This is a genomic window from Streptomyces sp. NPDC101234 (assembly GCF_044767525.1).
GTDB classification, from domain to species: domain Bacteria; phylum Actinomycetota; class Actinomycetes; order Streptomycetales; family Streptomycetaceae; genus Streptomyces; species Streptomyces sasae.
Genome location: NZ_JBIWOA010000005.1, coordinates 55,138 through 170,480, shown reverse-complemented (window position 1 = coordinate 170,480; position 115,343 = coordinate 55,138). Strand labels below are relative to the sequence as shown.

General features: G+C 68.1%; 93 protein-coding genes and 4 pseudogenes (1 of these 97 running past the window's edge). 40 read left to right on the top strand and 57 right to left on the bottom strand.

The window, feature by feature from the left end; all coding sequences use genetic code 11:
* The 4 genes in view from ACIRR9_RS11415 to ACIRR9_RS11400 are tightly spaced (at most 54 nt apart) and all read right to left on the bottom strand, a layout consistent with a single transcriptional unit that may run on beyond the window.
* Window positions 1-2,370, bottom strand: the 5' portion of a protein-coding gene (locus ACIRR9_RS11415; RefSeq protein WP_403750025.1) for an FtsK/SpoIIIE domain-containing protein. It extends 1,974 nt beyond the left edge of the window; 2,370 of the gene's 4,344 nt are visible here — the first part of the coding sequence; the start codon lies at window positions 2,368-2,370; its stop codon lies beyond the left edge, outside the window.
* Between the two features lie 24 nt (window positions 2,371-2,394).
* The gene (locus tag ACIRR9_RS11410) at window positions 2,395-4,398 is read right to left on the bottom strand and encodes a metallophosphoesterase family protein (RefSeq protein WP_403750023.1); all 2,004 of its coding nucleotides are present in this window, start codon (window positions 4,396-4,398) and stop codon (window positions 2,395-2,397) included.
* Window positions 4,395-9,704, bottom strand: a complete 5,310-nt coding sequence (locus ACIRR9_RS11405; RefSeq protein ID WP_403750020.1) for an FtsK/SpoIIIE domain-containing protein — start codon at window positions 9,702-9,704, stop codon at window positions 4,395-4,397. Before ACIRR9_RS11405 ends, ACIRR9_RS11410 begins: the two co-directional genes overlap by 4 nt.
* Window positions 9,705-9,758: 54 nt before the next feature.
* On the bottom strand, window positions 9,759-10,436 hold the full coding sequence (locus ACIRR9_RS11400) for an SLATT domain-containing protein (protein ID WP_403750018.1): 678 nt from the start codon (window positions 10,434-10,436) through the stop codon (window positions 9,759-9,761).
* Window positions 10,437-10,832: 396 nt separating this feature from the next.
* Between ACIRR9_RS11400 and ACIRR9_RS11395 the strand changes: the two genes are divergently transcribed.
* A complete protein-coding gene (locus ACIRR9_RS11395) occupies window positions 10,833-12,743 on the top strand; it encodes a DNA/RNA helicase domain-containing protein (RefSeq protein ID WP_403750015.1) in 1,911 nt (636 codons plus the stop codon).
* Window positions 12,744-12,919: 176 nt separating this feature from the next.
* Window positions 12,920-15,037 (top strand): DUF2075 domain-containing protein, encoded by a 2,118-nt coding sequence (locus ACIRR9_RS11390; protein ID WP_403750529.1) that lies wholly within the window; start codon window positions 12,920-12,922, stop codon window positions 15,035-15,037.
* A 53-nt stretch (window positions 15,038-15,090) separates the two neighbouring features.
* On the opposite strand, the gene ACIRR9_RS11385 is transcribed toward ACIRR9_RS11390, so the two are convergent.
* Entirely contained in the window at window positions 15,091-15,219 is a 129-nt protein-coding gene (locus ACIRR9_RS11385) for a DUF6408 family protein (protein ID WP_403750012.1), read from the bottom strand.
* Window positions 15,220-15,736: 517 nt separating this feature from the next.
* Here ACIRR9_RS11385 and ACIRR9_RS11380 point away from each other — a divergent pair.
* The 6 genes and pseudogenes from ACIRR9_RS11380 to ACIRR9_RS11355 form a co-directional block, all read left to right on the top strand.
* Window positions 15,737-16,573: pseudogene (locus ACIRR9_RS11380) on the top strand (NERD domain-containing protein); the annotation flags it as partial.
* Window positions 16,574-17,817: 1,244 nt separating this feature from the next.
* Window positions 17,818-18,465, top strand: coding sequence for a (2Fe-2S)-binding protein (locus tag ACIRR9_RS11375; RefSeq protein ID WP_403750009.1), 648 nt, complete (start codon window positions 17,818-17,820; stop codon window positions 18,463-18,465).
* Window positions 18,466-18,477: 12 nt separating this feature from the next.
* Window positions 18,478-19,458: an FAD binding domain-containing protein gene (locus ACIRR9_RS11370; RefSeq protein ID WP_403750007.1), complete on the top strand. Its 981-nt coding sequence runs from the start codon at window positions 18,478-18,480 to the stop codon at window positions 19,456-19,458.
* Window positions 19,455-21,659 (top strand): xanthine dehydrogenase family protein molybdopterin-binding subunit, encoded by a 2,205-nt coding sequence (locus ACIRR9_RS11365; RefSeq protein WP_403750005.1) that lies wholly within the window; start codon window positions 19,455-19,457, stop codon window positions 21,657-21,659. Before ACIRR9_RS11370 ends, ACIRR9_RS11365 begins: the two co-directional genes overlap by 4 nt.
* A 152-nt stretch (window positions 21,660-21,811) precedes the next feature.
* Window positions 21,812-22,960, top strand: a complete 1,149-nt coding sequence (locus ACIRR9_RS11360) for an XdhC family protein (RefSeq protein WP_403750004.1) — start codon at window positions 21,812-21,814, stop codon at window positions 22,958-22,960.
* 28 nt (window positions 22,961-22,988) lie between these two features.
* A pseudogene (locus tag ACIRR9_RS11355) lies at window positions 22,989-23,223 on the top strand (ISAzo13 family transposase); the annotation flags it as partial.
* A 382-nt stretch (window positions 23,224-23,605) separates the two neighbouring features.
* Here ACIRR9_RS11355 and ACIRR9_RS11350 read toward each other — a convergent pair.
* Window positions 23,606-24,292, bottom strand: a complete 687-nt coding sequence (locus tag ACIRR9_RS11350) for an NADPH-dependent F420 reductase (RefSeq protein WP_403750002.1) — start codon at window positions 24,290-24,292, stop codon at window positions 23,606-23,608.
* 469 nt (window positions 24,293-24,761) lie between these two features.
* On the opposite strand from ACIRR9_RS11350, the gene ACIRR9_RS11345 reads away from it, so the two are divergent.
* From ACIRR9_RS11345 to ACIRR9_RS11330, 4 genes and pseudogenes are all read left to right on the top strand, one after another.
* Window positions 24,762-25,148, top strand: a complete 387-nt coding sequence (locus tag ACIRR9_RS11345; protein ID WP_403750000.1) for a nuclear transport factor 2 family protein — start codon at window positions 24,762-24,764, stop codon at window positions 25,146-25,148.
* Between the two features lie 102 nt (window positions 25,149-25,250).
* Complete coding sequence (locus ACIRR9_RS11340) at window positions 25,251-25,535, top strand: hypothetical protein (protein WP_403749998.1); 285 nt, start codon at window positions 25,251-25,253, stop codon at window positions 25,533-25,535.
* Window positions 25,536-25,693: 158 nt separating this feature from the next.
* Window positions 25,694-25,912 (top strand): annotated as a pseudogene (locus ACIRR9_RS11335) (Rieske 2Fe-2S domain-containing protein); the annotation flags it as partial.
* A gap of 132 nt (window positions 25,913-26,044) precedes the next feature.
* A complete protein-coding gene (locus tag ACIRR9_RS11330; RefSeq protein WP_403750527.1) occupies window positions 26,045-26,659 on the top strand; it encodes a TetR/AcrR family transcriptional regulator in 615 nt (204 codons plus the stop codon).
* On the opposite strand, the gene ACIRR9_RS11325 is transcribed toward ACIRR9_RS11330, so the two are convergent.
* The 8 genes from ACIRR9_RS11325 to ACIRR9_RS11290 all read right to left on the bottom strand — a co-directional run bounded on the left by ACIRR9_RS11325 (window position 26,654) and on the right by ACIRR9_RS11290 (window position 34,599).
* On the bottom strand, window positions 26,654-27,223 hold the full coding sequence (locus ACIRR9_RS11325) for a hypothetical protein (RefSeq protein ID WP_403749996.1): 570 nt from the start codon (window positions 27,221-27,223) through the stop codon (window positions 26,654-26,656). The genes ACIRR9_RS11330 and ACIRR9_RS11325 overlap by 6 nt on opposite strands.
* Before the next feature lie 164 nt (window positions 27,224-27,387).
* Window positions 27,388-27,864: a hypothetical protein gene (locus tag ACIRR9_RS11320; protein WP_403749994.1), complete on the bottom strand. Its 477-nt coding sequence runs from the start codon at window positions 27,862-27,864 to the stop codon at window positions 27,388-27,390.
* Between the two features lie 187 nt (window positions 27,865-28,051).
* Entirely contained in the window at window positions 28,052-28,792 is a 741-nt protein-coding gene (locus tag ACIRR9_RS11315) for an SDR family NAD(P)-dependent oxidoreductase (RefSeq protein ID WP_403749993.1), read from the bottom strand.
* Window positions 28,789-29,826, bottom strand: coding sequence for an NADP-dependent oxidoreductase (locus tag ACIRR9_RS11310; protein ID WP_403749991.1), 1,038 nt, complete (start codon window positions 29,824-29,826; stop codon window positions 28,789-28,791). Before ACIRR9_RS11310 ends, ACIRR9_RS11315 begins: the two co-directional genes overlap by 4 nt.
* A gap of 14 nt (window positions 29,827-29,840) precedes the next feature.
* Entirely contained in the window at window positions 29,841-30,746 is a 906-nt protein-coding gene (locus tag ACIRR9_RS11305) for a TetR/AcrR family transcriptional regulator (protein ID WP_403749988.1), read from the bottom strand.
* Window positions 30,743-32,299 carry a class I adenylate-forming enzyme family protein gene (locus ACIRR9_RS11300; protein ID WP_403749986.1) on the bottom strand — a complete coding sequence of 519 codons (1,557 nt, stop codon included), beginning with the start codon at window positions 32,297-32,299 and terminating at the stop codon, window positions 30,743-30,745. Before ACIRR9_RS11300 ends, ACIRR9_RS11305 begins: the two co-directional genes overlap by 4 nt.
* Window positions 32,300-32,304: 5 nt before the next feature.
* Window positions 32,305-33,276, bottom strand: coding sequence for a phosphotriesterase (locus tag ACIRR9_RS11295; protein ID WP_403749983.1), 972 nt, complete (start codon window positions 33,274-33,276; stop codon window positions 32,305-32,307).
* Between the two features lie 549 nt (window positions 33,277-33,825).
* A complete protein-coding gene (locus ACIRR9_RS11290; protein ID WP_403749981.1) occupies window positions 33,826-34,599 on the bottom strand; it encodes an oxidoreductase in 774 nt (257 codons plus the stop codon).
* A 44-nt stretch (window positions 34,600-34,643) separates the two neighbouring features.
* Between ACIRR9_RS11290 and ACIRR9_RS11285 the strand changes: the two genes are divergently transcribed.
* A complete protein-coding gene (locus ACIRR9_RS11285) occupies window positions 34,644-35,315 on the top strand; it encodes a TetR/AcrR family transcriptional regulator (RefSeq protein ID WP_403749978.1) in 672 nt (223 codons plus the stop codon).
* A gap of 157 nt (window positions 35,316-35,472) precedes the next feature.
* Here ACIRR9_RS11285 and ACIRR9_RS11280 read toward each other — a convergent pair whose 3' ends face one another.
* Entirely contained in the window at window positions 35,473-36,132 is a 660-nt protein-coding gene (locus tag ACIRR9_RS11280) for a TetR/AcrR family transcriptional regulator (RefSeq protein ID WP_403749975.1), read from the bottom strand.
* Between the two features lie 104 nt (window positions 36,133-36,236).
* On the opposite strand from ACIRR9_RS11280, the gene ACIRR9_RS11275 reads away from it, so the two are divergent.
* Window positions 36,237-36,797 (top strand): VOC family protein, encoded by a 561-nt coding sequence (locus ACIRR9_RS11275; RefSeq protein ID WP_403749972.1) that lies wholly within the window; start codon window positions 36,237-36,239, stop codon window positions 36,795-36,797.
* Window positions 36,798-36,980: 183 nt separating this feature from the next.
* Here the strand turns inward: ACIRR9_RS11275 and ACIRR9_RS11270 are convergent, their stop codons facing one another.
* The 7 genes from ACIRR9_RS11270 to ACIRR9_RS11240 form a co-directional block, all read right to left on the bottom strand.
* A complete protein-coding gene (locus ACIRR9_RS11270; protein ID WP_403749970.1) occupies window positions 36,981-37,619 on the bottom strand; it encodes a TetR/AcrR family transcriptional regulator in 639 nt (212 codons plus the stop codon).
* A 47-nt stretch (window positions 37,620-37,666) separates the two neighbouring features.
* Window positions 37,667-38,008: an aldehyde dehydrogenase family protein gene (locus ACIRR9_RS11265; protein WP_403750525.1), complete on the bottom strand. Its 342-nt coding sequence runs from the start codon at window positions 38,006-38,008 to the stop codon at window positions 37,667-37,669.
* A 33-nt stretch (window positions 38,009-38,041) separates the two neighbouring features.
* On the bottom strand, window positions 38,042-38,962 hold the full coding sequence (locus ACIRR9_RS11260) for an NmrA family NAD(P)-binding protein (protein WP_403750523.1): 921 nt from the start codon (window positions 38,960-38,962) through the stop codon (window positions 38,042-38,044).
* 66 nt (window positions 38,963-39,028) lie between these two features.
* Window positions 39,029-39,826 carry an SDR family NAD(P)-dependent oxidoreductase gene (locus tag ACIRR9_RS11255; protein ID WP_403749968.1) on the bottom strand — a complete coding sequence of 266 codons (798 nt, stop codon included), beginning with the start codon at window positions 39,824-39,826 and terminating at the stop codon, window positions 39,029-39,031.
* A 217-nt stretch (window positions 39,827-40,043) separates the two neighbouring features.
* Entirely contained in the window at window positions 40,044-40,697 is a 654-nt protein-coding gene (locus tag ACIRR9_RS11250; protein ID WP_403749965.1) for a TetR/AcrR family transcriptional regulator, read from the bottom strand.
* Window positions 40,698-41,194: 497 nt separating this feature from the next.
* Window positions 41,195-41,737, bottom strand: a complete 543-nt coding sequence (locus ACIRR9_RS11245) for a VOC family protein (RefSeq protein WP_403749962.1) — start codon at window positions 41,735-41,737, stop codon at window positions 41,195-41,197.
* Window positions 41,712-43,178, bottom strand: a complete 1,467-nt coding sequence (locus ACIRR9_RS11240) for an amidohydrolase family protein (RefSeq protein ID WP_403749959.1) — start codon at window positions 43,176-43,178, stop codon at window positions 41,712-41,714. Before ACIRR9_RS11240 ends, ACIRR9_RS11245 begins: the two co-directional genes overlap by 26 nt.
* A 36-nt stretch (window positions 43,179-43,214) precedes the next feature.
* Here ACIRR9_RS11240 and ACIRR9_RS11235 point away from each other — a divergent pair, with 36 nt between their 5' ends.
* Complete coding sequence (locus tag ACIRR9_RS11235; RefSeq protein WP_403749956.1) at window positions 43,215-43,364, top strand: hypothetical protein; 150 nt, start codon at window positions 43,215-43,217, stop codon at window positions 43,362-43,364.
* Window positions 43,365-43,573: 209 nt separating this feature from the next.
* On the opposite strand, the gene ACIRR9_RS11230 is transcribed toward ACIRR9_RS11235, so the two are convergent.
* Window positions 43,574-44,506, bottom strand: coding sequence for a helix-turn-helix domain-containing protein (locus tag ACIRR9_RS11230; protein WP_403749953.1), 933 nt, complete (start codon window positions 44,504-44,506; stop codon window positions 43,574-43,576).
* Window positions 44,507-44,548: 42 nt separating this feature from the next.
* Here ACIRR9_RS11230 and ACIRR9_RS11225 point away from each other — a divergent pair.
* Window positions 44,549-44,782: pseudogene (locus ACIRR9_RS11225) on the top strand (cupin domain-containing protein); the annotation flags it as partial.
* Window positions 44,783-44,830: 48 nt separating this feature from the next.
* On the opposite strand, the gene ACIRR9_RS11220 reads toward ACIRR9_RS11225, so the two are convergent.
* The 4 genes from ACIRR9_RS11220 to ACIRR9_RS11205 form a co-directional block, all read right to left on the bottom strand.
* On the bottom strand, window positions 44,831-45,100 hold the full coding sequence (locus ACIRR9_RS11220; protein WP_403749950.1) for a PTS transporter subunit EIIB: 270 nt from the start codon (window positions 45,098-45,100) through the stop codon (window positions 44,831-44,833).
* Window positions 45,087-45,968 (bottom strand): PRD domain-containing protein, encoded by an 882-nt coding sequence (locus ACIRR9_RS11215; protein ID WP_403749947.1) that lies wholly within the window; start codon window positions 45,966-45,968, stop codon window positions 45,087-45,089. The genes ACIRR9_RS11220 and ACIRR9_RS11215 overlap by 14 nt, the downstream gene beginning before the upstream one ends.
* A gap of 95 nt (window positions 45,969-46,063) precedes the next feature.
* Entirely contained in the window at window positions 46,064-47,500 is a 1,437-nt protein-coding gene (locus tag ACIRR9_RS11210) for a glycoside hydrolase family 1 protein (RefSeq protein WP_403749945.1), read from the bottom strand.
* Between the two features lie 87 nt (window positions 47,501-47,587).
* The gene (locus ACIRR9_RS11205) at window positions 47,588-49,471 is read right to left on the bottom strand and encodes a beta-glucoside-specific PTS transporter subunit IIABC (protein WP_403749942.1); all 1,884 of its coding nucleotides are present in this window, start codon (window positions 49,469-49,471) and stop codon (window positions 47,588-47,590) included.
* A 448-nt stretch (window positions 49,472-49,919) separates the two neighbouring features.
* Between ACIRR9_RS11205 and ACIRR9_RS11200 the strand changes: the two genes are divergently transcribed.
* From ACIRR9_RS11200 to ACIRR9_RS11185, 4 genes are all read left to right on the top strand, one after another.
* Complete coding sequence (locus ACIRR9_RS11200) at window positions 49,920-50,939, top strand: Gfo/Idh/MocA family protein (protein ID WP_403749941.1); 1,020 nt, start codon at window positions 49,920-49,922, stop codon at window positions 50,937-50,939.
* Window positions 50,936-51,547 carry a histidine phosphatase family protein gene (locus ACIRR9_RS11195; RefSeq protein WP_403749939.1) on the top strand — a complete coding sequence of 204 codons (612 nt, stop codon included), beginning with the start codon at window positions 50,936-50,938 and terminating at the stop codon, window positions 51,545-51,547. Before ACIRR9_RS11200 ends, ACIRR9_RS11195 begins: the two co-directional genes overlap by 4 nt.
* A gap of 85 nt (window positions 51,548-51,632) precedes the next feature.
* Window positions 51,633-51,902, top strand: coding sequence for an HPr family phosphocarrier protein (locus tag ACIRR9_RS11190; RefSeq protein WP_403749936.1), 270 nt, complete (start codon window positions 51,633-51,635; stop codon window positions 51,900-51,902).
* 11 nt (window positions 51,903-51,913) lie between these two features.
* A complete protein-coding gene (locus ACIRR9_RS11185) occupies window positions 51,914-53,629 on the top strand; it encodes a putative PEP-binding protein (RefSeq protein WP_403749933.1) in 1,716 nt (571 codons plus the stop codon).
* Between the two features lie 58 nt (window positions 53,630-53,687).
* Here the strand turns inward: ACIRR9_RS11185 and ACIRR9_RS11180 are convergent, their stop codons facing one another.
* The 7 genes from ACIRR9_RS11180 to ACIRR9_RS11150 form a co-directional block, all read right to left on the bottom strand.
* A complete protein-coding gene (locus ACIRR9_RS11180; RefSeq protein WP_403749930.1) occupies window positions 53,688-54,110 on the bottom strand; it encodes a nitroreductase/quinone reductase family protein in 423 nt (140 codons plus the stop codon).
* Between the two features lie 91 nt (window positions 54,111-54,201).
* Window positions 54,202-55,665: an MDR family MFS transporter gene (locus ACIRR9_RS11175; RefSeq protein WP_403749928.1), complete on the bottom strand. Its 1,464-nt coding sequence runs from the start codon at window positions 55,663-55,665 to the stop codon at window positions 54,202-54,204.
* Between the two features lie 405 nt (window positions 55,666-56,070).
* Window positions 56,071-56,931, bottom strand: coding sequence for a helix-turn-helix transcriptional regulator (locus ACIRR9_RS11170; protein ID WP_403749926.1), 861 nt, complete (start codon window positions 56,929-56,931; stop codon window positions 56,071-56,073).
* A 104-nt stretch (window positions 56,932-57,035) separates the two neighbouring features.
* Window positions 57,036-58,289 (bottom strand): MFS transporter, encoded by a 1,254-nt coding sequence (locus ACIRR9_RS11165; protein WP_403749925.1) that lies wholly within the window; start codon window positions 58,287-58,289, stop codon window positions 57,036-57,038.
* Window positions 58,290-58,391: 102 nt separating this feature from the next.
* Window positions 58,392-59,234 carry an aldo/keto reductase gene (locus ACIRR9_RS11160; RefSeq protein ID WP_403749923.1) on the bottom strand — a complete coding sequence of 281 codons (843 nt, stop codon included), beginning with the start codon at window positions 59,232-59,234 and terminating at the stop codon, window positions 58,392-58,394.
* A gap of 128 nt (window positions 59,235-59,362) precedes the next feature.
* The gene (locus ACIRR9_RS11155) at window positions 59,363-60,049 is read right to left on the bottom strand and encodes an NADPH-dependent F420 reductase (RefSeq protein WP_403749921.1); all 687 of its coding nucleotides are present in this window, start codon (window positions 60,047-60,049) and stop codon (window positions 59,363-59,365) included.
* 122 nt (window positions 60,050-60,171) lie between these two features.
* A complete protein-coding gene (locus tag ACIRR9_RS11150; protein WP_403749919.1) occupies window positions 60,172-61,053 on the bottom strand; it encodes a helix-turn-helix transcriptional regulator in 882 nt (293 codons plus the stop codon).
* 157 nt (window positions 61,054-61,210) lie between these two features.
* On the opposite strand from ACIRR9_RS11150, the gene ACIRR9_RS11145 reads away from it, so the two are divergent.
* The 7 genes from ACIRR9_RS11145 (at window position 61,211) to ACIRR9_RS11115 (ending at window position 67,945) form a co-directional block, all read left to right on the top strand.
* Window positions 61,211-62,146 carry an NADP-dependent oxidoreductase gene (locus tag ACIRR9_RS11145; RefSeq protein WP_403749917.1) on the top strand — a complete coding sequence of 312 codons (936 nt, stop codon included), beginning with the start codon at window positions 61,211-61,213 and terminating at the stop codon, window positions 62,144-62,146.
* Between the two features lie 116 nt (window positions 62,147-62,262).
* Window positions 62,263-63,849 carry a Na+/H+ antiporter gene (locus tag ACIRR9_RS11140; protein WP_403749915.1) on the top strand — a complete coding sequence of 529 codons (1,587 nt, stop codon included), beginning with the start codon at window positions 62,263-62,265 and terminating at the stop codon, window positions 63,847-63,849.
* A gap of 50 nt (window positions 63,850-63,899) precedes the next feature.
* Window positions 63,900-64,814, top strand: coding sequence for an aldo/keto reductase (locus ACIRR9_RS11135; RefSeq protein WP_403749913.1), 915 nt, complete (start codon window positions 63,900-63,902; stop codon window positions 64,812-64,814).
* Between the two features lie 34 nt (window positions 64,815-64,848).
* On the top strand, window positions 64,849-65,613 hold the full coding sequence (locus ACIRR9_RS11130; RefSeq protein WP_403749911.1) for an SDR family NAD(P)-dependent oxidoreductase: 765 nt from the start codon (window positions 64,849-64,851) through the stop codon (window positions 65,611-65,613).
* 232 nt (window positions 65,614-65,845) lie between these two features.
* Window positions 65,846-66,736, top strand: a complete 891-nt coding sequence (locus ACIRR9_RS11125; protein WP_403749909.1) for an aldo/keto reductase — start codon at window positions 65,846-65,848, stop codon at window positions 66,734-66,736.
* Window positions 66,737-66,902: 166 nt separating this feature from the next.
* Window positions 66,903-67,499 carry a flavodoxin family protein gene (locus ACIRR9_RS11120; RefSeq protein ID WP_403749906.1) on the top strand — a complete coding sequence of 199 codons (597 nt, stop codon included), beginning with the start codon at window positions 66,903-66,905 and terminating at the stop codon, window positions 67,497-67,499.
* 53 nt (window positions 67,500-67,552) lie between these two features.
* Window positions 67,553-67,945 (top strand): nuclear transport factor 2 family protein, encoded by a 393-nt coding sequence (locus ACIRR9_RS11115; RefSeq protein ID WP_403749903.1) that lies wholly within the window; start codon window positions 67,553-67,555, stop codon window positions 67,943-67,945.
* A 165-nt stretch (window positions 67,946-68,110) separates the two neighbouring features.
* On the opposite strand, the gene ACIRR9_RS11110 is transcribed toward ACIRR9_RS11115, so the two are convergent.
* Together ACIRR9_RS11110 and ACIRR9_RS11105 are read right to left on the bottom strand one after the other, a co-directional pair.
* Window positions 68,111-69,127: a zinc-dependent alcohol dehydrogenase family protein gene (locus ACIRR9_RS11110; RefSeq protein WP_403749900.1), complete on the bottom strand. Its 1,017-nt coding sequence runs from the start codon at window positions 69,125-69,127 to the stop codon at window positions 68,111-68,113.
* Between the two features lie 178 nt (window positions 69,128-69,305).
* Window positions 69,306-70,190, bottom strand: a complete 885-nt coding sequence (locus ACIRR9_RS11105) for a helix-turn-helix transcriptional regulator (RefSeq protein ID WP_403749897.1) — start codon at window positions 70,188-70,190, stop codon at window positions 69,306-69,308.
* 198 nt (window positions 70,191-70,388) lie between these two features.
* On the opposite strand from ACIRR9_RS11105, the gene ACIRR9_RS11100 reads away from it, so the two are divergent.
* On the top strand, window positions 70,389-71,126 hold the full coding sequence (locus ACIRR9_RS11100) for an SDR family NAD(P)-dependent oxidoreductase (protein ID WP_403749895.1): 738 nt from the start codon (window positions 70,389-70,391) through the stop codon (window positions 71,124-71,126).
* Between the two features lie 127 nt (window positions 71,127-71,253).
* Here ACIRR9_RS11100 and ACIRR9_RS11095 read toward each other — a convergent pair whose 3' ends face one another.
* The 6 genes from ACIRR9_RS11095 to ACIRR9_RS11070 are packed head-to-tail and all read right to left on the bottom strand — an operon-like array spanning window position 71,254 to window position 78,271.
* The gene (locus tag ACIRR9_RS11095) at window positions 71,254-72,096 is read right to left on the bottom strand and encodes an ABC transporter ATP-binding protein (RefSeq protein ID WP_403749893.1); all 843 of its coding nucleotides are present in this window, start codon (window positions 72,094-72,096) and stop codon (window positions 71,254-71,256) included.
* A complete protein-coding gene (locus ACIRR9_RS11090) occupies window positions 72,093-73,103 on the bottom strand; it encodes an ABC transporter ATP-binding protein (protein WP_403749892.1) in 1,011 nt (336 codons plus the stop codon). The genes ACIRR9_RS11095 and ACIRR9_RS11090 overlap by 4 nt, the downstream gene beginning before the upstream one ends.
* On the bottom strand, window positions 73,100-73,984 hold the full coding sequence (locus tag ACIRR9_RS11085; RefSeq protein WP_403749890.1) for an ABC transporter permease: 885 nt from the start codon (window positions 73,982-73,984) through the stop codon (window positions 73,100-73,102). Before ACIRR9_RS11085 ends, ACIRR9_RS11090 begins: the two co-directional genes overlap by 4 nt.
* Window positions 73,981-74,940, bottom strand: a complete 960-nt coding sequence (locus ACIRR9_RS11080; RefSeq protein WP_403749888.1) for an ABC transporter permease — start codon at window positions 74,938-74,940, stop codon at window positions 73,981-73,983. Before ACIRR9_RS11080 ends, ACIRR9_RS11085 begins: the two co-directional genes overlap by 4 nt.
* A gap of 5 nt (window positions 74,941-74,945) precedes the next feature.
* Window positions 74,946-76,595, bottom strand: a complete 1,650-nt coding sequence (locus ACIRR9_RS11075) for an ABC transporter substrate-binding protein (protein ID WP_403749886.1) — start codon at window positions 76,593-76,595, stop codon at window positions 74,946-74,948.
* Window positions 76,592-78,271, bottom strand: coding sequence for a CocE/NonD family hydrolase (locus tag ACIRR9_RS11070; RefSeq protein WP_403749884.1), 1,680 nt, complete (start codon window positions 78,269-78,271; stop codon window positions 76,592-76,594). The genes ACIRR9_RS11075 and ACIRR9_RS11070 overlap by 4 nt, the downstream gene beginning before the upstream one ends.
* A 172-nt stretch (window positions 78,272-78,443) precedes the next feature.
* Here ACIRR9_RS11070 and ACIRR9_RS11065 point away from each other — a divergent pair, with 172 nt between their 5' ends.
* Window positions 78,444-79,142, top strand: coding sequence for a TetR/AcrR family transcriptional regulator (locus tag ACIRR9_RS11065; RefSeq protein ID WP_403749883.1), 699 nt, complete (start codon window positions 78,444-78,446; stop codon window positions 79,140-79,142).
* A gap of 916 nt (window positions 79,143-80,058) precedes the next feature.
* Here the strand turns inward: ACIRR9_RS11065 and ACIRR9_RS11060 are convergent.
* Together ACIRR9_RS11060 and ACIRR9_RS11055 are read right to left on the bottom strand one after the other, a co-directional pair.
* On the bottom strand, window positions 80,059-81,678 hold the full coding sequence (locus ACIRR9_RS11060) for a serine/threonine protein kinase (protein WP_403749882.1): 1,620 nt from the start codon (window positions 81,676-81,678) through the stop codon (window positions 80,059-80,061).
* A gap of 183 nt (window positions 81,679-81,861) precedes the next feature.
* Window positions 81,862-82,887, bottom strand: coding sequence for a tyrosine-type recombinase/integrase (locus tag ACIRR9_RS11055; RefSeq protein WP_403749880.1), 1,026 nt, complete (start codon window positions 82,885-82,887; stop codon window positions 81,862-81,864).
* A 408-nt stretch (window positions 82,888-83,295) separates the two neighbouring features.
* Here ACIRR9_RS11055 and ACIRR9_RS11050 point away from each other — a divergent pair, with 408 nt between their 5' ends.
* The 3 genes from ACIRR9_RS11050 (at window position 83,296) to ACIRR9_RS11040 (ending at window position 89,919) form a co-directional block, all read left to right on the top strand.
* On the top strand, window positions 83,296-83,598 hold the full coding sequence (locus tag ACIRR9_RS11050) for a helix-turn-helix domain-containing protein (RefSeq protein WP_403750521.1): 303 nt from the start codon (window positions 83,296-83,298) through the stop codon (window positions 83,596-83,598).
* A 983-nt stretch (window positions 83,599-84,581) separates the two neighbouring features.
* Window positions 84,582-89,102, top strand: a complete 4,521-nt coding sequence (locus ACIRR9_RS11045; protein WP_403749878.1) for an AAA domain-containing protein — start codon at window positions 84,582-84,584, stop codon at window positions 89,100-89,102.
* Between the two features lies 1 nt (window position 89,103).
* A complete protein-coding gene (locus tag ACIRR9_RS11040; RefSeq protein WP_403749876.1) occupies window positions 89,104-89,919 on the top strand; it encodes a hypothetical protein in 816 nt (271 codons plus the stop codon).
* A 294-nt stretch (window positions 89,920-90,213) separates the two neighbouring features.
* On the opposite strand, the gene ACIRR9_RS11035 is transcribed toward ACIRR9_RS11040, so the two are convergent.
* Window positions 90,214-92,397 (bottom strand): ATP-dependent nuclease, encoded by a 2,184-nt coding sequence (locus ACIRR9_RS11035; protein WP_403749874.1) that lies wholly within the window; start codon window positions 92,395-92,397, stop codon window positions 90,214-90,216.
* Between the two features lie 621 nt (window positions 92,398-93,018).
* Here ACIRR9_RS11035 and ACIRR9_RS11030 point away from each other — a divergent pair.
* From ACIRR9_RS11030 to ACIRR9_RS11010, 5 genes are all read left to right on the top strand, one after another.
* Window positions 93,019-94,230, top strand: coding sequence for a hypothetical protein (locus ACIRR9_RS11030; protein ID WP_403749872.1), 1,212 nt, complete (start codon window positions 93,019-93,021; stop codon window positions 94,228-94,230).
* A 535-nt stretch (window positions 94,231-94,765) separates the two neighbouring features.
* Entirely contained in the window at window positions 94,766-95,422 is a 657-nt protein-coding gene (locus ACIRR9_RS11025) for a hypothetical protein (RefSeq protein ID WP_403749870.1), read from the top strand.
* Window positions 95,423-95,444: 22 nt separating this feature from the next.
* Window positions 95,445-98,537, top strand: coding sequence for a hypothetical protein (locus tag ACIRR9_RS11020; RefSeq protein WP_403749868.1), 3,093 nt, complete (start codon window positions 95,445-95,447; stop codon window positions 98,535-98,537).
* Entirely contained in the window at window positions 98,534-99,907 is a 1,374-nt protein-coding gene (locus tag ACIRR9_RS11015; RefSeq protein ID WP_403749866.1) for a serine/threonine-protein kinase, read from the top strand. The genes ACIRR9_RS11020 and ACIRR9_RS11015 overlap by 4 nt, the downstream gene beginning before the upstream one ends.
* Before the next feature lie 70 nt (window positions 99,908-99,977).
* On the top strand, window positions 99,978-101,036 hold the full coding sequence (locus ACIRR9_RS11010) for a hypothetical protein (RefSeq protein ID WP_403749863.1): 1,059 nt from the start codon (window positions 99,978-99,980) through the stop codon (window positions 101,034-101,036).
* A 79-nt stretch (window positions 101,037-101,115) separates the two neighbouring features.
* Here ACIRR9_RS11010 and ACIRR9_RS11005 read toward each other — a convergent pair whose 3' ends face one another.
* The 8 genes from ACIRR9_RS11005 to ACIRR9_RS10970 form a co-directional block, all read right to left on the bottom strand.
* The gene (locus tag ACIRR9_RS11005; RefSeq protein ID WP_403749861.1) at window positions 101,116-103,539 is read right to left on the bottom strand and encodes a preprotein translocase subunit SecA; all 2,424 of its coding nucleotides are present in this window, start codon (window positions 103,537-103,539) and stop codon (window positions 101,116-101,118) included.
* A 292-nt stretch (window positions 103,540-103,831) separates the two neighbouring features.
* On the bottom strand, window positions 103,832-104,143 hold the full coding sequence (locus ACIRR9_RS11000; RefSeq protein ID WP_403749859.1) for a hypothetical protein: 312 nt from the start codon (window positions 104,141-104,143) through the stop codon (window positions 103,832-103,834).
* A 126-nt stretch (window positions 104,144-104,269) separates the two neighbouring features.
* Window positions 104,270-104,566 carry a hypothetical protein gene (locus tag ACIRR9_RS10995; protein ID WP_403749857.1) on the bottom strand — a complete coding sequence of 99 codons (297 nt, stop codon included), beginning with the start codon at window positions 104,564-104,566 and terminating at the stop codon, window positions 104,270-104,272.
* 530 nt (window positions 104,567-105,096) lie between these two features.
* Window positions 105,097-105,813, bottom strand: coding sequence for a ParA family protein (locus ACIRR9_RS10990; RefSeq protein ID WP_403749855.1), 717 nt, complete (start codon window positions 105,811-105,813; stop codon window positions 105,097-105,099).
* 181 nt (window positions 105,814-105,994) lie between these two features.
* On the bottom strand, window positions 105,995-106,564 hold the full coding sequence (locus tag ACIRR9_RS10985) for a helix-turn-helix domain-containing protein (protein WP_403749854.1): 570 nt from the start codon (window positions 106,562-106,564) through the stop codon (window positions 105,995-105,997).
* Window positions 106,561-107,964 (bottom strand): transcriptional regulator, encoded by a 1,404-nt coding sequence (locus ACIRR9_RS10980; RefSeq protein ID WP_403749852.1) that lies wholly within the window; start codon window positions 107,962-107,964, stop codon window positions 106,561-106,563. Before ACIRR9_RS10980 ends, ACIRR9_RS10985 begins: the two co-directional genes overlap by 4 nt.
* 2,072 nt (window positions 107,965-110,036) lie before the next feature.
* On the bottom strand, window positions 110,037-110,300 hold the full coding sequence (locus ACIRR9_RS10975) for a hypothetical protein (RefSeq protein ID WP_403749850.1): 264 nt from the start codon (window positions 110,298-110,300) through the stop codon (window positions 110,037-110,039).
* Window positions 110,301-110,746: 446 nt separating this feature from the next.
* Window positions 110,747-111,112 (bottom strand): hypothetical protein, encoded by a 366-nt coding sequence (locus ACIRR9_RS10970; RefSeq protein ID WP_403749848.1) that lies wholly within the window; start codon window positions 111,110-111,112, stop codon window positions 110,747-110,749.
* 443 nt (window positions 111,113-111,555) lie between these two features.
* On the opposite strand from ACIRR9_RS10970, the gene ACIRR9_RS10965 reads away from it, so the two are divergent.
* Both ACIRR9_RS10965 and ACIRR9_RS10960 read left to right on the top strand, forming a co-directional pair.
* Window positions 111,556-111,795, top strand: coding sequence for a hypothetical protein (locus ACIRR9_RS10965; protein WP_403750557.1), 240 nt, complete (start codon window positions 111,556-111,558; stop codon window positions 111,793-111,795).
* Window positions 111,705-111,965, top strand: coding sequence for a DUF4291 family protein (locus tag ACIRR9_RS10960; RefSeq protein WP_403749846.1), 261 nt, complete (start codon window positions 111,705-111,707; stop codon window positions 111,963-111,965). The genes ACIRR9_RS10965 and ACIRR9_RS10960 overlap by 91 nt, the downstream gene beginning before the upstream one ends.
* Here the strand turns inward: ACIRR9_RS10960 and ACIRR9_RS10955 are convergent.
* Entirely contained in the window at window positions 111,952-112,404 is a 453-nt protein-coding gene (locus ACIRR9_RS10955) for a hypothetical protein (RefSeq protein WP_403749844.1), read from the bottom strand. The two genes, ACIRR9_RS10960 and ACIRR9_RS10955, sit on opposite strands and share 14 nt — an antisense overlap.
* 230 nt (window positions 112,405-112,634) lie before the next feature.
* Between ACIRR9_RS10955 and ACIRR9_RS10950 the strand changes: the two genes are divergently transcribed.
* Entirely contained in the window at window positions 112,635-112,946 is a 312-nt protein-coding gene (locus ACIRR9_RS10950) for a hypothetical protein (RefSeq protein WP_403749843.1), read from the top strand.
* Here ACIRR9_RS10950 and ACIRR9_RS10945 read toward each other — a convergent pair.
* The 3 genes from ACIRR9_RS10945 to ACIRR9_RS10935 form a co-directional block, all read right to left on the bottom strand.
* Window positions 112,931-113,476, bottom strand: coding sequence for an SgcJ/EcaC family oxidoreductase (locus ACIRR9_RS10945; RefSeq protein ID WP_403749841.1), 546 nt, complete (start codon window positions 113,474-113,476; stop codon window positions 112,931-112,933). The genes ACIRR9_RS10950 and ACIRR9_RS10945 overlap by 16 nt on opposite strands.
* Entirely contained in the window at window positions 113,473-113,952 is a 480-nt protein-coding gene (locus ACIRR9_RS10940) for a MarR family winged helix-turn-helix transcriptional regulator (protein WP_403749839.1), read from the bottom strand. Before ACIRR9_RS10940 ends, ACIRR9_RS10945 begins: the two co-directional genes overlap by 4 nt.
* A 424-nt stretch (window positions 113,953-114,376) precedes the next feature.
* Window positions 114,377-115,066, bottom strand: coding sequence for a DUF4142 domain-containing protein (locus ACIRR9_RS10935; RefSeq protein WP_403750519.1), 690 nt, complete (start codon window positions 115,064-115,066; stop codon window positions 114,377-114,379).
* Window positions 115,067-115,343: the final 277 nt, after the last annotated feature.

The window sequence follows — 115,343 nt, the reverse complement described above, 5'->3', positions numbered from 1 at the left end:
CGAGACGACGCCGCTCGGCCGCTGGGTGGCCAGGAGCAGATGGATGCCCAGCGACCGGCCCTGCTGGCCGACCCGGACCAGGCCGGTGAGGAACTCCGGCAGGTCGCGCACCAGTGAAGCGAACTCGTCGACGACGATGAGCAGTCGGGGCAGGGGAGCGCGGTCCGGATCCCGGCGTGCCAGGTCCTGGTAGTCCTCGATGTCCTTGGCCATGACCGACGCCAGAATGTGCTCGCGCCGTCTGAGTTCGGCGGCGAGCGAGGTCAGGGCCCGTTCGGCCAGGTGGGGGGCGAGATCGGTGATCATACCGACCGTGTGCGGCAGCCGTACGCAGTCCCGGAACGCCGAGCCGCCTTTGTAGTCGACCAGCAGGAAGTTCATGTTGTCGGGGGTGTTGGCCACGGCCAGCGACGCCAGGATGGTACGCAGCAGCTCCGACTTGCCGGAACCCGTCGTACCGGCGATCAGCCCGTGCGGCCCGTCCCTGCGCAGATCGATGCGGAAGGGACCGTCGTACGACTCGCCGATCACCGCCAGCGTCGACCGGCCGCCGTTCTCGCGCCAGCGTGTGGCGATCGCGTCGCCCGTGGCCGGCTCCAGCGCCAGCACGTCGAGCAGTCGGCAGGCGTCGGGCAGGGCCGAGTAGGCCGTCTCGTCGGCCGGGTTGCGCAGCGGAGCGAGGGCACGAGCCAGGCGGGTGCACCATGCGGCGGAGACGACGTCGGGCCGCACGCCGCGCCGCCGCCCGCCGCCCGCCTGCTCCACCCCGACGCGAAGGGCCGCCCCGGGCTCGCCCCCGGCCTCGGCGACGACCACCGCCCGGCATTCAGCGGGCAGGAACCGCTCCTCGGAGTCCAGGCAGATCGCGTAGACGCAGACCGCCGGGCCCTCGCGCAGCAGCCGTACGACACCCGGCATGGACCGCAGCCGTCGGGAGTTGTCCAGGACCACGACGATGTCGGGTTCCTCGGACGGCTGCTGCCCGCGGTTGCTCGCGGCGGTCCGCAGGCGGGTGTCGAGGATCGCGATCAGCTCGCTGACCCGCGTGGCGATGGTCTCCGAGTCGGCACCGATCAGCACGTTGGCACCCTGGCCGGCGAAGGGGCGGGCGTGGGGCAGCCAGCGCAGCCAGTCCCAGCTTTCCCGGGCCGCGTGTTCGGTCAGGACATGGATCCGGACGTCGAGCGGGCTGTGCAGTGCCGCGGTCTGGGCCACCGCCCACCGGCCGAGTGCCCGGACCGGGCCGTCCGGTCCGGCCATGCCGATCACGCCGAGCTTGCGCAGGGGCAGCCCGATGGGAACCGCCACATAGTGGGGTGACCTGCTGTACTTGTGGCCGTCGATGGTCAGGACGCTGGTGAACACGTTCCCGGCCGGTTGGCTGTCGGTGCCCATACGGAGCAGCAGATGATCGTCGTCGCCGCGACGGCGCTCCCACAGCCCCGCTCGTGGCCCCGTGGCCAAGGAGAGGACGGCGGCCGGGGAGGGGGCGGCGGTCCGAAGACCGGTGAGGACGGTCCGCAGCGTGGCCTCCTCCACTCTGAGGCTCTCCTCCAGGAGCGGCATGCGGCTGCCGTCGCCGGTGAGCAACTGCCGGGCCCGGTGTGAGAGTCGTCGGACGAGGCCGGAGCCGGCGGTCAGTTCCAGCGACGGGCGGTCGGTCCAGCGGTGGGGTGGCAGCAGCCGCGGAGGCCGGTCGACGTAGTAGCCTGTGCCGTCCTCCGTGGGGCGCAGTACGGCGTCCGGCGGTGTGTAGCCGACCAGTTCGAGCAGGGTGCCGCCGACGGACAGCTGCGTGGACAGCGGCCAGTCGACCTGCGCGGGGCCGGACCGTTCCCGCGGCCGGTATCCGCTGCGCTGCCGCAGGGTCAGTCCGTCCAACGTGACCTGATCGTCGCCGACGTGCGCCTGTACGCTGCACCCGCCGTCCGGGCCGACAGTGAAGGTCAGGGCGTGTTCCGGGAGTTCGGGGTCGGCGATCCGGACATGGTCGGCCGGGCCGCTGCCGATGTCCGTCCGGCCGAGTCCCAGCCGGTGTACGGCCCCCGCTCCCGGGCCGCCGGAGACACGCAGCTCCACGATCCCGGTGACCTCGCGGGGCGGGCAGCCGGCGGGTGTGTGCAGGCTGACGACGGCGCCTTCCCTGAGCGGGGAGCGGGCGAGCGGCACGGCGGTGTCGACGGCGCGCCCGTCGACGTACAGAGGCGGTGCGCTCTCGTCCCCGACGCTCCTTACGTCGCCCGCGCTCGCGCCGAGTTGACGCTCCAGCAGGTGGGCTACCGCTCCCGCCGGTGTCTCCGGTTCCGCTTCCAGGACCACGTCGGCCCGGTCGCCGTTACGCGGATCGACGACCGTCAGGGTCAGACGCATGGGGGGCCACCTCCCGCAGCTCGCTCAGCTCGGTTCGGAACAGGCCGGGTCGGCGCACAGTTCCTCGAAGTCGCATTCGTCGGCGGCTCCCGGGCGGAAGGCGATGGCCAGGTCGTCCTTCCAGTGGCCGTTACGGAACCGGACGGCGCGTACCGCCAGGGTGTGGCCGCCGCCCTCCCGGGCGATGGAGACCTCGTTGTAGCCGTTCTCCTCGTTCGAGTGCACGCTGGCCAGGGCCGGGGCACCGGCGATGCGGGTGGTCCAGGCGCGTCGTCCGCCCCGGCTCCGGTCGATCAGCCGTTCCGAGGCGAGGAAGCCGAGATGCGTGTGGCCGTGCAGCACCAGACAGGTGTGCGTCTCGGCCAGGTACAGCTTCGCCTGGCCCGCGTTGACGACGCCTGCGTACGGCGCTACTTCCACGGCCGGGACGGGAGAGAGCGGATGGTGGACGACGGCCAGGGTCACGCTCCCCTCCTCCCGCTTGAGTCGGGTGAGCACCTGGTGGGCCACGACACCGGGGTCGTGCCGTTCCAGCTTCCCCATCACCTCGCTGACCTGGGTGGCGTCGGCGGATCCGAGTTCGGCGATGAGTTCCCTGACCCGCTGACGGCCCTCGTCGTTGGCCGGTTCGCCGCCGGACTCGGCGGAGCCCAGGAGCGCGATGCGCAGGCCCGCGTCCGCGAACCGGACGTAGAGCCTGCGGGCGGCATGGTCCTCCTGGTCGAGATCCGGATGCGGATAGCCGTGGAAGGTGCGTGCGAACCACTCGTGCCGGGCCGAAGGCCGTTCGTCCAGACATCTGTCCCAGGACACGTCGTGGTTCCCGCCCACGAGCACCACCCGCGGATCGTCCCGGTGCAGGTCGGGGTGGTCGGCCAGCAGTCCTTCCAGGTGCCGGAGCCACTCGAGGGCCGACCGGCCGTGTTCGTCCTGCGGGCGGTCCACCAGGTCACCCGACACGATCACCAGGTGCGGAGCCCGGCCCTGTTCCGCGAGCCGCCGGACGTGTTCGAGATAGCTGTCCAGCGGGGTGCTCCTGTTCCCGGTGAGCCGGGCCACGCTGGCGCCCGCCTCCGTCGGGTCCTTGCGGTCCACGTTCAACCGGAGCCGGCCACCGAAGTGCAGATCGGAGATGTGGTGCACCCGCAGCACGTCCGGCAGATGCCGGGTCAGCACGGGGTCGTCGGCGAACGGCCGCAGTACCCGCATGGTCTGCTCGGCGTGGCCGTCGGAGCCGATGGCGATCCCGGCCCGTCGCCAGCGTTCGCGGCGCAGGGCGGCCCGCTGCTCCGCGGACAGGCCGTTGTGCAGCCACTGGTCGATGTACTGGTGCGCATCGGCCGCCTCGCACGCCAGGCGGGAGAGCTCCGCCATGTCCGTTCGGACGTCCGGTGCGGACTCGGCGACCTGGAGGGCGAGTTCCAGCAGGAAGGGCGTGAGAAGCCAGCCGCGTTGTTCGGTACGCAGCTCGGCCACCACCTCGTACGCCCACTGAGGCGTCCGCGCCGCCATGGCCGCGGCCTCCTCGTCGGTCAGCGGCGGCGGGGACAACTCGTCCTTCCACGCGTCCACCCCCAGATGCGGGGCGAGCAGGGCGTGTTCGGCCGGGGTGGCGAAAACGACGGGCACCGCGCCTTCCTCCCGCAGCCGCTGAAGCCCGGCCGCCAAGGTGGCCGGGTCCCGGGAGGCGCCGCTCGACGGATGGAGGGCCGGCTCGTCGATCAGCACCACCCCGCCGTCGAGCCGGGGCGGGGCCGCTCGCACGTCCGTCAGGCAGGACAGCCCCTCGGCGCGGACCTTGTGCGCGGAGCGCACGTCCACCAGCCGGGTGCTTCCGTCAGGCCGGGCCTTCTTGACAGCCCCGGCGAGCCAGCTCTTGCCGGACCGCCGGGGCATGACCACCAGCCATGCGGCGTCGTTGGGTGGGACGCCGTCCACGAGCCGGGTCGCCCAGCCGGGCATGTGCCCCCCGCGGAACCTGATGTCACGGGCAGGCTCGAAGGTCCTGCCGGGCCAGTAGTGGCTCATCCGTACTGCTCCTGCTGTTCGTCGGCCAGTTCAAGGCGCCAGTGCCTGATCCATGCGAAGAAGGGGCGGTCGTCGAGCCAGCCCCCGGACCACACCATCAGCCCGACGTCGCGCAGGTCCTTCCGCTGCGCGCGGGTGGGATCGCCCGGGACGGAGCCAGGATCGCTCAGCAGCGCCCCGCGGCCCGCGGGTCCGATCTCGTTCCAACGCGAACGGAAGACATCGCTCCTGCCCACGATGAGCTCTTTCTCGATGAACGCCCGAAGAGCGTTGCGGGAGTCGAGCGCGGGCAGCCTGCTGTCACGGGCCGCCCGCACCAGGGCCTCGCCCACCACCTGGAGATAGAAGGGCCAGGGACCCACCTCGGTGAGGATGCGGTCCCCGGCCGCGTGCGGGATGTTCACGCCCTCCTGCCGTGCGGTGCCCACCAGGAAGGTGCGGGCATCCGCCTGGGCGAGGGGGCCGAGGGAGATTCGGGTGACGTCGTTGCCGAAACTGGAGCCGGGCGCCTTCAGCGCATGACGCGTGGCATCGACCCAGTCCTTGTCGGTGCCGCAGTGCACGAGCCAGGCCCCGGCCTGTCCGAGGTCGCGCAGCCAGGCCACGGCCGCCGGATCGTAGCTGGCGAGCCGGCCGACCTCGTCGAGGAGCAGGACCAGCCGGGAGGCGCCGGCGGACTCGGCCGCCAGGTCCAGCAGTCTGTCGGCGGGCCGGGGGTGGTTCGCCAGCGCGGGCATGAGCCGTACGGCGAGGTCGTCCTGTGTGCCTTCCCGGTCCTGGTGGGAGAGCGTGACCACTTTCTGTACGTTGCCCATGCCGTCGGACCGCATACGTTCCTGAAGTGCCTTGACGATCCATGACTTGCCTGCTCTGCGCGGTCCCAGCAGCGCGGTGGCGGTCCCGTCCCGATAGTGGGCGTACAACTGTGCGAACACGTTCTCCCTGCCCACGGGCCTGCCCTCCGGGCCCAGCGAGAAACGGTCCGCGATCAGCGCGTCGCTGAGGATCCGGAACGGTTGGCGTGCCAGGGGCACGTCCGTGTTCCGGGTCCGGCTCCGGTCCGCCGTCTCCTGCATCGGCACGTCGGGCAGCGCGATCTGCACCTCGGTGCCGGAGCGGGCGTAGAGAGCTCGGCCAGGGCCCAGCACGGGCGGCAGCCGATCGACGCGGAGCCCGGCCCGCTCGTACTGGGTGGGATCGGTATGCCGCAACACCAGCACGGTGGTGTCCTGGACGTCCTCCGGCAGCGCCTCGCCGCCGGTGAGGACGACGCACACCCCGGCACGGGAGTCCCGGAGCAGGTCGGTCAGACCGGTCAGGCAACTGCTGTTGTTGGCCTGCCGCGCCCAGGCCAGGAAGGACTCCCACCCGTCGACCAGCAGGACGAGATACGGTAGTCGCTCCTCGTCGGGCTGCTGGCGCCGGTACCCATGCAGGCTCCTGAATCCCATCCGTGCCAGCAGTTCCTGCCGACTCCGGACCGTGCTGACCAGCTTGTCGATGAGACGGTGCGCCCGCTCCGGCTCGGTCCGCGGATCCACGACGGCACCGCAGTGGGCCATACCGGTCAGGGGGCCGAGGGCTCCGGCGCCGCAGTCGAGGGCGTAGAAGTGCACGTCCTGCACGCTGTACTGGTCGGCGACGGCGACGGCGAGGGTGAGCAGCAGTTGGGTACGACCGCTGCCCGCGCCGCCGGAGACGAAGAGATGGCCGTCACCTCCCAGGTCCCAGGCCGCCTGCTCGTACTCCTGGGCATCAGGCCTGTCGAGCAACCCGAAGACGACCGGCATCCGCGTCCCGGACCGCGGACGCACCGGCCGGGGTGCGTCCCGCCCGACAGCCTGGTCCGCTGCCCGGCCGAGCGCCTCGCTCAGCTGGACCGACACCGGCAGCGGGGCCGGCCAGGGGGCGTGCGGCACGGGCAGGTCCAGCGCCTCGGCCGCCTCGGCCATGGCCCGTACGAGTGCGCTGAACTCCGGCCCTCCCGGGGACGCCTGGTCCTGGCGCCCGGCGGGCGACGCCTCCTGCGCGCCGGTCCAGCCGATCCGGTGGACCCGGACGGAGGACGGCTGGCCGTGCGGTCCGCCGAGGCCCTGTCGTGGCGCTTCCCACCGCGCGAGCCGCACGAGTTCCAGTGCGCGCGCGGCCCCGCGCACATAGGCGAACTCCGCTCGCGACGGGTCCAGCCGCGCGGCTGCCGGGGTGCCGATCAGCAGTTCGCTGTCCCCGGCCTCGGCGAGGCGCAAGGCAACACGCAGCGGCGCGAACGCGAGGAGGTCGAGTTGATCCGGTTCCGTCAAGGCAGCGGCTGGCCGCCGGGTCGCGAGGACGAGATGGACCCCGAGCTCCGGACCGCGCCGGGCGGCACCGACCAGTCCGGACACGAACTCCGGCAACTCCTCCCGCAGCACCGCGAGATCGGACACGACGACCACCAACCGTGCCAGGGGCGGCAGTTCGACGCCGGACTCCCGGATCACGCCGTACTGCTCGAAATCCCGGGCCCCGGCCTCCTTCACCTGCTCCTGTCGGCGCGTCAGCTCGGCGGTGAGGGCGGCCAGACCCCGGGCGGCTGAGTACCGGTCCAGGCCGGTTTGCACCCCGACCGTGTGCGGCAGTTGCGCCGCCGGGCCCAGGGACTCCCCGTTGTCGTGGTGGACGAGCAGCAGGTTCAGTTCGTCGGGGCGGTTGGCCAGCGCCAGCGAGGCCAGCCAGGCGCACAGCAGGTCGTCCTTCCCGGAGCCGACCATTCCGGCCACCAGGGCGTGCGGTCCGTCGGTCCGCAGATCGAGCGCGAAGGGGCTGCCGGCCGAGCTGCCCAGCACCGCCACCGCGGACCGTGGTGTTCCGGCCCAGCGGTCGAGGACTCCGTCACGGGTCGGCGGCGCCATGTCGACCAGGTCCAGCAGGCGTTCGGGCGGGGCGTCGGGGGCAGTGATCCCGGCGGACCGGTCACGCAAGGGCGCGAGCATCCGGGCCACCGCCTCCAGCCAGGCCGGTTCGATGGCGTCAGGGGTGAACGCCGTTGCCCCGGAGGCCGCTTCCAGTACCGCGACGTTGCCGTCCCGGATCACCCGGGTCCGGCACCAGCCGGGCAGTTGTCCTCCCTCCTCGGTGAGGCAGACGACGTACACGCCTGCTTCCGGGCCCGTGCGCAGGACCTCCTCGGCCCAGGGCGGACCGTGCAGCGCGGACAGGTCGTCGAGGACGACCACCAGTGCGTCGTCGCCCCAGAGTGATCGCGCACCCCGCCCGCTCCGCAGCCGTTCCCGGATGATCAGCGCGATCTCGGCGAGATGCCGCGAGTGCCCGGCGGGGTCGTGGCTGACGCGCACCTGCTGCATGCCCCGGGACACCAGCCCGTCGGGCGGCAACCAGCGAGTGAAGCGCCACCACTGCTTCCCGGACTGGTCGGTGAGCACCCGGACGGCCACGTCGGACGGTGGGTGCAGGAGCACCGTCTGCGCCACCAGCCAGGCGGCCAGTCCCCGGCGGAAGCCGGCATCGGCGGCGATCCCCAAATGGTCGCCGGGGGTGTCCCGTAAGGCGACGGTCGCCGGCCGGAGCCGACCGAGGCCGAGGCCGAGACGAAGCACGAGGCGGTCCGGGTGGTCAGGCCCGCGCTCCCACAGCCGGGTCCGTGCTCCGAAGGCCTCGGCGATGAGTCGGTCCGGCCCGGGGAAGCGCGGGTCCTCCACGACAGGCCGGCCGGTGATCCGCGGATCCTGAGCCGCCCGGCGGGGCCGACGCCCTGACAGGCCGGTGCCGCGCCGCGCGGCCTCGTCCGCCGGGACGGTCCCCGTCGGGTGTTCGGCACTGGCCTCGGCCCACCGCGGCCGTTCGAACCCGAGGGTCCCACCCTCCGCCGCGGTGACGTACAGGTCGCGGAACTGGGCGAACTCCGGTGCCGACGACGCCATCAGTTCGCCGCCCGGGGCGTCGTCCGGCTGAGCGGGGACCGTGGCGGGACGGGAGCCGGGGGACTGGGGACGAGCGTCGAGGAAGACCCGGCTCCCGTCCCGCAGCGGTGTCCGGCCCAGCGCCTCGTCCGGCGCCAGCTGCTCTCCCTCACCGGTGAACAGGTCCACGGGGCCGCGTCGCCCGGCGAGGCGGGCGAGTTGTTCCGCGACGTCCCGGACGGGCGCGGCGTCATCCGCCTCGACGACGACATCCTGATCCGCCTCGCCGGGCACGACGACAGTGAGCCGCCGCCGTGAGAGCCCGCCCGGCCGCTGTGTCCACCCGTACCCGAGGCCGGCCGGCACGGGGCAGGCCGACCAGGAGAGAGGCTTCGCCACACGGACCGCCGGTTCGATGCGACCGGCACGGTCGGGACGGGGAGGCGTCTCGTGCGGAGCGGCAGCCAGGCCCAGCAGGGGAGCGCTGACCTGGCCGTACCGGCCGATCTGGATCGCGTAGCCGGTACCGGGAAGGTCGTCGCGTGCCGTGCCGACCAGGACGCGGGGACCCATCGCCCCTCCCCGGGCGGCGAGTCGAGCGAGCCTGTGCGCCTCGGAAGGCGATGGTTCGGACGCGACGAGGATCACATGGGGCGCGCCCATCAGGTCACCGGGATGCCCGGTGCGTGGCGCCCACCCGGTGAGCACGGCGTCGTACTCCGGCCCGGCGGCCCCGGAGCCGCCGTACCCGGCATCGAACTCCTGGCCCCGGCCGGACTCCGCGGTCCGAGCGGCCCGCCGCGCCTCGGACTCCAGCACCGCGATCAGGCCGGCGACGTCGGGAAGGACACGCACCCGATCCGCAAACGCAGAGACGAGATCACCCGCCAAGCCCACACACGTGACCCGCACCTGCCGTGACCACTGCGTCGTGGCCAACTCCGCGGCGATTTTCCCGAGAAGGGCGCCCCTGAGCCTCCCGGGTCCCGTCACGACGGCCAGCCCCGGCCCTGCCTCCAGATTCAACAGCAACCGAAGCCCCGTGCCCGTGCCTATCGTCACAAGACAGGGAAACCCGGGGACGCCTGAGGTATCCGTGTCGTCGTACGATGCCACGCTCCCGCGGTCGAGGAACCACTGCCGGGAGTCCGAACCCGCCCGCCAACGGTCGGGCAGGAGTCCGGTGGGGGCGTCCACCAGCTCCACGACGATCTCGTCGTCCCAGAGCCAGGCGGCGCACAGCCTCGGCAACAGGAACTCGGCCGCGCCGAGATCGCGCAGGGCATGCTCCAGCAGTCGGGCCCCCGCCGGGTCGGCGCGCACCAGCAGACCGTCCGTCGGGCTCGCGTCCGCCTGCGGGCTGAACACGTGCCGTGCACGGCTGGTCGAGCGGAGGGAAGGTGACATGGCGCTTCCTCGGGGACCGGCGAGGAGGGGGACACGGGGCGAACGGCGGAGCACTCAGCGTCCCATACCCATGACCTCCCCCGCCCCAGTCCCGGTGTTCCGCTGCCCCGGAACGGCGGTCTGCTCCTGCAACTGCTGGAGTCCTGCTCTGAACTCCGCGTTCCAGTCCGCGGTCTCCGCGTCCAGATGCCGTCGGACTGCGCCGACGAGACCGCCGATCAGGGCCATTCTCCGCTGGATCACGGACTGCTCGGGTTCTTCGGCCACGCCGCGCAGCAGCTCCGCCGACCAGGCCAGCCGGAATTCGTTCAGCTCGCCGCGCAGCGCCTGCGCGGCGGCGATGTCGCGCATCCAGGCCGTGGAGAGTCCGAAGAAGTGGTCGAAGCCCTTACAGCCCGCGGCGGCGGCCAGGAAGACATACCCCCAGCTCTGTATGCCGGACTCCGTAGCCGCGCCGACCAGGGGGATCACCGTGCCGGTCGTCGCGAGCACGATCATCAGGCCGCGGATGATGCGCGAGCCTTGACGCTTGAGCCGCTTGTCCGCGAGATACCAGGCGATGGCGTCCTCAGCCTCCTGCTCGGCCCAGGCGCACAACGCCTGTACCGACTCCAGTCGTTCGAGCGGTGTGCTCGTCGCGACCGCGGGAAAAGGCCTGCTCAGCAGGTCCCTTCTGGCCGACGGCCCCCGGTCTGACTCGACACCGCTGTCTCTCCCCGTTCGATCCGCCAACTCACTCTCCCTGGCAGGGCGTCCGGCCACGAGGGTAGCGCCCCGGGGATGCGCCCGTGGGCGCCCGACCGAGGTCCGTCCCGGGAGCGGCCGGGAACGTACACGAACTGCTGCATCGGCGTGACCGATGGCACTGGATCGGGGGACCGTGCCGCCGGTCGCTGGGCAGGGCATCCCGCTCCGTGCGACGGCCGTCAGCGTCAGCCGGTTCGGCGGACCTTCTTCCACCCGCAACCGTGTCGACGCTCTGGCGACCACCGGTACGACGGTCAGTCCCTCCAGGTACCCTCAACACATCGTCAACGCGGCCCGACGGGCTTCCGCTCCACCCCGGTGGAGTCTCGAAGGACATGCCCCCACCCGCACGAGTCTCTTCGTGCTGCCTGGGGGAAGTCCTTGCTGTTCCGCGCGTCCGCGAAAACGGTCGCCGTCATGGCACTCGACGGTTCGCTGTTCCTGCACCTCACCGACAATTTCGTCCACATGCACGGCTATCGGCCCGGCGTCTCGGAAGTGAGGTCCTGGGAGCGCAGCATCCCCGTCCTGGCCGCCGCGCTCAACGACGCAGGCCTGGGCGACGTGGAGGTCATGCTGGAGTACGCGCTCCCGCTGAACAGCAAACGTGCGGACGTCGTGCTCGCGGGAGTGCACCCGGTCACGGGGGAGCCGTCGTACGTCGTCGTGGAGCTGAAACAGTGGAGTCAGGCACTGCCGCACGAGGACGACCCCACCCTGTGCCATGTCGACGCCTACGCGCACCCGGTTCTCAATCCGATCGAGCAGGTGCGGCGATACTGCGACTACCTGGTCAACTTCAACGGCACGGCGGCCGAGCACGGCGAGCGGATCCAGGGAGTGGCGTTCCTGCACAACGCCACCGAGTTCGGCGTGGCGGGACTACGGGAGATCGAGCGTGACGCGCGGGGTCTGCTCTTCACCGGGGAGCGTCGTGGCGCGTTCCTGGACCACCTGCGGTCGAAGCTGAGCGACGAACACCCCGGTGCCCGTGCGGCGGACGAACTCCTCGCGGGTGCCACCGTGCCGTCGAAGCAGTTGATGTCCGTGGCGGCTCAGGAAGTACGAGAGCGCCAGCAGTTCGTCCTCCTCGACGAGCAGCAGGTCGCCTACCGCATGGTGCTCAACGCGGTGGAGAGGGCGAAACGCGCCGACCACAAGGAAGTCGTCATCGTCACCGGCGGCCCCGGTACCGGTAAGAGCGTGATCGCGCTCCAACTGCTCGGCGAGCTCTACCGGAGAGGTGTGGCCGCGGTCCACGCGACCGGCTCACAGTCGTTCACCAAGACGATGCGCAAGGTGGCAGGCTCCCGGAAGCGCGAAGTCCAGGACCTCTTCAAGTACTTCAACAGTTTCATGACCACAGAGAAGAACAGTCTGGGCGCTCTGATCTGCGACGAGGCGCACCGCATCCGGGAGACCTCCGCTAACCGCTACACCCGCGCGGCACTGCGTACCGGCAGGGCACAGATCGACGAACTCATCGACGTCGCCCACGTACCGGTCTTCTTCCTCGACGAGCACCAAGTGGTGCGTCCCGGTGAGATGGGCACCGTCGGCGAAATCCGGACGGCCGCGGCCAGGAGGGGCATCGACTGCCATGTCGTTCCCCTGGACAGCCAGTTCCGCTGCGGAGGAAGCGACGCCTACCTGCGCTGGGTGGTCCGGCTCCTCGGCCTCGAGCCCGGCGGACCGTTCGTGTGGGAGCCCGACGGCCGCATGCAGTTGCTGGTCGCCGACAGCCCTGAGGAACTGGAGGCCTTCCTCGGCACCCGCCGCACCGAGAAATACGGTGCCCGGATGTCGGCGGGCTACTGCTGGCGCTGGTCGCCGGAGCCAAAGCCCGGAGACCCGCTGCCTCTCGACGTGGTCATCGGTAGCTGGGCCCGGCCCTGGAACCTGCGCGGGGACCGGTCGGTCTCCGGCGCTCCCCCGTCCGCGCTGTGGGCGACCGACCCCGCCGGCTTCGGACAGATCGGCTGCGTCTACACCGCCCAGGGGTTCGAGTACGACTGGTCCGGCGTCATCATCGGCCCGGACCTGGTCTGGCGGGGCGACCGCTGGATCACGGACCGCACTGCGTCGAAGGACCCGGTCTTCAAGAAGCCCGTACCGGACACCGACGTGGACCGTCTCATTCGGAACACGTACAAGGTGCTGCTGACACGGGGCATGGTCGGCACGGTCGTCTACTCGACCGATCCGGAGACCCGGGAGAAGCTTCGGGAACTTGTGTCAGGCCGACCTGAACCACGGCCCGCCGTGATCGAGGAGTCCTTTCTGCGACGGTGAGCACGTGATATCCGGCCACGATGTCCGTGCTTCCAGCCGACCGACGTGTCATATGCGCCGGGACGGGTCGTCACTTCCTAAGATCCCAGACGTCATTGCGGCCCGACGGGCTTCCTCACGGGACATGCCCCCACCCGCACGAGTCACTCGTGCCCTGGGGGATCCACCTCGTGTCCATGCTCCTGCTGAAACTGGCAGCGCGGGATCTGCTGAACCTGAACTCAAGACGCCGTATGGTGCCCCACCTTGCCGCGAGGTGGAAGCACTTCCTCACCACCGACGCTTCGTTGACCGAACGTTCCGCCTGGGCGGAGAGCCTGGTACACCTCGCCGAGGATCTGGTCGCCGCCGACCGCGGGAACGTCGAGATGGTCGTCGAGTGCGCGGCCACGCTCGACGAGACCGACCGCGCCGGGGACCCGCGGCTCATCGACGTCGTCCTCGTGGGCCATCATCCCGAAGAGAACGGCCTGTCCGTGCAACTCGTCGAGCTGAAGCGGTGGTCGACGGTGACCCGGGTGGAGCGAGCCACCGCGGACCTGGTGCATGTCCCCGGCATGGGGGAGAAGAAGCACCCCGCGCTGCAACTGCGCGAATACTACGAGGCGTTCACGAGTGACAGAGGTCCGCTGTACGGGCTCGACTTCGAGTGCGGTGGCTTCGCCTATCTGCACAACGCCACCGACGCCTCGGTGCTCCCGCTGGTCGGCGTGGACGCGCCGACCGGTCCCTACGCCCGCGTCTACACCAGCGACCGCCGCGCCCAACTGATTTCGGACCTGCGGAGCAGCTTCGCCGCCGACGGGGCGGACTCGGCGGCCGAGATCCTGTTACGGAGCATGGGCCTGCGCAACACCCCGCTGCTCGACGCCATGATCCGCTCCAGCGGCGAGGACACGGTCTTCACCCTGCGCGGCCGTCAGAAGAAGGTCGCGGACCAGATCCTCGACACTGCCGCCAAGGTGCTTCCGGATCCCCGTCGGCCCGCGCTCCTCCCCGACGAGCGACGGGTGGTGTTCCTCGTCACGGGTGGTGCCGGCACGGGCAAGAGTGCCATCGGCCTCCAACTCAAGGCCGAACTGGAGGCCGACGACCGAACAGTCAAGTACGCGAGCGGCAGCAGGGCGTTCAACGGCGCCCTCCAGGAGCATGTCGGGTACGGCGACCGGGAGTTCAGGGAGAGCTTCACCTACTTCAGCAACTTCGTCACGCCGCCCGACCCGCCCCTGGACGTACTGATCTGCGACGAGGCCCACCGCCTGCGCGACCGTTCCACCAACCGCTTCTGGAAACCCGAGGACTGGGGCACGAAGCCTCAGGTGGACGAGCTGCTCGACGCCTCCCGGTTGACGGTGTTCTTCCTCGACGAGGGCCAGTCCGTGCGTCCGCAGGAGGTCGGCACCGTCGCTCTCGTGGAGGACGCGGCACAGCGCTACGACGCCCAGCTGGTCCGTTACCGTCTGCGGGAACAGTTCCGGTGCGGCGGCAGCGACGCCTACATCCGCTGGGTGTGGGGCGCGCTGGGGGTGTCGGACGCGGAGCCGGAGCCGTGGACCCCGGACGGGCTGATGCACGTCGAGGTCGTGGACAGCCCCGAGGAGCTCGAGCGGATCATCCGTTCCGAGGCCGTGGCAGGGGCCTCCGCGCGCATGGTCGCCGGATACTGCTGGCCCTGGACGAAACCCCTGGGCAAGGAGAAGCGGCTCGAATCCGACGTCCGGATCGGCGACTGGCACCGGCCGTGGAACGCGGACAGCGATTCCTTCTGTGAGAACAAGACCGTCCCCCCTTCCAAGATCTGGTCCGTGCACGAGAACGGCCTCGGCCAGATCGGTTGTGTGTACACCGCGCAGGGACTGGAGTGGGACTGGTGTGGCGTGATCATGGGCGAGGACATGGTGCGTCGGGGCGACCGCTGGGTGTTCCGCCGGGGCAAGGACCGGGAGGACAAGGAGGCGGGCGTCAAGCGGGTCGCCGTTCCCGGGTCGTTCGATCCCAAGGTCAAGCCGAAGAGCGTGGACGATGACGAGTTCGCCCGCCTCGTCCGGCACGCCTACCACGTGCTGATGACCAGGGCGAGCCGGGCGACCGTGCTCTACTCCACGGACGAGGAGACCCGGAACTACCTGAAGGGACTCGTCGGAGACGTCGCGATCCACGGTCTGCGACCCACCTGGGAGAACCTGCCGGAGCAGGCGCGACAGCCACATCTGCCCCGGCCCGGCCGAGGACGGCGCCGCCGCAGGAAGCGCCAGAAGAAGGACACCCCGCCCGGAGACATGCGCCTCTTCTGACACGGGCACCAGCACGTGGAGTGGCGGGCTCTCCCGGGCCCGCCACCTGCCGGTCAGAAGACCAGGCGTGCTGCCGCGGTCAGGGCCGCCACCAACAGGTTGATGACGACTCCCACCGTGACGTCGACCAGAATCTGACGAATCCGGCCACGACGTGCAAGCTTGTACTCGACGGGGTTCATCGGTTTCCACTCCTGAGCGTGAGCTGGGAATGGCAGGGATCGCCCTACCGGGCATCCGCAGTCACACCGCGTGCAGGACGCGGTGGAGACCACTCGTCGCTCATCACCGAGGACCGGCACCTGGAACACCGCCGACGTACCCTCCGGGAAGGTGCGCAGCGGGTAACCACGTTAGTGCACGCACTGGTTGAGAGAGATCGATTTTGGACGCCGTGGTGTCGCTGCACAGGCGCCGGATGTGCTGGCTCGCGTTGGCCCCGGACGGGATGGCGTCGGTCGCGACCGTATCGACTGTGTGGAGTCTGCGCATTTTCACCCGAGGGCGTGGGCCGAGGCTCCAGAGTGTGGGTGGTGCGCGCGTAGCAGGTTGCCGGAGTCGGGCGACAAAGGGGAAATGTTCCTCAGTCCCGTCCTTCACCATCTCTTTTCATGTCACATGCAACCACTAGGATCAGTGCCGAGGGTCAGTTCACGGGAAACGGCGGCCCTTGTGGGACACGAGAAGCGGGGAACAGGCATGCGGGAAGGCCGGTGGGTCACGGTCACCGAGTCCGAGTTCGATCATGAACGCCGCGGCCTGGAGGCGATCCGGGAGAAGCTGCCGGACTCCGATCCCTGGCGTGCCTGGTCGAACTTCACCTTCACCGCGAACACCGGCCACGTCCGCGAGGTGGACCTGCTGGTCGTCGCCCCCGGCGGCGTCTGCATGATCGAGCTGAAGGACTGGCACGGCTCGGTCACCTCCGAGAACGGCACCTGGGTGCAGACCACGCCCGGCGGCCGTCGCCGTACGCACGGCAACCCGCTGCACCTGGTCAACCGCAAGGCCAAGGAACTCGCCGGCCTGCTCGCCCTGCCCGGCAACAAGCGGGTCTGGGTCGCCGAAGCCGTCTGCTTCACCGACAACAGCCTTCGCGTACGCCTGCCCGCCCACGACCAGAACGGTGTCTACACCGTCCACCAGCTGGTCGAGATGCTCAAGCAGCCGCCGCGTGACGAGCGGCGCCGCATCACGGCGATCAGCTCGCGCGAGATCGAGGCGGCCCTCAAGAACATCGGCATCCGCAAGAGCGACGCGCAGTACAAGGTCGGCCCGTACGAGCTGGAGCGGAAGTCCTTCGACTCCGGTCCCACCTGGGCGGACTACCTCGCCCGTCACAGCGACCTCCCCGAGGCCGCCCGCGTCCGCATCTACCTCAGCGAACGCGGCTCCGACGCCTCCCTGCGCCAGTCCGTCGAGAACGCCGCCCGACGCGAGGCCGCGGTGCTCGGCCGCTTCAAGCACCCGGGCGCGGTCGAACTCAAGCAGTACTTCCCCTCCGGCCACGCCGCCGGCCCCGCCCTGATCTTCGAAGCCGATGAGTGAATGTCCGCCCGCCTCACGATCGGCACTGCGGGTGCGTGTCGGCTGGGGGCGGGTGTCGATTTCCCGCCCAGGCGGAAGATGTGGACTCCGTCGAACTACCTGTCCACTTCACCCTCGATGCCACCTGTCGGAACAGTCCCCATCCGGGGCTGCGAGGACCCCTCGGAACAGAACCCGGCGTACAGCCTGACTCGTCTGCCGCTCCTTATTTTCGCAGGTCAGATGCCATGTTTACTCGCTAAACAAACCGCTGGGTCGAATCCGGGGCGAATCCGGGCCGTGAGTATCGTCATCCCTGTCCGCCGCGTGTGTGGCATATCCGGCATTCCGGGCGTCAAATGTGGTTCGGTGCCGGTCTGTAGTGGACATCCCGGCACCGGAGGCATCGGAAGTACATGTACGAGGTGTCTTCTTGTTGACCCGCTCCGGCTGGACTCGATCACCGATGGTGTGTCCGGCAGTGCGTTAGACCGGGTTGGACGGTTAGCAACGGCTGGCGGACTCCCGTACGAGAACGTGGGCCGCCCCGCCACCGGGCGGCCGTTCTGCGTGTTGGCGGCGCGGGCGAAGCCGAGCGAGTGTCGCTGCTCCGTCTCGGCGAGGTGCGGCGCATAGGCGAGCGTGTCCAAGGTGCTCTCGGAGACGCCGTTGAGGCTGCTGCGTTCCGTGCGGGTGTAGTGCTCGACGCGGACTCCGGCGACCATCGCGACCCGGCCCCCGCGGTACCCCGTCACCCGGCACTTACCCCCCTCGGCGATCAGACGGGCCTGCTCGGGCGTGATTCTGGCGCGCCGAGACGTGAGAAACGTGCGGACTTCAGCGTGGTCGTCCAACATATCAGCCTATGAGAGTCCCAACCCCTCTGGGGGGCACTGCTGTTACCCCTCACAGCTGTGCCTCCCACACCACGGTCGGAATCGGTTGCATGGCGACAGCCCACACAGTCGTCCGAGGGAAGAGGTGGCAGTGATCCGGCTCAGCCAAGCTCCTGGGTGACGGAGCGCGTTCAGGCCTCCATCCGCACGGCGGGGTCTATGCACCGTGATTACCACGGCAGACGTTGCCAAGAGCTGTTCTGGCGAACTGCTGCGCAAGACCCTCGGAGGCCTCCGGGTCGAGGGCTGTCGGCCGGCTCGCGAAACCTGAGGGGACGGCCGGAGCTTGCCCCGCCGTCCAGCGCACATCGACGACGAGTACGCCCCCCACCGTCCCGACGCATCGAGAGAGTGTGTATGCCTGTCGAATCCCCCCAACCGGCAGCTTCCCCGTCCACGAATCCCTCCTCGCCTCCGTCGCGTCGGACCTTCATCGCCACGACCACCGCTGTGGGCGGTGTCGCCGTGGCTGGCGGCCTGACCGCGGCAGCGCCGTTCCTCGGCGGCACGGAGGCCGACGCAGCTGAGGCGGCATCCCCCGGCAGCAGTCGTGTTTCCCTGACCGTCAACGGCGAGCGCCGCACGGTCACCGTCGACAACCGCACGTCCTTGCTGGACCTGCTGCGCGAGCACATTCAGCTGACCGGTACCAAGAAGGGCTGCGACGCCGGAGCCTGCGGGGCCTGCACGGTCCTGGTCGACGGGCACCGGGTCAACTCCTGCCTGACGCTGGCCGTCCGCCTGGAGGGCTCCGAGGTCACGACCATCGAGGGCCTGGCCGACGGCGACGAACTGCACCCGCTGCAGCAGGCGTTCATCGATCAGGACGCCTTCCAGTGCGGCTACTGCACCCCCGGTCAGATCATGTCGGGCGTCGGCTGCATCAAGGAGGGACACACCGGCTCGCCCGAGGAGATCCGGGAATGGATGAGCGGCAACATCTGCCGCTGCGGTTGCTACGTCAAGATCGTCCGCGCGGTCGAGCAGACCGCCGGCGGGAAGTGAGGGCCCTCTCTGATGCATCCCTTCGCCTTCACCAAGGCCTCCAACACGCGTGAGGCTCTCAACGCCGGTCGCCGCGGGGGCCGTTACATCGCCGGCGGCACCACTCTCGTCGATCTGATGCGGGAGACCGTCGAGCGGCCCGAGACCCTGGTCGACATCACCGGCCTACCACTGCGGGACGTGCTCGTCACCCAGGGCGGCGGGCTGCGCATCGGTGCCCTGGTCCGCATGGCCGAGGCCGCCGCCCACCCCGCGGTGCGCGCCGCTTTCCCGATCGTCTCTCAGGCCCTGGAGCTGAGCGCCTCCGCCCAGCTGCGCAACATGGCCACCATCGGCGGCAACATCATGCAGCGCACCCGCTGCACCTACTTCCGCGACGTGACCGCCGCCTGCAACAAGCGCGAGCCCGGCTCGGGATGCGCGGCCCGCGAAGGCTTCAACCGCAGCCATGCCATCCTCGGCACCTCCGACGCCTGCGTGGCCACCCATCCCTCCGACGTCGCCGTGGCCTTCGCCGCCCTGGAGGCGACCGTCCACCTGCTGGGTCCGGACGGGGAACGCAGCGTCCCCTTCGCCGACTTCCTCCTCAAACCCGGCAGCACACCCAACCATGAACAGGCCCTCCGAAAAGGCGAGTTGATCACAGCGGTGGAGATCCCGCCCCTGCCGCGGCCCCTGAAGTCCGGCTATCTGAAGGTGCGTGACCGCCAGTCGTACGAGTTCGCGCTGACCTCGGCGGCCGTGGCCCTGCATGTCCGCAACGGAGTGATTCGCGAGGCGAGGATCGCTGCAGGCGGCGTCGGAACCGTTCCGTGGAAGCTGCCCGCCGTGGAGCGGCAGCTCATCGGGAGACGCCCGTCGCAGGCACTGTGGGCCGAGGCCGCCGAGCAGGCGGTGGCCGGCACGCGGCCCCTTGCCCACAACCGGTTCAAGGTTGCGCTGCTCAGGCGGACCGTCGAACGCCAGCTGCGCATCGTAGGAGAGATGGTATGAGCCCTCAGCCGCAGGCAGCCGTCGGTGCACCGCTCTCCCGCGTGGACGGGCGGCTGAAGGTGACCGGCCAGGCCAAGTACGCCGCCGACCAGAGGCCCGAGGGGCCCCAGGACGTCGTGCACGCGGCCGTCGTCGACAGCGCCATCGGCCGGGGACGCATCACGGGCATCGACACCCGTGCCGCCGAAGCTCAGCGCGGTGTGTTGAAGGTGATCCACCACCGCAACGCCCCCAAGCTGTCGTACGGCCCGAACCCGGGCTCGCTCAATCTCCCGGGCGAGCGGCTGCGGGTCTTCCAGGACGACCAGGTCCGCTTCCACGGCCAGCCGGTCGCCGTCGTCGTCGCCACTACTTTGGAGGCCGCCCGGCACGCGGCGAGCCTGGTGAAGGTCGAATACGACGCCGAACGACCCGTCACCGACCTCACCAACGCCCCGGCGGCGGGCGATCCCATCACCTATAAACGCGGCGACGCGGAGTCGGCCCTGCGGTCAGCCGCGGTACGGCTGGAGATGGACTACCGGCTCGCCCGCAACCACCACAACGCGATGGAACTCCACGCCACCGTCGCCCACTGGGAGGGCGACCGGCTCACGTTGTGGGACAAGTCGCAGTGGGTGCGCAGCCCGCGTGACGAGATCGCCGCGAACTTCGGCATCCCGGCGGAGTCCATCCGGGTGATCGCGCCGTTCGTCGGGGGCGCGTTCGGTAACGCCGCGCGGGGCTGGCCGCACATCACCATCGCGGCCCTCGCCGCGCGTGAGGTGGGCCGTCCGGTCAAGCTGGTGCTGACGCGCAGGCAGCTGTACTTCGGGGTGGGCTATCGGCCGTCGTACCAGTACAAGGTGCGGCTGGGCAGCGACCGCCGCGGGCGGCTGACCGCGATGACGCACGACCTGCGGGGCGAGACGTCCAGCTACGAGACCTTCGCGGAGCAGGCCGTCCTCTCCCCAGGGCAGATGCTTTACACCACGCCCAACGTCAGCCAGACGCTGCGGACCGTGCCGCTGAACGTGAACACCCCGACCCCGATGCGCGGTCCCGGCTACTTCTCCGCCGCCTTCGCCGTCGAGAGCGCGATGGACGAACTCGCGCACGAACTCGGCGTGGACCCCATCGAGTTGCGGCAGCGCAACGAACCCGCGAACGACCAGGCCAGCGGACTGCCGTTCTCCACCCGGCGGCTGCGCGAGTGCTACACCGTCGGTGCCCGCGCGTTCGGCTGGGACCGCCGTAATCCCCGGCCCCGCGCCACCCGCGAGGGCGACTGGCTGATCGGCACCGGTATGGCTGCGGCCGTCTATGACACCTATCGGATGGGGGGCCAGGCCCGGGTGCGGCTGGACGCCGACGGAACTGCCTTGGTCGAGTCGGCGTCCAGCGACATGGGCCCCGGCACCTACACCTCCATGACCCAGGTCGCCGCCGACGCCCTCGGCCTCGCGGTCCGCCGCGTCACCTTCCGGCTCGGCGACACCGACATGCCCGAGGCCCCGATCCACGGCGGCTCGATGACCATGGCGAGCCTCGGCACCATCGTCCAGGACGGCTGCGACAAGCTTCGGCGCCATGCGGTCGCACTCGCCGTCGGGGACGAGGACTCACCGCTCTACGGCATCGACGCGGACGACGTCGTCGTACGGGCCGGCCGACTGCACGTACGCAACGAGCCCGCGCGCGGCGAGACATACCAGCGACTGCTGGCCCGCAACGACCGCACCCACCTGGAATCAACGGGCTCGTACGCCCCGGGGCAGCCCCGGTCCTCCATGTTCGCCTACGGAGCGGTGTTCACCGAGGTCGGCGTGGACGCCCGGCTGGGCCTGGTGCGGGTGCGGCGGATGCTCGGCGTCTTCGACGCGGGCCGGATCATCAGTCCCAAGCTCGCCGACAGCCAGGCCCTCGGCGCCATGGTCGGCGGCATCGGCGCGGCCCTGCTGGAACACACGATCACCGACCACCGTGACGGCCGCATCGTCAACGCGAACCTCGCCGACTACATGGTGCCCGTCAACGCCGACATCCCCGACCTGAAGGCGATCTACCTCGACGGCAGGGACGACGAGGCCAACCCGCTCGGGGTGAAGGGTCTCGGCGAGATCGTCCTGGTCGGCGTGGCACCCGCCGTCGCCAACGCGGTCTTCCACGCCACCGGCCGCCGCGTACGTGAACTGCCCATCACCGCGGGGGCTCTGCTCTGAACCCCCGGGTGCCCCTCCGACCGTCCGGCGGCGGCTGAGCGGATCGCCGCCGCCGGGCACCAGGGCCGCCGCCGCGTCACGTCAATTCCCCGGACGACACGGCGGCGGCCTGCTACGTCGTCGTTCCATGCCGTCGCACACGGAGACCCTTCATGCTGAACATCGCAGACACGCTGCACGCCTGGTGCCGCGAGGCTCGACCCTTCGCCCTCGCCACCGTCGTCCAGGTCAGTGGCAGCGCCCCCCTGCCACCTGGCACAGCGCTCGCCGTCGACGCCGAAGGCACCGTGGTGGGCAGCATCTCCGGAGGCTGTGTCGAGGGTGCTGTCTACGACCTGTGCCGTCAGGTGCTGGAGGATGGCGGCGCTCCGGCGAGAGCCCGGTTCGGCTACTCCGACGACGATGCCTTCGCCGTGGGTCTGACCTGCGGCGGCGAGATCGACGTTCTGGTCCAGCGCGTCGAGCCAGTGGACCAGCCTCACCTGGCTGCCGCTCTCGAAGAGGCTGTACGGGGCCGGCCCGCTGCCGTGGCTCAGATCGTCGACGGCCCCGAGGAACTCCTGGGCCGAACTCTCGGCATTCTCGGCGACGGCAGCGGGTACGACGGAAGCCTCGGCGGCGTCCGCGAGGACCGGGCGATCGCGGTACAGGCTGCCGCCCTGCTCCGCGCGGGGCGCACCCGCCGTGTCGACATCGGCGGCGACGCCGAGACCTGCCCCGAACGACTGTCCGTGCTCGTCCACGTCAACGCGCCCCGCCCCCGGATGCTTGTCTTCGGCGCGGTCGACTTCGCCGCAGCCCTCAGCCAGGCTGGACGCTTCCTGGGCTGCCAGGTCACCGTCTGCGACGCCCGGCCCGTCTTCGCCACTACCGCCCGCTTCCCGTACGCGGATGAGGTCGTGGTCGACTGGCCCCACCGCTACCTGGAACGCACCGAGGTGGACGCCCGGACCGCCATCTGCGTCCTCACCCACGACGCCAAGTTCGACATCCCGCTGCTCCGCCTGGCCCTCGGTCTGCCGGTCGGCTACGTCGGTGCCATGGGCTCCCGCCGCACCCACGACGAACGTCTGCGCCTGCTGCGGGAGGCCGGGACCCCGGAGGAGCACCTCTCCCGCCTCCGCTCCCCGATCGGCCTGGACCTCGGCGCCCATACCCCGGAGGAGACGGCCATCTCCATCACGGCGGAGATCATCGCCCACGCCAACGGGGGAACCGGCCTGCCCCTCTCCCTGAGCGGTGCCCCCATCCACAGCCACCTCCCGGCCGCCACGTCGCTCGCCGCCCACAGGGCCGCGTGATTGCCGACTCGTCGCCCTCTGCAGGCGGATCCCGGACGAGGCGCTCAAATTCGCTGTGAAGCTCACGGTGTCGTTGCCGCAACTGAACGAGCGGCAGCGTCGCTTGCTGATGGGAGTGGAGGCCCGGCTGCTGGGACACGGCGGCATCCGGGCGGTCGCCTGGGTGCCCGGAGCGAGCGAGAGGGCCGTCCACCAAGGCACCTTCGAGGTGGAGGGCGGAGAAGGTTCGTCTGGGGTGGGTGTGGCAGCCGGGCGGAGGACGGAGTGCGCTGACACTTCGTTCGTCGTTCTGGTGGTCGCCGCCGCGTGCCTGTGCTTCGGGGACAGGGGACATGGGTGCGGACCTGTCCCGGCTCCGCTCATCCGCTCGAGCATGGAGCCGGGACAGGTCCGCGAGGCGTGTGTACGGGGGCGTCCCCACCCCTCGTACACACACGTGCTTGGCAGGGGCTCGTGGGACCTGGGTTTTGTCCGAAGAGGTATCGCTCTGCTCAGGGCCTCAGTGGCCTTGTGAGGGAGGGGCGTTTCAGGGGTTCGCGAACAGCTCGCCCATGTGGTGGCACCACTGCGCGACCGGGCACCGGAAGCGGTGCACGCTTTCGGGACGGGCCCAGGGAGCGCCGTTCTCCTGGGCCCGAAGACGCCCTACTTGCGGACGACGGCGATGTTGAAGTCGAACGTGCCGAGGGCCGCGTTGATGGCGAAGTACAGCGGCATGTACATCTCGACTCCGCGCGCGGCACGGATGCCGCCGAGATCCAGGATCGACTTCTCGGGCCAACCGATCTCGCTGAGCAAGCCCGCGACCGTGGCCTTGGCATCCGCGTCCTCACCGACGACGAAGATGTTGTGGTCACCGGGGATGCGGCCCGGGGCGACCATGACTTCGGCGAACACGGAGGTCAGCGCCTTGACGACCCGGGCCTCGGGGTACGCGCGCTGGATCTGCTCACCGAGGCTGTCGGTGTTCGCCACCGTCAGCGACGGGGGCAGGCCCTGCGACAGGTCGAGCGGCAACGCGATGTCCCAGAGAACCTTCCCGGACAGGTTGGCGGCGCCGGTCGCCTCCAGCGCGCTCAGGGAGAGGGCTCCCTGGGTGGCGTTGACGATGATCTCGCCGTGGGCCCCTGCGTCGGCGAACGCCGCGAGCCGCACCGCCTGGTGGTCCTGCTGCCACTGGGCGAAGGGCACATTGCCCAGCCAGTCGGGCTCGGTGCGCGCCAGGGTCTGCTCGACGTCTCGGGTGCCGATGACCACGTCGTGGCCGAGGGCACTGAGTCGGCCTGCGAGGGCGCGGCCGACCATGCCGGTGCCCAGAACTGCGATCTTCATGGTGACTTCCTGAACGGCCTTCGTGAGAGATGGCCGGCAGACCGGGCGCATGGGCGCTCGTACTGGCCGGGCCCCGAAGAGTGGGGCACGGACCATGCAACGGGAAGTGGCCATGACGAGGGAGTCTGTGCTGTGAGGGGTACTGGCAGGGACCCCCAGCCGGATGCCGGCTCTGGTGGTCGAGTGCCAGGTCGCCGACAACGGGCGTCTGGTGCCGGATTGCCAGGAGCCGTATGCCGTCAACCCGCCTGCTCAGGGTGATCTTGTCCCGGCAGGAACGGAGAGTCGTGCCGTCTTGGCCCTGGGTGTCCATACGCTCGGGGTGAGCCGAGCCCGCCGCGGGCGAGGGTCCCTGCCGATACCCCTCACAGCGAGGACTCCCACCCCGCCGCCGACACGGGTTGCCTGTTCTCGAGGTTGCCCGAGCGGCCACCTCCACACCCACGCATCACGTCCCGCAAGGAAGATCATGTCTGCTACTGCGAACACCGAACTTGTCCGTCGCATGTACGAGGCCAACGGCGACGCGGACGTCATCAACGAACTGGTGTCTCCGGACCTCGCCTGGGATGTCACTCCGGGCTTTCCGCACGGGGGCGTCTACCACGGCTCGGAGGGAGTGTTCGAGTACTTCGGCAAGCTCATGCCGCAGGTCGACTCCTGGGAGACCGAGGTCGAGGAGTACCACCCGTCGGGTGAGGACCGCGTGTTCGTGGTCGGCCACTACCACCCCACCAAGAACGGCAAGTCGACGGCGGTGCGGTTCATCCACGAGTGGACCGTCCGGGACGGCAAGCTCACGCGGATGTACCAGGCCGCCGACAGTGCCGTCGCCCAGCAGGCAGTGAACGGCTGAGGGAGCACCGTCACGGTGAGCATGCAGCGCCGAGCCGGTTGCCGACCGGCCCGGCCGGGGATGGAATCCGAACGGGGTCCCGCATGTGAGCCGTGACGCTGCGTGCTGCTCATCCACATACGCGGACGTTTCGCCTCGGACGAACTCGCGGACGCGGAACTCGCCGAACGCTTCACCTTCAGCCGGGGCGTCCGCTCCCTGCACACGGTCGGCTGCAGCTTCGTCGACCCGTACGCGCACGGCACGCTCTTCGAGATGCTGAGCGATGACTCGGTCTGCGAAGGCGCCTACACGAAGGCCGCACCCGGAGGGCGCTCTACACCGGCCCGGCTGGTCACTTCGCCCTGGGACACTATCGCCACATTCCTGAACCGGATCCTGTCCTAGGACCATGTGCCGAGACTGCTTCGGGCCGAGGGAGGGTCTCAGGTCAAGGTCGCCTCGCTACCGTTGAAGATCAGCCACGCGATCACGTGCGAGATGCTGCTGACCGGCGCGAACTGCCCAACGCATCCCCGTGGAGTCGATGGCCCACCCCCCCTGTGATGCCCCCGAGGAGAGCGATGCCGAGCGACGGCTACACGTACCTGTGCAAGTTCGACGTGCTGGAGGACGGTGTCCCCCGGCGGATCGAGGTAGAGGGCGTGCCTGTCTCCCTCGTGCTGGCCGAGAAGCAGGTCTTCGCGATCCACGACGTGTGCTCGCACAGTGCCGTCTCACTCTCCGAGGGAGAGGTGGACGGCTGCACGGTCGAGTGCTGGCTGCACGGTTCACGCTTCGACCTACGCACCGGGCACGCCCTTGATCCGCCGGCGTCTCGTCCCGGTGTACCCAGTGCAGATCGAGGACGGCTGTGTATATGCGAAGGTGCCACGGCAGAAGGAACGGTGAGGCCAGTGCCTGACGATGTCGTCGCGGAGCGGGCCGACGCTGCCCGCAACCGCGCTCTCCTGCTGGAGGCGGCCGCCCGGCTGGTGGCCGAGCAGGGCGCGGAACACGTGACCATGCATGAGGTCGCCCGGGCTGCCGGGGTGGGAAAGGGCACCCTGTTCCGCCGGTTCGGTGACCGCACCGGACTCCTGCTGACCCTGCTGGGCGACGCCGAGGCCGACTTCCGGGAGGCGTACACCTCGGGCCCGCCTCCGCTGGGGCCGGGCGCATCGCCGAGTCAACGGCTGACCGCGTTCGGATGCGCGCTGATCGAGCGCATCGCCGACGAGAACGACCTGGGTGCCGCGCTGGCCCGCCAGGTCCCCCTGGAGCGGCGCCACTCCGCCGACAACGGCCGGTCCTTCCACCGGCACATCGCGTCCCTTCTGCGGGAAGCGGGGGTCGAAGCCGATCACGAGATGCTTGCCCACGCCATGCTCGTGTTCACGAACTTCGAGACCATGGACTACCTGCGTGACGAGTGTCAGGTCACCGCCGCACGTCTGCAGGCCACCTGGGCCGACTTGGTGCGGTTGGTGACCGCGGGCGCCGAAGCAGAGCCTCGCGCCTCGGAGTCATGACGGCAGGACACGCACGGCGGTTCCTTCGCCGATGGCCTCCGCCGCACGGGAGTCAGGGGCGCTGTGGTGGACCACGACGTTCCCCAGATCACGGGACAGCTGAACGACGAGGGTGGCGACATCGTCCAGCCAGTCCGCCGGGGCGGTCGTCGGAGCGACGACGATCAACTCCAGTACGTCCGCGGGGTGCGACGCCGTACCGTCGACGACGGCGCCCTTCAGCGCGAGGTAGTCCGGTACGGGGCGGAGGTCGGCTCGCGCCCGCTCGCGGACCATGGCGATGACGCGGTCCCGCAGGTCGGTCAGTTGGCGCAGGGCTTCCCAGGCGACGTGGCCCGGGACCAGACGTACGGCTTCCCCTTTGCGCCGTGGAGCGATCAGGCCCAGCAGGCCCAGACGGAAGAGTGCCGCCTCCAGCTGCGTGGGCGTCACTGCGGCGTCCTTGGACAACTCGTCGAGCGTCAGCGGACCAGTGGCGTCGACCGTGTGGTGAGCGACGAGGGCGGTGAGGAGCCGGCCCGAGGTTCCGGGGAACAGGGCGGACAGCGGGGTCAGGAAGTTCATGGCGCGTACGGGTGCTTCCGTGCGGCTCTGGGCACGCGTAAGGCTCCGCTTCTGTGAGGGGTTCGAGGACGGGGGTGCAAGAGGTTCTCGCCGGCTTCGCAGGCAGGTGGCATCGACGACGAAGCCGACGAGAGTCTGGTTTCCGCATACCGAGGTCTGCGGTGCTAGGCGTCGGAAGCCCGATCCTTCGCGAGCTCGGTGACGGCTTGGCCGAACTCCCTGAGTACGTCGAGGAGTTTGGCCCTGCCCCACAGAGCCGTTCCGAGGACGGCGACGCCCGCGGCCGTCATGTGCACGGCGCCCAGGAGGTCCTGGCCCGACAACGCCCGCATCGCAGATTCGTCCCCGCGATCCCAGGCCCGCGTGGTCTCGGCCATCGCGAACTCGTAGTGGGGTGGGGCCACGGCGGCGACCTCGTCGGAACCCCGGACCAGCTCGTCCAGATTCCATCGCCTGCCGGTTAGCTCCATGATGCTGATGGTGGAACGCAGAAGGCCGCTCAGCACGGCGTACACCTCGATCCAACTGCCCGCGTCCAGACCGGCCAGCGCTTCCTGGACGGCGGTGGCGTCATGATCCGCGTAGCCCCGGACCACGTCTAACGCGTAGTCGCTGGAGGTCTTGCGCGCCGTGTTGCTCATGCGCTCCACCGTAGGGTCGCGCCGCTGCGCGGGAATCGGTCGCTCGACGCAACGCGCCTCGGAAGAAAGCACTAGGACCCGCGACCTTCCTCGTGAGATCAGGTCGGCCGGTCCAGATTCGTGAGCGGAAGTTGACACGCCACTCAGCTGCGGGCGGCGTCTGGACGTCTTGCGGGCCGGAATCGGTTCAGGCTGTCGCGCCGCCGTCGATGACGATCTCGCTGCCGGTCAGGTAGCGGCTCTCGTCCGAGGCGAAGTAGACCGCGGCGTTGGCGACTTCGGCGGGGTCGGCAACGCGTCCCATCGGGATGCCTGCCACCACCTTGTCGACCAGGCCTGGGGTCAGCTCCTTCTGCTGGTTGTTCATGTCGGTGTCGACGGGGCCGGGGTGCAGGGAGTTGACGCGCACGCCGTGCTTGGCGACTTCCAGGGCCACGGATTTCGTCATGCCTCTGACGGCCCATTTGCTGGCCGCGTAGGCGGTGCCGTACTTCATGCCGGAACGGCCGGCGACGGACGACAGGTTGATGATCGACCCCGCCCCCGCGGTGACCATGATCGGGGCGAAGGTGCGCATGCCGAGGAACACACCGACCTGGTTGACTTCCTGTACCCGCCGGAACTTCTCCAACGTGGTCTCTTGCAGGGAGGCCACGAGCAGGATCCCGGCATTGTTCACCAGGATGTCCACGCTCCGGCGCCCATCCAGCGCCCATGCCGCGACGCTCTCCCATGACTGCTCGTCGGTGACGTCGTGTTCGCGGGCGGGCACCCCCAGTGCGTCCCCCAGGGCATGCACGCGCTTCGCGTCCGCGTCCGTGACCAGGACGTGCGCGCCCTCCGCCTGGAACCGGTGGGCCATGGCGGACCCGATGCCGCCCGCGGCGCCTGTCACGAGGGCCACTTTGCCCGCGAGCCGGCCGCTCATGCGACTGCTCCTTCGTTCCCGAGGGCCGCGGGGAGGGCCATCGCGAGCTTGCCGGTGTTCGCGCCGCGGAACAGGCTCAGCAGGACATCGGGAAAGTCGTCGATGTCGGCCTCGACCACATCCTCGCGGGCGTGCAGGGCACCCGAGTCCAGCCACCCGGCCAACTGGGTCAGGGCCTCCCGGTACCGCTTGGCGTAGTCGAAGATGACGAAGCCGGTCATGGAGGCGCGGGAGACGAGCAGTTGCATGTAGTTGGCCGGGCCCCGCATACCCTCGGTGGTGTTGTACTGGGAGATGGCTCCGCTGATCACGACGCGGGCATGCGGAGCGAGCCGGACCAGGACGTCGTCGAGCACGTCGCCGCCCACGTTGTCCAGGAATACGTCGACGCCTTGCGGGGCCAGTTCGCGCAGCTGTCGCCGAACGTTCTGGGACTTGTAGTCGATCGCGGCGTCGAAGCCCAGTTCCTTCACCAGCCAGTCGCACTTGGCCGGCCCGCCGGCGATGCCGATGGTCCGGCATTCCTGAAGCCGGGCGATCTGCCCCGCGATGCTGCCGACGGATCCGGCCGCCCCGGACACCACGACCGTCTGGCCCGGTTGCGGCTTGCCGACATCGAGGATCCCGAAGTAGGCCGTCAGCCCGCTGAGCCCGAGGACGCCGAGGTGCGTGGCGGGTGATCCCAGGGCCAGGTCCACCACCCGCACGCCCTCGCCGTCGGATACGGCGTACTCCTGCACGCCGAACGCTCCGTTGACGTAGTCGCCCACCTGGAAGTCCAAATGCCGGGACTGGATGACGCGCCCCATGGCAGCGGCGCGCATGACGTCGCCGATCTCGACGGGCGGGATGTAGGAGCGGACAGGGGTCATCCAGCCGCGCATGGCGGCGTCGATCGACAGATACTCGACCCGGACGAGGAACTCGCCGTCCGCGATCGCGGCCACCGCGGCGTCGACGAAGTCCCAGTCCGACGGTTTGGGCAGGCCCTCGGGCCGGGCGGCGAGCCGGCACTGGCGATTGGTCAGCTGCACGGGTACTCCTCGATTCAATGCTCGGGGGAGGGGGCGGGTTGTTCGCCGTATGGGCCGTCCGTCAGGCCGATGCCGGCAACCCACAGTCGGGTGAGCGTGGCTACGGCGGTCTCCGGGTCGTGCGGCTGCCCGTAGGTGAGCCACAGCCGTGTGGTCTGTCCGACCATGGCGGCCAGGGCGTCGGCGGTGTGCCGGACGTCGAGGTCGGTGCGGATGATGCCGAGTGCCTGCCAGTCGCGCAGGCTCGCGGCGATGTGGTCGGCGAATCCGCAGTGCAGTTCGAGCCGCAGGGGGACCAGTTCCGGATGGACACCGGTCGCTTCGTCCACCCGCAGCAGCAACAACGCGTGCCGTGAGTAGCTGGAGAAGTAGCGCTGCACCGCTACGTGGATCCGTTGCCGGGCCTGCGCGCGAACCTCGGCAACACCCTCTGGGCCGTCGGCGCCGTCGGTCGCGACCGGCTCGTGCAGCGCCTGCATCCTGGTGTGTTTGAGCTCGGACAACAGCCCTTGGTGCAGAACCTCCGTGAAAACTTCCAGCTTGGATGGGAAGTAGGTGTAGAACGTGCCCACCGCGACTTTGGCCTCGGCGGCGATGTCACTGATGCGTGCCGCGGCGTATCCGTCTCGTTCGATGCACGCGCGCGCCGCGACGAGCAGTGCCTTCCGGCTCCGCTGTGCCCGGGCGCCCAGTTCCGACTCGTTCGCCCCGGCCTTCGGCGGCGGGGATCCCATCGCGGCTCGGTAGGCATCTTCCTTCGAGTCGAACCGGGAGTAGAAGGTGGAGACGGACGTTCCCGCGGCGCGAGCGATCTCCGTGATGCGTGTGCCGCCGTATCCCTTGCGGGGGAACAGGGCCCGTGCGGCACTCACCAGGGCGTCACGAGCCGTGTCCTGGGAAGCGTCTCCCGGAGTCGTCATGATTTCGTGGACCTCCAAGTCGCCGTCCGGCGGACCTCGTTCTTGCGCACCTTGCCTCCCGCGTTGCGCGGCAGGGGGCCGGTGATGACAGACACGTACTGTGGCATCTTGTAGTCGGCCAGCCTGGTGCGGGCGTGCGCGAGGACGGCGTCGACATCCAGCGCGGCGCGGCTGTCCGGGCCGATGCCGGTCGGCACCAGCACGGCCCCGACCTTCTCGCCCATCACGTCGTCCGGTACGCCGACGACGGCCACCTCCGCGACCCCGGGGGCCTCGGACAGAGCGTTCTCCACCTCGACGCTGGAGATGTTCTCGCCACCCCGGTTGATGATGTCCTTCAGCCTGTCGACGACGACCACGCGGCCTTCGGCATCCACCTCGACGATGTCGCCCGTGCGCATCCAGCCGTCCTGCAGGGCCTGTTCGGTCGCTTCGGGATGCCGCCAGTACCCGCGCATGACGTTGGGGCCGCGGGCCAGCAGTTCCCCACGGTTGGGATGGTCCAGGGGCGCGATGGCGAGGTCGACGACCGGCACGGCGTATCCCACGGAGTCGGCATGCTCGGCGGCCTCGGCGTTCGGCAGGACAGTCATCAGGGACGCGGTCTCGGTCATGCCGTAGCCGTTGAACACGTCACAGCCCGGGAACGCGGCGCGCAGCGCGTGTACTTGGGAGGACGCGATCGGGGCCCCGCCGTAACCGACCCAGCGCACGGTCGAGGTGTCGGCGTCAGTGAAGGCGGGGTCGCGCAGCAGCAGGGCGTACACCGCGGGGACCGTCACGAGGAACGAGATCCGTTCCCCATGGACGGCGTCGAGCAACGCCTTGAGGTCCAGCGTCGGCAGGATGACCGCCGCTCCGCCCGCGTAGGCGGCGGTCAGCAGTTGGGAGTTGCAGCCGGTCACGTGGAACAGCGGCACGCTGATCAGGGTGCGCAGCTCGGCGCCGATGTCCCTGGTCACGCCGAGACCGCGGAGCATCGTCTCGGCGTTGCTCAGGAACGCCTCGTGCGTCGTGGGCACTCCCTTGGGGTGGCCGGTGGTCCCGGATGTGTAGAAGATCGCCGCCACATCGTCCGGACCGGGGTCGGACGCGACGACCGGATCACCGTCGGGCAGCGGGGTGTCGGGAGTCAGGTCGATAGCCACATCGGCGTCCTGCAGCACGAACGACACCTCATGGGGGGTGAAACGGGTATTGACAGCGACCGGGACTGCGCCCGCCAGCAACGTCCCCCAGAAAGCCAGCACCCACCGGGCTCCGGCCGGATAGCGCAGGGCCACTCGGTCACCCGCGTTCACACCCGCGGCCCGCAGTCCCCCGGCCACCCGCGCGGCCCGCTCGTGCAGCTCGCGGTAGCTCAGCCGTGGACCACCGACCTCGCTCACCGCGTCCGACTCGGGTGTGGTCTCGGCCCAGTGACGAAGGACCTCCACGAGGGACCGCGGCAGGTTCTCGTAGTGGGCGACGCCGTCGCTGTCCCGGCGGATCCCGTGGGTGGCGAAGGGGTAGGGAGAGGGGCGCCGGACCAGGGCCCTGGGCTGGGAGTCCATGCCGTTCACCTCGTGGGGGTGGAGTCGAAGTGCCGGCGGGGGTTGTCCACCAGCATCGTGGTGAGCTGTTCCTCAGACACGCCGGCCTCGCGCAGAGCGGGCAGCACGTCGTCGTGGATGTGGTTGAAGTGCCAGTTCGGCGCGATCTCCTCGCGCAGTCCCGGCGGGAACCAGTCGATGTGGCAGGAGGCGTCCTGCGCCAGCACCAGCCGGTCCGCGTATCCCTCCGCGGTCAGTTGCGCGACCGTGGCCACTCGCTGATCCCCGGGGAGCAGCACGTCCACGCCGAACCGGTCCATCCCGAGCAGCGACCCGTTGTCGATCAGCTTGTGCAGGTAGTCCAGGTCCGCGGTGTCCCCGCTGTGGCCGATCACCACCCTGCTCAGGTCCACCCCCTCCCGACGGAAGATCTCCTGGGCGACCAGGCCGGACCGGTGCGGTGCGCTGGTGTGCACGGTGATCGGTACCCCTGTGCGCTTGTGCGCTTCGGCGACGGCGTTCATCGCGCGCTCGACGCCGGGAGAAAGCTCGTCCTCGATCGCGCACTTGAGGAATGCGGCCTTGATCCCGGTCTCTGCGATGCCCTCCGTGATGTCCCGGACGAACATGTCGACCATGGGTTCAGGGCCGTCGAACATCGTGCCCGGGCCGGTGAAGTGGAAGAAGAAGGGCACGTCCCGGTAGGTGTACAGGCCGGTGGCCACGATGATGTTGAGATCCACTTCGGCGTTGATCCGTGCGACGCGCTCGACATCCCGGCCGAGCCCCAGGACGGTCGGGTCGACGATCGTCCGGACGCCCCGCTCGGTCAGTGCCCGCAGTCGGCGAACGGCGTCCTCCACCCGCTGCTTCTCGTCCCACAGCTGCGGATAGTTGCGCCGGATCTCCTCGCTGAGGACGAACACGTGCTCATGCATGAGGGTCACGCCCAAGTCATCGACTTGTACTGGACCGCGAACCGTCTCCACCTGGCCCATGAGCTGCTCCCGTCTCCGTTGACGTGACCGGAACCGTACTCGAACCTGACGTCAGATTCAATTGTTTTTCTTGTGAGGCCCAGACGATGAATGCCTGCTGGACGTGCATCTGTTGCGAATCTCATCTATGGATGCAATTTGTGCGCGCGACGTACGGCGTCCCGTGGAGTCCCTGCCGACCGGCCCGTTTCCCTGACAGGCCAGCCACCACCAAGGGCAGTCTGCGAGAACCGCAAGCTGCCCCTGTGCCTCTGCCGTAAGAGCGTCCGCAGGACCCAGCACTCGTCGGCCCGGTACGGGTCTCTCCTTGAGAGACGACGATGGCCACCCCGCTCCTTGCGCTGACCAGAAGCCAGGCTCCAACCTGCGTGGCCTCGTACGCGGCGCAGGCAGGGCCCACACTTGCGCGACCCGCACAGCGCTGACGAGATCGATGACGGCGAGGGCGAGTAGCGGTCGGCCGTACAGCCGCAAGGGGCGTCCGAAGACACGTTCAAGTCTTCGGACGTTGCGCCGTGCCGCCGTGAGGGAAGCGCGCGGCCCTCAGGTTCACACCACAGGGATGATGCCTCCGTCGACCCGGAATTCGGCTCCGGTGAGCCACTTGGCGCGTGGGGAGGCGAGGAAGGCGATCATCTCCGCCACATCCTCGGGCTCGCCGGGCCGTCCCATCGGCACGTTCAGATGTTTCACGATCTGCTGTTGCGTCTCTTCCAGGCCGATGCCCTGGCCGTCCGCGATCTGCTGGAGATGTTCAATGGTGCCGGCGGTGGCGACGAAGCCGGGAAGTACGCGCACCACCCGCACACCGTGTTCGCCGACCTCGGTGGCAAGCTCACGGCTGTAGGCGTTGAGAGCCGCCTTTGCCGCCGCATAGGACGCATCGGCCCGCTGCGGCAGCCGGCTCGCTATCGATGAGACGTGCACCACCACACCGGAACCCTGTGCGACCATCCCCGGGACCAGGGCCCGGTCCAGCCGGACAGCGGCGAGCAGATTCATCTCCAGATCGGCCAGCCATGACTCGTCCGACCGCTGCAGCGTCGGCACCGGCCCGCTGGACGCGCCCGCGTTGTTGACCAGGACATCCACGCCGCCGAAGGTGTCGAGCACCCGTCGGCCAAGCTCTGCGACACCCTGCTCGGTCGCGAGATCGGCCTGGATGAACGCGGCCGGAGAGCTCTCTGGCGGTGCAGTACGTGAGGCGGTCAGCACCTTCGCACCGGCTGCGGCGAAGCGGCGCGCGGTTGCCTCCCCCAGACCGCGGCTGCCACCGGTGACCAGCACGCGCAGGCCGCTCAGCCCCTCGTCGGGAACAGTCATCGTGTCACTCCTCAACTAAGGTGAACCTGACTCCGGAAACTATCATGAACCCGATTCACCTTACGGGGGTACTGTTGCCCACACCACGTCCGCTGCGCGCCGACGCCCAGCGCAACCGGCAGGCTCTGCTCACCGCGGCGCGCGACGCCTTCCTGTCCGGTGAAGCCGATATCCACGTGGAAGAAGTCGCCCGGCGTGCCGGCGTCGCAGTCGGCACGCTCTACCGCCACTTCGCCACTCGCGAGGCCCTTGTCGAGGAGGTCTACCGGCAAGAGGTCGACGAACTGTGCGCGGCCCCCGAGGGGCTTCTCGCCCGTCACGCTCCGGAAGAGGCGCTGCGGCAGTTCCTCCTGCTGCTGGTGGAGCACGCGGCAGTCGGGAAAGGCATGGTGACCACGCTGGCGAGCATCATGGCCACCGACTCACCGGCCTTCGACAGCGCCCGTGCCCGGATGGCCGCAGCGCTCGACCAACTGCTCTCCGCAGGCGCAGCGGCCGGCGTCATCCGCTCCGACACAGCCGGGAAAACGCTCCTGCGCGCCCTGGGCGGCATCTGCCAGCTGCATGCTGCGGACGACTGGCGGGACGAGGCCATACACATCACAGCCCTCCTGTTCGACGGCCTGCGATACGGCAGCGAAACGGCCTGCCAAGACGAGGAGTGGCCGCGCTCGCAGCCAGGCACGGAGTCCCGTCGACCTCCGCAACGAAGGTGACATCGGCGAGATCACTGCCCAGGCACACCCCAGCCCTACGCTGGCACGGCCCGGCATCGACGCCCATCGCCAGCTTCTCGCCGGTGTGCTGACCGGAACCCCCGCACTGTGCCCAGCGGGCAGGCGTGGCAGTCCACCATGCTCAGGGCCGGGTGCATCAGGGCGCGCTGCCGGAGGGCTCCTGCCGCTTGCCGTGCGGGCGACTTCCCATCCCTTCGATGCCGGCGAGGACGACATCGACGATGTACTCGATGTCACGCTCACCAAGCCGCTTGTTTTCAAAGAGGGAAGCGTTGTGGATCGCGCTGACGAGCATCGCGTGTACGACGTCAACGTTCACGTCCGGGGGAAGCTCTCCGCGCGCGACGGCCCGGCTGTAGATGGTCTTCTCCCGCTCGGCCTTCTCCCTGCTTATCGTCTCCGCGATCTGCGCGAGATCGTCGCAAGGCGAGCCGCGGAACAGGACACGGAACAGCGCGCGCCCCGTCGGCGAATCGGTGCACTCCCTGAGTGCGCTCAGCAAAGCGACCAGATCCTGACGGATGCTCCCGGAGTCCTCGGGGGTCGGCTGCGTGCCGGCCAGGCTCTCCAGCGCCGCCTGTGCCAGATCACGCTTCGTCGGCCAACGCCGGTAGATCGTCACCTTGTTGACTCGGGCCCGCTCGGCCACCCGTTCCACCGACAGCTTCTCGTAGCCGACGCGGCCTAGCTCGACGAGCGTCGTGTCGAGGACATTCGCGACCAGTTGTGTGCCGCGGACCTGCTTCATGGGCTCAGAAGTCGCCCGGACCCCGGTCTTCTCGCGTCTGGCAGCCATGTCCAGATGCTAACGCCAACCGCCATAAAGCAACCATTCAGTTGCGTTGAACATCGGAGCAGGGTACGAATAAAGCAACCACATTGTTGCTATTGGAGGGCATCATGCAGACCGCGCCCGGCGCCACCACCCAGTTCGCCTTCGTGACCACCGATATCGACCGGGCCGTCAGCCATTGGGTGGACGGCCTCGGGGCGGGGCCCTTCTACCGGCTGGAGTTCCCCGTCACCTTCGGGGAGCGTCAGTACCGCGGCAAGCCCGCCGAGGACAGCATCGTCGTGGCGCTCGGCTTCACAGGCAACACCATGATCGAGATCATCCAGCCGACCAACGACGCACCCTCGGTGTTCCAGGAGGTCCTGCGAGAGCAAGGCGATCTCGCCCTGCACCATGTGCAGCCGAACATCCGACCGACATCGCCCGGTGACTACGACGCCGCCCGTGCCAGGTACGAGGAGCTCCGCTACGATCCCGCACTGGTCATGGTGCTGCCAGGGGGAGGCCGCTGCACCATCTTCGATGCCCGATCGCGGGTCGGCTCCTTCGTCGAGCTGTCCGAGTTCACCGCCGATGACTGCCGCGGTATGGAATTCATGCGCGCCGCGCACGAGACATGGGACGGCCAGCGTCCGATCCGGGACTACGCGGAGAGCGCGACGCACTGAGAACGCCCGCCTCCCACCTAAGCTGGCGGCGGACGCAATGGACGTTGCGGACGCCAGACCAGGACGATCGGCTCGCCGAGTTGCTGGCGAGCCGCGATGAGCAGGTCGCAGTAGTCGGTTCCCGCGAAGCTGCGGCGCCCGCCGCTCTTCTGGTCCCGTCCGGGTGGACGAATGGCCGGTAGATCAGCCGGGAGCGTTTACTCTTTCTCGCCCCCCTGTTGCTGGCATGGACCAACAACACCTCGTCGGCGACAGCGCCCTGCCCGCCCTGCGCCGCCCGCTCGAACCGGTTACCGGACGCACTGAGGCGCTGCCGGAACCGGCCCACGGATCTCCCGGACCGGCTCGCCGGGCTCTGGCGAGAAGGCCGGGTACGTCCGAAAGATCGTGTCGGAATCCTGCACCCCCCCGAGTTCGGGGCGGGCTCGAATCCCTCAGACCGGGGATGCAGATCAGGCCTGCCGGACGCCGTCGCGTGGATGTGGAGTTCGATCTGAGCGGTGAACAGGACCTCTCGTCGGTCGTGACGGCGAGCGCAGGTAGCGGGGCAGTCGTGGCTCTTCGCGGGCCATGTTCGCGTAGAGGGCGGCGTCGTCTTTGCGGCGGGTGTCGGCGTCGAGGGACTTCCGCATGGCGTCCACGGTTGTCGCGGAAGTGCCGGTACAGCGCGGTGGCCGCCACACCGAGCCGGCCGCCCAGCACCCGGAAGCTGACTCCGGCGGGCCCTTCGGCGGTGCTGATCTCCACCGCGGCTTCGATGATCTCCCCTCGAGTGAGCGCCCCGCTTCGACGTCGCCCTCGTACGGTCTCCGTTTCCCCCATGCGCTGTCCCTCCAAGTACGTGCCCTGCCCTGCGCGCGCATCTCTGTTCAATCCTCGGCAAGCCACGTTCCGTCTCCCTGCTGGAGCAGTGAGCCTCCTCGGGCTGGCCACCTATCAGGTGACGGTTCATGCAGCGCAACGAGCGAGGCCCCAGGGCTGTTGATCGAGATGTCTGACGTCTCAACCACATTGCTCGGGGACCTCGATGGCGGTTGGAGGAGATATGCGCGAAGCGCGCCGGCCACGAACCGGAAGGTGTCGACGGTCCGGGAGACTTCGTCCCGCGACATCGCCAGCGGATTGCCGGCGTTCGCCGACCCCAGCCTTGCCAGGAGTTCGGCGTTTTGGGCCACCTGGTCGGCGATGAGCGGAAGGCCAGCCCAGCGGATGCTTTGAGGCTGGCCTTCCGACCGCGGGAGCTGTCAGGGGCGGCGCGGGACGTCGAAGAGTTCCGCATGGGCGTCGGCCCAGTCGGTGAAGGAGGTCGGCTTGATGCCCCAGGAGCGGTGGATCTCCTCAGGGCGGGCCGCGGCGTAGCCGACCTTGTTCACCCATTCCTGGCTGTGGGCGACGCCCGGGATCATCCCGTCGTTCACCGCATCGGAGACAGTGAGCGTCCGTTGGGTGACTGTGGTGCCGGTCGCGGTGCTGATGGCGTCGGCGATGGCGTCGATGCCCAGTTCGTCGCCGCAGAGCTCGATGCTCTGCCGGTCGAAGCGGTCCGGTTCGGCGAGTGCGGCCACGGTGAAGCGGGCGATGTCGACGACGCTGACCAGCTGGAGCGGCACGTCCACGGCATGAACTGAGTCGAGGCGGCCCTGGGACAGCCAGGGGAACATGTGGTGCGCCTTGGGCGGCAGGAAGTTCTCCATCAGGGCGACCGGCCGCAGCAGAACCCATCGCTTGAGCGTGGAGGTGCGCAGGCGGGCCTCGATGCGCAGGCGGGCGGCGGCGTATTCGTCCGCGGTGTAGCCGGTGCCGTAGTCGCCGGTGACGAGGTGGCGTTCGAGGGCGGCGACCGTGGTCTGTACGAATATCTCCACGCCCGCTCGTTCCGCGCTTGAGATGAGGAACGTGCCGAGGTCTGCCTTGACGAGTTCGTCGCCGTACGGGCCGACGGGTACGGCGAGGACGGCGGTGACACCGGCCATGGCCTGGTCGACGGTCTCCTGGTCGGCGACGTCGCCCTGTATGTACGTGGCGCCGAGCTCGGCGAGGTACTGGGCCCGCGGCGAGTCGGGGCTTGCGGCATCGAGGGCGCGGACGGCGTGCCCAGCCTCGCGCATGTGACGGATGGCTGCGGCACCCTGGTCGCCGGCCGCGCCGGTCACCAGGACGGTCATGTTGCTCACGGTGTGCTCTTTCGGTGGATACGTGCGGAGGGGCGAGACAAGGGACGGCAGGCTGGCTCAGGCCAAGGCCGCGCGCATGTCGGCGACATAGGGCTGGTGGGCCAGCAGGCCACCGTCCACCTGCAGGACCTGGCCCGTGATGTAGGTGGCGTCCTCGGACGCGAGGAACACCACGGCCCCGGCGATGTCCTCCGGCAGCCCCAGGCGCGGGGTCAGGGCGTGGCGCAGCATGACGTCGGTGATCCCGCCGTGCGTCGAACCGGCCGTGGCCGGGGTCGCGACAAATCCGGGGCTGATGGCGTTGGCCCGGACGCCGTCCTTGCCGTACTGCGTGGCGGTGTACTGGGTCAATGCAATGACGGCCGCCTTGGAGGCGCCGTAGGCGGGGTTGCTCACGTCGCCGACCAGGCCGGAGTCGGAGACGGTGTTGATCACGCAGCCGCCTGTCTCGATGAGGTGAGGCAGGGCGGCCTGGGTGGCGACCATCGTGCCGCGCACGTTGATCGCCATGGTCTGGTCCCAGATCTCGGGGTCGGCCTCCAGCACCGGCAGATCGAACCGCGCGGACAGGTGGGTGGCCGCGGCATTGTTGTGCAGGACATCCAGTCGCCCGAAGGCGTCGACGGCCGACCGCACGGCGGCCCGGACCGAATCGCTGTCCGCGAGGTCGACCCGCACGGCGATCGCCTCGCCGCCCGCCTCCCGGATGGCCTGGGTGATCTTCTCGGCGCCTTCGAGGTTGATGTCGGCGACCACGGTGCGGGCGCCTTCCCGGGCAACGCGCAGGGCGGTCGCCGCGCCGATCCCGGATGCCGCGCCGGTGATGATCGCGGTCTTGTCGTTGAGCTTGGTCATGGGGGGTGCCTGCTTCCTTGAGGGCACGGTGGAAGGCATGCGCCGCTGGTGACGGCTGCCATTACTCGAAACTGTAACGTATCGAGACGGCACAGTCTCGTGTTGCGGGCGTGGTGATGCCGACACGACTGCTTCGCTGCGCAACCAGTACGAGGGTGAAAAAGGAGGACCCGGCAAGATGCCGGGTCCATGGGGAGGGTGCCTGCTTGGGATGTGATCAGCGCGTCAGGTGCGCTGGCGTGATGAGTGGCATCAGGACCTGGTCCACGATGCGTTCGATGTCCTCGGGGCCCAGCGGACGGTCGTCGCACAGGGGCTGCTGAACCATCAGGGCGATCGCTGCCGTGATCTCCAGGCGGCCCGGCTCCAGTAGCCGCTCGGTGCGGGACCCGTCGAGTTCGCCGCGCTCCTCCGCTCGGTGCAGGCATCCGCTGATCCCGTCGCGTTGAGCAGTGGCGTATCGCTCGCGCAGGGCGGAGGTCACCCGAGGGTGGCTGCGTGTGGTGGCCAGCAGGACGGCGGTCAGGCGGTGGCCGCGGCCCCCCTTGCACCCGGAGGTAGCCGTCAAGGTGCCCACCAGGTCGTCCCGCAGACGCGGGGGGTGAGGAACGTCGGCCGGATCGACGGCGAGGTCGAGTGTCTCCAAGGCGTCTGCCACCAGGTCCTCGCGGGAGGCCCAGCGGCGGTACACCGTGGCCTTTCCGACCTCGGCGCGAGCGGCCACGCCGTCCATCGTGAGGTCCGCGTAGCCGCGTTCCGCGAGCAGGTCCAGGGTTGCCTCGATGATGCGCGCATCCCGGGTGACATCCCGCGCCGGTCCGTGCGCAGCCGCCGGACGCCGACGTCCCCTCACGGTCCCTGTCTCACTCACACCTGGCACCGTACCGTATCGAGACGCTGCCGTTTCGGGTGAAGGCTCTCGATGACGTCTTCGATACGCCGATCACGGTGCACCTGACGCCGGCGCCGCCTTGCCAGTGTTCTCCGGAGGACAGCGAGGGCGCTACCGGCGTCGCGCTTGATCCGCGGCGCGAAGGTGTCGGACCGCCAGTTGGGCTCCGGTCGCGGCGGCAATACGGCCCGAGCCCTTCGGGCCGCTGCCGTGCAACGCACCGCCCCGGAGCAGGAGCAGCGTCTGACGTCCCGAACGCAGACGTCGGCAGCCCGCAGGAAGGCCTGCTCCTTCCGGCGGGCTGCCGGTGCGCAAGCGGACAGCTCCTGTGGCGGCCGTGGCCGTGGCGGCTCCATCGGCCCGCTGCATCGGCTCACGGAGCTGCCGCGCCGCTGCTCGCGGCCATACGGAAGATCAGCCAGGAGCCGTGAGGGGGACGGCGTGCGGCACCCTCGAGTCGCACGCCGTCGCCCGGTTCACGGCTGGTCCTTGTTCTCCTTAAGCGTCAGGTCCGTGTCGAAGATGTGCTGCATCATCTCGTCGTCGATCTCGGTACGGCCTGTGAAGTCCGTCTTGGGATCGCCGAACAGCGTGGCGTTCCCGCCCGCCACTCCCTGCTGGATCTCCCACCAGTTGCCGTCGAGATCGGAGAAGTAGAAGGAGTACATCCCGTGCTGGTCCGTCGGCTTGTGGATCCGCCCGAGACCGTACTCCTCCTTGACCGCGACCAGGTTCTCGTACGCCTTGTCGACGGCGTCACGGGTACCGACGTCGATGCCGTTGTGGTCGAACATGCCCATACTGCTGGGCTCACCCGTCTCCACCACGACGTACACATGGCCCGAGCCCTTGCGGATGTTCAACGACACGGTGCTGACCTGGATGACCTCGAGACCGAGTACCTCCTCGTAGAACCGGCGCGAGGCCTGCAGGTCGAGGGAGGTCAACGTCCCGTGGGAGATCAGCGAGGCGTCGATCAGCGGGGTGTCGGTCTTACAACTGGTGGTGATCTGCGGCATTACGGATTCCTTCCTGTATCGATCCGCACGGGCGCATGGCCGGGTGCGGGCGGGCCGCTTGTGGCGGCAGCTCCGATTCGGCTCGCCAGTAGAGGTGATCGACGGTTTCCTCGACACGGCGACGGACGTCGTCCAGGTCCGCGACGAGCCGGCCGTTGCGCTTGACCGGTTTCCCTTCGACCAGGACGGTGTCGATGTCGCTCGTGTTCGCGTGGAAGACCAGGGCGGCGAGGGGATGGATCACCGGCATCATGTTCGGCGAAGTGGTCGAGATGAACAGCAGGTCGGCCACCTTGCCGGGTTCTATGGACCCCAGTCGGTGGCCCTGCCCGATCGCGCGAGCGCCTTGCAGCGTGGCGAAGTCGAACACATCGTTGAGCGTGAGTTTGTAGTCCGCCGGCCGGGGCTCGAACTTGTTCTTGGTGATGGTGCGCTCGACGTCGAAGGCACAGCGCATCTGGGAGAAGAAGTCCTCCGAGGCACCAATCGTCCCGTCGATGCTCAGGCTGGGCCGGACTCCCGCAGCGAGCAGACGGCCTGTCGGCGGGGCCGCGAACGATTCGACGTGCGCATCGATCTGGGGAGACACGGAGGCGGTGCCGCCGGTGTCGGCGATCAGCTGCATCTCGTGATCCGTGGCGCCGATGAGGTGCACATAGGTGATGTCGTCACCCATGAGACCCGCCTTGTGCATGGCTTCGAGTGTGGGGAAGGGAGCCGTGCCGTCGGGACCCAGCGAGTTGAGGTGGGTGGAGATGCGCATGCCCAGCTCACGCGCGATCTCGTACTCCCTTCCGCATGCCTCCAGCGATATGAAGAAGGGCGGTTCGAGCCCTAGGTAACAGGACGACACCAGTGCGTCGTCGTCGGGCAGGATCTGCCTTATGCGGTTCGCCGCTTCAAAGGTGCGCGGCTGGTCGTAGTAGCGGGGAATGTCGAAGAGACGGTCTCCCACATAGCCGTGCCCGAAGATGCTCCGACCCCCGGCATCCCGCAGCGCCTGGATACCGGCGTCCTCCATGGCCGTGGTCGACACGTTGTGCGCCCAGTCAAGAACGGTGGTGACGCCGGCGTCGAGAGCGGTCAGCCGGCCCAGGAGCGTGGCCGCGTAGATGTCCTCGGGACGGAACCGCATCGAGTAGGCGCCGTAGAGGCTCGTGAAGACCTCCAGCAGGCTCATGTCGTACACGAAGCCCTTGTGCACTGTCTGCCACAGATGCCGATGGGTGTCGATGAAGCCCGCGCAGACGATGTAGTCCGTGCCGTCGACGATCTCGGCATCGGTCACGTCAAGCTGGGGCGCGACTTCGACGATACGGCCTTCGCGGATGAGGAGGTCACCGCGGAAAACGCCGTCGTTCGTACCCGTGACGAGAATGGCCTGCCTGACAAGTGTTGATCCCGCCTCGTCGAACCGCGCGTCGTGCAGGTCGCGCGCCATTTCCTCGGTCTGAGCCACTGCCGGTCCTCTCTGGGTGTGTGTCGGAACGCCGCGCAGCAGTACGACGTCGACGTCCGCGACATCCTCACGGAGTGCGGCGAGCGGCGACTGGTCGGCGGCCAGGAGGACATGATCATCGACATCGCCCTCAACCTGGTCGCGGCGCGGGAGGTGTCACCGGTCTGAGCCGGCGCAGTTCGTCGGCGCCTGAGAGCAGGGTCCACGACTGGCCGGGGTCGCGCACACGACGCCTTCGACATCGTCCCCGGCAGTCGCACGCTTGCGGGCTTCCGATGCCCCAACTGCCGGGGCATGGGAAGTCCGCAGCCTGGGCTGTACCCAACCGGTCGCCTCTGTCGACGCCGGGATCCGAACTGGGGGGAGACGGGTGCTCGTCAGTTGTCTGGTGCGGTGGCGCGGTCGCTGTGGTCGTCGGCAGGGTGGGGCTCGTCGTGGGTGGCGGCCCAGCTGGCGAGGAGCTGGAGGGCGTCGTGGTCGGTTGTGTGAGGTGCGGCGCTGTAGGCGGTGAGGGTCACGCCGGGCTGGGCGGGGAGTTCCATGGCGTCGAAGTCCAGGGTGAGGATGCCGACGGCGGGGTGACGGAAGGATTTGCGGCCGGTGTGGTGCAGGCGCACGTCGTGTCTGGCCCAGGCGGTGCGGAACTCCTTGTCGCGGGTGACGAGTTCGCCGATGAGTCCTGTCAGGTCGCTGTCGTGAGGGGCGCGTCCGGCCTCGGTGCGCAGCAGGGCGACGGTGGTGTTGAGGGACGTCTCCCAGTCGGGGAAGAAGTCGCGTCCGCCGGGGTGGAGGAACTGGTAGCGGGCGATGTTGACGGGTCGGGGAGTTCCGTCGGCGAACAGCGGGGAGTACAGGGCGCGGCCGAGGCGGTTGGCGGCGAGGATGTCCAGGCGGCCGTTGCGGATGAACGCCGGGGAGTCGGTCATGGACTCCAGGACGCGCAGGACACTGTCCGGCAACGGGCCGCGGGCCCGCCGGGTGCGGCGGGCGGGGCGTTTGGCGACGGCGCGGGCGAGGTCGTGGAGGTGGGCGTGCTCGGCCTCGTCGAGTTGGAGGGCCTTCGCGACGGCGTCGAGGACTTCCTCCGAGGCTCCGGCGAGGTGCCCGCGCTCCAGACGGACGTAGTAGTCGAGACTGACACCGGCCAGGAAGGCGACTTCCTCGCGGCGTAGGCCCGGCACCCGCCGGTTGCTGCCGTAGGCGGGCAGCCCGGCCTGCTCAGGAGCGATCTTGGCGCGGCGGGAGGCCAGGAAGGCGCGGATCTCGGTCTGGGTGCTCACGTATTCGAGGCTAGGTGGGTCGCCGTGCATGTGGGGGTCCCTGTCAGTACCTGTAACGACGGCCCCTTCCTCATCACCGACGGCGTCGGTCTGGTCGGCACCCGCGACGGCAACGTCGTCCGCGTCCGCGTCGGCGAGACCGTCAAGTGCCCGGCCGGTGAAGAGCGCTGGCACGGCGCCACCGACACCAATCTCATGGCCCACATCGCCTTGCTGGTCGGCGACGGCAACGGCGATGGCACCACCTGGCTGGAGCCGGTCACCGACGAGCAGCACGCCGCGGCGCTCGCCACCGTCGACGACTGACCCTGCGAGCGCCTGGGGAGAGGTGTGCGTTCCCAGTCACGGCGGGCCTTAGTGCGAAGCCACGTCGCCGAGCATGTCCTTCAGTTCGTCGAACAGACGGAAGAGGTCGCGACGTGGGGCGATGTGGAGTTCGTCCAGCTGCCAGACGGCGAGTGCGACGAGGGGGTGCGCGGAGAGGGCCTCGATGTCGGCGGCCGCAGGGTCGCGCAGTCGGAAGCGGAGGCGGACGAAGCAGTGGGTCAGGCGTGTGACGTTCTCCTGGCCGCCGACGGCTCGGAGAATCGCTGCCGCGGACCGGTCGTCGTCAGGCGTCGGCATGGGTTCCTTCCGCTGTGTCGTCCCGTGCGGTCAGTCGGCTGACGTGCAGGGCGAGATAGAGGATCTCCTCCCGGCCGACGTTCCAGGCGAACATCTCCTCCATCTTGAGCGCCAGACGTTCGGCGGTGGCGTACTGGAGCGGCTTGGCCTGGCGGACAGCCTCGCCGATCCCGTCGTCGACGTCCGGTGTCGGCTTGCCGTCGCGGGCGCGCAGGAAGAGGTAGCGCAGGTGGGTGATGAAGCGCGCCGCGGCGAGGGAGTGCTGGTCGATCTCGACGCCGTAGTCCTCGCCGATCATCTCCAGCGCGACCCGCAGCCACTGCGTCATCTGCAGGGTCGCCGCGATGTCGCCCGAACCGGAACCGGAGCCGGACCCGATCTGGGCGTTGACGAAGTGCAGGGCGAGGGGCAAGGCCTCGTCCTCGTTCAGACGGACTCCCAGTCGCTGCTCGATGATGTCCAGGGCCGTTCTGCCCATGGCCGCCTCCGCCGGGTACAGGTTCTCGATCTCCCACTTCAGTGGATACTCGATCTGCGCGCCGGCGCGGGCGCGGGCGAGCGCCAGGTGGACGTGATCCGCGAGAGGCAGCAGCACGTGCTCGCTGATTTTCCCGCCGAGGCGGTCCCGGGCGGCGGCCACGACCTCTTCCATCACCTCGATCTCGTCGAGGGGGATGGCGGCGGCCAGGGCAGCGAGCCGTTCGGCGGGCATCGCCTGCGGTACGAAGTGCCGCTCGACCCGGTCGGAGTCCAGCTGGTCCCCGGGCTTGACCTGGAAGCCGAGCCCGCGGCCCATGAGGACGGTCTCGGCGCCGTGCTCGTCAACGCCGAGGACGACGTTGTTGTTGAACACCTTCTTGACGCGCATCGTTGCGTGAGTCCTATCTGGCCGCGCCCGGGGAGGGGAAACCCGGAGGGGAAGGGTAATGCCTTCCCGGAGCGCGGCCGTGGGCGTTGCCGGGGTCAGGGTCTCCCGTCGCCCCGGCGCAGGCTCGCGCCGTTGCTGCGGATGACGTCGGCGTACCAGTGGAACGACTTCTTCGGGTGGCGGTCGAGGGTGCCGTTGCCGTCGTCGTCGCGGTCGACGTAGATGAAGCCGTAGCGCTTGCTCATCTGCGCGGTGGAGGCGCTGACGAGGTCGATGCAGCCCCACGGCGTGTAGCCGAGGACATCGACGCCGTCGGCGAGGGCTTCGCCGACCTGGATGAGGTGGTCGTTGAGGTAGGCGATGCGGTGGTCGTCGTTCACCGTGGGCCGGCCGTCGACCTCGATCAGCTCGTCCTTGGCGCCCAGGCCGTTCTCGACGATGAACAGCGGCTTCTGCCACCGGTCCCAGAACTGGTTCAGGACGACCCGCAGGCCGACGGGGTCGATCTGCCAGCCCCACTCGGTGTCCTGCAAGGTCGGGTTCTTCACCCCGCCGATGATGTTGCCCTCGCCCGTGGTCCGGTCGGGGGCGGCGGTCTCGCAGATGCTCATGTAGTAGCTGAAGGACACGAAGTCGACGGTGTTCTTGAGGATCTCGCGGTCCTCGTCGGTGATGTCGAGTTCGATGCCGTTCTCGCGCATGTGGCGCAGTGCGTAGCCCGGGTAGGTGCCGCGCACGTGCACGTCGCCGAAGAGCAGGTTGGTGTGGTCTGCGTCCAGTACGGCGAGGACGTCGGCAGGGTCGGGGGTGAGCGGGTAGACGGGGATGGCGAGCACCATGCAGCCCACCTGGATGTCCGGCCGTGTCTCATGGGCGATCCGGGTGGCCAGGGCGCTGGCCACGAGGACGTGGTGGACGGCCTGGAAGAGGTCCTGGCGGGACAGTTCCTCCGGTGGCGTCAGGATCGCGCCGCCGATGATCGGGAAGTGCACGAGCGCGTTGATCTCGTTGAAGGTCAGCCAGTACTTGACGCGGTGGCCGTAGCGGTCGAACAGGACGCGGACGTAGCGCTCGTAGAAGCCGATCATCTTCCGGCTCGTCCAGCCGTTGTACTTCTCCGCGAGGGCCAGTGGCGTCTCGTAGTGGGAGATGGTGACCAGCGGCTCGATGCCGTGCTTCTCCAGCTCGTCCAGGACGCGGTCGTAGAAGGCCAGCCCGGCCTCGTTGGGCAGCTCGTCGTCGCCGTTGGGGAAGATCCGGCTCCAGGCGATGGAGAAGCGGAAGACCTTGAAGCCCATCTCGGCGAAGAGCGCGATGTCCTCGGCGTAGCGGTGGTAGAAGTCGATGCCCTCCAGCTTGAGGTTGTCGGGCGTGGGGCCGGCGGTCCTCGGGCCCATGAGGCCCTTGGGCAGGACGTCCTGGATGGAGACGCCCTTGCCGTCCGCGTTGTGCGCACCCTCGATCTGGTTGGCGGCGGTCGCGCCGCCCCAGAGGAAGGTCTCGGGGAAGGGCTGGGGGGTGGGGGCTGTCATGTGTCTTTCTCCGGATGTCATTGGGGCCTGCCGTGCGGCGGGTGGGGCGTCGGCCGCCCCACCGGTTCGGTGGGGCGGCCGGGCGGCTCAGCCGATCAGGTCGAGGGCGGCGTGCCGGGGCTGTACGTCACCGGTGGCGGTGGGCACGACGGCGGAGTGGCTGCCCGGGTCGGTCACTATCAGGACGGTCATCGGGTCGTAGCCCGCGTCGGTGATGACCTTGAGGTCGACGTCGGTGAGCAGATCGCCCGCTTCGACGCGCTGGCCCTGGGTGACCGCAGGGGTGAAGCCACGGCCCTTGAGCTCGACGGTGTTGAGACCGATGTGCACGAGCACTTCCACACCGCTGTCGCTGCGGATGCCGAAGGCGTGCGGCATGACGCTGACGAGGGTGCCGCCGATGGGGGCGTAGACCTTGCCCTCGGAGGGGATCACGGCCAGGCCGGATCCCATCGCGCCGGAGGAGAAGACCTTGTCGGGCACCTCGGAGAGCGGTACGACCTTTCCGGCGACCGGTGCCGCCAGCGTCGCAACCCCGTCGTCCGACGTATCGGCGCTGTCCGTGCCCGCCCCGGCCGTCTCGGGCAGGTCCTTGAACCCCAGGACGAGGGTCAGGCCGAACGCGAGGGCCACGGCGATCCCGCAGCCGATCAGCTGGAGGGAGAAGTTGCCGACGCCCATGGTCGAGGCGAGCGTAATCGCACCGGGCAGGACGAAGCCGTCTGTTCCCGAGTTGCCCGCCGCCGCGATCGCACCGCCCACGCCGCCGCCGATGGCCGCGAAGACGAAGGGGCGCTTGAGCCGCAGCGTGACACCGTAGATCGCCGGCTCGGTAACGCCCGCGACGAAGGCGGAGATGCTGGCCGGACCGGCCACGGCCTTGAGGTCCTTGTTGCGCGTCCTGAGGAAGACCGCGAAGGTGGCGGCGCCCTGGGCGAGGACCGCCGGGAACACCGTGCCGAGCAGGATCGAGTGGCCGCTCGTCGCCAGTTCCTGGGTCAGGAACGGTGCGAAGGCCCAGTGCAGACCGAAGATGACGATGGTCTGCCACAGACCGCCGAACACACCGCCCGCAGCCCATGGGGCCACGCCCCACAGGTCCTGGATTCCGGAAGCGACGGCGTCGCCGGCCCGGTTCGCGACGGGCCCGATGGCCAGGAAAGCGACGGGGACGACGACCGCGAGGGTGATCAGGGGGACCGTGAAGTTGCGCACCACAGCCGGGATCACCCGCTCCAGCAGACGCTCGACGTGCGACTGGAAGAACACCGCCAGGATGACCGGGATGACTGAGGACAGATAGTTGCCCATGACGACCGGGATGCCCAGGAAGGTCAGATCCCCGCCCGCCTGGTCGAACGCCTGGAGCGTCAGGGGCGTGCCGTCCTTGCCCGGGATGACGGCGATGGTCGCGGAGTAGACGAGCGCGCCGGCGATCGCGATGGCCGTGAACTGGTTCGCCTTGAAACGCTTCGCGGCGGTGACGGCCAGCAGGATGGGCAGGAACTGGAACAGGGCGTCGGCCGTCGTGAACCAGATGGCGTACGTGGACGTGCCCTGGAACTCGGGGCTGATCTTCACGACGACCGCGAGGAGCGCCTTGAGTAGACCGACGGCCGCCAGGGTCCACAGGAACGGGGTGAAGATGCTGGTGACGACGTCCATCGCACGGGGCAGGAAGCCACCGGTGGTGGTGCCGCCGCCGTCGCGCTCGTCGACGCCGTGCGCGATGACCGCCTTGTAGACCTCGCTGACGGTGTTGCCGATGACGACCTGGAACTGACCGCCCGACTCGACGACCGCGATGACACCGCGCGTCGCCTCGACGGCCTCCTTGTCCACCTTGGAGCGGTCGTTGAGGACGAAACGCAGCCGGGTCGCGCAGTGGGCGACGGATCTGACGTTCTCCTTGCCGCCGATGCCCCGCAGGACATCTTCGGCGATCACTTCGTACTTGCTGCTTGTTGCCACGGCTCCTCCTCGAGCCCCGCTGTCACCGGACCGGCCGAGACGGTTCGTGAAAACAAAAAGACCCAAGCTGGGATCCTTGATGCCGTTCCCGAGAACGCCGGAAAACACCGGCAGAAGTCAGGGAACAGCGGATCTCAGCTTGGGTCTTGCCTGCGGCCCAGTAACAATCCCAGCTTTGGATAGGGCACCGAGGTGCGCCTTGGGGCAGGACAGTAGACGCCGGATTTTTCCGTGTCCAGACATTGCGCAAGACCATTTTCCGCCGGATCGGGGAGCGGAACGCTCGCCGGCGCCCCGTTGACGTCGCGCTCGCTCTGACGTTACGGTGCGGTTCACGGATTGTTACCGGTGTGAGCCGGGCAAGACCTGGGACGAGCTGTCGTACGGCAGCCGCGCCCGGGTCTTTTTTTGTGCCCGGACACGGCGAGACGGCAGTGAGGAGTGGCGAATGCGAACGGGTGGAATCCGCTGGGGGATCCTCGGCGCGGGCAAGATCGCCCAGGTCTTCGTCGCCGAACTCCGGGCCGCAGGACTGCTGGTGTCGGCGGTGGCGGCCCGCGACCCGGACCGCGCGGCGCGCTTCGCCCGCGAGACGGGCATCCCCGTCTCCTACGGGTCCTACGAGCAACTCGTCGACGACCCGGCCGTGGACGTCGTGTACGTCGCCACCCCGCAGCCCTTCCACGCCGACCAGGCGATCCTCGCGATCGAGGCGGGCAAGGCGGTGCTCGTCGAGAAGTCGTTCACCGACGACGCGCCCTCGGCACAACGGATCGTGGACGCCGCCCGCCGTCGCTCGGTGTTCGCGATGGAGGCGATGTGGACCCGCTTCCTGCCCACGTGCGCCGAGATCCGTGCCGAGCTCGCCCGCGGCTCGATCGGCGAGGTCAGGGGAGTCGTCACGCACCACTTTCAGAAGCTCAACGCCTCTCCGACCGGCCGCCACTACGACCCGGCGCTCGGCGGCGGCGCCGTCGCGGACCTCGGGGTGTACGGCATCTCGCTCGCCTTCCATCTCCTGGGCGCACCGCACGAGATCGTCGCCCCGGGCAACGCGACACCGGCCGGCGTCGACACGAGCGCCTCGGTGCTGATGCGCCACGACCAGGGCCGTACCTCCACCACCCTCACAGCCATGAACACCCCCGGTCCCAACGGCGCCGCCGTCATCGGCACGGACGGCTGGATCGAGATCGACCCCTACTTCTTCGGCTCGACGGGCTTCACGGTGTACGACGCGGGCCGCCCCGGCAGTCCCGTACGGCGGTTCGAGCCGCCGGCCCTGCCGGGTCGGGGGATGCACTTCCAGGCCCTGGAAGTCGAACGCCGCATGCTGGAGGGCGCGCTGGAGAGCCCCCTCATGCCACTGGACGAGAGCGTCGCGGTGATGAGAGCCCTGGACGAGATACGACGCCAGGTGGTCACCGGCAGCGCGTCCCGCCCCGAGCCGGCCGGCCTGCGGCCATGAGGCTCCATCTCGTACGGCACGCCCGCACCGAGTACAACACCGCTGGCCGCCTCCAGGGCTGGTGCGACTCACCGCTGACCGCCGACGGCCTGGAGCAACTGCGCGCGACAGCAGCCCACTTGGCCGAAGTCGAGCTGACGGGGGCCTGGGCGAGCCCCTCCGGGCGGACGATGGCCACCGCGCGGGAGATCCTGCGCCACCACGACGGACTGCGCCTGCGGGCGGACGACGGACTGCGGGAGTACTCCTTCGGAACGTTGGAGGCGCGACCGGAGCCGGAGCTGTACGCCCAGCTCGATCCGTACGCATTCTTTGCGGATGTGATCACTGGGACGCACCCCGGCCTGCCCGGCGGAGAACCCGCCGCAGCGTACCTTGCCCGCATCACCGATACGTTCGCGCGGATCCTGAGGACCCACGCGGAGGGTGACGTCCTCGTCGTCACCCACGGCGTCACCCTGTTCACCTACCTGGCACGCCTGGGACATAACGGCCGCACAGGGTTGAGTAATTGCAGTGTGACGACCGTCGAGATCATCGAAAACCGCGCCATGGTCCTCGACGTGGGATTCGTGCCGCCGATTTTTGTCCCGCACTCGGTGAGCTGAAGGCCTTCTTCGATCACCCACGGTTTTCCCAACAGCGTCACGAATCGGGTGACGCATATGAAGCGAGAGATAAAAGGAGTCAGGAATGCAGGAGCGACACGCCACCGTCATGTGTTCCCAGGGCCTGCACGCCCGCCCGGCGGCAGCCTTCGCCCGAGCCGTCGCGGCGACCGACCACTCCGTCACCATCCGGAAAACGGACGGAAGCCCGGTGTCCGCGAAGAGCACGCTCATGCTCATGAGCCTGGGCCTCAAGGAAGGCGAGGCCGTCATCCTCGCCTCCGAGGACGAGTCGGCTGGGCCCTCGCTCGACCACCTCGCCGCCCTGCTGGCCACCGAACTCGACGAGCAGTGAGACGAGCCGCCATGAGTACTGTGACCACACCCTCGACCGTGTCCGGCATCGGCGTCGGCCGTGCCGCCGCGATTGCCCCGCTCGCCCTCGTCCGGCCCGTGCCCGCCATTCCCCCGGAAGCCCTTCGGCTGCCCGGTCCGGCGGACAGCGTCACGGCGATCGCCACTGCGGAGAAGGCACTGGCCGAGGTGGTGGGTGAACTCGTCGAGCGGGCCGCCACCGCACCGGGGGCACTCGCCGAAGTGCTCCGCGCGACAGCCGACATGGCTGCTGACCCCGAACTCACCGGCCTGGTGCGGGCCCGGATCGAGAGCGGCCAGGGCCCGGCCGCCGCCGTGGACGACGCCGTCGCGGAGGTCATCGCGATGCTCACCGCCGCGGGCGGTCTGTTCGCCGAGCGGTCGACCGACCTGCGGAGTGTCCGCGATCACGTGGTGGCCCGGATCCTCGGACTTCCCGCCCCGGGACTGCCCGAGCTGCGGGAGAGGTCCGTGGTCTGTGCGGTCGACCTCTCGCCGGCCGACACCGCCGCACTCGACCTGGGAAAGGTCGCCGCCCTCGTCACCGAATCGAGCGGCCCCACCGGGCATACGGCGATCATCGCGCGGCAACTCGGCATCCCGTGCGTCGTCCGGGCCACCGGGGCCACCGGGATCCCTGAGGGGACCCTCGTCGCCGTAGACGCCGGGAACGGAACCATCACCGCGAACCCGGATCAGGCCCTGGTCGAGACGATCCACCGCCGAGCGGAGATTGAATGCCTGCTCGCTGAGGACACCGCACCGGGCGCGACGTCCGACGGCCACCCTGTTCCGCTGCTCGCCAACGTCGGCACCCCGCACGAGATCGAGCAGCTCGCCCCGGCTGCGGTCGAGGGCGTGGGGCTGTTCCGCACGGAAGTGCTCTTCCTGGACGCCGCGACAGCACCCTCGCGCGACCAGCAGGCCCCGCAGTACGCCCGAGCCCTCGCTGCGTCGAAGGGCGCCAAGACGGTCGTACGCACCCTCGACGCCGGCGCCGACAAGCCGCTCGCGTTCGCCGCGCAGGAGGACGAGGACAACCCGGCGCTGGGGGTGCGCGGTTACCGGCTCGTCCGTACGCAGCCCGAGCTGCTGGAGGAACAGCTCGCGGCACTGGGCGAGACCACGCGCGCGCTCCCGCCCGACGACCGGTCCCAGGTGTGGGTGATGGCGCCGATGATCTCCACGGCTGCCGAGGCCCGTGTCTTCGCCCGGCTCGCCCGCGCTCACGGTGTCCAGACCGTCGGCGTGATGATCGAGGTCCCGGCCGCCGCGCTCCAGGCGGCGGCGATCCTCGAAGAGGTCGACTTCGTCTCGATCGGCACGAACGACCTCGCCCAGTACACGATGGCCACGGACCGCCTGCGCGGTGAACTCACCGACCTGCTCGACCCGTGGCAGCCCGCCGTGCTCGCCCTCGTCGCCGCGACCGCCAGTGCCGGAGCGGCCATGGGCAAGCCTGTCGGGGTGTGCGGGGAGTCGGCGTCGGACCCGCTGATGGCGCTGGCCCTGACAGGCATGGGCGTCACCAGCCTCTCGATGTCCGCTCCGGCACTGCCCGCCGTACGCCACGCACTGCGCCATCACAGCCTGGCGCAGTGCGAGTCCATCGCGGAAGCGGTGCTGTCCGCTCCGAGCGCCGATCAGGCCAGAAACGCTGCTCGTGCGCTCGCCGACGCGGCGGTGGTGGCACGGCTCGGACTCTGAAACCCGCTGTGAACGAAGTCGCCGTGAGGCCGTGACGCTCGATCCATCGCCTCCGGCGTCAATCCCCGATTTCATCGAAGACGATCTCGACAAGGGGGCTTCCTTTCACCCACTCCTCTCTGACCTCCGCGGAGAGGGCTGCGTCCGGTCCACGGAGATGGTTCAAGTTGCTCACGATCGCCGTGAGAATCCGTCGCCTCGGAGCGGGGTCGGTGATCGGAACGGCCGTCGCTTGCAGGTCCGCATGCACTCCGTTCTTCAGGTGGAAGATAAAGCGCGGGTTCGCTCGGAGGTTCGCGTACCAGGACCGTGGGTCGGGGGTGCTGGCGAGGTACCACTTTCCGTCGACGTGGTGGAACCAGATCTCGATGCGCCGAGGTTGCCCGGTGCGGGCACCGTACGTGGTGATGTCGATCGTGCGTTCGGAGGCGGATGAATCGCGGTGGAGCGACAGTGCGTCGAGGATTTCGGGAGTGATCATGGTCCTGGTCCCTTCAAGGCCGATTGTCTGAGGACGGATGGCCGGGGTTCCTGCGCCCTCGCGATCCGAGACCGTGCGGGCGCAGGAACGGTCAGTGTGCTGCGGACGCCGGGGTCGCCTCCTCGGCGGGCTTGCGGACGAAGAATCCGAGGACGACGGTGACGGTCGCGATGATCCCCGCGATGAGGAACGCCGACCGGGTGCCGTTGACTCCGGCTTCAGGACCGGGGATTCCCTCGGCCGCTCCGTTGTACAGGGCGGCGGAGTAGATCCCGACGAGCAGCGCCACACCGATGGCGCCGGCGACCTGCTGCACTGTGTTCAGAACGGCCGACCCATGTGAGAACAGGCTCGGACGCAGCGACCCGAGGGATGCGCTGAACAAGGGAGTGAACGCCATCGAGACACCCACCGACAACACCGACTGGGCGACCATCAGAACGAGCAGGGACGTCGTCTGTCCCACCGTGGTGTAGAAGAACAGCGCCGCGGTCATCAACGCCGTACCCGGCACGATGAGCACCTGAGAGCCCCAGCGGTCGTAGATGCGGCCGACGCCCGGGCCGACCAGGCCCATCAGCAGCGACCCGGGCAGCAACACGAGGCCCGCCTTCACCGAATCAAGGCCCGCCACGCTCTGCAGGTACTGGGGCAGCAGCGTAAGCGTGCCGAACATCGACAGGGCCACGATGGTCATGATGATCACCGAGACGCTGAAGTTCGCGGACCGGAACACCCGCATGTCCAGCAGAGCGCCGTCGCGACGCTGGAGCGTCAGCTGCCGCCACACGAACACCGCCAGCGACAGCACCCCGGCGATCAGCACGAGCACGCCGGTCGTCGACGTGCTGTCACCGTGAGCGGAGCCCACCTCGGTGAGGCCATACACGATGCCGCCGAACGCCAGAGCCGACAACACGACCGAGGCGCCGTCGATGGGCGCGTGGCTGCGCTCACCCAGGTTGGTCATGAAGCGCGCGCCGATCAGCAGCGCGGCAATCGCGATCGGCAGGACGATGCCGAACAGCCACCGCCACCCGAGCGTGTCCACGACCACACCGGACAGCGTGGGGCCGATGGCCGGGGGGAGCCCCATCACGAGGACGACACGGCCCATCAGACGACCACGTAGCGAAGGCGGCGCGACGGTCATCACGGTGGTCATCAGCAGGGGCATCATCATGCCGGTGCCAGCGGCCTGCACGAGCCGTCCGATCAGCAGCACGGTGAACCCGGGCGCGACCAGGTCGATGACGGTTCCGGCGATGAAAGTGGTGATCGCGGTGAAGAACAGCTGCCGAGTGCTGAATCTCTGGATCAGGAACCCGGTGGTGGGGATGACGACCGCCATCGTGAGCATGAACGCGCTGGTGAGCCACTGGCCGCGCTCCGGCGGGATACCAAGATCCTCGTTGAGGTGAGGAAGGGCGATGCCCATCGTCATCTCGTTCAGGATGGTGACGAACGTGGCGATCAGCATGAGCCAGATCACCCGCATTCCGGCTGCGGGGATCCGTTCGTCCGGAGGGGACTGAAGAGTTTCGGTGGACGTCACAAGACTTCCTCAGAGGAGTGAAGAACGGGCATGAAGGGAGGTCGAAGACGTCGTTGTTCTCGGCCGTTTGGTTGGAGGGCCACGGTGGTGGCATCCGGTCGGCGTCGGTGGGCCGTCGGCTCCGGTGATGCCCGATGCCAGATCGGTGCCGATCCCGCCTTGCGCCGGAACGGGGCGGCCCACGTGCCCTGGGGGGCACGAGCGGGTTCCGTCGGGCTCCGCGCAAGTCCAACGAAAGCAGCTGCCGAGGCCCTCAGACAGTCACGCCTGTGAGGGGTTATGGCAGGGACCCCTTCGCGCTGACCTGGCGACATGGCGGCAGGACGCTCGGTCAGGTCGCGGAACCCGATGGCGTCGCGGGCGTGAAGCCTGGAGGAGGGCCCGGCGGCAACGCTCGGTGCCGGGCTATGCGGCGTTGTCGGCCTGGCTCTGGGTGGCTGCCGAGGCGGCCAGGAGCTTCAAAGCGTCGGCGGCAGGAGTGCCGGGATCGGCGCTGTAGACCGTCAGACACAGCCCCGCGTCACCAGGCACGTCCAACGTCTCATGGATCAGCTCCAGCTCGCCCACTACCGGGTGCAGGAAGCGTTTGGTGCCGTCGGCGCAGGCGCGTACGTCGTGCGCACCCCACAGGGTACGGAAGGCGGAACTGCGGGTGGACAGCTCACCGATCAGGTTCGACAGCTCGCGGTCGCCGGGGTTCCTGTCGACCGCGACCCGCAGCGCGCCCACTGCTTCGCGGGCCACGCGGTCCCAGTCGGGGTAGAACCGGGGAGCGCGGGGGTCGAGGAAGACGAACCGGGAAGTGTTGGCCGGCTCCACCTCGAACACCGTGCAGAGCAGCGCGCGGGCCAGCGGGTTCGCCGCGAGGACGTCCGTGCGGTAGTTGCGTATGTACGCCGGCTGGTCGCGCAGTCCTTCGATGATGTGTAGTACGCCGGGCCGGACAGGGGTCTTCTTGGGGTGGCGCCGGGCGCGGGCGGGGCCGGTGTTGGCCGCCCGGGCGAGTTCGTACAGGTGCTCTCGCTCAGTTTCGTCGAGTCGCAGGGCCTGGGCGAGGGAGTCGAGCACGCCGTCCGAGACCCCGCGGAGGTTGCCGCGTTCCAGGCGCGTGTAGTACTCAATGCTTACCCCGGCGAGCACCGCGACCTCGCCGCGCCGCAGCCCGGGAACTCGCCGCCGCCCGTGCACCGGCATGTCGGCCTGCTCAGGAGTGATCTTGGCGCGTCGGGACTTGAGGAATGCGCTGACTTCGGCCCGATTGTCCATAGGCGCCAGGGTATTGAGACGGGACGGCCGGTGAGAGTCCCTGTCAATACCCCTCACGGCAGGGACTCCCGCAGACAGAGCCGGAACTGATCTCCTGTCACCTCTCACAGGGATGCCTTCGACTTCTCGGCTCGCACGGTGGAACGGTCGTCCAGGGCGCCGGCATCCGCAAGGCGGCTGCGGCTGACAGCCCAGACGGCAAGGCCGATCAGAGTGATGGCCAGGGAAGCGACCATGACCGCTGTCCAGCCACCGGCTGCCCAGAGGGGGCCGGCCATCGCCGAACCGAGCGCGCCGCCAAGGAAGTTGCTGACGACGAAGGCCGTGTTCAGCCGGCTGCGAGCCGAGCCTGGCAGGGCGAAGAGGCGGGTCTGCCCCAGCACAAGATTGGCCTGCACGGCGATGTCGAGGGCGATGACGACGACGATCAGCGCGATGATCGAACTGCTCGCGGCCCAGGCAGCAACCAGCGACAGTCCCAGCAGCGTCAGTGCGATGCCGGTGACGGGTACGGACCAGCCGCGATCGTGCAGGGCGCCCGCGCGCCGTGCCGCAAGGGCCCCGGCCAGGCCGGCCAGACCCAACAGGCCGATCTGGCTCGTGGAGTAGGAGAACGGCGCCGCCGTCAGCAGGTAGGTCAGCGACGTCCAGAACAGCGAGAACACGGCGAAGCTCGCGCCCGAGATGACCAGGGTCGGGGGGACCGCGCGATAACGGGCCACGGTGGTGAACACCGAACCGACAAGGCGCGGGTAAGGGACGGGTTCGCGTGGTTCGAGGACGGGGATGACGGCGCGGAGCACGACGGCGAGGACGAGCGTCACCACGGCGGCGATCACGTAGATGGCCCGCCAGCCGAGGAGGTCGGCGACGAAGCCGCTGATCGTGCGGGAGAGCAGGATGCCGATCAACGCGCCCGACGCGACCGCACCGACCACGCGTCCGCGTCGTTCGGGCTCGGCGAGTTCGCTGGCCAGCGGGGTCAGCAGCTGCGCGCCGACCGTCGTCAGCCCGACACCGCCGAGCGCCACGAGGAGCACCGCGAAGCTCGGCGCCACGGCGGCGCCGAGCAGCGTCGCGGCGGACAGCGCCAGAATGAGGGGAATGAGCCGTCGTCGGTTCAGGACGTCGCCGAGCGGTACGAGGAGGAAGATACCGAGCGCGTACCCGACCTGAGTGACGGTCACCAGTGTGGCCGCGCTCGAAGACGAGACGCCGAGAGACCCCGCGATGGTCTCGATCAGGGGCTGGGCCCAGTAGAGATTGCCGACGGCCATCCCGGCGGCGATCGCGAAGACGAGCGTGCGCGCCGGGGTCATCCGACGGTCGGGCACGGAGGACGTGGTTGGCCCTGACATGCGGGGTCCTTTCCTTTCGTGTACGAGGTGACCGGCAACAAGGTGCCGTTGTCGGCGAGTTCGCAGAGCGCGGTTGCTCCTGCGTCCCCGCGGTGTGAAGGGTTACTCGAACCGCATCAGCAGTTCGAGCATCCGCGGGTCCTGGTGCGTGAACCCTGCCCCGGGCTGCCCGCGGTCCAGACCGGCGATCGCGGTCATCTCGCCGTCGCTCAACTCGAAGCCGAAAACATCGAGGTTTGCGCGCAGCCGTTCCGCACGCGTGCTCTTGACCACCAGCGCGATGTCCCGCTGGGTCAGCCAGCGCAGGATGACCTGCGGAACGGTCTTACCGTGCACCTGGGCGATGCCTTCCAGCACAGGGTGCGTGAGCACCTCCGGATTGCCCTGCGCAAGAGGCGCCCATGCCTGCAGGATCGTGCCGTACTTGCTCTGAAGCTCCTGCATCTCGGTCTGCTGGTTGAACGGATGCGTCTCGCGCTGGTTGACCGCCGGCACGACGCGGTTGTGGGTGACCAGGTCGAGGTAGCGATCGGGGTAGAAGTTCGACACGCCGATCGCCCGGATCCGCCCCTCGTCGAGGAGTTCCTCCATCGCCCGCCATGCGCCGTAGTAGTCGCCGAACGGCTGGTGCATGAGGTACAGGTCGAGGTAGTCCAGGCCCAGGTTGTCCAGCGAGACCTGGAAGGCCTGCTTCGTCTTCGCATAGCCGTAGTCCTTGAACCACAGCTTCGTCGTGATGAACAGTTCCTCGCGCGGCACGCCGGAGTCCGCCAGCGCTGCCCCGAGGGCCCGCTCGTTGTAGTAGCGGGAGGCCGTGTCGATGAGCCGGTACCCGGCGTCGAGAGCGGCGGGGACGGCCTCGGCAACCTCCGTGTCGCTCATCTGGAAGACACCGAGCCCGAGCTTCGGCATCTTCACTCCGTTGTTCAGAGTGATGTGCTCCATCGTTTCCTCACTTTCGCCTGTGCCTCCTGAAGGCACAGGTGCGTCCGCCGACGGCCGGAAGATGGCCCGCAAGAGCTGGCGGAGCATCTTCCGGCCTGACCGGCCGGGCGCCGTCGGATTCGTCGTCTCTAGGCGCGGACGATCGCGATGTTGAAGTCGAACGAGTTGAACGCGGCCGACAGCGCGAACGTCATCGCCCCGTACATCTCGGCCGCGCGTGCGGCACGGATGCCACCGAGATCCACGGTGTCCTCGGCGGGCCAGCCGAACTCGCGGAGCAGGCCCGTGACGGTCTCCTTGGCGGCGGCGTCTTCACCTGCAACGAAGACGTTGTGCCGGCCCGGGAGCCTGGCCGGGTCGACCATGATGTCGGCGAGCATGGTGTTGAGCGACTTGACGACGCGGGCCTCGGGGTAGGTCCGCTGGATCTGCTCGGCGAGGCTGTCGGTGTTCGCCACCGTCAGGGTCGGCGGCATCCCCTGCGACAGGTCGAGGGGCAGCGCGACATCGAGGAGCACCTTCCCGGACAGGTTGGCGGCGCCGGTCGCCTCCAGCGCGCTCAGGGAGAGGGCTCCCTGGGTGGCGTTGACGATGATCTCGCCGTGGGCCCCTGCGTCGGCGAACGCCGCGAGCCGCACCGCCTGGTGGTCCTGCTGCCACTGGGCGAAGGGCACATTGCCCAGCCAGTCGGGCTCGGTGCGCGCCAGGGTCTGCTCCGCGTCGCGCGTGCCGATCACCACATCGTGACCTAGCGTGCTCAGCCGGCCCGCGATGGCTCGGCCGACCATGCCGGTGCCCAGAACTGCGATCTTCATGATGGATTCCTCCGGGTCAGTGCCTTGTACATGACCCAGGGAACGGGAAACGTCCGTGACGAGGGAGTCTGCGCTGTGAGGGGTACTGGCAGGGACCCCCAGCAGCCGGGGAGGCAGGCTACTCAGCTGGTCTGCGACTCGGTTTTCTGCTTCTGGCCTGCGGTGGCGGACCAGCTGGCGAGGAGTTTGAGGGCGTCCTCGGCGGGGCTTCCGGGAGGCGCGCTGTAGACGACCACGTTGAGTCCGTTTTCGTCCGGCAGCAGCATGCTCTCGTGGTCGAGTGCCAGGTCGCCTACGACGGGGTGGCGGAAGCGTTTGGTGCCCTCCCGGAAGACGTGGACGTCGTGGGAGCCCCACAGCGTGCGGAAGGTGTCGCTGCGGGTGGACAGCTCGCCGATCAGATCGGACAGCTCGCGGTCGTAGGGGTTCTTGCCTGCCGCGATGCGCAGGACGCCGACGGCCTCGTGGGTGACGCGTTCCCAGTCGGCGTAGAAGTGCCGGGCTTCGGGGCTGAGGAAAGCGAACCGCGCGCTATTGGCCCCATAGGACGGGTCGGCGTACATCGGCGCGAACAAGGCCCGCCCCAGTGGGTTCGCGGCCAGCGTGTCGAGGCGCTCGTTCTTCACAAACGCCGGGAGCTGCGGCATGCCCTCGATGATCCGCGCCACGCTCGGCCGCACCATCGGCTGGTTCTCGCGCTGCCTAGTCCTCGATGGGCGCGCAGGCCCGGCGGCGCGGGCGAGGTCGTACAGATGCATGCGTTCGGTGTCGTCCAGACGCAGGGCCTTGGCCAGGGCGTCCAGCACACTGTCGGAGACACCACGGAGGTTGCCGCGCTCCAGGCGGGTGTAGTACTCGACGCTCACCCCGGCGAGCATCGCGACCTCGCCCCGGCGCAGCCCGGAGACCCGCCGGTGGCCGTAGACCGGCAGACCCGCCTGCTCGGGGGTGATCTTGTCCCGCCGGGAGCGGAGGAATGCGCTGACTTCGTCCCGGTTGTCCATACCCTCAGGGTAAGCAGAGCTCACCGTGCGTGGGGGTCCCTGCCAGTACCCCTCACAGCGAGGACTCCCACCTCGCAGCCGACATCGGTTGTATGCGAGGTGGCCGACTGGAGCGTACGGAGACGTACCCCAAAGATCCTCAGGAGTGGAGCCTTTCATGAAAGCCGTAGGACTGACCGAGTTCGGCGGACCCGAAGTACTGCAGGTCCTGGACCTGCCGGTGCCCGAGGCGGGACCGGGCGAGATCCGCATCCGGGTGCACGCGGCGGCGGTCAACCCGGTCGACACGTTGCTGCGCAAGGGCATCGCCCACGTCGCCGACATCGAGCCCCCGTACGTCCCCGGGATGGACGCGGCCGGCGTGGTCGATCAGATCGGTGAAGGAACCGACACCGACCTTGCCGTCGGTGACAACGTCATGGCTGTCGTGCTCCTGTCCGGAACACAGGGAGCCTACGCCGAGCAGATCGTCGTCCCCGCGGAGTCGGTGGTCCGCACTCCGGTCGGCCTGAGCCACGTCGAGGCCGCCACGCTGCCCATGAACAGCCTGACCGCCCGGATGGCGCTGGACCTGCTGGACCTGCCCGCCGGCGCCACCATCGTGGTCACGGGTGCGGCTGGCGCGGTCGGCGGCTCCGCGGTCCAGCTGGCCAAGGCCGACGGCTACCGGGTCATCGCCGACGCGGCACCGCAGGACGAACAGCTGGTCAAGGACCTGGGCGCCGACATCGTCCTGCCCCGGGGTGCCGAGTTCCCGGAGCTGGTGCGCAAGGAAGTACCCGACGGCGCCGACGGCCTGATCGACACCGCGGGCATCGCCGCGCAGGCGCTCCGCGCGGTGCGCGACGGCGGCCGGGCGGCCGCCTCGGCCCTCAGCTCCAAGGGGACTGAGGAACGCGGCATCACCACCCAGAACACCTTCGTACCGCACTACGTACGCGAGCACGCCAAGCTCGTCCGCATCCAGCAGCTGGCGGAGGAAGGCAGGCTCGTACCTCGCGTCGGGCAGACGCTGCCGGCCGAACAGGCCGACAAGGCGCACCGGCTGCTGGAAGAGGGCGGCCTGCGCGGGCGCGTGGTTCTCACCTTCTGAGCCGCGGAGCGGCGCCCTTCAGGGGCGACGGCGCATCACTTTCACGCAGAGGACTCGGGCCGCCTCCGCAGGTACCCCTTGACCACGGCGGCCCGGCCTTCCCCAGGAGAAACACCGTGCATGCTCTCGAACTCGTCGTGGTCCTGGGCGTGGCCGTGCTGGTCGGCAACAGCCTGGCACAGCGCCTCGGCGTGGCCCCGCCCATCGTGCTGCTCGGGGCCGGCATGGCGCTGGGGTTCATCCCGGCGGTGCGGCAGGCGGAACTGCCGCCGGAAGTGGTGCTGCTGCTCTTCCTTCCGGTGCTGCTGTACTGGGAGAGCCTGACCGCCTCCCTGCGGGAGATCCGCAGCAACCTGCGCGGCATCGTGCTCATGAGCACCGTGCTCGTCATCCTCACCGCCTGGGCCGTCGCCGCGGCCGGGCATGCCCTCGGGCTGCCGTGGGGACCGGCATGGGTGCTCGGCGCCGCCGTGGCACCCACGGACGCGACGGCCGTCGGCGCTCTCGCGCGCGCTCTGCCCCGCCGCCAGCTCACCGTCCTGCGTGCCGAAAGCCTGATCAACGACGGCACGGCCCTCGTTGTCTACGGTCTCGCGGTCGGCATCACCGTCGGGGAGGAGCACCTGAGCCTCCCGCACGTCGGCGGACTGTTCCTGCTCGCCTACGGCGGCGGGGCCGCGATCGGAGCGGCGGTCGCGTGGGGCACCACGGAGCTGCGGCGCCGACTGGACGACCCCCTGCTGGGCAACCTCGTCATGATCCTGGCGCCGTTCACCGCCTACCTGCTCGCAGAGCTGATCGAGGCATCCGGCGTGCTCGCGGTGGTCGTCAGCGGTCTGATCATGAGCCAGGTCGCGCCCCGTATCGTCCGGGCCGACCACCGTACCCAGGCGTGGGCGCTCTGGCCGATGGCCACGTTCGTCATCAACGCGGTGCTGTTCGTCCTGGTGGGCGTGTCGTTGCAGTACGCCGCCCGTGACCTGGACGGTTCCGACCGCACCGATGCGCTGATCGCGGTAGGCGTCGTCTGCGCGGTGCTCGTCGCCGTACGCTTCGCGTTTCTGTTCGCGTCCGTCTACCTGATCCGCCTGCTCGACCGCCGCCCCGAGCAGCGCCGGCGGCGCGTGAGTCACCGGGCCCGTGTGGTCAGCGGGCTGGCGGGATTCCGGGGCGCGGTCTCGCTCGCGGTCGCCCTCTCGGTGCCGCAGACGCTCCACTCGGGAGAGCCGTTCCCCGACCGCAGCTTCATCATCTTCGTCGTCTCCGGCGTCATCCTCGTCACGCTCGTGGTCCAAGGACTGCTGCTGCCGACGGCGGTGCGCTGGGCGAAGCTGCCGCCCGACACATCGGTCGAGGAGGAACAGAACCTCGCCGAGACCACCGCCATGGAGGAGGCGCTCCAGGCGATTCCGCGGCTCGCACCCGACCTCGGAATCGCACCGGAGACCACCGAGCGGCTGCGCCAGGAGTACGAGGCCCATCTGACGACCGTACGAGCCAGAGGCGCCGGTGCCTACGACGACCCCACGCTGGTCCAGCACCAGGACTACGTCAGATTGCACCTGGCCCTGATCACCCACAAACGCGACACCGTCATCCGTCTTCGCGACGAACGCCAGATCGACGACACCGTACTGCGCCGGCTCTTGTCCTCCCTCGACAACGAAGAGGTCCGCCTGACCGGGGGCGCGACAGTGGAGTGACTCGGCCCCTCGGCAGTTCCGCAGAAGCCATACGCAAGAAGGAGACTCTGATGACCGACACGCATCAGCGTGAATTGAACCCCGGGGTGAACATTCCCCTCGTCGGCTTCGGGACCTACCTCATCCCCGACGACGAGACCGCGTCAGCCGTCGAAAACGCCCTGGCCGCAGGGTACCGGCACGTCGACACCGCCGAGGTGTACGAGAACGAGCGCGGTGTCGGCGAAGGACTGCGCCGCGGTATGCAGCAGGCCGGTCTCGACCGCGGCGACGTATTTGTGACGACCAAGCTGTGGCCGCTGGCGGGAGAGCGCCCCAAGACAAGCGAAGAGACCCTGCGGTCCCTCGACGAGAGCCTCGACCGGCTCGGTCTGGAGCAGGTCGACCTGTACCTCATCCACGCCACGTTCGGGCGTGAGCAGCGCCTGGAACAGTGGCAGGGGCTCGTCGAGGCCTACAAGAGCGGCAAGACGCGGGCAATCGGCGTGTCGAACTTCAACGCCGCTCACATCGACGAGTTGGCCGAGGCAGGACTTCCCGTGCCGCACGCCAACCAGATCGAACTCCACCCCTGGTCGCAAAAGCCGGACCTGGTCGCCTACTTGAGTCAGAAGGACATCACCCCGATCGCCTACAGCAGCCTGGCCCCGCTGTCGACCTGGCGTACCGCGCCCGGTCACGCAAGCGGGAAGACGCAGGAGATGCGCGCCGAGGGCGAACAGTCCGATTCCCCGTTCAAGAGGCTGGCGGCGAAGTACGGCGTGACGGAGGCCCAGTTGCTTCTGCGCTGGGGCGTTCAGAGCGGCTATCCGGTGCTTCCCAAGAGCACCAACCCGGTTCGTATGCGCGAGAATCTGGACCTTTTCTCGTTCCGCATCGACGACGCCGACATGGACGCCATCCGAGGTCTGGATCGCGGTGCCGGCCTCGCCTGGGGCGAAGTGGACCCCACCACCCACGACTGACCATACGCAGCAACTGCCCTGCACCACCCTTTAGATGAAGAAGGACGAAGAAATGCGCACTGCACTGATCACCGGAGCCGGCCGACGAGAAGGGCTGGGGTTCGAGATTGCCCGGCAGCTGGGAGCCGAGGGGTTCCACGTCATCCTCTCTGCCCGGCGGCTCGAGCAGGTCGAACCGCTCGCCGCGGAACTCGTCGCCCAGGGCGTCAAGGCGTCCGCTCTCAAAGTGGACCTGCTCGACCACGCAAGCCTGGCGGCAGCCGCGCAGCAGGTTGAGGCGCAGTTCGGGACGCTGGACGTCCTCGTCAACAACGCCGCGATGATGGTGGGTTCTCCTAACGTCGCGGACAAGGACATGGACGAGCTGCTGTTGGAGTTCCAGACCAATGTGGTCGGCACGTGGAGCGTCACCCAGCAGTTCCTGCCCCTTATCGTCGCCGGCGGCAACGGCAGGATCGTCAACGTGTCCAGCGGCTCAGGGGCGTTCTGGGACCCCGACTACGGACTGGTCAACTACCCCGGATTCGAGATGGAGCGTTTCGGCGCGCCGATCTCGGCCTACGCCCTGACGAAGACGGCAGTCAACGGACTCACGATCAAAATGGCGAAGGAGCTCAAGAGCGACAACATCCTCGTGAACGCCGTGTGCCCCGGAGTCACCGCCACGCGCCCCGGCTCAGAGGAATGGGGGGCTCGCCCCGTCGCCGACGGCGCCAAGGGTGTCGTATGGGCCGCCACCCTGCCCGACGACGGCCCCACCGGCCTCTTCTTCAGGGACGGCAAGCAACTGCCCTGGTGACAACGATCGCCCTCGCGTGATCCAGCAAGTCGCTTGGAAAGCGCCTCCGGCTCCCGCGGGAAGGGGATCTCGAAAATCCTCATTCCTGCTGGGTGGAGGCGCTTTTCGTTTGGCCGCCCGCCCGCCGGACAGCCCGCTCCACGAAAGCGCGAAGCCGAAGTTCCAGCTATTCCAGCCAGGGGGGTACTGGCATGGTCTCCCTCACGAGACCAAGGCTTCCTACGGTGGAGTCATGAGCACCAATTCTCTCCAGTTGAACAACGGCGTCGACATGCCGGCTCTCGGCTTCGGCGTCTTCCAGTCGTCCCCCGAGGAGACCGCCGCGGCGGTCGAGACCGCGCTGAAGACGGGCTACCGGCACATCGACACCGCCGCCGTGTACGGAAACGAGCGCGAGGTGGGCGAGGGCATCCGCCGCTCGGGCCTTGACCGCTCGGAGGTCTTCATCGAGACCAAGGTATGGGTGAGCGACTACGGGTACGAGCAGACCCTGCACGCCTTCGACAAGTCCGCCCGGAAGCTCGGCGTGGAGCAGATCGACCTCCTGATCCTTCACCAGCCGGCGCCGAGGGGATTCGACAAGACCATCGCCGCCTACCAGGCGCTCCAGAAGCTGCTCGCCGACGGGAAGGTCCGCTCCATCGGGATCAGCAACTTCAGGCCCGGACACCTGGCCGAACTGTTCGAACACACCGATGTCGTACCCGCGGTGAACCAGATCGAGCTGCACCCCTACTTCACCCAGCCGGAGGTGCAGCAGGCCGACGCCGAGCACGGCATCCTCACCCAGGCCTGGTCGCCCATCGGCGGCATCACCTTCTATCCCGGCTGGGGCGAGGGCCGCAAGAGCGTGCTCTCCGATCCGCTGCTGCGCGAGATCGCCGACGCGCACGGGAAGACACCGGCGCAGGTCATGCTCCGCTGGCACCTGCAGCAAGGCCGCTCCGCCATCCCGAAGTCCGTCAATCCCGGCCGCATCGCCGAGAACTACGACGTGTTCGACTTCGAGCTGTCAGCCGAGGCGCTCGCGCGTATCGACGCCCTCGACACGGGCGTACGCAACGGCCCGGATCCCGACGAGCGGGACCCGTTCAGCCTGGGGATCACCATCCCCGAGGCGTGAGCGGAGCCCCTTCACCCCACGGCCTGCCAGTCCGGCGGCTGCTCAGGTTTCCCTGAAATGTAATTCCCCCATTCAGGGACAAATATTTCCTGCCTTCGGCAGCGAATTCCGTGCAATTCATCAATAGCACGGCCCATTACACCCCTAATTCCAGGAGCAATACCCCATGTCATCCACCCTCCGTCCCACTGTCGCCGTCGCGTTCTATTCCGCCAACGGCCACACCGCTGCCCTGGCCGAGGCGGTGGCACGCGGTGCCGCCGAAGCCGGTGCCGAGGTGGTGTCCATCGCCGTGGACACGATCACCGACGAGCAGTGGGCTCAGCTGGACGCCGCCGACGCGATCATCTTCGGTTCCCCCACCTACATGGGCACCGCCTCCGCCGCCTTCCACGCCTTCGCCGAAGCAGGCACTCAGCGCTATGTCAACCGGACATGGTCCGACAAGATCGCCGCGGGTTTCACCATCTCCGGCGGTTTGAGTGGCGACAAGTCCTCCACACTCGGCTACTTCGTCACCCTGGCTGCCCAGCACGGCATGCAGTGGGTCACTCTGGGCCTGCTGCCGGGCTACGGGGACGCCAGCTCGGAGAGCCAGCCGAACCGCCTGGGCTACTACGTGGGCTCCGGCTCCCAGAGCCGGTACGACGCCGGCGCGGAAGCGATCCCGAAGTCGGACATCGCCACCGCCGAACACCTCGGCGCCCGCGTGACCCAGCAGACCGCGATCTACATCGCCGGGCGCGCCGCCCTCGCGGCCTGACGCGTCGGCCCGAATTCCCTGACCCCCAGCACCACTTCTTGAAGGAGCACGCCATGTCCGCATCCGACAACATCGCCCTCGTCCGCAGGCTGTACGAGGCCAAGGGCGACCCGGCCGTCCTCCAGGAGGCCCTGGACCCGGAGCTCGTCTGGGACGTCACCCCGGGGTTCCCGGGCGGCGGTGTCTACCAGGGGCTGGAAAACGTCGGCCGGGACTTCTTCGGCCCGCTGTATGAGCGGTTCGAGTCCTTCAACGCCGTGGGTGAGGAGTACTTCGCGGACGACGACAGCCACGTCTTCGCCCTCGGCCACTATGAGGGCGTGACCAAGAAGGGGAACAGCGCGGACATCAGGTTCATCCACATCTGGACCGTCCGCGACGGCAAGCTCGTCAAGCTGCAGCAGGCCGCCGACAGCCTCGTCGCCGACCGGCTGCTCAACGGCTGACACTGGCGCAACTGGCCGACCTTCAGGGAGACGTCCGGATCCAGGGCCGAGGAGGCCCTGGATCCGGACGCTGTCATGTCGGCACCGGAATTCTCCTGGATGACCGGAGCGACGGCCCCCATGGCAGTGCGCTGACGGCGCAGCGGGCACACGCCCACGACCGGGTCACGGCTTGAGCAGCGCCTTGACGGCGCGGCGTTCGTCCATGGCCTTGTAGCCCTCGGCGACCTGGTCGAGGGGGAGGGTGAGGTCGAAGACCTTGCCGGGGTTGATCCGGCCGGTCAGGACGCGGTTGATCAGATCCGGCAGGTAGCCACGCACGGGCGCGGGGCCGCCGCGCAGGCCGACGTGGGAGAAGAACAGTTCCTGACCGTCGATCGCGACGTCGTGCGGGATGCCGACGAAGCCGACGTTGCCGCCGGGGCGAGTGGAGTGCAGCGCCTGCTGCATGGACTGCGCGGTGCCGACGCACTCCAGCACGCTGTCGGCGCCGGCCCCGTTGGTCAGTTCCTTGACGCGTGCGATGCCTTCCTCGCCGCGTTCGGTGACGATGTCGGTGGCGCCGAACTCCAGGGCGAGCTTCTGCCGGGACTCATGACGGCTCATCGCGATGATGCGCTCGGCGCCGAGTTCCTTGGCCGCGATGACGCCGCACAGGCCGACCGCGCCGTCGCCGACGACCACGGCCGTGGATCCGGGCCGCACTTCGGCGGCCGTGGCGGCGTACCAGCCGGTGCCCATCACGTCGGAGAGGGCGAGCAGACTGGGCCACAAGACTTCAGCCGGGAGGGCGTCGGTGGCAACGAGGGTGCCCTGGGCGTTGGGGATGCGGACGTACTCGGCCTGGCAGGTGCTCATGAACTCGCGGTGCACGCAGTTGGACTGGTAGCCCGCCAGACAGTTCGGGCAGGTGTTGTCGGAGGTCGCGAAGGAGCCGATGACGCACTGCCCCGGCTTGACCGAGGTGACCTGGCTGCCGACCTCCTCGACGATGCCGACGTACTCGTGGCCCATCGGATGAGGCTGATCCACAGGCTCCAGGCCGCGGTACGCCCACAGGTCCGAGCCGCACACACAGGTGACGACAGTACGGATGATCGCGTCGGTCGGCGCGGTGATCGTCGGTTCGGGGACGTCCTCCACCCGGATATCACCGGGGGCGTGGATCACAGTTGCTCGCATGTTCCTTTTCCTGTTCTGGTCATTCGACGGGTGTCAGCGGCGACGAATGCGGGTGCTGACACCCGCGGTGCGCCGCCACACGTCGAATCGGCCACGGACGAGATGGCCGTCAGGTGGGAGCCGTACTGTGAGGCCCCAGCCGTGGCGCCATGGCGGTGCAGGGGCGTCTGGCGCGCGGTCAGTTCGTGGACGCGATGTCGGTGTTCTGCTCCTGGCCTGCGGTGGCAGACCAGCTGGAAAGCAGCTTCAGCGCATCCTCGGTCGGGCTTCCGGGAGGCGCGCTGTAGACGACCACGCTCAGCCCGTTCTCGTCCGGCAGCAGCATGGTCTCGTGTTCGAGGGCCAGGTCACCGACGACGGGGTGGCGCAATCGCTTGGTGCCCTCGCGGAAGACGTGGACGTCGTGGGAGCCCCACAGCGTGCGGAAGGTGTCGCTGCGGGTGGACAGCTCGCCGATCAGATCGGACAGCTCGCGGTCGTAGGGGTTCTTGCCTGCCGCTATGCGCAGGACGCCCACGGCCTCGTGGGTGACCCTCTCCCAGTCGGTGTAGAAGTGCCGGGCCTCGGGGCTCAGAAACGCGAACCGGGCACTGTTCGCCCCGTAGACCGGGTCGGCGTACATCGGCGCGAACAGGGCCCGGCCCAGGGGGTTGGCGGCCAGCGTGTCGAGGCGCTCGTTCTTCACGAACGCCGGCAGCTGCGGCATGCCCTCGATGATCCGCGCCATGCTCGGCCGTACGACCGGCTCATTGCGGCGTTGCTTCGTCCGCGCTCGGGGCGCAGGGCCGGCCGCGCGGGCGAGGTCGTACAGGTGCATGCGTTCGGTGTCGTCCAGGCACAGGGCCTTGGCCAGGGCGTCCAGCACGCTGTCGGAGGCGCCGCGCAGGTTACCCCGCTCAAGCCGCGTGTAGTACTCGACGCTGACCCCGGCAAGCGCCGCGACCTCGCCGCGACGTAGGCCGGGTACTCGTCGCTGCCCGTACACCGGCATGCCCGCCTGTTCGGGGGTGATTTTGTCCCGGCGGGAACGGAGGAATGCGCTGACTTCGTCCCGGTTGTCCATACGGCCAGGGTAGGGACACCGCGTCAAACGTGGGGGTCCCTGTCAGTACCCCTCACGGCAGGGGCTCCCGCCCCTCGGCCGACACCGGTTCCCTGTTCTGGGGCCAACCGGGTACCCCTTGCCACGCACGAATCGCTTTCAGTGACGCGATTTCCAGTGGCGATATCCATTCGCGCGCATCAAATGAAGGACGCAGTCATGGATCAGAATGTCATTCTGCTCACCGGAGGCGGCTCGGGAATCGGGCAGGTCACAGCGCAGGAATTGGCCCGGGACGGCCATCGCGTCGTCATCGTGGGCCGTAATGAGGACAGCTTGGTCTCGACGGCAGAAGGTTTCGACTCCCTCGAATACGTCGTTGCCGACATCACGAACACTGCCGATATCGAGGCGGTGATCGCTCACATCACTGAGCGTCACGGGCGTCTCGACGTGGTAATCAACAATGCCGGCATGGCTCCGGTCCAGCCGCTCGAAAACCTGGACATGGCCCAGTTCGACCAGGTCTACGCAGTGAATGTGCGTGGACTGGTCGATGTCACCCGCCAGGCACTGCCGTTGCTGAAGGAGTCGCGCGGCTCGGTCATCAACCTCTCCTCCTCCTTGGTGGACAATCCGATGACCACCATGCCCGCCTACTCGTCCGCGAAGGCAGCGGTGAACCAGCTGTCGAAGGTCTGGGCGAAGGATCTGGCCCGCCACGGGATTCGCGTCAACTACATGTCGGTGGGCCCGATCGAGAGCCCGATCTACGACAAGACCGATCAGTCCGAGGAGGAACGCCAGGCCCACAAGGATGCGGTGACTTCCCGCGTTCCGCTCGGCCGGTTCGGCACCTCCGAGGAAGTCACCTCGGTCATCCGTTTCCTCATTTCCGAGCAAGCGAGCTACATCACCGGCGCCGACTACGCCGTCGACGGGGGCTTCAGGCTCTGATGCGGATCCTCACTATGTTGTGAGCTTTCCGCAGCACGGGAGGCCTCCGGTACTGAGGTCTCCTCGCCGGTCCCACCAGCACCACCGGCAGACGAGCAGGCCCTCCTGCGGGCTGTCGCCCACCCGTTTACGCGGCCTGCCGGGTGCGTCGTGGGCGCCAGCCGGGTCGGGGAATCGAAGCCAACAGGGACCGGGTGTAGGTGTGTTGGGGGTCGGTGAAGATGCGGGCGACCGGGCCCTGCTCGACGACGCGGCCCCGGTGCATGACCACGGCGTCCTCGCACAACTGCCGAACGACCGCCAGGTCATGGGTGACGAAGAGCAGGGTCGTGCCGGTGCGTTCGCGCAGGTCGGCGAGGAGGTTGAGGATCTGGGCCTGGACGGAGACGTCGAGCGCGGCGACGGCCTCGTCGAGGAGCAGGACGTCGGGCTGCGGGGCCAGGGCGCGGGCGATGGCGGCGCGTTGGCGCTGTCCGCCGGAGAGTCGGGCGGGCCGGGCGTGGGCGAGGCCGCGCAGGCCGACGGTGTCCAGGAGTTCGGTGACCCGGGTACGGCGAGTGGAGCGGTCGCCGAGGTTGCCACCGAGGCGGTCGGCGTGAAGGTGCAGGAGTTCGGCGAGTCCGTCGCCGATGGGTTGGCGTGGGTCGAGGCTGGAGTAGGGGTCCTGGTGGACGATCTGCACGGTCGCGGCGCGGGCCAGGCGGGCGGCGCGGCCTCGGAGCCGTTCGCCACCACTGCGGCCGTGCAGCAGCACGTGGCCGGCGGACGGCTCTTCCAGTCCGGCGACGAGGCGGATGACCGTCGACTTGCCAGCGCCCGATTCTCCGACCAGCGCGAGTGCGCCGCCTCGGGTCACCTGGAAGTTGACGTCCTCGCAGGCGGTGATCTGGCCGTGGCGGGTGGGGTAGTGCTTGGTGAGGCCGGAGACGTCGAGGAGCGGTACGGCGTCGGCCGGGGTGTCGGCGATCACAGGGCGGCCTCCTTCGGCCGGTCGAGGTCTCCGTCGAGTTCGTCGGCGCGGTGGCAGGCGACCGCTCCGTCCGTGTCCGGGCGTAGTTCGGGGCGTTCGGTGCGGCAGCGGTCCTCGGCGAAGGCGCAGCGGGGAGCGAAGGGACATCCTTCGCCGGTTTCGTGGGCGGCGGCCGGGCGGCCGGGGATGACGGGCAGTCGGGTACCGGGCTCGCCCAGGCCGGGCCGGGCGGCGAGCAGGCCGGCGGTGTAGGGGTGGCGACGGCCGGTGTGCAGGTCGGTGGCGGGTCGCTGTTCGACGATGGTGCCGGCGTACATGACGGTGATGCGGTCGCAGACGGCGGTGGCCAGTTCGAGGTCGTGGGTCACGAACAACATGGCGAGGTTCCTGTCGCGGCGTTGTTCGTCGAGGATGGCCATGACGTCCTGCTGGGTGGTGACGTCGAGGGCGGTGGTGGGTTCGTCCGCGAGCAGCAGGCGGGGTTCGGCGACCAGTGCGGAGGCGATCATCATGCGTTGCAGCAGTCCGCCGGAGAGCTGGTGGGGGTACTGGCTCAGGCGGCGCGGACCGTCGGTGATGCCGATGTCGGCGAGCAGCGGGAGGAGCCGTTCCTCGGCCTGGGCGTGTGTCAGGCCGAGGTGGCAGGTGAGCGGTTCGGTGAGGAAGTCGCCCAGCGTGTGCACCGGGTTGATGTGGGCCCGGGGGTTCTGGAAGATCATCGCGACGTCGCGGGAGAGATAGCGGATGAGCCGCTCACGGCCCATCGTCTGGATGTCCTCGCCCTCGAAGGCGAAGGTGCCGCGGGTGTGGGCGTTGCGTGGCAGCAGCCGGATGACGGCGCGTGAGGTCAGCGACTTCCCGGAGCCGGACTCACCGACCAGGCCCAGGGCTTCCCCGGGAGCGAGGTCGAAGGTGACGTCGCGGACGAGGGTGCGGGGCTCCTGCCGGCGCTGGTGCAGATCGATGCCGAGGTGCTCCACCCGCAGCAGAGGACCGGTGGTGGTCATCGTGGGTCCTCCTGGTGGGTGCGGGCGATCATCGTGTCGCCGAGCAGGTTGAAGACGACGACGGTGAGGACGATCAGGCCACCGGCCATCAGGCTCTGCCCGGGCGCCCCGGCGAGCAGCGAGGACTGCCCTTCGGAGACCATCAACCCCCAGTCCGCGGTGGGCGGCTGGACACCGAGGCCGAGGAAGGAGACAGCAGCGAGGTCGATCAGGGCGGAGCCGAAGGCGGCGGTGGCCTGGGCGACGATGAAGGGAGTCAGGTTGGGCAGGAGGTGGCGCAGGTTGATCCGCCAGGCGGACATCCCGGCGGCCTCCAGGGCGGCGACGTAAGGCAGTCGGCGCTCGCGGACGGCCACGCCGCGCACGATGCGTGCCATGTATGGCAGGTAGGCGATGGCCAGGGCCACCACGGGAGCGGTGAGGCCGGGTCCGAAGACGGCGACGGCGAGGACGGCGAGCAGCAGCCCGGGGAAGGCGAACAGGACGTCGTTGATCCGGCTGACGACCCGGTCGAGCCAGCCGCCTCGCCAGGCACACAGCAGCGCCAGGGCGACGCCGCCTGCGGTGGCGCCCGTGATGATCAGCGCGGGCCCGAGCAGGCTGACGCGGGCGCCGTACAGCAGCCGGGAGTACAGGTCCCGGCCGAGGGCGTCGGTGCCGAGCCAGTGACCGGCGGACGGGTCCTGGCTCGCCGCGGCCATGTCGACGGTGTTCGGCTGGTGCGTGGCCAGGACGGGTGCCAGTACGGCGAGTGCCACGAGGAGCGTGGCGAGTGCGGTCAGCGCGGTCGCGGAGGGCGTGAGGCGGCCCATCCGTATGCGCAGGGACAGTTGACGGGTGCCGAGCTTGGCGGCGGGCGCGGTTTGGGAGACGTTGCTCATCGGGAGCTCACCGCCCGGATTCTGGGGTCGAGGGCCGCCTGGAGCAGGTCCGTGGCGGCGTTGACGACGATGAAGACCACGACCATGAGCAGGCCGACCGCCTGCACCACCGGTGTGTCCTTCTGGGCCACGGCCGCCACGAGCGCCGCGCCGAGACCGTTGAGGCCGAACGCCTGCTCCACGACGACATCCGCGGCGATCAGCCCACCGACCGTCAGCCCTACGGCCGTGCTGATCGGGATCATGGCGTTGCGCAGGATGTGGCGGCGCAGGATCCGTGCGGCGGGCAGGGCACGGCTGCGCGCGGTCTCCACGTGTTCCCGACCCGCTTCCTCACGGATGGCGGCCCGGGTGATCTGAGCGAGATAGGCGGCCCAGGCGATCGCCAGGGTCACGGCGGGCAGGGTCAGGTGGTACAGGCGGTCGGCGAGCGAGGGACCGCCACCGCCGAGGGCGGGGAACCAGTGGACCTTCACCGAGAGCAGGGCGACGAGCGCGGAGGCGGCGACGAAGGCGGGTAGGGCCAGGCCGACGCTGGTGAATGCGGTGACGACGGTGCCGGTACGCCGGGACAGCGCGGACCAGATGCCAAGGCCCACACCGAAGACGACGATCAGGACGGCGGCGTAGCCGACCAGCAGGAGGGTGTCGGCGACGCGGGGGCCGAGGAGGGAGGAGACGGACTGCCGGTAGGTGAGGGAGGTGCCGAGGTCACCGTGGAACAGGCCGGTCAGCCAGTCCCAGAAGCGGGTGGACAGGGGTTGGTCCAGGCCGAGTTGATGACGGATGGCATCGACGGTGAGGGCGGAGGCGCGTGGCCCGGCGAGCCGGCTGGCCGGGTCCCCTGGGGAGAGGTTCAGAGCGGCGAACATCGCGAACGCGGCGGCCAGCATGGTGATGGCCAGGCCCAGCAGCCGGAGCAGCCAGGTGAGCGCGGAGCGGGCGAGGGGCTGCATGGTGTTCACCTGCTTCCGATCCGGGCGAGGGACGGGGAGAAGAGGTAGGCGAAGGAGGTGGGGGCACCGGTGATGCCGTTGTTCATGTACGTCACCTCGTGCAGGGAGAGCAGCGGGACGGCCAGCGTCTTCGCCTCCCATCGGCGCTGCGCCGTGATGATCAGCGCGGCGCGGGCATGGGGGTCGGTGGTCTGTTGTGCCTCGGCGAGCGCGGAGTCGACGACGGGGTCGGAGAAGCCGGTCCAGTTGAAGAAGCCGTCGGACAGCGCCAGGTTGGGCACCCAGTCGAGCGGGTCGGGGATGTCCAGGAACGTCTCGGCCAGCGCGAAGTCCAGGCCCTTCCGGTAGGAGGGGTCGTAGAACATGCTGGAGAACTGAAGGGCCGGCAGCTGGCGCACGGTGAGAGTGATACCGATGGACTTGGCCGCCTGCTGGATGACGGCCGCGGTGTTGAGCAGGTCCAGGGAGCCCGCCTGCACAGCCAGGACCGCGGGGCGCAGTTCATCGCGGTGCTTGTCGACCAGCGCCCTCGCCGTCTTGAGATCCGCGGCGGTCGGGTCCGCGTGCACGAGCGGCATCGAGGCCGCGGCCTTCTCGTAGTCCGCCTTGGCCTCGGGGTCCCAGCCGGTTTCCGGCAGCACGGTGGTGCTCGGAACGGCCGCGCCACGGTAGACGGTACGGGCGAGTTCCTGCCGGTTGACGGCCAGGCTCAGTGCGCGTCGGATGTCCGGGTCCGCGGACATCCCCGTGGCCTGGAGGGGGATCATCTGGAGTGACTTGAGGCTGGGGCCGAAGTACAACTGGCCGCTGGGGCTGCCCTTCAGGGTGGGCAGTGCGGAGTTGGGGACCTCAAAGGCTCCCGCGATCGCGCCGCTGGCCAGGGCCTGGGTGAGTGCGGTGGTGTCAGTGACGAACAGCAGGGTGACCCTGTCCGCGTGCGCCCGGTAGGCCGGGTCCCAGTAGTCGGGGTTGGCCTTCAGTTCGATGCTTGCGCCGGAGGTCCATTTCTCCAGTTCGAGCGGCCCCGAACACATCACTCCTCCGGAGGCCGTACCAAAGTTTTTGCCCGCGCGCCGGGCGTAGCGGGCCTGGACGACGGTGCCGGCGGTCGTGGCCAGTTCCTTGAGGAACAGTTCGTCGGGCCTGCTGAAGTGCACGGTGACGGTGTGGGTGTCGGTCGCCTCGATCGATGTGACGTTGACGAAGAAGGAGTTGGCCACCGCGCTCGGGTCGAGCTGTCGCTTCAGGCTGTAGACCACGTCCGCGGAGGTGAGCGCCGTACCGTCCCAGAACCGCACGTCGTCGCGCAGATGCAGCACCAGCGTCCGCGGGTTCGGCTGGTCCCAGGACCGGGCCAGGCCGGGGGAGCTGGTGTAGTCCGGGTTGAGGCGCAGCAGGCTGTCGCACAGGTTGCTGACCACGAGATACGGCGAGGAGTCGCCCGCCTGCTGGTAGTCCAGGGTGGTGGGCTCACCGGTCGGCAGGTCCCACACCAGCGAGGAGACCCGACCGCGGGCCGGGTCCGAGGTCGTCTGGAGCATCCCGCTGCCGAGTGTGGCCGCCGGTAGACCGGTGCACCCGGAGATGCCCAGGGCCAGCGCGGTGGCGGAGGCCGCCACGGCGAGAGAACGCCGCAATGCCGCGGGCCCGGTCACGACGGGCACTCCGCGTCGATGACGGTCAGGGACAGCGCGGACGGCCGGTCTCCGCCGGTCGTGAGTGTCTGCGTCGTGGTCTTGCCGACCGCGGCGAGCCAGGGGTTCTCCTCCGTGCCCGGATGGGGCAGGTACGTGGGGAAGTCACTGGAGGCGATGTGCAGGCGCAGGGCATGGCCCGGGCGGACCCGGTACCCGGCGTGGGTGAGATCGAAGACGACGGGTGCCGGTGGTCCGCCGGGTATCAACTGCTGCCCCCGGACCAGGACATGGGCGCAACCGTCGGATGATACGTCCAGCAGCTTGAGGTAGACGTGGGCGCTCGGGCCGTCGGTCCCGACGCTGAGGGTGGTCCGGACCGGGCCGGCCAGATCGAGTGGCTCGGTGAACGGTTCGGTGGTGAAGGTCAGAACGTCCGGGCGGCGGTGCAAGGGCGACTCGTCCACGTGGTGACGCAGCGCGGAGAAGGAGTCGTCCAGGAGGCTGGGCACGAGGTTCGCTGGGTCGTGCACCCAGGACGCGGCCTGTTCCTCTCCTGCCGGGTTGGGACTCAGGCCGCCTCCGCGCTCGTCGACGGTCGCGCTTGTCGCTTCCGAAAGGTGCAGGCGCAGGGTACGTGCTCCCGGAGGCGGCCACGATTGTGCCGTACGGTCGCCGAGGTGTCCGTGGTGCCACCGCACCCGGGGCAGGCTGTCCGGCGTGCGTGCCTCCTTGACGAACACGTCGAAGAACGCCACCAGCGGGTCCAGATGACGGGGAAGCATCCGCTCCACCGCCGCGTCGACCATCGCGTGGTCCAGCTCCGGCGGCACGGGGACGTCGTCCAGGTGGTAGCTCTCGTGGTCGATCGAGTCGACGTGCAGGTACTGAACGGGCGCCCAGTGGGGCCGTGAGGCCAGTTCGGCCCAGTCGTTGATGCTGGGCTGCAGACAGTTGTCGTACCACCCGGCCTGGTGCAGCACCGGGATCGGGCGGCCGTCGAAGGGGTGCCCGTGCGGGAACGCCTGCACGGCCCTGACCTCCGGGAAGTAGGAGTCCCACATGGCGGGCCTGGAACCGATGCCCTCGGCGATCGCGTCCATCGCGTCGGCCAGAGGGCGCCGGGTCAGGTCGGGCGTGAACTCGTAGGCCCACTTGTCGGTCCAGTAGGCGGCGAAGTAGAGCGCGCCGAACAGCTGTGTGATCCCGTCACGCTGCCAGTAGTCGGGGCGGATGCCGTCGGCGCCGGTGACCCGGGGAGCGATCGCCCGCAGCGCCGGGTGCCTGGCTGAGGCGGCCGCCCACTGGGTTGCTCCGTAGTACGAGTCACCGAACATGCCGACCCGGCCGTCGGACCAATCCTGCCGGACGATCCAGTCGATGGTGTCGTAGCCGTCGTCGGCCTCGTGGACGAACGGCATGGTCTCGCCCTCTGAGCGGAACTTCCCCCGGACGTCCTGGACCACCACGGCGTAGCCGCGGGCGGTGAGGTAGGCGGCGATCCGGTCCATGAAGACGTAGCGGCTGTTCTTGTCGTAGGGAAGCCGCACCAGTGCCGTGGGCAGCGGGCGGCCGGTGCGGTCGGGCGGCAGGTAGACGTCGGTGGCCAGGCGCACTGTGTCCCGCATCGCGACCATGACCTGCGTCGCGGTGTCGGGAACGTGGGTGGGCTCGGCGTGCTGCACGGGAAGCGGCATCACTGCTCCAGCAGGGAGGCGGGGTGTGGCTTGCCGAGGATTGAACAGTGATGTGAACACTGTTGTCTAGACTGTTCACGTACTTTCTCCTTAGGATCACCGGCAGCCGACAGCGGCCGGAGCAGGTTCAGAGGCCGGCCCCCGCAGGGGCACGTACTGGGAGGGACAGCGCATGGGGGAAACGGAGACCGGACGAGGGCGGCGCCGGGGCGGCGCGCTCACTCGAGAGGAGATCATCGAGGCCGCGGTGGAGATCAGCACCGCCGAAGGGCCCGCCGGAGTCAGCTTCCGCGCGCTGGGCGGCCGGCTCGGTGTGGCGGCCACCGCGCTGTACCGGCACTTCCGCGACAAGGACGAGCTCATGCTCGCCCTGGCCGACCAGATCTTCGTCGAGATCGCCGAACGCTTCACACCGAGCGACGACTGGGCGGCGGACCTCCATCAACTGGCGCGCCTCGGCCGTGAGGTGGGCCGACGGCACGCGGTCACCCTCGCCTGGCTCGGATACCGCAACACCGGAGGCCCCGGAGACCAGGCGGTCGCCCTCGCCTCCCTGCGTGTGCTCCTGGACGCCGGGCTGACCCAGGAACAGGCCCTGTTCCACTACCAGTTGCTCACGGACACCCTGATGGGCCTGCTCACCGTGGACGCCATGCGCGAATCCCTCGACGCCGACACCCGCCGCAAGGACGACGCCGCCCTCGCCGCGCTCTACGCGAACATGGCCCGCGAAGAGCCACGACTGTCCCACGTACCCGCACTCGCCGTCACCACCGACGACGACACCCTGTTCGCCGCCCAGATCGACCTCCACATCCACGCGATCCACGCGACGGCGTCCGGCAGGCCGGTCCTACACGGGCCTGCCTAAGGGCGGCAGCAGCGGCTCGATCAACGCCCACAAGTCATGGCCCACGATCACGGTCGAGTACTCACACATCGCGAACGGTCGAATCATCAGACCGGTCACGTCCGACCGGGGCACTTCAAACAAGATCCCGTTGCGAGCTCGTAGGGATGCTTAGGCCCACCGCGCGCCAGCTCGTAAGCCGGCCTTGTCACAGTGCGTCGGGCAGTGTGTCCATGTGCGAGAACGCAGTTCCGAACATGGTGACCGTGACCTCCTCCACTGCGAGGGGTGGGTGGGCGTAGGTGTCCCAGGTCTCGGAGAATCGGGCATGTCTGGAGAGCGCTTGCACAGTCTTGGGGTCGTGCTGGCGAGAGGCGCCGAGCATTCTGGTGTAGAAGTGTTGCGATCACGGAAGCGAGTCCGCTCCGGAAGCCCGGCTATGGTCACGGCTTTTTGCCACTTGTCATGGAAGTCGCTGTAGAGGACAGGGCGGCCGAACCGACTCTTGACGATCAGGCCGTCGCCGGCCGATGCGACGGACCCCGTGTCCCTTCGATGGGTGGCGCTCTCGACCGGGCACTGAACTACGCGGTGTTGTTGATGGTGCAGGAAGGCAGCAAGGGCTGATGTGGCGAAGAAGGTTCCCCGTCAGCGCCCACAGGTCGGATAAGACGCCCGGAACTGGCCCCTTGCTCGGGCCAGGCTGACAGCGACCATAGCGCCTCACATGTCTGCCACTTGACCTCATCGCGCCGACGTCACCCTGTTGGGTGAGCCGTCCGGAACGGTCCCCTGAATTGGGAAGCCGGGCTCTTTTCAATGGCTCGGTGGTGCGCCGTACGCCGTTGCCGTTGGTGTCAGAGGAACAAGGCCGATGGGCAGGCTGCAAGTCGGGAGGAGGTCACCGAACTGCAGCACCAGCCATAGGAGTTGGCTGCTACACGCGACAGCTGTCGATGTGGGTGACTTCGCGGTAGTCGACGATGGTGGGGCTGGCCATGGACTCCCGGTAGACGAGGACGGCACGGCCGTAGGGCCAGGAGGTGTCGTTGCCGAAGTTCTGCTGGGCTTCGGAGCAGCTGCCGAACATCAGGCCGCGGACGATGTCAGTGAATCCGGTGTCGTCACGGTAGTCCTGTCCTTCCGGGTAGATGCCGGGGCCGAAGGTGACGAACATGGTCTGGGCCGCCGGGTTGAAGGTCACGGTCACGGTGTCACCCATGTACTGCTGTCCCCGGAGCACGGGCTCCGCATCCGTGATCAGGTGCTGTGCGGCAGTCTTCTCGGCCGATGTGGCGGGCAGTCGGGCTGCGGCCCATTCGTCCACGTTGGGCTGGGCGTTGTCGCTGCGGGTGTAGGCGGGGGAGGGGACGCCAGCGCGTTGGGGCGTTTGCGACGTCGCTGGCGTCGAGGGGGAGGCCGTAGCAGGGCTGGTTGTCCGGGAGGTGGACTGCTGTGCCGCGGTGGTGGCAGTGGCGGTGCTCGTGTGGCTGCTCGGTGTGGGGGCCTGGCCGTGGGCGGCGTTCGATGATTGAGAGGCAGCCGCGAGGGCACCGCCGAGACTGCCGAGGACGGCGGCGCCCACGGCGACCGTCAGATACAAGCGTGTGCGGTTGTTGCGCCCGGGCGGGGTGGGCCAGGCGGGTTCGGCTTCAGGGGTCAGGTCCCAGTGCGCGCTGACGAGGTCGGATATCAGGGTGGGCTGCTGGTCGCTGGGCGTGAGGACGGCGGTTTCCTGGGCTGCGAGCAACTCGGTGCACTCACCCGCGAGCTCAGTGGCGCTCGGCCTGTCGGACGGGTCTTTGGCCAGCGCCTTAGCCACCAGGCGTTGCAGGCTGGCCGGCAGGCCGTCCAGGTCGGGCTCGGCTTGCATGACGCGGAAGGCCACCGCATCGGCGGCGCCGCCGCCGAAGGGGAGGCGGCCAGTGGCTGCGTAGGCGAGGAGGGCTCCCCAGGCAAACACGTCGCCTGGGGAGCCGACGGCGCCGGTGCGGTAGTGCTCGGGACTGATCCAGCCGGGCGTGCCGGTCATCACCCCGGTGCGGGTGACCGAAGTGCCGTCCAGGGCGTGGGCAATGCCGAAGTCCAGGACCTGTGGTCCGGAGGGGGTCAGGATGACGTTCTGCGGCTTCACGTCCCGGTGGATGACGCCCTGGGCGTGCACGGCGGCGAGTGCGGCTGCGGTGCCGGCAGCCAGCGCATGCAGACGTCCTCCGGACAAGGGGCCGTTGGCCGTCACGTGCTCGTCGAGGGTGAGGCCGGGGATGTAGGGCGTGACGAGCCAGGGCGTCGCAGCTTGGGTGTCGGCGTCGCGGACCGGAACCAGGCACGGCCCGGTGACGCGCTGGGAGAGCTGCACTTCCCGCCGGAAGCGAGCACGGAACTCATCGTCTGCGGCCTGTGCCGGATGCACGACCTTGACGGCGACACGTTCGCCGGTTGCCGTGAGAGCGGCGTACACCGTGCCCATACCGCCGGATCCCAGCCGCCCCACGATGCGGTAGGGACCCACCCGGCGCGGATCGCCGGGCTGGACCGGCTGAACACGGTTGGACACGACGGCTCCCCCAGATGACTCACGGCCGACATCGGTCGCAACAATGGGCAGATCGTATCGACGTCATGCGCCGGACAGCTCAAGAACCACAGCCCTCACCGGCCGTGCACCCGACCCGGCGGCGACGGAAGAGGCGCGGCGTTCGGTCACAGGTGCGCGGCGAGCGAGATGATCTCGTTAAACTCAACATCCCTTGGGTGGCTGCGGGATCGAGTGGAATGCCTCGCCGAAAGCGGTCACCGTCAGACCTTCTGCAATCTTCGGTGGGCGGGCATAGGTGTCCCAGGTTTCGGTGAACCGGGCGTGACGTGAGAGGGATTGGACTGTCTTCGGATCGTGCTGGCCTGGGCCGCCGAGGGTGGACGTGTAGAAGCTCTTGAGATCATGGAAACGGGCGCGTTCAGGGAGACCGGCCCGGGCGACGACCCGTTGCCACTTCTCGTTCAAGTCGCTGCTCTGCACGGGCCTGCCGTATCGGTTGGTCACGATGAGCCCTTCGTCAAGTGGCTCGACGTGACCGCGAGCCCGACGCTTGCGCGCTGCGTCGTGGGTGATCGGTTCCGGCGCGCTGAAGTTGGCCACATGAGCCGCCAATTGCTCGATCAGGAAATGATCCACAGGAAGGGTCGCGTAGCTGGCCTTCGTTTTGAGTGGCGCGGCTTTGCCGCGCTGACGCTGCTCTTGGACGTGGAGGAGGTCCTCCTGCCAGCCCACGCACGCCCGTGTCAGGCCCAGGGCCTCGCCGGCACGTAGTCCTGCGCATGCGCCGAGCCAGACCAGGATCTCGTAGCGCGGCTCGATCTCCCGCATGGCCACGGCGGCTGCGGCCACCTGTTCGGGAGTCAGTGAGACTCTGCTGTCGTCGATTTGAGGGAGCTCGATGCGGGACACGATGTTTGCGGGCAGTGGAATGTCTTCGTCCATCATGTAGTGGATGAGAATGCGCCACGTCTTGAAAATCTGGACAATCGTGCGGGCTGATCTGAGGCTGGGTTTTTCCAGCAGGTGATCGATGAAGGCCATCGAATCGCGCCGCCGCAGCGTTGCTGGCAGGCGGTTTCCCGCGAACGGGAGAATGTGGTTGTGGAGGTGGCTCTCGTAGGTATTGATCGTGCTGGGTCTCTTTTTCTTCTTCCGTTTTCGCTCGATCATCTGCGCGCCGAAGAATGCGACCCGTGCACCGCGTACCGGCTGACTCTCGCCCGTCACAGCCGCGTCTTGGTTCGCCAGTTGGCCGAGCCGGTCGAGGGCTTCCTCCCAGGTAGCGAACGACTCTCTGTGCTCTTGCCTGAGGTGATCGACGTAGCGGGCCTGCCAGCGGAGCCCCCGTCCGTGGTCCGCTGAGGGGTAAAGGGGACGGTTCCTGGTCCCGCACCTACAGGGTGTGTCATCTCGGTGGGGTTTTGGATATGACTTGTGCCATCGATCGAATGGCAACACGGGTCTGGCCATATGTTCTCGTTCATTGCTAGTGAGCTAGTGGCCTGCTGTCACACCTGGGTCTGGCCGTTTACGTCGGGCGAGGTGCATGGGTGAGTGGTGCCGTAGTCGCGCGACCATTCGCGTGTGCTCACATGCAGGATTTCCAGCCTGAAGCCCGATTATGCACAGCTGTTCATGGTCTGGGAGAAGTTACGCGGGTGGTGTCGCTGTGTGCCACCACGCGAACCGTCACCAGATCCCCGACTCCTGTCCCTCGGCATGCAGATTCGACGCCTCAGGGAAGACCGGGGATACACCTTGGAAGAGCTCGCAGAGCGCAGCGGGTTGAGTTTCCGCGGACTCATCTATATCGAGCATGGGCAGCGCAGCCCCAGCGTGCTCACTCTTCTGGACATCGCTGCTGGACTCGATGTAGAGCCGGGGGAACTCGTCAACCACATCACCCGGGAGGAATCCGGCAAGCCCGGTTCTCAGTAGTCCGGGGGGCAATCGAACGTCCGCCGAATTCTTCTTGGGGTGTGGTGCGCTCGTAGGGGCTGTTGGGCGTCGCGATGAACGCAATCCGTGATGTCGCCCGACTCGCCAGTTCCGGCAATCTGCCTCCGCCGAGGCGACTGGACCGAGACCAGTCCACCGCCGGAGGCCGGACACGCCTGCTCCTCCACGACCTGCTGACGAGCCCGCTCGATAGCCACGCCGGATGGGCTGTCCTGACCGCTCGGCCTCTGAGGCTGTTGCCGGACCTGGCCCAGAGCCCCTTGAAGGGGGTTACCCGTCCCGCCGATCCCCTTGCCCACGTCCCGTGCGTCGCCCAGCCAGCCCCTGTGCCTGAAGCGCGTCGGCGGATGCGGACCACCGGGTAGTGCCGTCCGTTGCGGGATCGATCCAGAGCGCCAAGGGCGAGACCCACGCGGCGACGCTCATCCTCGAATGCCTGGAACGCAGCGGCAAGAAAGTACGACGTACACGAGGTCCTCGGACTCCTGAGCCAGCAACAGGAAGCCTCCCAGGCCCTGGTCACGGTCCAGAGTGCGGCGCAGCTCGTCTTGTGGGCGCCACCCGCCCGACCCACCTGCTCGCCTTCGCCGCGCGCCGCACGAGAGCCGAACCCTACGTCGAGGCGATGACGGCCCGCGGCTGGTCCGGCCACGACATCAGCGTGTGCTGAGCCCGCGGCAGAAGGCTGTGGCCAGAGTGTCTCTCTGATCGCGGCCTGCGTCGTCTCGTAACGCGCTGCGCCGAGGCCACTGCCCCCTCCATGGCAGCCAGACGAAGAGAGAGGACACCGGATCGCCTTCATGTCCGGAAATGGTTGTGCGCGAGTTCCATCACATTGCCTGGCGTGCAGTAGCCATGGATTCTAAAAGGCTTGCCACAGTGGCAGGCGTTTGGGGGATGTGATGGCCCGCCCGGCAGTACGAGATGGCAGCGATCCCAAAGCCGTCCGCGACACTCGCGTATTGATCGACTGTCTGCAGGAGCTGGTGCGGGGCGCCGTCTCCAAGACCATCCGAAACTGTGACAAGTACTTGGAAACGGTGTGGCTCGCGGATGTCCCCGACGGGACCGTTCGGCGTGCTGCGGACGCCGACCCTCGCATCATGGTCGTCAAACACCGTCCGCCCAAAGAACCACCGCAGCTGCCAGCGATCCTGCTTGGCAGGGTGTCCACCGAGGCCGCCTCAACGGCTAGTCCGCAGGCCCCCGGACTGATCGACGACACGTCGAATGAGCGTCAACTGGCCGACGAAGTCCAGGCTGGTGCGCAGGAAGACCAGCTGGCCCTGGAGAGCGGCAGCTCCGCCGAACGCAAGGCGTACGAGACCTGGGCCGCCAAATGGATGCGATGGGCGCAGGAAGAGCTGGCGGCCGAGCCCCAGCGGCGACTGCACCAGCGTCTGTACCGGATGGCCAAGAGGGTCGAGCAGGACAGCGACACCTTCGAAGTGGTCCTGGCCGTAGGTCTGTTGCAGCTCGGGGCCGATCGTCCCTCGGCCCGGGTCCGCCGGCACATCGTGACAACACCGGTGACCCTCACAGTGGAGCCGGCATCGATCAACGTGACCGTTTCTCTGCTGCCGGATCACCCCGGCCGTCTGGAAGACACCGAATTCCTCAGCGAGTCCGACGGCTACACGTCGGAGCTGCTGGGGGTCGTGCGCTCCGCTGTCGAGGATGTCCCCTTCCGCCCGCTGTCCGACCGGGCGGCACAAGCCGTGCGCTCGTGGGCGCAGCGGGCTTTCGGGGTCGACCGAGTGCTCCCGTTCGACCCAACCGGGCAGCACCCAGATCTGACCGCCGAACCCCAGGTGCGATCACTGCATCATGCGCCCGCACTCATCCTGCGCGAACACAGCCAGCGCTCCGTGCTCGGCTTCTACGAGAGCATCGCCCGAGCGCTGAAACGTCCCGGAGCACAAGCTCCTCTGGGGCTCGCACAGTTGTTGTATGACCTCGAACCAGAGCACAGAACGGCCTGGGGGAGCAGGAGTTGCTCTGTGCCGCCGGCGCTGGGACCGGATCCGCTGTTCCCGATGATCACCAACGCGGCCCAGCGCGATGTCCTGGACCGACTGCAGCGCGACACCAGCGTCGTGGTCCAGGGCCCGCCGGGCACCGGAAAGACGCACACCATCAGCAATCTGATTGCCGCGCTCCTCGCCGACGGCAAGCGAGTCCTGGTCACCAGCGCCAAGAGCCAGGCCCTGAATGTGCTGCGTGACCAGCTTCCGGCCAAGCTGCGCAGCATGTGCGTGATCCAGAGCGATCAGTGGCAGGGCGGGAACTCCGATCTGAGCCAGTCACTGGCAGCCTTGGCGCACCTGAACGCGACAACGAACCTCGATCGACTCCAGCACCGCATTGACGACGCTCAGACCCAGAGGCGCCAGCTCATGGCCCAGCAGGCCAGAGTCCGGGACAGCCTGCGGCAGGTACGTGAAGTCGAGTGGTACGAGCACCCCGAGATCGCGCCAGGATACCGGGGACGGCTCGACGACATCGTGAAGGCAGTGGAGCAGGGCGCAGTCGAGTACGAGTGGCTGCCGCCGCTGGATGCCCAGGCCGCACAGGTCCCGCCCCTGACCGCGGACGAAGCTCAGCGGCTGTGGCTGCTCGTCACCCAGCACGGCCCCGGAATCCTCGACGCCCACATTCAGTACTGCCCCGACCCGGCCACTCTGCCCGATCCGACGGATGTCTCCCGCCGCATCACGGAACTCCAGGCAGCTGAACAGGCTCTCGGCCCCGAGCCCGTCACCCCCCTGGCACAGACGCTGGCGGACCACGGTGATACGCGGCTCACGGCGCTGGAAACGCTGCTCGACCGAGCCCAGCAGGCCTTGCAGAGAGTAGGACTGTCCGCGGACCCCGCCTCCTGGCAGGCGGACACCTGGTCCACACGCGCCCTGCAGGACGGCATCGCCCAGCGGTGGCAGCAACCGTGGGACAGCATCCGAAACGCCTCACACCGTGCACAGCAGACCCACGACGAGATAGCCGCCGCCTCCTTCCTGGAAGTGGAGACCCCCCGCCTCTCCGAAAGCGAGGAGAAGGAACTCCTGATCGCGGGCCGCAATCTGGAGCAGCACGTCCTGCGCACCGGAAAACTGAACACGCGATGGCCGCGGCCGGCTGTCGTCAAACAAGCCCGCTTCCTCCTCGAACAGTGCCGAGTAGAAGGCATGGCGCCAGCCGGCCGAGACCACATCATCGCGGTCGTACGGCATCTGGAGATGCGCGCCCACGCCCGCACCCTGCGCGGCCGGTGGACCGGAGTCGGATCGGCCGTCGGACAGGACACCTCCGAACTACTGACGTCCGAACTCCTGGACAGGGCCGCCATCCTGCAGGCCATCGACACCTGCGTGGAGGTCATCCGCCAGGTCCACGCAACACTGCTGGCCGACGGCATCCAGACACCGGTCACCACCGCCGAGCAGTGGTGCGACATCCGAAATGCGACAGCTCAGGCCCGCCAACTCCTGTACATCAGGACCGCAACACAGCGCTTCGAAGAGATCCTCAAGAGTCTTCCTCAACCCCACCCACATGGCGTCGAAGAGCTCCAGCACGCGGCAGATGCCGCGGCAGCCCGAGATGCGCATGCCTACGCACTGGCGGTGGACGCACTGGCCGTGGCGTACCAGCGTGAGGCAGACCGGCGCGAGACCGGGAAAATCTTCCAGTGCCTTGCTGAGGCCCATCCCGATCTCGCCAAGGACTTCGCCGGCGATCCCCTCGCCGCGCACTGGCGCTCGCGGTTCGCGGTCCTGCCCCAGGCCTGGGCTTGGCGGCAGGCACAGGAATTCCTGGAAACGCACCTGCTCCCGGGACGCGAAGAGCAGCTCGAAGGCGAACTGGCCCAGATCGAAGCCCGGCTGCACGACGTTGTCGAACAGCTGGTCTGCGACCACGCAGCACATCACTGCGTCAGCCGCATGACCACCAAACACAAACAAGCCCTGGCGGCCTACTCCAGCGCCGTAGCCAACGCAGGCCAGGGAACCACCGAGTACGGCAAACGCCACCAACGCCACGCGCGCTCAGCCATGCAGACAGCGCAAGGAGCGGTGCCGGCGTGGATCATGCCGCTGAACCGCGTAGCGGAAACGATCAGCCCCGAACCGGACTCCTTCGACGTCGTCATCGTCGATGAAGCAAGCCAAGTGGGCCTGGACGGCCTGCTGTTGCTCTGGCTCGCGCCGCGCATCATCGTCGTCGGAGACGACCGCCAGTGCGCCCCGTTCTACAGCGGCAGCAAACACGACCGCATCACCCAGATCTTCGACGAACGCATGGCCGCCCTCGAACCCTGGCAGCGCGAAGGCTTCGACCCCAAGTCCAACCTGTACGACCTGCTGCAGTCCCGCTTCACCGAAGTGATCCGTCTCACGGAGCACTTCCGGTGCATGCCGGAAATCATCAAGTGGTCCTCCATGCAGTTCTATCCCGACAACCAACTGGTCCTGCTGCGTCAGCACGGCTCCGACCGCCTCCCGCCGCTGAAGGTCGTCCACGTGCCCGAGGGCCACTGCGAAGGACGCCGGGACAAACTCATCAACCGGCCGGAGGCAGAGGCCGTCGTCAATGAACTGCACCGCCTCACCCAGGACCCGGCCTACGCCGACCGCAGTATCGGCGTGATCATCCTGCGCCACGGCGACCAGACCCGCCTGGTGCAGAACCTCGTCGACCAGCGCATCGACGTGTCTGCCCGTGAACGCCATAGCATCCAGGTGGGCACCCCCGAGCAGTTCCAGGGAGACCAGCGCGACGTCATCCTGCTGTCGATGGTCGTCGACGGAGCCAACGCCATCGCCGCGACCGGCCGGAACCACGAACGACGCTTCAACGTGGCCGCCAGCCGCGCTCGCGACCAGATGTGGCTCTTCCACTCCATGACCGCCGACCAGCTCAGCAGCAAGGACCTGCGGCGCTCCCTGCTCACCTACATGGTCAGCCCGCCACCGCCGTACACACACCCCCACCAGCCCGCCAACGTCAGCGCGGACCGCCACTGCGAGCCCTTCGACTCACTCTTCGAGCAGCGCGTCTTCCTGCGCATCAAGGAACGCGGCTACGACGTAGTACCCCAGTGGGAAGTCAACGGAAAACGCATCGACCTCGTCGTCACGGGAGGCCACGGACGCCTCGCAGTCGAGTGCGACGGAAGCCCTTACCACTCCACCCCGAAGCAGATCCAAGACGACGCCGAGCGCGAGCGGGAGCTACGGCGTGCCGGCTGGACGTTCTGGCGCATACGCAGCAGCGCCTTCGCCCTCTCACCCGAAGAGGCCTTGGAGCCTTTGTGGGAACGCCTGACCGAACTGGGCATCCACCCGAGCACCGTCCGCGAGACAACCGGCGACGACGCACTGACAGACCTGACCTGGACTCCGGTCGGCCTGGCCGAGGCCGAGCCCGATGAAGACGCGGACCCCTATGACGGCGAACCGGACGAAGACAGCGAGGGACACTGACATGGACAACTTCGACGACAGCACGCTCGAAGAACTCGCCGCCATGATCTGCGGAGACGAGCCGGGCATGAAACGCCGAGCCGGCTGGGAACTCGCTCCGTTCCTCCGCAGGGCCGGCTGGCAAGACGTCCCCGACCACGACGGCAGCCCGCGCCACCGCTGGGTCCACACCATCCTGCGCGAACGGCAGGAAGACCAGGCAGGGGACACCGAGCTCGTCATCCTGCGCCTGGCCGACCGGCGCGAATACCAACAACAACTCGCCGACTACGACGCCGTCATCCAACGCCTCCAGGAAGTCCTCGCCCTCGAAGGCCGCCGCGTCGACTACCGCAAGGGCACCCCGGTTCTCATCGAGTACGACCCCGACGAACCCCCTCGCCCTCAGCGCGTAGAGCTGAAGGTAGCCATCACCGACATCGTCTCCGACTCCGACCTGGCCCGCGCCGTTCAGCTACGCCTCGACGAAGCCCGTATCTGCCAAGAACACGGCGCCTACACCTCCGCCGTCATCATGCTCGGGAGTCTCCTCGAAGGCGTCCTCGTCCACGCCGCTGACGTCAGGCCCGCGACCGTGCCGCTGGCCCGGCCCGCCCGCGACACACGGCTGCAGGAGCTCATTCAGCACGCTCACACCAACCAGTGGATCGATCAAGACGCAAAAATGGCCTCGGACATGCTGCGGACCTACCGCAACCTGGTCCACCCCCTTGCAGAGAAGCGAGCCAAACACAGCGCGGACTTCGACACAGCCGACCTCTGCTGGTCCACAGTCAACGCCGTGCTCAACGACCTGGCGGCAAGCAACCCTCAATAGGCGTCGGTAGCGACGTTAACGAGTTTGACAGGAATGTGGCAGCATCTTTCCTACCCGTTAACGTCGCGTTGCTGTAGCTTGCCCCATCGACAGCGACCGCAGACTGAACGCAAACCCCTAATGGAAGCCATTAACAGAGCCCCGTTGCGGGGCTACGAAGACGGTAATGGGGGGCGCAATCAAATTCACTGCCAAAAGCGGAAGGTGGCTTTGCGGTTGGCACCTTCGAACCGGAAAGACCCGGGGCGTACTGAGATTCTCCGAGGCGGCGTACACAACCGAGAAGCGTCTGAGTCATTCAACTGTAGATGTTTCCCCGAGCTTAACTGTAGGTCCCTCTGTTGCAGCCTGCTCGGGAATCTCAACCGGGGGCGATTCCCCCGTTCCGAAGAATGCCTCGAAGATGAGGTCGAACTCGCAACCAGCGGAGTCTTTAAAGACAGGCAGGCCACGGATGGCTTCGGCAGTGGTGTACCGCTCACAGAACGTGCGAGCACGGTCGTTCTTGTTGTTCGATTCGTTCGTCTGCAAGTCCGGATAGTAGGCCTCGATGGCCCCACGTTCCCACACGTAGATGTTCTCTTCACGGAGCATTCGCAGCAGGTCCAGCTTCATCTTCTCTAGCTCAGGGTCACTGGCTTCCTCCAGGATCCTGCGCGCCGCGCCTGAAGCTGAGCGGGCGAAGAAGGCATCTACAGCGGCGTTCAACTCGTCGAACCCGCACAGTCCCTGGGCGTGCTCCTCCTGCTTGATCTTGGCCTGCCGCCACAGCTCCCGTGCGCTGCCGCTGGTACGGATCCCCTTGAGGGTCCTGCTGGAAACCTCATCCGATTCCTCCTCCTCCACCAACTCCGTGACCCGGCACACGAGCCGATCACGCAGTTCACGGCACTTTTCGCCGGCGCCCAGTTTGTCGAAGCCGTCAAGCACGGCATCCAGGTCAGCGATGACTGCGACCCGCATCTCGAAGCGCTGGAAGAACTTGCGGTACCGCTCGATGCTTCCTTTTCCCTCCACCTTGGCGATCGCGGCACCGCGCTTCTCGAAATCCCACTGGGGGCTGAGGGTGCGCGCGATATGGGGAATGAGAGTTCGGTCGCTGGGACCCTCCACGAGCAGAACGGAGTTGGCGAAGAAGGCGGCCTCGTTGTTCTCGTGCGTGATGATCTCGAACTGGTCCCGTGCGTTCATGTCGGACAGGTCAATCACACAGGTCCGGCTGGCCGGCGGGTCCAGAGTGTGGTCCTTGACGACCTTCACGAAGGTACCGGTTGCCCCGGGGGCACAGAACGCAGACGAGTGAGTACTGACCAGCACGTCGTTGTAGTGCGAGAAGATCGTCAGGGCTTCAAAGAGTTTGCGCTGCGCCTGCGGGTGGAGGAAGACCTCCGGCTCTTCGAACAAGAGCAGACAGGGCTGCTGGGCGCTGTCGGGCTGCGAAGGCCGTGCAGTCTTGAGGTCTACGTACGTACGCAGGATCGCGAACGCCACCGACCTGCGCAGACCGTCTCCCTTGGTCTTGAAGGGGCCACTGACGCCGTCGTTGATGGCGATCTGGGCCTCCTCCAGCAAACTGCGAAGTCGGGGTGGCGGAATCTCCAGACGCACACTCGCACGAGGGAAGGACTCTTGGAGGTTCTGCTGGATCAACGTCTCGATCTGGCGCACCTCCGGCAGCCGCCGGTCCGACTCGCTGCCGTCCTCCTCCGCCACCACATTGAGTTGGTTCCGCAGTTGGTCGAAAGAGGCTTCCAGCTCAGGGAGCTGATGCTCGATGTCTTCGAACAGCAGGGACAGGAGCCGACCGAACGTCGCTGATGACGTGGTCTTGAGATCGTCGTTCAGCTCTTTCACGGCTGGGATGTAGATGGGCTCCGGCAGCAATGGAGCCACCGATTTGTCCAGGCCGGTCATCAGGGGATCGTCGCCCGTGCTGTAGGCGCCTTCCGGGAGAGCGGCGACGAGTTCGGCCCACTCTCGTCTCACGGCCACACGAGTGATCTTGCCGGACAGCTTGTCGAAGATCTCTGGGTAGACGCCTCGAACGTTCGCCTCCATCTCCTCAGCGGAGATCTTGGGGCGGAGTACCTCCTCAAGAGCTGGTTTCCGCAAGCGGGCATCGCTGGGCACCTTCTTGACTACCCACATGGAGCCCTTGCCCGGACTGGCATACGTCCGGGCCAAGGTGAGGCGGCCGTCGCTAACCTCTGGCTCAATACGTGAGCGGTGGCTGTCCTCCAGGCGCTGAAGGTCAGCCTCGTGGATTTCGGAGAAGCTTAGCTGGATGCGAACGGGGCGGGCGGGATTGAGGAAATCGGCCTCCGTGACGGCGGCTGAGCGCAAGAAGATGTTCAAGGCCTGGAACACAGACGACTTCCCCGCGTTGTTCTCGCCGATCAGACAACCAAAGCGGGAGAGGCGGATGTCAACCCGGCTGAGCCCGCGAAAGTTATCGATCTTGATGTGTGCGAGGCGCATGGTGCTCCAGAAGACTGTCGGGCCGAACCGACATCGTAGAGGCCCGTGTCGCCTCGACGTGGAAGTTCGGACACCACGGAAGCAAGGCCCCTTCCGTGAGTTGACGCAGCACAGGGTGCAAGGGTCCCCGAACGGGGGCAGGAAGTGGGAGGCGTCTCCGCATCGACTCGAGGGGGTGGATCGGACCTGCCTACTGAGTCATGGAGACGGCCTGAGGCAAGGTCGTGGTCCCGCACTGATCTGGTAATCGGACCAGCGTGATCAGTGCGAGGGATCCCTGTCGTCCTGTGGTGAGGCGGGGTCCGGCAGTGATGAAGTGGAACCAGTTCGCCGATACGGACGGACTGCCGCACGCTCAGATGGGCCAGCAGTCGTGGCCACGACCTCGGTGTCGATCGCGCCCCAGGGTCTGACCGTGATCGCTAATCTGCCCATGGTTTGTCTATCAGATCGGCTACCCTACGTGCTGTGAGTGGCTGGGGGTGGCGGGATCAACCTGCAGTGCCAACTTCCCCTGTACAGATGCTCATCCCTCAAATGCCCAACGGAGTTCCACCTCGTCTGGGTAACACCGCAGCTGGAACTCCCACCTAGAGTCAGGGCACAACCAGGAACGGTTCAATGGTCGACGAGCAGTTTGAACTGGATACAGCGGCGGCAGAGCAGACCGTCGTTTCTGTGTTCAAGCAGATCGTCGCTGTCCTCGCGCGCCAGGCCAATGCGGCGATCGATGACGCGGCCCTGTTCCACCTGGCGAACACGCTGTTCGCTGCGTTTGCCCGAGCGGGTGAGGACGGGCTGACAACTGAGCAGATCAAGGCGGCATGCGCTGCCTTCCCGGACGATGTGATCGAGAACCGCTTGAGCGTCCTGCGAAAGCTTGGCGCGATCCAGCCCGCGTTTGAAAAGCCCTACCAGCGCGAGTACCGGGCCTCGTTCACCAGCTACGTCTCGATGCTGTTCGTCCAGCGAATGCTGGCCCGCGGAGGCCAGTCGGAATTGCACCAGCTTCTGACGATGGAGAAGATCAGGCTGGAGGGCGGGGAGAGTACAGCCGAGGAAGCCCTTGAGGTCGTCGTCGGAATTACCACGGCGCTTCGGCTCCTCGTCGCCGAGCTCGTAGCGTTGACCGTCAGCGGCACGGTGGAGACTCTGCGGGAGCGCGCGCCGCTGCTGTGGAACGCGAAGTCGCTAATCGACCAGGCGTCCGCGGTGCACGAGATCCTTCTGGAGTTCTGGCCAGAACTCAGCCGCATGTGCGGGGAGCTGAGATCGGCGATCGCCGCCTACGAAGATGCCTCGACGAACGCGTCGGCACGCCTGATGGCCGCAGCGGGGACCTCTCGGGCACTGAACCTCCTACCACCCGAGATGTGGAAGCGCTTCGCGAAGCGGGCAACCGTAGATGAGCTCGCAGCGATTCTGGCTGATCAGGTCTTTGACGCGCCGTCCCCATGGCACGACGCCGCTGACCTAGCGGAGGCCGCTGCGTGCAGGCCGCAGCCAACCGGCAACCGTTCGACGCCGCCGCGGTCCCGGGTCCCCGATGGCAAGGAGGCGCCCTACCAGGAATGGAGAGATGCGGAAGCCGAGCGGCTGGCGGCAATTGCCGAAGAGGTGCTTAGCGGCGAGGACTCTGTTGCGGTCGAACACCTTCTGTCGGACCTGGACTGGGTGACAGCGCGCCGCCTGCTGGCCGACCTGACTGCCGCGAGCAACAACGACCGGCTCGGCTACCGGCTGGCATGGTCCGGCCCGGTCCAGGTACGGGCAGGCAGCGTGCCGTCCTGGCTTACCCCCGGTGTGTTCGAGCGAGTACGGAGGACCGCGTGAGTGATGCGGACGCGGCGCTTTGGTGGGCGAGGGCGCGAGCCGAGGGTCCGCTGCGCATTCCGGCAGCCACACGAACACCGGCGGGCATGCTGCGAATGGTGGAGCAAAGTGGTGAGCGCTGCTGGCTGCTACCCCGTCCACCCGACGGTGTGACGCCAACCGTGCTGCGCGAACTACGGATGCCTGCACTCCCTGTGGAATTTCCGAACGAGACCAACCGGGTCCTTGCCGCGGCGCTGCGGTGCTGCTGGGCCGACGTCCAAGCAAGCCCGTGGCCGGGCCAGCCGGCAACGATGCACGAGGTACTGGACGTAGTGGACCAGCTCATTCCTGGACGCGAAAAAGAAGTGCTGCACCGCCTCGGAATGGGAGCGTTCCGACGTCTGCATGCCAGCCGATGGTTGGACATCGATGACGAGGCACAGAGCGTCCGCCTCGGCCCCCGGGCGGCTACTTGGCCCGACCAGGATCTCCCCGTACTGCGGGACCTGTGGCGGGAACTGCCGCCCCCTCGACCTGACGGGAAGTCGGACCGATGAACGGCCTGTTCGATGACCTGCTCCAGCCGCTCGGCGACAAGCAGCGCGACGCGTTGGTCTCAGCCTGGGCCGCACTTGAGTACGGCAGCGAGCCCGCCAGCGAGGCGGCGCTGCCCGCCCTCCGAGACGCGGCGCTGCGTCACCTGCTTGACCAGATGCTGCACAGGACCGGCCGCACGCTTGTCCCCGCGGGCGGCTACCTCTGGACATCGGGGTACCGGGACGACATCGCTGCGGAACTGGTGGCGAGCGGCTGGGGGATACTGCCACCGCTGGAAAGGGCCGCGCTGGTATTGGTGCTGATCCACTCAGTTGCCATCCCCCGGGCAGAAGGACGCCTGACCGGGGACGACTGGCAGTCGAACTACCCGACGACACCGACCCGACTGCGGAAGCTATCGCAGATTCACGGGCAGCGGCGTCTGTCCGATGCCTTGCAATGGCTGCGCGCGGCCGGGCTGGTCCGCCGCGTGGTGCATGCCGCTGACCGCGAGACAGCGGGCGCCTCCTACGTTCCTGGGCCCGCGCTACGCCGGCTCACTCCGGCCGCGCGCCAACGACTGCAGGAGAACCTGATCCTGGCCGTGGGCCCGGATACCGCGCTCGCCACTGCGATCACGGTCCGCCGGAACCTCGGCCACCCCCAGAAGTGACGATTTCTCCGAGGAGCGGTGCATGAGCGGCAATAGGCCGCCTGAAGACATTGTCGGTGACCGTGTCCTGGTCGGCCTTCAGAGCGTGCGAATCTCCAGGCTTTCCACGCACCCCATCCCGGTTGCAGCCGGCACTCTCATCGCCGTGGCCGGGCAAGGGCCGAAGGACTCCAACGGGGCAGGGAAGTCGTCACTCCTGGCTCAAATCAGCTTGCTGCATGCCGATGAGCAGTGGCGATTCGGATCCGGCGCGCCCGCCGCGGTCGACCTGCTGTTCAATTCCGAGGATGCTGGCGGTGAAGACCGCTGGGGTAACGCCGACCACGGGTACCTCATCGGCGTGTTCGCGCCCGCCGCCGGATCCCTCGATGAACTACAGGCCGGCGCCCTGACCGTGTGGATTCGGATCGACCGCAGCCGCCAGAAAGGGCCCCGGCTGAAACTGCGCTGGCAGGACGGTCTGCGTCTACCCGCTGGAGACAGTGAAGCCGAACGGGAACAGTCCGCCGACTCGGTGTGGCAGGACCTGCCCCCGCGGGCCGGACGGCAGGACGTGGCGGCCCGTGACCTTCCGCGCACCCTCTACGGGGAGCACGTGCGATGCGTGTCGTTCCTGTCGACATCGGTGCGGGCCAGCGCCGCGCCCAACCTCCTCGCCCAACCGCTCAACGAGATCTCCGAGCGACGGATCTTCGAGGCAATCGCTGCGCTCACTGGCATCGACCACGAACTACAGCAGGAACGCCAGGCACGCCGCAACGAGTACGACCGCCTCCAGGAAGCCAGCAACGCCGAGTCCGACCTGACCACTTGGGAAGCGCGTACCCAGGTGATTGAGGACGGTATCGACGCCCGCGACCAGGCACGCCAGCAGGTCGTCGAAGCCGTTGACCGCTGGCGGTCACACATAGCACGGCGGCTGTACGACACCCTCCAGCGCGACGCCGACATCCAAGCCGAGATCGCTGGGATCGCCACCGAGATCGAGCAGGACAGCCGCACGGTTCAAGAGCTCGTCAGACGAGCGAAGGAGCTGGCCGACGACGAGGCCTTCACACAACGGCAGCGAGCTGCGATGAGCACATTCGACAGGCTCGACAGCGTCGACCGTGACCTGGACAAACAGGTTGCCATGCTGCAACAGAAGATTGAAGAAGCAGACGGTCTGCTGCGCGAGGCCAGGCAAAAGGCCCGCGACGCCGACGGACGCGACGAGCCAACCGCCAACCAAGAACGCGCTGACGCGGACACTCACTTAGAAAAGATGGTCAAAGCAGTCGGAGTGGCGGAGAAGGCGCTGTCCGATGCCAAAGCAATCCTGGAGGACGCGAAGAGCGGCAGAGACCTGGCCCGGCAGCAGATCGACGTCCTTGCGACCGAGAGAATCAGCGGCATCTGTCTGCTCGACGCCATTGTCCTCACCGACCAGCAGCGGCCAAAGTGGGAGCCGGCCCTATGGCCGTACCGTGAGGCCGCCGTCGTGGACTCCCACGATCTCGACAAGGCCAGTGTGCTACTCGCGGACCTACCCGGCTCGACCTTGATCGCGGCCAACCTGACCGCAAGAGCAGGGCACGTTGACCTCCCAGGCAATGCCGACCCTCGATACGACCTGAGTGGCTTCCTCGCGGCCCTGGATACGCGAGTCACCGCCCACACCAACCCTGACCGCGTCCAAGACGACGCGGGCATCGTGACTATCGGCGGCTTTCCCAGACCCGTCACCGACCGCGCCGCACGCATCGCAGCCGCACGAGAGCGCGTCCATCAGCAGTCCGACATCCTCCAGGAGGCCGAGAGGAAGCGGAAGGCTGCCGTACAGCAGGTCACCGTCGCTGAGCGCCGGCAGAAGGGCGTACGAGCCGCGGCTGAGACCGTTGAGCTGGCCAGAAAGATCAGAAATCTGCAGGTGCAAGATCAGGCCGCCCAGGATGAGCGCGCGAAACTGACCCCTGAGATTGCGGCTGCAGGCGCCGAACGGGATGAGGTGCTCCGCTTGGCGGCAGTCCGCGAAAATCAAATCACGTCTCTGCACAAGCAGAAGGATGCCCTCGACGAATCAAACAAGGGCCGGCGAGATAAACGTGGAAACCTCCTGAAGGAACAAGCGCAGATGGACCTTGCCGGACTGCAAGCCCAATGGGACGGCCCCCTCGAATCCGCCAGCGAGCACCTACTCGCCTTGCCGGATAACCAGCAGTCCTGGACGGCGGAAGACTGGTGGGAAGAAGCCAAGATTCTGATCAGCGCCGCGATATCCAAATGCTTCCCTCCCGCAGCCTCTCAAACTGTGCCGACGGAAATCACTGACCTGCTGGCAGAGTTCAATCAGCGTGGACCCGGCAGCAGCACAAGGGCACAGGCCGTCTTCACCCGGCTGCGCCACGCACTCCACGTCTACCTGCGCCAGCACGAAGACACCGACCAGTACGAGCGCCAGCAGATCGCCATTCAGCGCAAGGAACGCCGCGAGAGCCTGAACGCCGCACGGATCGGCCACGAGGAGGCTGTTCAGGCCAGCCGGGCTCACCGAGGAGCGCTCACTTCTGCCATCAAGCAGAAGCTGGTCGACGTCACAGCCGCGTTCGACCGGCTCGATATGACCCACGGCGGATACGGGGCCTCGCTCCACTGCGACGAACCTCCACCGCCGGCCGACCCCACCGAGGACTGGGACTGGAAGGTCACGCCGATGTGGCGGCGCGCCCGCGGACGCAGGCACATCCCCTACAACCGGCGGGCCAACACCGCACAGATCGATGATCGGGCGATCAAGCTCGTGTGCGCCGCCGCAGCCGCGAGCGGCACAGGCCGGCCACTCGTCCTCGTTCTCGACGAACTCGGCCGCAACCTCGGCAAGCAGCACCGCCGCGAGGCGGTCGCCCTGCTCGGCCAGATCGGCAGGGAGAGCGGCATCACCGTCGTCGGCGCACTCCAAGACGACATGGAGTCCTACGCCATCGACGCCTGCGGCGAATTCATCAAGCTGCGCCGCAGCTCAGACTCCAGCCCGTACAACGAGCAGCCCGTCATCGTCGGATACGACGAGCACGCCCCACGAGTCGAACTGCTCCGGGCCTGGCTGACCGCCAATGAGTACATGGAGCCGACATGACCACCTTCCGAACCCGCCCACGCGGCTTCGCCATGCGCCACCTCAACGTTTACCCCGGCCTCACCACGTACGCAGTCCCCCTGTCCGATGGTGACTACAGCACCGACCGCCGCGGCAATCCCAAGATCACGCGCGTCACTCTGGAGCCCGAAGGCTTCCCCGCACCCCGCCGCCCGCCCGGCATGACCGACAGCCACTGGGCCTTCGCCACCACCAGCCCCCGCCGATGGCAGTCCGCCGTGACCACATTCGGCGACCGTGCCGAGGAGATAACCGCAGAACTTGCCCGCAACGGATGCATCGTCCTCGAATGCGACTTCCGCGACGCCCGCGTGGTCCTGCCACCCCGTGGTTGGGCTCCCCATCCTGACCTGCATGCGGCCCAGCGAGAGCGCACCAGCCAGCGCGCTGCCCAAAGGGCCACTCAGGACAACGAAGCACGCCGCCTTTCCGCCGAGCTAGCCCGCTATCCCGCCGCCCGACCATTGCAAGCCATCCTCAGAGCACAACGGCACGGTGCCTACCGTGACCACGTCATCGAGGCCGCCCGCGTCCTTCTCGCCGACGAGACCATGACCGGCATGGGCGAGGTCGAGCCCTGGGCTCCTGTGCAGTGGCTCAAGCGCGGAACGAAGTCGGACTATGAAAAGGACCAGGAGCCGCTCGCTGAGGGCGGCCAGGGCGCTGTTTACGGCGGCGTGCACAAGCACGCCCGCATTCCCGTCGCCCTGAAGCAGCTCCGCTACGGTGACGAGGACTCCGTGCACCGCATGGGGCGGGAGATCTCCATCGGTCACCTGTACGGACAGCACCCGAACGTCATGCCGGTGCTTGACTCTGCCCCAGACGGTCGATGGTTCGTCATGCCGCTTGCGAACGGCAGCGCAGCCAGCCACGCGGAGCGTCTGCGACGGGAGACCGGAGCTCTGCGGGACCTCGTCACAGCGGTCTGCGAAGGACTGCGCCGTCCGCACGCCGATGATCGGATGCACCGCGACATCAAGCCAGTAAACGTCCTCCTCCTCGACGGCAAGTGGGTCGTGGCGGACTGGGGGTTGGGCCGTCAGCCCCGAGGAGAGACCAGCGTTCCCCACCGAACGCGGACCGGCACCGGCTTCGGGTCCGAGGGATTCGCCGCACCGGAGCTGGCATCCGGAAACCCCCATCATGTGGCGGCCAGTGCTGACATCTACAGCATCGGACGACTCATCGCAGCCATCCTGACCGGTGAGCGTCCCGAGCAGAACGTCTCCCTGCTACCCGCAAACGGACCATGGCGAGCCGTAGTAGAGAAGGCAACCCGCCACAAACCGACCGACCGCCCGCAGGACGTGGACGAACTCCTCCGCATGCTCAAGGACATTCCGTGACTGTTCCCACACCGTCTCAGCGCTGCCAGCCACTGAGCTTGTCCGCCCCAGCTAAAGGATCACCCTGTCGATGACGCGCATCGCGCTAGAGCCGTACTTCCTCCACCAGGACCAGGTTCAGTCCCTCCTCGGCGAACAGCGGACGGAGTCCGCGCGGGCCAGGGCCGCTCGCAGAAGCGAGCCCGAGGCGGCGCTGCCCTACGTACTCGCAACAGAACTGGCAGAAGTTCTGTCCTCGTTGGGGGTTCGTGAGCTCGCCAGGTGCCTCCTGGAACAGGACCTGCGCGCAGGGCAAATCATCGGCGCTGAGCTGGAATTTGCGTTCCAGCGGGACCGAGAACACGATGCCCCGGGTTTCAAGCCGGTCAGCTTCACGGCTGTTGTCGACGCGGGCGAACCGGTGCGCGTCACTGGCACTTTCAACTCGGCAAGAACCGCCAGCTCCTCCGCGGCCGGGAGCCTTGCCGGAAGCAGACGGGCCTACCTGATCGGCACGGTCACCGATCTCAGCGCGGCGCAAATTGAGCTCAGGCCAGTCTTCGTCGGCATCAGGTCGTTCATCGATGACCACGCTGCCGTCGAGCTCCCAGCGTCCGGAGCGCGGGTGTACCCCAGCGATATCGGCCAGTTCAGCGGGATCGACTTCGCGTCACCCCTCACAGAGGCCGAGAGGGAAGCGGTCCTGCGCGTGCCCGAAGAAGTGGTGAAACACGCCTTCGCCGGGCTGATCGGCGAGTCGTACGTTCCGAAGGACTGGGGCGGTGAACGTTCCGATCTCTACACATCGCGGGTGTTCGCCCGTGGCCACCAGGTTTCGGCTGCCTGGCTGTTCAAAGGACCCGGTCACCCCCGCGCAATGGACATTAAGGCCCTGGGTAAGAACGGCGACCAGATCGACCGTCTGTTCACCGAGCCGGCAGAGCTACTCGTTCTGCAGCACTGCCACCAGATCAAGCCGAGCGTGGTGGGCATGATGGACGCCTACGCCCACGACGCCCGGCGCCCCCGCTCCTACATGATCATCGACGGGGCGGACACCGGACGTATTCTGAGGTCGCTGGGCCTGCTCCCGGCAATCTCAGCAACTCTGCCTCTGCAGAACCAAGGATCGGGAGCCCCAAGGCACTGAGCTCCTTAGCGATCACGATCGCGCTGTGCGTGATGCTTGCGGCTACCTCAGGTACGGCGTTCGTCTGAGGGCCGGAAGGCTACCGGTTCCGCTTCGGTCTTTTCTGCTTGGACTTGGTTCTGCCCGTGTTGCGCGCCGGGTGCTTGGCGTTGGGATGGATCGTTCGCTGCAAGTCCGAGGCGGGCCGCAATGTCCTCACTGTCGCGGTGACGGAAGCGTCGAGCGGTCCGATGTGCCCGTCGTAAAGGATGTCCCGGAGGTCGCCGGTCGGTTCGTCGTACAGGAAGACCACGCCTCGCGGGAGATTGAGCTGGTGCTTCTTCGCACGCACATAGTCCATGACCCGCTGCTGGGCAGCGGCAGGTTCTTCTCCGGCAGGGCGAGTAGCCCAGACGAAGAGCCATCCTTCGGCGGGGTCGGCACTGGCCGTGATGGGGATGGTGATACTGCGGCCTTGGCCGTTCGGTGAGGGGTTGTTGAGGAGCTCGGCGCCGTAGCGAGCGAACTTGTGCTGAGCGGTGTGGGCACCGGACAGGAGTGTGGCCCCGATGCTCAGCCAGCCCGTGACGTTGCGCTCTTGTAGTTCATCGACGAGGGACGCGGTTGGGGTCGCGGCCATGTGTGGTTTGAGGGCGGATGCGGCTTCGGGACCCGCCTCATGCTTAGTGTGGAACCACTGGTCGAGAGCGTCGGTGCGGCTCGTCACGATGGCCGGCTTCTGTGAGCGGTAGCGGCGCAACTCGGCTGGCGACGGCTCGGGGATGAACGGGAACGCGGTGCGCACCTGTGCCGGGTCAGGCTCAACCCAAAGGCCCGCCTCGACGAAGTGCAGGAACAGGTCCAGCTCGTCCGGTGCGCTGAACATGAGCGTGACGTTCGGGTTGCGACGTCGCCGGAGGTAGAGCAGGAACTCAGAGGGTCGGTCGACGAGTTCCGTGATCAGCTCAAGATCGTGCAGTGACACTGTCCAGGGGATGTTGTCGGCGCTGAGCAGCTCCGCCCGCACCAGCTCCGCGGTGGCAGTGAGCACGGGCGAGATGTCATCGAGGCTGACTGCGATCGTGTGGATCTCGCGGATGTGACTGAGGTCTACCCACCCCTCGTCCTCGATGCGCAGGCCTCCGTCCTGCTCGATTCCGTCCCGGATCCGACCAGCTTGCTCGGCGGCTTTCGTGACGATGCCGGTCAGATCATTGCGGATCCGTGTCTTCTTGCCGCCACGGGACAATGCACTGAACGCGACGGCTTTGTCTTCGACGACAATGGCGACGTCGTCGATCAGGACGAGATGGTCGCCCTCGACGCGCTTGGTGTACTTCGCCGGGTCAGCGTTTGCCGCCTCCGTGGCGTTCGCGGGCACGTAGTACTCGAACCCGTCCCGGTACCGGGCTCCGGGCAGTACGCGACCCAGGGCGTCTCGGGTGCGGACTTCGAGGAGGTCACCACGGTGCTTCGCGTACTTGTTCCATGCCGCCGAGGTCTTGAGATGCTCCTCCAGATTCTCGCGGACGGCGAAGACATGGAGCCCTGGGTGGGGCAGCATCAGGCGTTCGTCAGTGGTGACGATGAGCGGTCGGGTCCGCAGCGGATTCTGGCCGGCGGTGAACGCGTTGACGACCTCTGAAGGCGTCGCTCCTGCCAGATCCAGTCGGAACCGCTCGATGACTGCTTTGACCTTGTCCTCAGCGATGCCGGTATGTCTGACGACGTCTTCGATGGCCACCGTGGCCTCGACGGCTTCAGGCTCGAACATCGTCATGAGGCTGGACCGTGCGGCTTCCATTACTACTTCGTCGGTTTGCCCGGTCTCAGTGGACTCCATCGCTTCGAACATGGAGTCGCGCATTGCGTCTATGCGATGGTTCATGCCGGCCACTTGGAGGTCGTGGCACGCGCCGAGAACCGCTAGTGCATCAGAGGCGTCGAAGCCGAGCTCAGTGACAAGAGCCGCCTGCACGTCCGGATGACCGTCCAGGAGTGCGTGGTTAGTCGTTTCGACCATCTCCGGGTAGGAGGAATTCCGCATCCACACCTCACCGCCCTGGATGAGCAATGACACCAGAGCGAGCTTGTCGGTCGGATCCGTAGCGGCGAACGAACGCAGCTGCGTCAAGTGGAGAAGCTTGTCGATCTCTTCCCGCGCCGTCGACACGAAGTGGCTCATTTCCTGCTCTTCGACCGGAGCATGGCAGGAGGGGGTGGCGACTGCCGCATCCTGCGGAGGCACAAGAGCGATCAACGCGAGTAGTTCGAGTGACGCAGCACTGGATTCCGCGGTGATGGGCATCATTCCTGCAGGTACCAATGGCAGGAAGGCCAGACGAGCCACCTCAATGAGCCGTATCGGGTCGAAGCGTCGTACCTTCGAGGCGAACTCGTCGACTGCTTCGTCGACTGCTTCACTGACAGCTGCCGCAGGGTCGTCGCTTGCATCGAACTTCTTGATAAGCGCCGTCAACGAGGCCCACGAATCAATGATCACCTTCGCGTGCGGGTCGAACACTGGTGACGCTGCACCAGCGTGACGCTTCCGTTTTTTGCGTGTCTCATGACGCTTCGTTCGAGAACCCACGGTGCAACCTCACCACACATCGAGGGTGACGGGCCAACGGTTTCTCATGTTCGTTGACGTGCTCGTAGTCGCGAACGCTCGGCAACGGAGTGCCGAACTACCGGCGAGACACGGGGGTAAAACCCAGTCGATCTCGCCAGTCCTCGGTGGCGTGCCTAGCACAGAGGACTGCGGGGCGAGAAATTCCAGGGCAGTTGAGGGGTCGGGCAGGCAGGCAGGCGGTTTATGGAGCCTGTGGTTTGAACGGGGTGAGATCGGGTGGGTAGCCCTTGGCGCGGAGCCAGATGTCGAGGGCTATGGCGACGATATCGCCGTGGGGTGTCCCATGGTCGGCGTTGTAGCGGCGGATACGTCGCTGGAGTTGGAGGATGTCGGGGACGGCATAGTTGAGCTGTCCGCGTTTGATGTGACGGTCGGCGATGACCGCCGAGGTCTCGGGATGTGGGGTGAGTGGATCGTCGGTGGGTTTGGACTGGGCTCCGAGCGCGTCGGCTATGTCACGCAGGCGACGGGCATGGTGGGAGAGATCGGGCACGGAGGTTCCTCCGGTCGGTCTGACTAGGCGGCTAGTTAGCCGCCTAGTGGCCTATCGGGATAGTCGGCGGAAGGGGTGGCCGCGCACTCGGCGAAGTGGCGGCCACCCCGTGTGTCGTACGGCGTGTCAGAAGCCGCGGGCGGTGAGCCATTCGTCCAGGGCGACGGAGACGATGTCGCCGATGGGCAGGTGGTCGAGTTCGTTGTCCAGCGCGAAGCGCTTGATGCGCTTCTTCAGCTTCAGCGCGGCCGGCACGGAGGAGTCGAGGCTCTCGCGCGTGATGATGCGCTGGTTGAGAACGGCAGCTGTGTTGGGAATGTCCTTGGGGCGGCCGGGTCCCTGAGCCCACGGGGCTCCCTCGCTGGGTGCTGCCTCCGATCGCGCGTTCTGCTCCTGGTGAGATCCCGGAGTGTCGCTCCGCACTGGGAAGGCCGTACCGCCTGGGACCGGAGAAACGGCGTGTCGCACGGCAACCTCGGCGGTAGGTGGTACCCCAGCCGTCGTGGGGATGGCGTGAGACATACCGGCCTGCGGAACCTGCTCCATCAGCTGTGTGGACTGAGCCGCAGGCGCTGCGGGCACGGCAGAATGAGCCGCGAACTGCCCGTGCCCATGCGTCGAATGCCCAGAGTGAGCAGACTGCATCGCGGGCACTCCTGAGCCCGGGTGATCCGGCTGGGCGGTCGGTGCCTGCACGGGGGCGCTCGGTACGGCGTCGATGGTCGGCTTACCCTGAGCCCCGGTCTCCCCGGGGGCCGTGGAAGGCCGCTGGGCCTCGGCCTCATCGACGGCCGGATGCCCTTCGCCCTGGGCGCCGGCCTGTTCGGCGGCGAACTGTTCGGGCGTGAGCTCGGCGGTCGGCGGCGGGGGTGGCGGGGCCGTCTTCTTGGCCCCGCCCAGGGCCCGACCGGCTGTGCGGCGGGCCGGGGGCTTCGGCCTGTCGTTCTTCTCGCTCATGCCTGGGTCAGCTCCTTCATCAGGTCGGCGTACTCGCTCAGTTCGGTGGGGATCTCGCCGAAGGCCTCCATGTAGTGCACCCAGGAGTGGATGGTGGTCTCGGCGAGCGGGAACGCCTCGTCGCGGTCCGGACCGATGCCTTCGCCCTGGGCAGGCTCCAGCAGCTGCTCCTTTGCCCGGCCGGGCAGGCTGGTGCGGTCGTCCGTCTTCACCATGACCACATGGGCGGTGACGCCGTGCTCGTTGCGGGCGGCGGCGCGTTCGGCCTCGTCGAAGGTGGCCACGAGCTTGCGGCGCTCGATCTTGGTGGGGGCGACCGGCACGAGCAGCAGGTTCGCTTCGGTAACAGCCTCGTGGAAGATGCGGGCGCTGCCGCCGCCGGCGTCGACCACGATCGCGCCGAACTCGGCGCGCTTGGTGCGGATGTACTCGGCGATGTCGTCGAACGGGTAGCGCTCGATGACCAGGTTGGCGGGGATCTCGAAGCCGGCGGCCTGGGCGACCTTGAACCAGTCGTAGGCGGACTGGCTGGTGGCGTCCGCGTCCAGCAGCAGGGTGGGGAGGTCGAGGACGACCGCGTAGTAGAGGGCGATGAACCAGGCGGAGGTGGTCTTGCCGGTGCCGCCCTTGAGCATGCCGACCACGATGACGAAGGCGTCCCAGGCGCTGGCCGTGGCCGCGGCCAGGGTCTTGGTACGGGTGTTCTCACTCACGTGTGCTTGATCTCCTGAATCGGAAGAGGTGCGTTGGGTTGCGTGCGCCGGTGAGAAGGCCGACGTCGGAGGCGGCTGAGTACGGACGGAGGAGGGCCTCGTGCTGCGGAGCCGGATCCGGGATGGCGCGCCATCGGACCCGTGACCTGCTGGACCCGGACAGAAATACGTGTGGGGGCGTTCATGACCGCCTTCTCGGGGTGCGGGCCGGGCCGTGGTTGTGCTTGGGGCGCATGCGGGTGCCTGCCTGGTGCAGGAGCCGGTAGACGGTGGCGAGGGAGTAGCTGCACTCCTCGGCGAGGTCCGGGACTGTGGCGCCGGCCTCGTACCGTGTGCGCAGGGATAGCGCGAGCTTCTTGCGCTGCGCGGTACCGGCTGCGGAGTGGATGCGCAGTGTCTGCTGAGTGGTACGGGGAGTGCCCCCGGCCTCGATCAGCAGCCGCCGCGCGGTACGTCGTGTCACGGATCCGGCTGCAGCCAACTCTGCGAGTGTGGCGCCCTGTTGCTCGTAGAGGCGGCGCAGACGGGCGGCGAGATTGCGCCGGGCTTGCCCGTCGCGCATGCGGCGCGTCTGCCACGACGTGCGCATCACGGTCCTGGCCTCGTGCAGCCGGTTGAGGACCGTGCCGTAGGACAGGCCACTGCTCGCCACGAGTTGGTCCACGGTGGAACCGGATTCGTACTGCTCCCGCAGTGCTTGCGCGGTGACCTGATCGTCGTGATCGGCCGTTGGTCGAGGGGGTGGGTTCACGCTGCGGACTCCCATTCGCTGCGGGCTTCGGCATGGGCGGCGGCCAGCTCGTCGTAACTGCGCTGGTCGGCAGGGGTGATGAGGATCAGCCGTCCATCGGTGGCGATCCGCCAGTCGGGAGCGGCGCGGCCGGTGACCGGATCGAGGACGCAGCCGTCCGGGGCGTGCCATGCGGTGGGAACCTCGTCGGGGCGTGGCGCGGGAACCACGACTTGGTGCCCGTCGCGGACGATCACCAGGGCCTTGCTGCGGTGCTCCGACAGCCGCTCCAGTGCCCGTTGGTACGCCGCGCGCTCGGCGGCGTGCACCGCCTTGCGCCGCGACGCGACGCCCGCGGTACCGTGCCGCGTCGCGACTGCCTCCCAGCCGCGGGCCGGACCGGCGATCTCTTCGACCACAGCCTCCGGAGGGTGGTCACCGAAGCCCTCCAGGGCGCGAGGAGCGAGAGTCCAGGTCTCACCGCTGTGATGGACGAGGCCGTGGTCGGCCAGGCGCCGCAAGGTGCGGTAGAGGGTGGCGCGGGAGACGGAGGACGAGCCGACAAGCTCGGCGACCGTCTGCGCCGCACGCGCGTGCAGTGCACCGATGATCACCAGTGCGGCGCTGCCGAGACCACGGTGGGCGAAGGCATCGTGGCCCATCAGACGGCCGATGACAGTGGAGTCGAGGTCGGCCGTCGTGCCCGTCTCAAGGGTGGGCCACTCCCCAAGCGCCGGGTCGGGGGGGTACTGAGTGGTTCGGAAACGAGAATGCGGAGTAGGGATGCTGCGGCGGTCGGGGCTGCCCTCGGCGAGATACCAGGACGAGCCCTCGCGGCCGTGGCCGACGCGCAGACGTCGCAGCCAGCCCCGTGGTTTGAGGACGGTCTCGTAGACGACCCGGAGGGTCGTGCGGGATATCCCCGCTTCCTCCGCGGTCTGCCGCTCGCTGGCGTGGTGCAGGGGACCGCCCGCGATCTCGGCGAAGTTCAGATGCGCCCGCAGTACCCGCAGCGCGGTCCGCCCACGTTCCCCACGCCAGGGAGACGTCTCGATGCGGTCGCGCAGCGCGGCGAGCACCTCGTACGCGTGGTGCCGCGATTCCAGCACCGTTGTGCTGCTGACCGCGGCCGAGGCGCTGGCCCATACGCGACCGATGTACGCCAGGGCACGTGACTGCCCGGACCGCAGTGCGATGCTCCGGGCGTGCCGCCCGCCCTCGTGCTCGGGATGCAGCAACAGCTGCGTCAGCTGGTCGACGGTGCCGTCGGCGCGAGCGACATGGCAGGCGATGGCCGCCGTGACCCGGTGCCCGTGTTCGGCCACGCCCTGACGGGTATCGCGCAGGGACACCGTCCGGCCGTCGGAGGCGAGCCTGCTGTAACTGCCCGCCGCGTAGCGGCCGGTGAGATCCCCGAGCAAAATGAGATCGGCTGCAGCCGTAGGCAGCTGGTGAAGGCCCAGTCGCTCGCCTGGGTGAAAGCGCCGTCGGAGAGAACCTGTCTGGTAGGTGCTGTGTGGCACTGTGGAGCCGTCCCGCAAGGACAGAGACGCCACCCAGGCCCGCTAAAACCACGGGTGGTGTCCGGTACCGACCTCCAATCGGTGCCAGCGAAGCCTCCAGGATGGCCATCCTGGAGGCATTCGTATGCCTGGCTCCGATGCCGGAGGCAGACGTCCCCATCGCGGCTCGACCGAGATCGATTCCGAACGCCGTCAGCAGGTTCACAGCCCGATCAACGCCGTCTGACCTGGGCAGACTCGGACCAAAACAGAGGGCGGTTGCCTCTGATTGGCTCCGAGCAGCTCGGTTCGAATCGGGGTCGAATCAGAGCGGTTTCCTCCGACTGCCTCCGGTCGCCTCTGCAACCCGACCTAGCAGGTCACAGCCGATCCGAACCGCGAAGCCGCAGGTCAGAAAGGTGCGTCAGGAATACCCGGCGTACAGTCCGACTCGTCTGCTGCCTTTGTTTCCGCTCTTTGTTTCCGCCGGTCGCGGAGCCGCTCGGGACCGAGAGATGACACCCGCCTGGGGACGGCAGCCGTATGGACGAGGTGCTGTGGCAAGGGGGCCTCTACAACTGCGCCGGTCGCCGTCCAGAGCTGGTTGATGCCCTGATCCGCAGGAACGCGACGAGCGGAGTGGCTGTGCACTGGGCGGTGGGATGTCGCTGTACGACCTGGTCGCCGCCGACGTTGATCTGCTCTCTCAGTAGTTCGTACACCTATGAGCTGCTCGGCTGACTCCGGCCTCCTGCACAGTCAGCGCGAACCGTCCGGACGGCGAGTTTCCTGCAGTGCCCCTGGAGGTAGCCCGTACCTCCCGCTCCTCGCCCTTCGTGCTCCTCTTCCACCCCGGTTGCTCCCGGCCAGGTCCCCCGGTGAACCACCGCCCTCCAAGTGTGTCCGCTCCCACCGCGAGTGTGCTTCGCGGGGGACAGGGGGGGCGGCGGGCCTGCCATGGACAGTCCGAGCGCCATGGCAGGTGGCGCCGGCCGGGATTTCCTGGGCATGCTGCCCGCCGGACATGAAGATCACCGCTTGCGGTTGGGGTATTCGGCCGCCTGGTGTAGCGGATTTTCGGTTCCTGCCGGTGTCCGCGGCAACGGAGGAAACCTGTCATGCCGAGGGGCGTGCGGTGTCACTCCCGGGGGTGAAAGGGGTGCCATTCAGGAACCCGATGACGGTGTGTCGAGTCCGAACAGGCATGTAACGGTTCATGTTGTTGGACACCGAGGGTGCGAGAGGTTCCTGATTACCGGTGCCGCATTCTTGCGCGAACGCGTGCCGGGAGTCCTGGGGCTATAGATTGTCTTTCCGTCCGTGCGTGGCTGTCCGACGGGGTTGATGGCGGGACGACGTGCGGACGGGCAACGGCGATCAGGGGATCGTCGCAGGTTGTGCCTGATGCGTCTGCGGTCTGCCTGTGACCGGCGGTTGAGGAGCCGCTCGGTGTGATGGGGGCGGCGCACGTTGCTCCATGTTGGTGTGTATCAGTCAGGAGTTCCCGGTGCCCGATCCTGTTCCCACGGCATCAGGGATGCCTCAGTCCGGTTCTGGAACGCCGGATATCCCGTCGCAGAACGGGGCCGGTCCGAATGGGCGTCGCGGTTCAGGGTGGGAGGCGGTCGGACGCGACTCCTCTGCGGACGGCGCATATATCTATGATCGGAGAACGGGGACGCCAAACGACCGTTCAGATACTCCGCCTGAAAGCTTTCTGGATTTTCTGGACCGTCTTTCGGAGCGGGTCTTCACAAAGAACGACACGGCGTGGCCTGCCGTGTTCCAATTCGCACTGCTCGTGTTATTGCTGCCTGCATCCCTGATCGGCATCGTGATGGCGGTCCACGCCGCCGGTGTCCCCGGCTGGGCGATCGCCTCCGGGACGGCGACATCGGCCGCCGGAGCGAGTGTGGCGACCGTGAGCCGCCGCCGTAGTGCCGGCCGCGGGACGCGCCAGCGGCCGGGGCGGCGCGGAGCCGGTCGCGGTTCTAACCGGCGTCAGGGATCGCACCGCCGCCGTTGACGGTCGTGCGCTGGAATTCGCCTGTGGTGGGCCAGGCAGCGCCGGGCAGGGTGCCTGACGCGCGACGTGTGCGGCGCAGCAGCCCCAGCAACACTGCGAGGAAGGTCGCCGCCGCTTGCACGGCCAGGAACACGGCCGTACGCCCGGTACGGGGCACGGCGAGGGCTGCCCCGGTGGCCACGGCGAGCCCGAAGACCGTACAGGCGGCGATGAACACGGCGGACGACACGGCCCGGCCGCCCTCGGCCCGCGGGCGCCGGTGTGCTCCGCCCAGGTGGTGCGCAGAGGAACAGCGCGGAGGGAATCCCTCCGTGTGATCGGTTTCCTGTGCGGTCATCGTGGCCCCCACGGCATCGCCCCTCGCTACTTTCCGTCACTGTCTAGTTACCCATCATCCAGGGTTCAGGACATGCTCCGCTGGATATCGCCGCATGCAACAACGCAACTTTTGTCCAATGGGTTCTCCCGCTCCGGACGCAGGGGGGCGATCGGGCCGTGCGGACCGCCTCACCGTCAGGCGCCGGCCTCCGGCTCGCGGGGCGCCTGCCTGGATCCCTCTTCGATTTCACCCGGGTGCGACCCTCGCCGCCCCAGCCGTCGTCGTGAAGGCTCAGTACGCCCGTGGCGCTCGCGACGGCGGCAGCCCTTGCTGACCGCGGCCCGGGGTGGCGGGTCTCAGCCCTGGACGAGTTTCGCAACGCCTTCGCTTGCCCGATCGGCCGCGACGTAGAGATCGCGGACGTTCTTCAGGTAACGGCTGAGGATTTCCAGGTGGTCGTCCGGGATACCGCCGTGGCGAAACGTCCTCGCGAGCTCGTCGGCGTGGTCGGCGACGGACCGTTCGGCGTCGAAGGCGGCCAGGAAGCGGGCTGCGACCGCCACCTCGTCGGGCGGGAGGTAGAAGCAGGCGGTACCGAGGCCGTCGTCACCGAGGAGGTCGCCCATGGTGATGGGAAGTTCGCTGATCTCCTCAGGCCCCTGAGTCAGCAGGATCTGCTCCAGGACTTCCCACTCACGGCCGAGAAAGCACTCGCTCTCCACACTGCTGCGTTCACCCGAGAATCCGGAAACGACATGCCGGAATCCCTTGTCCGCATCCGCAGTGGAAACCCTTCGAAGTGTCATATCCATGGCCGACTGCTCCGATCCACAGGTCTCAGGGGTTCTCGGCGCCCGCGGCGGGCGCTCAAGTAACAGTCAGCCGTTCGCGACAGCTGTCGGAGTATGGTGCTGAAGCCTCCGGTATTTGAACATGAGCTCGATGTTTTCGAGGGGACCCCCGAGGTGTACGCGCTCCGCGTACGTCGCGTCCTGTCGGCCGCCCTCCACCTGGCCTGCACGGCGGAGTTCGACGATGAAGATCTGCCGACGGACGAGTTTCCCGCCTGGTTCACGACGGCCTCCGTCCGGGACGGCGAGGTGCCGCCACCGGAATTCGTCCGGCACGGCCGCACCGCGTACGTGGACCGTAGCGGTGGGGGCCCTTGGTCCTTGCAGAACTGGATCCATCGGTTCGACCCGACGAAGATTCTCGCGGCTGGGAGTTCTGGGACATCGTCCGGGTGGGGCCGTCGCGGCTCCGTATCTGGGTCGACAGCTGGGGAGAATCCTTCTTCGGCTCCCTGGTACTGCTGTGGCTGCTCTACACGGCCGGTGCCACACATGTCGAGGGACCGGAAGTCCACAAGGCGGGTACGTGGGTGTCCGAGGTGCGCCTTCAGTGACGGAGGCGGAGCAGGGGGCGGAATACGCCGACTCCACGATCGGGGTGTATCAGGCATACCCGCAGGAGATCGCGGAACAGGCGTTGCGCGCTCGGAGGTTCGTAGCGCCGTTCAGGCGCGAACGCATGACGTGGGCCACCGGTGCCGTTCCTCTTGCTATCCCTTGGTGAAGTAGGCGTACGGCGCCACCGAGACTGTTTCCGAGACCGCGCGTTCGTCGTCCTCGTCGGCTTCAGGGTCGAGATCACGTGCCCACAGTGAGTGCATGGACCACACGGAGAAACCGGCGTGGAAGTCGTGGCCGATGTCCGAGGGCGTGCTCGTGTACCCCAGGGCATGGAGATCCGCGACGACGTCGTCCAGGAAGCGATGGGTCAATTGAACCCCGTCAAAGTTCACTTCGGTATCGCCGCCTTCACCGCTGTAGCGGATCTCCACGAGTTCGACCGTCTCGTCCGCCGCATAGGTGATCACCAGCATGGGTGAGGTGGTGTAGACGGCCCGCCGGCCGCCGGGACCGTGATGCGGCGGACCGATGCGGTCTTCGACCTGCGGGCGTCGATCGCCGATCTTGACGAGGTCGATGCCGAGTCCCGGAGTGATCTCCATGGCGGCCATCCTGTCAGGGAGGGCCGGTCGCCGGTGATCCGGTGGTCGGGGCAGGTGGATCAGCCTCTCGGCTGCCTGCCCTGCAAGAGACTGTGAACAGGGTTTGACGTGGGCCGGCAGGCCGCGTTCACAGACTTCGTCCGTGGCCACGGTGCATCATGCCGTCCCGGTGCGGCAGATGCACCCTCACCGCTCTCCCGAAGGTTCTTCGGCCCGCCGAGGAGCGTGCGGTGACGTACGTCATCGGACGGACGTATTGGGGTCCAGGCATCGCGACCGCGGCCCTTGCCGAACCGATCGGGATGGAGCCCGCCCGGCCGCTGCACGCCGACGACGCCGCCGATAATGCCGGTCCCATCCGCGTACTGGAGAAGTGCGGCTTCATCGTCACGAGGAAGAACCGGTGCTTCGCCCAGCTCGTGACCGGTGCAGGACTCCGTGAACGCCCGGTAGGCGTTGCGGCTGTCGGGTGCGGGCGGGCCGAAGGAGAAGTCGCCGTGACGGGGTCAAGAACGGGTGCGAGCGGTCAGCGGGAGCGGTAGGCACGCCTGGACCGGCGGCTCATCTCGGTGTTCTGGAACGCCACGCATTCCCAACGTCCGTCGTGGCGACGCAGCGTGAAGGTCTGGAACTTGTCCACATCGACAAGGCTGCCCTTGCCGATGCCGCCGACCGTGGTCACCACCGCCGTGAACTCGTCCGGCATGCGCACATCGATCGGCTTGACCGTCATGCGCGTGCCCTTCTGCCACCGGGTGAACACCTCATGGTGTGTCTGCGCGATGGCGGTGCGCCCGAACATGGCATCTCCCATGAAGATCACGTATGAGGCATCCTCGGCGAACTGCGCGGCGTAGCGGGTCGCGTCACCTGCGTCCCAGGCCTGCCGGACCCGCTCAAGGAACTCCTCGACCGTGTCCTCGCTCTTCGCGGTCATCATCGTCTCCCCCTGCAGGGCGCCCTGCAGGCGCCTCAATCTGTTTCCATTGAAATTATTCCAACCGAAACGATATTGCAAGGCCCACCCCGACACCGGGTCGGACAACCAGGCGGGCCGGAGGGGCCCGATCACCACACCCGAGCGGGCCGCGCCCCCGACTCGACAGCGACGTTGGTATGGACGATCCCGAGCAGTCGACGCAGTTCTGCCTTGTCCTCCGCCGTCAGACCTGCAGTCAGCCGCCGCTCCGAGGCGCCCGCGAGCCCGATCAGCTTCTCCAGCTCCGCCCGGCCCTCTTCCCGCAGGCGCACCAGCTTCACCCGGGCGTCAGCCGGCGACTCGCGCCGCTCCACCAGGCCTCTCTCGATGAGCAGCGACAGCAGCCCGACCAAGCGGCTGGCCGGGATTCCGAGTGCGGAGGCAAGCTGCTGCTGCGCATGTTCCTCGCCGTCACGCAACCCGCGCAGCACGGCGAAATGCCGCGGATGCAGGTCCTCCTCGGCCAGGGCCGACTCGAATGCGAGAGCCGCCGCGTTGCCCACCGAAGCGATCACGAAACCGAGCGGCTCGTCCGCCCCGGCTTCCCACGTAGCAGGTCCCTTCCTCATCCGGGCAACGTAACAGCAGCTGACCGTTTCGATGGGAGCGGGGCGAGCGTACGGGCCGTTCCGGGGACTCGACATCATGGTCGCGGCAAAAGGTTCCCCGTTGCGGGTCTTCCAGACGGCCAACCATCTCGCAGTGGACGTGGGGCACTCCCGGTGACCCAGTAGGGCCAGGGGTGCGTTTCCCAACAGATCCGTCGGCTGCCGGCTACAAGGCAGCCGACCCCAAGGCACAGCAGGCCGGGTGCTCCCCTCGCTGTGCCAACGGTCCACCAGGGCCGACACTCCCCGGCGTACAGCCCGACTCGTCTGCCGCTCCCTGTTTCCGCGGCCCAGAGGCCGGGTTCCCTTTGGGGGGTGACAGGGGACCGGGGCCGAACACTACGACCGCCCGGCCGGCGTAGGCCGCTCGGCCCCGGTCCTCACTTCACCCCACCGTCGGACTCGGTGACACCGTGCTGTTCGCCGGCGGAGTGAGGACGGCCTGCGGCTGGCCCGCGACCGCGGGTGGCGGGGTCAGCTGTTGGGCCGGAAGGTTGGACGAGGTGGTCTGTTGGACGAGGGCCTGGCCGAAGTCGACCAGGCCGGTCTTCTCCACGACCGTGATGTGGTCCAGGACCGTGTCGTTGGCCTGGTCGGCCAGCGCGCGGACCAGCGAGTTCCTCGTGGTGGTGCGGACGCTGGCGATCGTGGTGAGGAACTGGCCGTTCGTCGCACGCACGGTGGTGGCCAGGTCCGTGTCGAACTGCTTGCCGCTTTCCCCGTTCAGCCGGGACTCGAAGCCCTGCTGCTGCGGCGACGGCTGGTTGGGCAGCGTGATCCCCAGCTGATTGGCGACGTTGCGGCAGGCGGCGTCCAACGCGGCGTCCCCGTCGACCAGATGCTCCCCAGCGCTCCTGACGGCCTTCGTTGTCCCCTTCTTCAACGCCCTCTGACCGACGGGGTACTCCCACAGCCCCGCCGAGCGCACCTTGACCACGAAATCCCGGTCGGCTTCCGTCAGCGGTCCGGTCGCCGGGGTGGCGACGACCCGGTCGGGTGCGCTGCTGACCTTCTGGACTCCGAGCATGGAGGGGTAGAGGAGGGAGCCGAGGGTGAGGCTGAGCGCACCACCCACAAAGAGAGTTCCCGCCGCCTTCTGTGTAACGAGCACCGTGTCTCCTGATCCGGTTCTTCGGATCCCGCACACGCAGTCATACGGATACGAGGGTTCCGTAGAACCTTTAGGGCTCGTCATGGGTTCGTAAAGCGACTGGCTCGGCGGCGCGAAGAAGGGCCGTTCGGCCCTATCGGCGGCCAGGGAAGGGACTGTTGGACCCTACCGGGGCCGGGTGTCTCACGGTCGATCATGTAGCGGCGACCGGGAAGGGCCAGGTCCATTCCCGCACTTCTGG

Bases quoted from the DNA above. Each gene is read 5' to 3' on its own strand.
- ACIRR9_RS11410 (WP_403750023.1), bottom strand. From the start codon at position 4,398: ATGAGCCACTACTGGCCCGGCAGGACCTTCGAGCCTGCCCGTGACATC.
- ACIRR9_RS11405 (WP_403750020.1), bottom strand. From the start codon at position 9,704: ATGTCACCTTCCCTCCGCTCGACCAGCCGTGCACGGCACGTGTTCAGC.
- ACIRR9_RS11390 (WP_403750529.1), top strand. From the start codon at position 12,920: ATGCTCCTGCTGAAACTGGCAGCGCGGGATCTGCTGAACCTGAACTCA.
- ACIRR9_RS11385 (WP_403750012.1), bottom strand. From the start codon at position 15,219: ATGAACCCCGTCGAGTACAAGCTTGCACGTCGTGGCCGGATTCGTCAG.
- ACIRR9_RS11375 (WP_403750009.1), top strand. From the start codon at position 17,818: ATGCCTGTCGAATCCCCCCAACCGGCAGCTTCCCCGTCCACGAATCCC.
- ACIRR9_RS11370 (WP_403750007.1), top strand. From the start codon at position 18,478: ATGCATCCCTTCGCCTTCACCAAGGCCTCCAACACGCGTGAGGCTCTC.
- ACIRR9_RS11365 (WP_403750005.1), top strand. From the start codon at position 19,455: ATGAGCCCTCAGCCGCAGGCAGCCGTCGGTGCACCGCTCTCCCGCGTG.
- ACIRR9_RS11360 (WP_403750004.1), top strand. From the start codon at position 21,812: ATGCTGAACATCGCAGACACGCTGCACGCCTGGTGCCGCGAGGCTCGA.
- ACIRR9_RS11350 (WP_403750002.1), bottom strand. From the start codon at position 24,292: ATGAAGATCGCAGTTCTGGGCACCGGCATGGTCGGCCGCGCCCTCGCA.
- ACIRR9_RS11345 (WP_403750000.1), top strand. From the start codon at position 24,762: ATGTCTGCTACTGCGAACACCGAACTTGTCCGTCGCATGTACGAGGCC.
- ACIRR9_RS11325 (WP_403749996.1), bottom strand. From the start codon at position 27,223: ATGAACTTCCTGACCCCGCTGTCCGCCCTGTTCCCCGGAACCTCGGGC.
- ACIRR9_RS11320 (WP_403749994.1), bottom strand. From the start codon at position 27,864: ATGAGCAACACGGCGCGCAAGACCTCCAGCGACTACGCGTTAGACGTG.
- ACIRR9_RS11315 (WP_403749993.1), bottom strand. From the start codon at position 28,792: ATGAGCGGCCGGCTCGCGGGCAAAGTGGCCCTCGTGACAGGCGCCGCG.
- ACIRR9_RS11305 (WP_403749988.1), bottom strand. From the start codon at position 30,746: ATGACGACTCCGGGAGACGCTTCCCAGGACACGGCTCGTGACGCCCTG.
- ACIRR9_RS11300 (WP_403749986.1), bottom strand. From the start codon at position 32,299: ATGGACTCCCAGCCCAGGGCCCTGGTCCGGCGCCCCTCTCCCTACCCC.
- ACIRR9_RS11295 (WP_403749983.1), bottom strand. From the start codon at position 33,276: ATGGGCCAGGTGGAGACGGTTCGCGGTCCAGTACAAGTCGATGACTTG.
- ACIRR9_RS11290 (WP_403749981.1), bottom strand. From the start codon at position 34,599: ATGACTGTTCCCGACGAGGGGCTGAGCGGCCTGCGCGTGCTGGTCACC.
- ACIRR9_RS11285 (WP_403749978.1), top strand. From the start codon at position 34,644: ATGAACCCGATTCACCTTACGGGGGTACTGTTGCCCACACCACGTCCG.
- ACIRR9_RS11280 (WP_403749975.1), bottom strand. From the start codon at position 36,132: ATGGCTGCCAGACGCGAGAAGACCGGGGTCCGGGCGACTTCTGAGCCC.
- ACIRR9_RS11275 (WP_403749972.1), top strand. From the start codon at position 36,237: ATGCAGACCGCGCCCGGCGCCACCACCCAGTTCGCCTTCGTGACCACC.
- ACIRR9_RS11270 (WP_403749970.1), bottom strand. From the start codon at position 37,619: ATGGGGGAAACGGAGACCGTACGAGGGCGACGTCGAAGCGGGGCGCTC.
- ACIRR9_RS11260 (WP_403750523.1), bottom strand. From the start codon at position 38,962: ATGACCGTCCTGGTGACCGGCGCGGCCGGCGACCAGGGTGCCGCAGCC.
- ACIRR9_RS11255 (WP_403749968.1), bottom strand. From the start codon at position 39,826: ATGACCAAGCTCAACGACAAGACCGCGATCATCACCGGCGCGGCATCC.
- ACIRR9_RS11245 (WP_403749962.1), bottom strand. From the start codon at position 41,737: ATGCCGCAGATCACCACCAGTTGTAAGACCGACACCCCGCTGATCGAC.
- ACIRR9_RS11240 (WP_403749959.1), bottom strand. From the start codon at position 43,178: ATGGCGCGCGACCTGCACGACGCGCGGTTCGACGAGGCGGGATCAACA.
- ACIRR9_RS11230 (WP_403749953.1), bottom strand. From the start codon at position 44,506: ATGCACGGCGACCCACCTAGCCTCGAATACGTGAGCACCCAGACCGAG.
- ACIRR9_RS11220 (WP_403749950.1), bottom strand. From the start codon at position 45,100: ATGCCGACGCCTGACGACGACCGGTCCGCGGCAGCGATTCTCCGAGCC.
- ACIRR9_RS11215 (WP_403749947.1), bottom strand. From the start codon at position 45,968: ATGCGCGTCAAGAAGGTGTTCAACAACAACGTCGTCCTCGGCGTTGAC.
- ACIRR9_RS11210 (WP_403749945.1), bottom strand. From the start codon at position 47,500: ATGACAGCCCCCACCCCCCAGCCCTTCCCCGAGACCTTCCTCTGGGGC.
- ACIRR9_RS11200 (WP_403749941.1), top strand. From the start codon at position 49,920: ATGCGAACGGGTGGAATCCGCTGGGGGATCCTCGGCGCGGGCAAGATC.
- ACIRR9_RS11195 (WP_403749939.1), top strand. From the start codon at position 50,936: ATGAGGCTCCATCTCGTACGGCACGCCCGCACCGAGTACAACACCGCT.
- ACIRR9_RS11190 (WP_403749936.1), top strand. From the start codon at position 51,633: ATGCAGGAGCGACACGCCACCGTCATGTGTTCCCAGGGCCTGCACGCC.
- ACIRR9_RS11185 (WP_403749933.1), top strand. From the start codon at position 51,914: ATGAGTACTGTGACCACACCCTCGACCGTGTCCGGCATCGGCGTCGGC.
- ACIRR9_RS11180 (WP_403749930.1), bottom strand. From the start codon at position 54,110: ATGATCACTCCCGAAATCCTCGACGCACTGTCGCTCCACCGCGATTCA.
- ACIRR9_RS11170 (WP_403749926.1), bottom strand. From the start codon at position 56,931: ATGGACAATCGGGCCGAAGTCAGCGCATTCCTCAAGTCCCGACGCGCC.
- ACIRR9_RS11165 (WP_403749925.1), bottom strand. From the start codon at position 58,289: ATGTCAGGGCCAACCACGTCCTCCGTGCCCGACCGTCGGATGACCCCG.
- ACIRR9_RS11160 (WP_403749923.1), bottom strand. From the start codon at position 59,234: ATGGAGCACATCACTCTGAACAACGGAGTGAAGATGCCGAAGCTCGGG.
- ACIRR9_RS11155 (WP_403749921.1), bottom strand. From the start codon at position 60,049: ATGAAGATCGCAGTTCTGGGCACCGGCATGGTCGGCCGAGCCATCGCG.
- ACIRR9_RS11150 (WP_403749919.1), bottom strand. From the start codon at position 61,053: ATGGACAACCGGGACGAAGTCAGCGCATTCCTCCGCTCCCGGCGGGAC.
- ACIRR9_RS11145 (WP_403749917.1), top strand. From the start codon at position 61,211: ATGAAAGCCGTAGGACTGACCGAGTTCGGCGGACCCGAAGTACTGCAG.
- ACIRR9_RS11135 (WP_403749913.1), top strand. From the start codon at position 63,900: ATGACCGACACGCATCAGCGTGAATTGAACCCCGGGGTGAACATTCCC.
- ACIRR9_RS11130 (WP_403749911.1), top strand. From the start codon at position 64,849: ATGAAGAAGGACGAAGAAATGCGCACTGCACTGATCACCGGAGCCGGC.
- ACIRR9_RS11125 (WP_403749909.1), top strand. From the start codon at position 65,846: ATGAGCACCAATTCTCTCCAGTTGAACAACGGCGTCGACATGCCGGCT.
- ACIRR9_RS11120 (WP_403749906.1), top strand. From the start codon at position 66,903: ATGTCATCCACCCTCCGTCCCACTGTCGCCGTCGCGTTCTATTCCGCC.
- ACIRR9_RS11115 (WP_403749903.1), top strand. From the start codon at position 67,553: ATGTCCGCATCCGACAACATCGCCCTCGTCCGCAGGCTGTACGAGGCC.
- ACIRR9_RS11110 (WP_403749900.1), bottom strand. From the start codon at position 69,127: ATGCGAGCAACTGTGATCCACGCCCCCGGTGATATCCGGGTGGAGGAC.
- ACIRR9_RS11105 (WP_403749897.1), bottom strand. From the start codon at position 70,190: ATGGACAACCGGGACGAAGTCAGCGCATTCCTCCGTTCCCGCCGGGAC.
- ACIRR9_RS11100 (WP_403749895.1), top strand. From the start codon at position 70,389: ATGGATCAGAATGTCATTCTGCTCACCGGAGGCGGCTCGGGAATCGGG.
- ACIRR9_RS11090 (WP_403749892.1), bottom strand. From the start codon at position 73,103: ATGACCACCACCGGTCCTCTGCTGCGGGTGGAGCACCTCGGCATCGAT.
- ACIRR9_RS11085 (WP_403749890.1), bottom strand. From the start codon at position 73,984: ATGAGCAACGTCTCCCAAACCGCGCCCGCCGCCAAGCTCGGCACCCGT.
- ACIRR9_RS11080 (WP_403749888.1), bottom strand. From the start codon at position 74,940: ATGCAGCCCCTCGCCCGCTCCGCGCTCACCTGGCTGCTCCGGCTGCTG.
- ACIRR9_RS11070 (WP_403749884.1), bottom strand. From the start codon at position 78,271: ATGCCGCTTCCCGTGCAGCACGCCGAGCCCACCCACGTTCCCGACACC.
- ACIRR9_RS11065 (WP_403749883.1), top strand. From the start codon at position 78,444: ATGGGGGAAACGGAGACCGGACGAGGGCGGCGCCGGGGCGGCGCGCTC.
- ACIRR9_RS11050 (WP_403750521.1), top strand. From the start codon at position 83,296: ATGGTCTGGGAGAAGTTACGCGGGTGGTGTCGCTGTGTGCCACCACGC.
- ACIRR9_RS11040 (WP_403749876.1), top strand. From the start codon at position 89,104: ATGGACAACTTCGACGACAGCACGCTCGAAGAACTCGCCGCCATGATC.
- ACIRR9_RS11035 (WP_403749874.1), bottom strand. From the start codon at position 92,397: ATGCGCCTCGCACACATCAAGATCGATAACTTTCGCGGGCTCAGCCGG.
- ACIRR9_RS11030 (WP_403749872.1), top strand. From the start codon at position 93,019: ATGGTCGACGAGCAGTTTGAACTGGATACAGCGGCGGCAGAGCAGACC.
- ACIRR9_RS11025 (WP_403749870.1), top strand. From the start codon at position 94,766: ATGAACGGCCTGTTCGATGACCTGCTCCAGCCGCTCGGCGACAAGCAG.
- ACIRR9_RS11020 (WP_403749868.1), top strand. From the start codon at position 95,445: ATGAGCGGCAATAGGCCGCCTGAAGACATTGTCGGTGACCGTGTCCTG.
- ACIRR9_RS11015 (WP_403749866.1), top strand. From the start codon at position 98,534: ATGACCACCTTCCGAACCCGCCCACGCGGCTTCGCCATGCGCCACCTC.
- ACIRR9_RS11010 (WP_403749863.1), top strand. From the start codon at position 99,978: ATGACGCGCATCGCGCTAGAGCCGTACTTCCTCCACCAGGACCAGGTT.
- ACIRR9_RS10955 (WP_403749844.1), bottom strand. From the start codon at position 112,404: ATGGAGATCACTCCGGGACTCGGCATCGACCTCGTCAAGATCGGCGAT.
- ACIRR9_RS10940 (WP_403749839.1), bottom strand. From the start codon at position 113,952: ATGAGGAAGGGACCTGCTACGTGGGAAGCCGGGGCGGACGAGCCGCTC.